At 63.2% G+C, this 115,036-nt stretch carries 106 protein-coding genes and 2 tRNA genes (1 of these 108 cut by a window edge); 34 read left to right on the top strand and 74 right to left on the bottom strand.

What is annotated here, in order from left to right:
* The 3 genes from FNA46_RS01075 to FNA46_RS01065 form a co-directional block, all read right to left on the bottom strand.
* Positions 1–927 carry the 5' portion of a carbohydrate ABC transporter permease gene (locus FNA46_RS01075; RefSeq protein WP_142880483.1) on the bottom strand. Its footprint begins 237 nt before the window's first position, so the window shows 927 of its 1,164 coding nt (coding positions 1–927); the start codon lies at positions 925–927; its stop codon lies beyond the left edge, outside the window.
* A 1-nt stretch (position 928) separates the two neighbouring features.
* Positions 929–1,942, bottom strand: a complete 1,014-nt coding sequence (locus FNA46_RS01070) for a carbohydrate ABC transporter permease (protein ID WP_142880482.1) — start codon at positions 1,940–1,942, stop codon at positions 929–931.
* 118 nt (positions 1,943–2,060) lie between these two features.
* Positions 2,061–3,422, bottom strand: coding sequence for an ABC transporter substrate-binding protein (locus FNA46_RS01065; protein ID WP_142880481.1), 1,362 nt, complete (start codon positions 3,420–3,422; stop codon positions 2,061–2,063).
* 273 nt (positions 3,423–3,695) lie between these two features.
* On the opposite strand from FNA46_RS01065, the gene FNA46_RS01060 reads away from it, so the two are divergent.
* A complete protein-coding gene (locus FNA46_RS01060; RefSeq protein ID WP_142880480.1) occupies positions 3,696–4,721 on the top strand; it encodes a LacI family DNA-binding transcriptional regulator in 1,026 nt (341 codons plus the stop codon).
* Between the two features lie 13 nt (positions 4,722–4,734).
* Here the strand turns inward: FNA46_RS01060 and folD are convergent, their stop codons facing one another.
* The 25 genes from folD to FNA46_RS00935 all read right to left on the bottom strand — a co-directional run bounded on the left by folD (position 4,735) and on the right by FNA46_RS00935 (position 29,756).
* Positions 4,735–5,634 carry a bifunctional methylenetetrahydrofolate dehydrogenase/methenyltetrahydrofolate cyclohydrolase FolD gene (gene folD / locus FNA46_RS01055; RefSeq protein ID WP_142880479.1) on the bottom strand — a complete coding sequence of 300 codons (900 nt, stop codon included), beginning with the start codon at positions 5,632–5,634 and terminating at the stop codon, positions 4,735–4,737.
* A 173-nt stretch (positions 5,635–5,807) separates the two neighbouring features.
* On the bottom strand, positions 5,808–7,478 hold the full coding sequence (locus tag FNA46_RS01050; RefSeq protein WP_142880478.1) for a calponin homology domain-containing protein: 1,671 nt from the start codon (positions 7,476–7,478) through the stop codon (positions 5,808–5,810).
* A gap of 458 nt (positions 7,479–7,936) precedes the next feature.
* Complete coding sequence (locus FNA46_RS01045) at positions 7,937–8,593, bottom strand: hypothetical protein (RefSeq protein WP_142880477.1); 657 nt, start codon at positions 8,591–8,593, stop codon at positions 7,937–7,939.
* Between the two features lie 225 nt (positions 8,594–8,818).
* Positions 8,819–9,361 carry a hypothetical protein gene (locus tag FNA46_RS01040; protein ID WP_142880476.1) on the bottom strand — a complete coding sequence of 181 codons (543 nt, stop codon included), beginning with the start codon at positions 9,359–9,361 and terminating at the stop codon, positions 8,819–8,821.
* Positions 9,361–9,726, bottom strand: coding sequence for a hypothetical protein (locus FNA46_RS01035; protein ID WP_142880500.1), 366 nt, complete (start codon positions 9,724–9,726; stop codon positions 9,361–9,363). Before FNA46_RS01035 ends, FNA46_RS01040 begins: the two co-directional genes overlap by 1 nt.
* 26 nt (positions 9,727–9,752) lie before the next feature.
* The gene (locus tag FNA46_RS01030; RefSeq protein WP_142880475.1) at positions 9,753–10,310 is read right to left on the bottom strand and encodes a rod-binding protein; all 558 of its coding nucleotides are present in this window, start codon (positions 10,308–10,310) and stop codon (positions 9,753–9,755) included.
* A gap of 96 nt (positions 10,311–10,406) precedes the next feature.
* The gene (locus FNA46_RS01025; RefSeq protein ID WP_142880474.1) at positions 10,407–10,826 is read right to left on the bottom strand and encodes a hypothetical protein; all 420 of its coding nucleotides are present in this window, start codon (positions 10,824–10,826) and stop codon (positions 10,407–10,409) included.
* A gap of 7 nt (positions 10,827–10,833) precedes the next feature.
* Complete coding sequence (gene fliR, locus FNA46_RS01020) at positions 10,834–11,586, bottom strand: flagellar biosynthetic protein FliR (RefSeq protein ID WP_142880473.1); 753 nt, start codon at positions 11,584–11,586, stop codon at positions 10,834–10,836.
* Positions 11,583–13,670, bottom strand: a complete 2,088-nt coding sequence (flhA, locus tag FNA46_RS01015; RefSeq protein ID WP_142880472.1) for a flagellar biosynthesis protein FlhA — start codon at positions 13,668–13,670, stop codon at positions 11,583–11,585. The genes fliR and flhA overlap by 4 nt, the downstream gene beginning before the upstream one ends.
* Before the next feature lie 100 nt (positions 13,671–13,770).
* Complete coding sequence (gene fliQ / locus FNA46_RS01010) at positions 13,771–14,037, bottom strand: flagellar biosynthesis protein FliQ (protein WP_142880471.1); 267 nt, start codon at positions 14,035–14,037, stop codon at positions 13,771–13,773.
* An 88-nt stretch (positions 14,038–14,125) separates the two neighbouring features.
* Positions 14,126–14,596, bottom strand: a complete 471-nt coding sequence (flgD, locus tag FNA46_RS01005; protein WP_142880470.1) for a flagellar hook assembly protein FlgD — start codon at positions 14,594–14,596, stop codon at positions 14,126–14,128.
* On the bottom strand, positions 14,587–15,036 hold the full coding sequence (gene flbT, locus FNA46_RS01000) for a flagellar biosynthesis repressor FlbT (RefSeq protein WP_142880469.1): 450 nt from the start codon (positions 15,034–15,036) through the stop codon (positions 14,587–14,589). Before flbT ends, flgD begins: the two co-directional genes overlap by 10 nt.
* Positions 15,033–15,380 (bottom strand): flagellar biosynthesis regulator FlaF, encoded by a 348-nt coding sequence (flaF, locus tag FNA46_RS00995; RefSeq protein WP_142880468.1) that lies wholly within the window; start codon positions 15,378–15,380, stop codon positions 15,033–15,035. The genes flbT and flaF overlap by 4 nt, the downstream gene beginning before the upstream one ends.
* Positions 15,381–15,417: 37 nt before the next feature.
* Entirely contained in the window at positions 15,418–16,503 is a 1,086-nt protein-coding gene (locus tag FNA46_RS00990) for a flagellar hook-associated family protein (protein ID WP_142880467.1), read from the bottom strand.
* A gap of 4 nt (positions 16,504–16,507) precedes the next feature.
* A complete protein-coding gene (gene flgK / locus FNA46_RS00985; RefSeq protein ID WP_142880466.1) occupies positions 16,508–17,956 on the bottom strand; it encodes a flagellar hook-associated protein FlgK in 1,449 nt (482 codons plus the stop codon).
* A 30-nt stretch (positions 17,957–17,986) separates the two neighbouring features.
* Entirely contained in the window at positions 17,987–19,531 is a 1,545-nt protein-coding gene (locus tag FNA46_RS00980) for a flagellar hook protein FlgE (RefSeq protein WP_142880465.1), read from the bottom strand.
* 248 nt (positions 19,532–19,779) lie between these two features.
* Positions 19,780–20,451 carry a transcriptional activator Rem gene (rem, locus tag FNA46_RS00975; protein ID WP_142880464.1) on the bottom strand — a complete coding sequence of 224 codons (672 nt, stop codon included), beginning with the start codon at positions 20,449–20,451 and terminating at the stop codon, positions 19,780–19,782.
* Between the two features lie 283 nt (positions 20,452–20,734).
* Positions 20,735–21,307 (bottom strand): transglycosylase SLT domain-containing protein, encoded by a 573-nt coding sequence (locus FNA46_RS00970; protein WP_246102741.1) that lies wholly within the window; start codon positions 21,305–21,307, stop codon positions 20,735–20,737.
* Complete coding sequence (gene fliK, locus FNA46_RS00965) at positions 21,240–22,685, bottom strand: flagellar hook-length control protein FliK (RefSeq protein WP_142880463.1); 1,446 nt, start codon at positions 22,683–22,685, stop codon at positions 21,240–21,242. Before fliK ends, FNA46_RS00970 begins: the two co-directional genes overlap by 68 nt.
* Before the next feature lie 4 nt (positions 22,686–22,689).
* Positions 22,690–23,964 (bottom strand): chemotaxis protein MotC, encoded by a 1,275-nt coding sequence (gene motC / locus FNA46_RS00960; RefSeq protein WP_142880462.1) that lies wholly within the window; start codon positions 23,962–23,964, stop codon positions 22,690–22,692.
* Between the two features lie 2 nt (positions 23,965–23,966).
* Positions 23,967–25,364 carry a MotB family protein gene (locus tag FNA46_RS00955; protein WP_142880461.1) on the bottom strand — a complete coding sequence of 466 codons (1,398 nt, stop codon included), beginning with the start codon at positions 25,362–25,364 and terminating at the stop codon, positions 23,967–23,969.
* Positions 25,361–26,005 (bottom strand): FliH/SctL family protein, encoded by a 645-nt coding sequence (locus FNA46_RS00950; RefSeq protein WP_142880460.1) that lies wholly within the window; start codon positions 26,003–26,005, stop codon positions 25,361–25,363. Before FNA46_RS00950 ends, FNA46_RS00955 begins: the two co-directional genes overlap by 4 nt.
* Positions 26,006–26,287: 282 nt before the next feature.
* Positions 26,288–27,256 (bottom strand): flagellin N-terminal helical domain-containing protein, encoded by a 969-nt coding sequence (locus tag FNA46_RS00945; RefSeq protein WP_142880459.1) that lies wholly within the window; start codon positions 27,254–27,256, stop codon positions 26,288–26,290.
* Positions 27,257–27,536: 280 nt separating this feature from the next.
* Entirely contained in the window at positions 27,537–28,472 is a 936-nt protein-coding gene (locus FNA46_RS00940) for a flagellin N-terminal helical domain-containing protein (protein WP_142880458.1), read from the bottom strand.
* 348 nt (positions 28,473–28,820) lie between these two features.
* A complete protein-coding gene (locus FNA46_RS00935; protein WP_142880457.1) occupies positions 28,821–29,756 on the bottom strand; it encodes a flagellin N-terminal helical domain-containing protein in 936 nt (311 codons plus the stop codon).
* 316 nt (positions 29,757–30,072) lie between these two features.
* On the opposite strand from FNA46_RS00935, the gene FNA46_RS00930 reads away from it, so the two are divergent.
* Positions 30,073–31,995: an O-linked N-acetylglucosamine transferase, SPINDLY family protein gene (locus tag FNA46_RS00930; protein WP_142880456.1), complete on the top strand. Its 1,923-nt coding sequence runs from the start codon at positions 30,073–30,075 to the stop codon at positions 31,993–31,995.
* Positions 31,996–32,213: 218 nt separating this feature from the next.
* Here FNA46_RS00930 and FNA46_RS00925 read toward each other — a convergent pair whose 3' ends face one another.
* Complete coding sequence (locus tag FNA46_RS00925; protein WP_142880455.1) at positions 32,214–33,416, bottom strand: glycosyltransferase family 2 protein; 1,203 nt, start codon at positions 33,414–33,416, stop codon at positions 32,214–32,216.
* A gap of 319 nt (positions 33,417–33,735) precedes the next feature.
* On the opposite strand from FNA46_RS00925, the gene FNA46_RS00920 reads away from it, so the two are divergent.
* Positions 33,736–34,851, top strand: a complete 1,116-nt coding sequence (locus FNA46_RS00920; RefSeq protein WP_142880454.1) for a DUF707 domain-containing protein — start codon at positions 33,736–33,738, stop codon at positions 34,849–34,851.
* A gap of 150 nt (positions 34,852–35,001) precedes the next feature.
* Here the strand turns inward: FNA46_RS00920 and FNA46_RS00915 are convergent, their stop codons facing one another.
* From FNA46_RS00915 to FNA46_RS00905, 3 genes are read right to left on the bottom strand one after another with little or no spacing between them, the layout of a single operon-like run.
* Complete coding sequence (locus FNA46_RS00915) at positions 35,002–35,745, bottom strand: hypothetical protein (RefSeq protein ID WP_142880453.1); 744 nt, start codon at positions 35,743–35,745, stop codon at positions 35,002–35,004.
* A gap of 21 nt (positions 35,746–35,766) precedes the next feature.
* Positions 35,767–36,453 carry a hypothetical protein gene (locus FNA46_RS00910; protein WP_142880452.1) on the bottom strand — a complete coding sequence of 229 codons (687 nt, stop codon included), beginning with the start codon at positions 36,451–36,453 and terminating at the stop codon, positions 35,767–35,769.
* A gap of 32 nt (positions 36,454–36,485) precedes the next feature.
* A complete protein-coding gene (locus FNA46_RS00905) occupies positions 36,486–38,075 on the bottom strand; it encodes a hypothetical protein (RefSeq protein WP_142880451.1) in 1,590 nt (529 codons plus the stop codon).
* A gap of 288 nt (positions 38,076–38,363) precedes the next feature.
* Here FNA46_RS00905 and FNA46_RS00900 point away from each other — a divergent pair, with 288 nt between their 5' ends.
* Complete coding sequence (locus tag FNA46_RS00900; protein WP_185969677.1) at positions 38,364–40,148, top strand: glycosyltransferase; 1,785 nt, start codon at positions 38,364–38,366, stop codon at positions 40,146–40,148.
* A gap of 159 nt (positions 40,149–40,307) precedes the next feature.
* Here FNA46_RS00900 and FNA46_RS00895 read toward each other — a convergent pair whose 3' ends face one another.
* Positions 40,308–41,549 (bottom strand): hypothetical protein, encoded by a 1,242-nt coding sequence (locus FNA46_RS00895; RefSeq protein WP_142880449.1) that lies wholly within the window; start codon positions 41,547–41,549, stop codon positions 40,308–40,310.
* Positions 41,550–41,719: 170 nt separating this feature from the next.
* On the opposite strand from FNA46_RS00895, the gene FNA46_RS00890 reads away from it, so the two are divergent.
* Together FNA46_RS00890 and FNA46_RS00885 are read left to right on the top strand one after the other, a co-directional pair.
* The gene (locus FNA46_RS00890) at positions 41,720–42,715 is read left to right on the top strand and encodes a glycosyltransferase family 2 protein (protein WP_142880448.1); all 996 of its coding nucleotides are present in this window, start codon (positions 41,720–41,722) and stop codon (positions 42,713–42,715) included.
* Between the two features lie 12 nt (positions 42,716–42,727).
* Entirely contained in the window at positions 42,728–42,919 is a 192-nt protein-coding gene (locus FNA46_RS00885) for a hypothetical protein (protein WP_142880447.1), read from the top strand.
* Positions 42,920–42,982: 63 nt separating this feature from the next.
* On the opposite strand, the gene fliP is transcribed toward FNA46_RS00885, so the two are convergent.
* The 13 genes from fliP to flgF form a co-directional block, all read right to left on the bottom strand.
* Entirely contained in the window at positions 42,983–43,720 is a 738-nt protein-coding gene (gene fliP / locus FNA46_RS00880; RefSeq protein WP_142880446.1) for a flagellar type III secretion system pore protein FliP, read from the bottom strand.
* A complete protein-coding gene (locus FNA46_RS00875; protein WP_142880445.1) occupies positions 43,717–44,250 on the bottom strand; it encodes a flagellar basal body-associated FliL family protein in 534 nt (177 codons plus the stop codon). Before FNA46_RS00875 ends, fliP begins: the two co-directional genes overlap by 4 nt.
* Positions 44,251–44,282: 32 nt before the next feature.
* Positions 44,283–44,993: a flagellar basal body L-ring protein FlgH gene (gene flgH / locus FNA46_RS00870; protein WP_142880444.1), complete on the bottom strand. Its 711-nt coding sequence runs from the start codon at positions 44,991–44,993 to the stop codon at positions 44,283–44,285.
* Positions 44,990–45,520 carry a MotE family protein gene (locus FNA46_RS00865; protein WP_142880498.1) on the bottom strand — a complete coding sequence of 177 codons (531 nt, stop codon included), beginning with the start codon at positions 45,518–45,520 and terminating at the stop codon, positions 44,990–44,992. The genes flgH and FNA46_RS00865 overlap by 4 nt, the downstream gene beginning before the upstream one ends.
* Before the next feature lie 41 nt (positions 45,521–45,561).
* Positions 45,562–46,608 (bottom strand): flagellar basal body P-ring protein FlgI, encoded by a 1,047-nt coding sequence (locus tag FNA46_RS00860; RefSeq protein WP_244617882.1) that lies wholly within the window; start codon positions 46,606–46,608, stop codon positions 45,562–45,564.
* 62 nt (positions 46,609–46,670) lie between these two features.
* Positions 46,671–47,153, bottom strand: a complete 483-nt coding sequence (gene flgA / locus FNA46_RS00855; protein WP_142880442.1) for a flagellar basal body P-ring formation chaperone FlgA — start codon at positions 47,151–47,153, stop codon at positions 46,671–46,673.
* 18 nt (positions 47,154–47,171) lie between these two features.
* Entirely contained in the window at positions 47,172–47,960 is a 789-nt protein-coding gene (gene flgG, locus FNA46_RS00850; protein ID WP_142880441.1) for a flagellar basal-body rod protein FlgG, read from the bottom strand.
* 18 nt (positions 47,961–47,978) lie between these two features.
* A complete protein-coding gene (fliE, locus tag FNA46_RS00845; RefSeq protein WP_142880440.1) occupies positions 47,979–48,317 on the bottom strand; it encodes a flagellar hook-basal body complex protein FliE in 339 nt (112 codons plus the stop codon).
* Positions 48,314–48,733 (bottom strand): flagellar basal body rod protein FlgC, encoded by a 420-nt coding sequence (gene flgC / locus FNA46_RS00840; protein WP_142880439.1) that lies wholly within the window; start codon positions 48,731–48,733, stop codon positions 48,314–48,316. Before flgC ends, fliE begins: the two co-directional genes overlap by 4 nt.
* 7 nt (positions 48,734–48,740) lie before the next feature.
* Complete coding sequence (gene flgB, locus FNA46_RS00835) at positions 48,741–49,133, bottom strand: flagellar basal body rod protein FlgB (protein ID WP_142880438.1); 393 nt, start codon at positions 49,131–49,133, stop codon at positions 48,741–48,743.
* A gap of 67 nt (positions 49,134–49,200) precedes the next feature.
* Entirely contained in the window at positions 49,201–49,791 is a 591-nt protein-coding gene (locus FNA46_RS00830) for a flagellar protein (protein WP_142880437.1), read from the bottom strand.
* Between the two features lie 3 nt (positions 49,792–49,794).
* Entirely contained in the window at positions 49,795–51,135 is a 1,341-nt protein-coding gene (gene fliI / locus FNA46_RS00825) for a flagellar protein export ATPase FliI (protein WP_425468649.1), read from the bottom strand.
* Between the two features lie 66 nt (positions 51,136–51,201).
* Positions 51,202–51,936: a flagellar basal-body rod protein FlgF gene (gene flgF, locus FNA46_RS00820; RefSeq protein ID WP_142880435.1), complete on the bottom strand. Its 735-nt coding sequence runs from the start codon at positions 51,934–51,936 to the stop codon at positions 51,202–51,204.
* Between the two features lie 231 nt (positions 51,937–52,167).
* On the opposite strand from flgF, the gene motA reads away from it, so the two are divergent.
* The 6 genes from motA to FNA46_RS00790 all read left to right on the top strand — a co-directional run bounded on the left by motA (position 52,168) and on the right by FNA46_RS00790 (position 57,419).
* On the top strand, positions 52,168–53,046 hold the full coding sequence (gene motA / locus FNA46_RS00815) for a flagellar motor stator protein MotA (RefSeq protein ID WP_142880434.1): 879 nt from the start codon (positions 52,168–52,170) through the stop codon (positions 53,044–53,046).
* A gap of 3 nt (positions 53,047–53,049) precedes the next feature.
* A complete protein-coding gene (locus FNA46_RS00810; RefSeq protein WP_142880433.1) occupies positions 53,050–53,994 on the top strand; it encodes a FliM/FliN family flagellar motor switch protein in 945 nt (314 codons plus the stop codon).
* A 69-nt stretch (positions 53,995–54,063) separates the two neighbouring features.
* Entirely contained in the window at positions 54,064–54,702 is a 639-nt protein-coding gene (fliN, locus tag FNA46_RS00805; protein WP_142880432.1) for a flagellar motor switch protein FliN, read from the top strand.
* A 27-nt stretch (positions 54,703–54,729) separates the two neighbouring features.
* Positions 54,730–55,782, top strand: a complete 1,053-nt coding sequence (gene fliG / locus FNA46_RS00800) for a flagellar motor switch protein FliG (protein ID WP_142880431.1) — start codon at positions 54,730–54,732, stop codon at positions 55,780–55,782.
* Between the two features lie 117 nt (positions 55,783–55,899).
* Positions 55,900–56,976, top strand: a complete 1,077-nt coding sequence (gene flhB / locus FNA46_RS00795) for a flagellar biosynthesis protein FlhB (protein ID WP_142880430.1) — start codon at positions 55,900–55,902, stop codon at positions 56,974–56,976.
* Between the two features lie 5 nt (positions 56,977–56,981).
* On the top strand, positions 56,982–57,419 hold the full coding sequence (locus tag FNA46_RS00790) for a hypothetical protein (RefSeq protein ID WP_142880429.1): 438 nt from the start codon (positions 56,982–56,984) through the stop codon (positions 57,417–57,419).
* Positions 57,420–57,445: 26 nt separating this feature from the next.
* Here the strand turns inward: FNA46_RS00790 and visR are convergent, their stop codons facing one another.
* The 13 genes from visR to FNA46_RS00725 all read right to left on the bottom strand — a co-directional run bounded on the left by visR (position 57,446) and on the right by FNA46_RS00725 (position 69,510).
* The gene (gene visR / locus FNA46_RS00785; RefSeq protein ID WP_425468647.1) at positions 57,446–58,201 is read right to left on the bottom strand and encodes a transcriptional regulator VisR; all 756 of its coding nucleotides are present in this window, start codon (positions 58,199–58,201) and stop codon (positions 57,446–57,448) included.
* Positions 58,202–58,211: 10 nt separating this feature from the next.
* Positions 58,212–58,949 carry a transcriptional regulator VisN gene (visN, locus tag FNA46_RS00780; protein ID WP_142880427.1) on the bottom strand — a complete coding sequence of 246 codons (738 nt, stop codon included), beginning with the start codon at positions 58,947–58,949 and terminating at the stop codon, positions 58,212–58,214.
* A 295-nt stretch (positions 58,950–59,244) separates the two neighbouring features.
* Positions 59,245–60,927 carry a flagellar basal-body MS-ring/collar protein FliF gene (gene fliF, locus FNA46_RS00775; RefSeq protein ID WP_142880426.1) on the bottom strand — a complete coding sequence of 561 codons (1,683 nt, stop codon included), beginning with the start codon at positions 60,925–60,927 and terminating at the stop codon, positions 59,245–59,247.
* Between the two features lie 128 nt (positions 60,928–61,055).
* On the bottom strand, positions 61,056–61,445 hold the full coding sequence (gene cheT / locus FNA46_RS00770) for a chemotaxis protein CheT (protein WP_142880425.1): 390 nt from the start codon (positions 61,443–61,445) through the stop codon (positions 61,056–61,058).
* Positions 61,446–61,456: 11 nt separating this feature from the next.
* A complete protein-coding gene (cheD, locus tag FNA46_RS00765; RefSeq protein WP_142880424.1) occupies positions 61,457–62,011 on the bottom strand; it encodes a chemoreceptor glutamine deamidase CheD in 555 nt (184 codons plus the stop codon).
* Positions 62,008–62,397 (bottom strand): response regulator, encoded by a 390-nt coding sequence (locus tag FNA46_RS00760; protein ID WP_137132554.1) that lies wholly within the window; start codon positions 62,395–62,397, stop codon positions 62,008–62,010. The genes cheD and FNA46_RS00760 overlap by 4 nt, the downstream gene beginning before the upstream one ends.
* Positions 62,398–63,438: a protein-glutamate O-methylesterase CheB gene (cheB, locus tag FNA46_RS00755; protein ID WP_142880423.1), complete on the bottom strand. Its 1,041-nt coding sequence runs from the start codon at positions 63,436–63,438 to the stop codon at positions 62,398–62,400.
* On the bottom strand, positions 63,435–64,343 hold the full coding sequence (gene cheR / locus FNA46_RS00750; protein ID WP_142880422.1) for a protein-glutamate O-methyltransferase CheR: 909 nt from the start codon (positions 64,341–64,343) through the stop codon (positions 63,435–63,437). Before cheR ends, cheB begins: the two co-directional genes overlap by 4 nt.
* Entirely contained in the window at positions 64,340–64,807 is a 468-nt protein-coding gene (locus FNA46_RS00745) for a chemotaxis protein CheW (RefSeq protein ID WP_142880421.1), read from the bottom strand. Before FNA46_RS00745 ends, cheR begins: the two co-directional genes overlap by 4 nt.
* Positions 64,808–64,824: 17 nt before the next feature.
* Entirely contained in the window at positions 64,825–67,134 is a 2,310-nt protein-coding gene (locus tag FNA46_RS00740) for a chemotaxis protein CheA (RefSeq protein WP_142880420.1), read from the bottom strand.
* Between the two features lie 16 nt (positions 67,135–67,150).
* The gene (gene cheY1, locus FNA46_RS00735; RefSeq protein WP_062555331.1) at positions 67,151–67,516 is read right to left on the bottom strand and encodes a chemotaxis response regulator CheY1; all 366 of its coding nucleotides are present in this window, start codon (positions 67,514–67,516) and stop codon (positions 67,151–67,153) included.
* Positions 67,513–67,812, bottom strand: coding sequence for an STAS domain-containing protein (locus FNA46_RS00730; RefSeq protein ID WP_142880497.1), 300 nt, complete (start codon positions 67,810–67,812; stop codon positions 67,513–67,515). Before FNA46_RS00730 ends, cheY1 begins: the two co-directional genes overlap by 4 nt.
* An 81-nt stretch (positions 67,813–67,893) precedes the next feature.
* Positions 67,894–69,510 (bottom strand): globin-coupled sensor protein, encoded by a 1,617-nt coding sequence (locus FNA46_RS00725; protein WP_142880419.1) that lies wholly within the window; start codon positions 69,508–69,510, stop codon positions 67,894–67,896.
* A gap of 1,044 nt (positions 69,511–70,554) precedes the next feature.
* Here FNA46_RS00725 and mprF point away from each other — a divergent pair.
* The 4 genes from mprF (at position 70,555) to FNA46_RS00705 (ending at position 76,585) form a co-directional block, all read left to right on the top strand.
* A complete protein-coding gene (gene mprF / locus FNA46_RS00720; RefSeq protein ID WP_244617883.1) occupies positions 70,555–73,104 on the top strand; it encodes a bifunctional lysylphosphatidylglycerol flippase/synthetase MprF in 2,550 nt (849 codons plus the stop codon).
* The gene (locus tag FNA46_RS00715; protein ID WP_142880417.1) at positions 73,101–74,471 is read left to right on the top strand and encodes a virulence factor family protein; all 1,371 of its coding nucleotides are present in this window, start codon (positions 73,101–73,103) and stop codon (positions 74,469–74,471) included. Before mprF ends, FNA46_RS00715 begins: the two co-directional genes overlap by 4 nt.
* Positions 74,472–74,651: 180 nt before the next feature.
* Positions 74,652–75,290 (top strand): TerC family protein, encoded by a 639-nt coding sequence (locus FNA46_RS00710; protein WP_142880416.1) that lies wholly within the window; start codon positions 74,652–74,654, stop codon positions 75,288–75,290.
* Positions 75,291–75,358: 68 nt separating this feature from the next.
* Positions 75,359–76,585, top strand: a complete 1,227-nt coding sequence (locus FNA46_RS00705; RefSeq protein ID WP_142880415.1) for a TIGR03862 family flavoprotein — start codon at positions 75,359–75,361, stop codon at positions 76,583–76,585.
* Here the strand turns inward: FNA46_RS00705 and FNA46_RS00700 are convergent.
* The gene (locus FNA46_RS00700; RefSeq protein ID WP_142880414.1) at positions 76,578–77,078 is read right to left on the bottom strand and encodes a Pycsar system effector family protein; all 501 of its coding nucleotides are present in this window, start codon (positions 77,076–77,078) and stop codon (positions 76,578–76,580) included. The genes FNA46_RS00705 and FNA46_RS00700 overlap by 8 nt on opposite strands.
* Before the next feature lie 171 nt (positions 77,079–77,249).
* Positions 77,250–77,324 (bottom strand) — tRNA-Thr (locus FNA46_RS00695).
* 152 nt (positions 77,325–77,476) lie between these two features.
* Between FNA46_RS00695 and FNA46_RS00690 the strand changes: the two genes are divergently transcribed.
* The 11 genes from FNA46_RS00690 to FNA46_RS00640 all read left to right on the top strand — a co-directional run bounded on the left by FNA46_RS00690 (position 77,477) and on the right by FNA46_RS00640 (position 84,481).
* Entirely contained in the window at positions 77,477–77,683 is a 207-nt protein-coding gene (locus FNA46_RS00690) for a hypothetical protein (protein WP_142880413.1), read from the top strand.
* A 118-nt stretch (positions 77,684–77,801) separates the two neighbouring features.
* Positions 77,802–79,094 carry a UDP-N-acetylglucosamine 1-carboxyvinyltransferase gene (gene murA, locus FNA46_RS00685; RefSeq protein ID WP_142880412.1) on the top strand — a complete coding sequence of 431 codons (1,293 nt, stop codon included), beginning with the start codon at positions 77,802–77,804 and terminating at the stop codon, positions 79,092–79,094.
* A gap of 99 nt (positions 79,095–79,193) precedes the next feature.
* Positions 79,194–79,625, top strand: a complete 432-nt coding sequence (locus FNA46_RS00680; RefSeq protein ID WP_142880496.1) for a DUF2948 family protein — start codon at positions 79,194–79,196, stop codon at positions 79,623–79,625.
* A gap of 66 nt (positions 79,626–79,691) precedes the next feature.
* Complete coding sequence (gene hisD / locus FNA46_RS00675) at positions 79,692–80,990, top strand: histidinol dehydrogenase (RefSeq protein WP_142880411.1); 1,299 nt, start codon at positions 79,692–79,694, stop codon at positions 80,988–80,990.
* Between the two features lie 3 nt (positions 80,991–80,993).
* Positions 80,994–81,467: a UPF0262 family protein gene (locus FNA46_RS00670; protein WP_142880410.1), complete on the top strand. Its 474-nt coding sequence runs from the start codon at positions 80,994–80,996 to the stop codon at positions 81,465–81,467.
* Between the two features lie 59 nt (positions 81,468–81,526).
* Complete coding sequence (locus FNA46_RS00665; protein WP_142880495.1) at positions 81,527–81,952, top strand: arsenate-mycothiol transferase ArsC; 426 nt, start codon at positions 81,527–81,529, stop codon at positions 81,950–81,952.
* Between the two features lie 148 nt (positions 81,953–82,100).
* Positions 82,101–82,319 (top strand): translation initiation factor IF-1, encoded by a 219-nt coding sequence (gene infA / locus FNA46_RS00660; protein ID WP_007759621.1) that lies wholly within the window; start codon positions 82,101–82,103, stop codon positions 82,317–82,319.
* Between the two features lie 42 nt (positions 82,320–82,361).
* The gene (locus tag FNA46_RS00655) at positions 82,362–82,982 is read left to right on the top strand and encodes a Maf-like protein (protein WP_142880409.1); all 621 of its coding nucleotides are present in this window, start codon (positions 82,362–82,364) and stop codon (positions 82,980–82,982) included.
* 9 nt (positions 82,983–82,991) lie between these two features.
* A complete protein-coding gene (yacG, locus tag FNA46_RS00650) occupies positions 82,992–83,204 on the top strand; it encodes a DNA gyrase inhibitor YacG (protein ID WP_142880408.1) in 213 nt (70 codons plus the stop codon).
* Positions 83,205–83,404: 200 nt separating this feature from the next.
* Positions 83,405–83,480: transfer RNA gene (locus FNA46_RS00645), tRNA-Phe, on the top strand.
* A 170-nt stretch (positions 83,481–83,650) separates the two neighbouring features.
* A complete protein-coding gene (locus tag FNA46_RS00640) occupies positions 83,651–84,481 on the top strand; it encodes an inositol monophosphatase family protein (protein ID WP_246102744.1) in 831 nt (276 codons plus the stop codon).
* Between the two features lie 82 nt (positions 84,482–84,563).
* On the opposite strand, the gene FNA46_RS00635 is transcribed toward FNA46_RS00640, so the two are convergent.
* The 4 genes from FNA46_RS00635 to FNA46_RS00620 are packed head-to-tail and all read right to left on the bottom strand — an operon-like array spanning position 84,564 to position 88,544.
* Positions 84,564–85,652 (bottom strand): ABC transporter ATP-binding protein, encoded by a 1,089-nt coding sequence (locus FNA46_RS00635; protein ID WP_142880406.1) that lies wholly within the window; start codon positions 85,650–85,652, stop codon positions 84,564–84,566.
* Between the two features lie 29 nt (positions 85,653–85,681).
* Entirely contained in the window at positions 85,682–86,509 is an 828-nt protein-coding gene (locus FNA46_RS00630; protein ID WP_142880405.1) for an ABC transporter permease, read from the bottom strand.
* Positions 86,506–87,399, bottom strand: a complete 894-nt coding sequence (locus FNA46_RS00625) for an ABC transporter permease (RefSeq protein ID WP_425468648.1) — start codon at positions 87,397–87,399, stop codon at positions 86,506–86,508. The genes FNA46_RS00630 and FNA46_RS00625 overlap by 4 nt, the downstream gene beginning before the upstream one ends.
* Positions 87,399–88,544, bottom strand: coding sequence for an extracellular solute-binding protein (locus FNA46_RS00620; RefSeq protein WP_142880403.1), 1,146 nt, complete (start codon positions 88,542–88,544; stop codon positions 87,399–87,401). The genes FNA46_RS00625 and FNA46_RS00620 overlap by 1 nt, the downstream gene beginning before the upstream one ends.
* A gap of 427 nt (positions 88,545–88,971) precedes the next feature.
* On the opposite strand from FNA46_RS00620, the gene FNA46_RS00615 reads away from it, so the two are divergent.
* Entirely contained in the window at positions 88,972–89,448 is a 477-nt protein-coding gene (locus tag FNA46_RS00615) for a chemotaxis protein CheW (RefSeq protein WP_142880402.1), read from the top strand.
* A 77-nt stretch (positions 89,449–89,525) separates the two neighbouring features.
* On the opposite strand, the gene galE is transcribed toward FNA46_RS00615, so the two are convergent.
* From galE to mscL, 3 genes are all read right to left on the bottom strand, one after another.
* Positions 89,526–90,557: a UDP-glucose 4-epimerase GalE gene (gene galE / locus FNA46_RS00610; RefSeq protein ID WP_142880401.1), complete on the bottom strand. Its 1,032-nt coding sequence runs from the start codon at positions 90,555–90,557 to the stop codon at positions 89,526–89,528.
* A gap of 162 nt (positions 90,558–90,719) precedes the next feature.
* Positions 90,720–91,886 carry a pyridoxal phosphate-dependent aminotransferase gene (locus FNA46_RS00605; protein ID WP_142880400.1) on the bottom strand — a complete coding sequence of 389 codons (1,167 nt, stop codon included), beginning with the start codon at positions 91,884–91,886 and terminating at the stop codon, positions 90,720–90,722.
* 107 nt (positions 91,887–91,993) lie between these two features.
* On the bottom strand, positions 91,994–92,419 hold the full coding sequence (gene mscL / locus FNA46_RS00600) for a large conductance mechanosensitive channel protein MscL (RefSeq protein ID WP_142880494.1): 426 nt from the start codon (positions 92,417–92,419) through the stop codon (positions 91,994–91,996).
* Between the two features lie 183 nt (positions 92,420–92,602).
* Between mscL and FNA46_RS00595 the strand changes: the two genes are divergently transcribed.
* Positions 92,603–96,106, top strand: coding sequence for a PAS domain-containing hybrid sensor histidine kinase/response regulator (locus FNA46_RS00595; RefSeq protein ID WP_142880399.1), 3,504 nt, complete (start codon positions 92,603–92,605; stop codon positions 96,104–96,106).
* Between the two features lie 188 nt (positions 96,107–96,294).
* Positions 96,295–97,554 carry an OpgC family protein gene (locus tag FNA46_RS00590; protein WP_142880398.1) on the top strand — a complete coding sequence of 420 codons (1,260 nt, stop codon included), beginning with the start codon at positions 96,295–96,297 and terminating at the stop codon, positions 97,552–97,554.
* A gap of 70 nt (positions 97,555–97,624) precedes the next feature.
* Here the strand turns inward: FNA46_RS00590 and FNA46_RS00585 are convergent, their stop codons facing one another.
* From FNA46_RS00585 to FNA46_RS00570, 4 genes are all read right to left on the bottom strand, one after another.
* Positions 97,625–98,758, bottom strand: a complete 1,134-nt coding sequence (locus FNA46_RS00585) for an HWE histidine kinase domain-containing protein (protein ID WP_185969675.1) — start codon at positions 98,756–98,758, stop codon at positions 97,625–97,627.
* Positions 98,759–98,973: 215 nt separating this feature from the next.
* Entirely contained in the window at positions 98,974–101,190 is a 2,217-nt protein-coding gene (locus FNA46_RS00580) for a 3-hydroxyacyl-CoA dehydrogenase NAD-binding domain-containing protein (RefSeq protein WP_142880396.1), read from the bottom strand.
* Between the two features lie 178 nt (positions 101,191–101,368).
* Positions 101,369–102,577 carry an acetyl-CoA C-acetyltransferase gene (locus FNA46_RS00575; RefSeq protein WP_142880395.1) on the bottom strand — a complete coding sequence of 403 codons (1,209 nt, stop codon included), beginning with the start codon at positions 102,575–102,577 and terminating at the stop codon, positions 101,369–101,371.
* Positions 102,578–102,766: 189 nt separating this feature from the next.
* Entirely contained in the window at positions 102,767–104,560 is a 1,794-nt protein-coding gene (locus FNA46_RS00570; protein WP_142880394.1) for an acyl-CoA dehydrogenase C-terminal domain-containing protein, read from the bottom strand.
* A gap of 448 nt (positions 104,561–105,008) precedes the next feature.
* On the opposite strand from FNA46_RS00570, the gene FNA46_RS00565 reads away from it, so the two are divergent.
* The 4 genes from FNA46_RS00565 to FNA46_RS00550 all read left to right on the top strand — a co-directional run bounded on the left by FNA46_RS00565 (position 105,009) and on the right by FNA46_RS00550 (position 112,007).
* Entirely contained in the window at positions 105,009–108,617 is a 3,609-nt protein-coding gene (locus FNA46_RS00565; protein WP_142880393.1) for a peptidoglycan-binding protein, read from the top strand.
* Positions 108,618–108,820: 203 nt separating this feature from the next.
* The gene (locus tag FNA46_RS00560) at positions 108,821–109,750 is read left to right on the top strand and encodes a sulfite exporter TauE/SafE family protein (RefSeq protein WP_142880392.1); all 930 of its coding nucleotides are present in this window, start codon (positions 108,821–108,823) and stop codon (positions 109,748–109,750) included.
* Positions 109,747–110,562, top strand: a complete 816-nt coding sequence (locus tag FNA46_RS00555) for a TIGR02186 family protein (protein WP_142880391.1) — start codon at positions 109,747–109,749, stop codon at positions 110,560–110,562. Before FNA46_RS00560 ends, FNA46_RS00555 begins: the two co-directional genes overlap by 4 nt.
* A gap of 134 nt (positions 110,563–110,696) precedes the next feature.
* The gene (locus FNA46_RS00550; protein ID WP_142880390.1) at positions 110,697–112,007 is read left to right on the top strand and encodes a histidine-type phosphatase; all 1,311 of its coding nucleotides are present in this window, start codon (positions 110,697–110,699) and stop codon (positions 112,005–112,007) included.
* A gap of 63 nt (positions 112,008–112,070) precedes the next feature.
* Here the strand turns inward: FNA46_RS00550 and pdeM are convergent, their stop codons facing one another.
* Both pdeM and FNA46_RS00540 read right to left on the bottom strand, forming a co-directional pair.
* Positions 112,071–112,799 (bottom strand): ligase-associated DNA damage response endonuclease PdeM, encoded by a 729-nt coding sequence (pdeM, locus tag FNA46_RS00545; RefSeq protein ID WP_142880389.1) that lies wholly within the window; start codon positions 112,797–112,799, stop codon positions 112,071–112,073.
* 204 nt (positions 112,800–113,003) lie between these two features.
* A partial coding sequence (locus FNA46_RS00540) for a ligase-associated DNA damage response DEXH box helicase (RefSeq protein WP_142880388.1) occupies positions 113,004–115,036 on the bottom strand: 2,033 nt, incomplete at its 5' end.

The following is a 115,036-nucleotide window of genomic DNA, read 5'->3' as shown; positions in this document are numbered from 1 at the left end:
GATGGCAAAGGAGGCCAAGGCCGGGAAAGACAGCGGCAGGACGATCTTCAGGAAGATCTCGAAATCGGACGCGCCGTCGACGCGCGCACTTTCGATGATTTCCTTCGGAAGTCCGGCAATGTAGTTGCGCAGGAGATAGATGGCGAGCGGCATGCCGAAAGCGGTATGCGCAAGCCAGATCCCGGCATAGGTCTTGGACGAGGTGCCGAGGAAATTGCCCACCTCGTTGTAGAGCCTCAGAAGCGGAATGAGCGACATCTGCAGCGGCACGACGATGAGACCGACGACCATGGCGATGATCAGCGCCCGCCCCGGAAAGCTCATCCACGACAGTGCATAGGCGGCAAAGGCGGCGATCAGGATCGGAATGATGGTCGCCGGGATCGTCACCGTCAGCGAATTGATGAAGGCCTGGCCGATGCCCTCCCCCTTCAGCACCGTCTCGTAGTTCTGCAGGCTGAACTGAGGCGGCGTGGAAACGGTCAGATAGATGCGCTTGCCGCGCGAACCCTCGAAGGGAGCGTTCTTGCTATAGACATAGGAGCCGTCCGGCTTGACCGTCAGCGTCTCGCCCTCGCCAAGATCGGCGGGCTTGTCTACGGGGAAGGCCGCCGGCTCCTGCACGCGCACGCCGAAGGCGCTGACGGTGCCGCCCTGGCCCTTTTCGAAGACCGAGCCGGTGATCACGTAATTCGCGCCCTCCTGCCGGGCGCTTGAGGGATCGCCGAGACGGCCGGCGCTGGTCTGGGTGGAACTGCTGAACGCCGTCCACCAGCCCGACGTGGTGATCTGGCCCTTGTCGCGGATGGAGGTGACGAGGATGCCGAGCGTCGGGATCAGCCACAGGATGACGATGACGAGCACCGACAGGTGAACGATCAGGCGCGGCAGGCCGACGCGCTTGAGGCGAAGGGAAAGGCTTGCCATCTCAATGTCCTCCGGCGTCGCGGTTGGCCTGACGGATGTTCCAGATCATGATCGGCGTCACGGCCGCCATGATGACGAGCGCGATGACCGCGCTTCGGCCGCTGTCGCCGCCGCCACGGAACATCCAGTCGAACATCAGGTTGGCCAGCACCATGGTGTCCCACTGGCCGTTGGTCATGGTCAGCACGATGTCGAAGACCTTGAGAACGAGGATGGTGATGGTGGTCCACACCACCGCGATGGTGCCCCAGATCTGCGGCACCATGATCTTCCAGAAGATCTGCCAGCCATTGGCGCCATCGATGACCGCCGCCTCGATGGTTTCCTCCGGGATGCCGCGCAATGCGGCAGACAGGATGACCATGGCAAAGCCGGTCTGGATCCAGATCAGGATGACCATCAGGAAGAAGTTGTTCCAGAACGGCATGGAGATCCACACCTGCGGATCGCCGCCGAGCGCAGTGACGAGGGCGTTGAGGAGGCCGATCTGGCTGTCGCTTGCGCCGCGATACTCGTAGATGAACTTCCAGATCACGGAGGCGCCGACAAACGAGATCGCCATCGGCATGAAGACGATGCTTTTCGCGATATTGCCCCACCAGATGCGGTCGGTCAGCACGGCGATCACGAGGCCGAAGAAGGTGCAGGCGGCAGGTACAACCGCAAGCCAGAGAATGTTGTTGAAGATCGACTGCCGGAAGCCGGCATCGAAGAAGGCCCAGCGGTAATTGGCAAGCCCGACGAAGGTCTCGCCGCTGCGGTCATGAAAGGACAGGATGAAGGTCGCAATCACCGGATAGACCAGGTAGATGCCGAGCAGCAGCAGCGCCGGTCCGAGAAACAGCCAGGGCCGGATGACGGCGCGGCGGTTGAGATTGCGCGATGCCTGGGTGACATCGCCATCGCGCACCGGCAGCGCCAGATTGAGCACCTTGTCCGATAGCCAGTAATAGAGAGCGCAGACGAAAACGCCGACGATCATCACGCCGACGGCCGAGACGATCTGCGATACCATGTCCCCTCCTCATGGTCCGGTCCGGACCTTTGTCTTCCGGCTTGTCATGCCGGTGTCGTGTCACGGCAGAAGCGATGCGCCGCCGGTTTTGCCGACGGCGCACGGTCATGTGTCCCGTTTACTTCAGGCCGTCCCAGGCCTTCTGGATCTCGTCGCCGACCTGCTTGGCAGACTTGCCGCCGACGAAATCGACCATGCCCGTCCAGAAGGCGCCGGCACCGATCTTGCCCGGCATCAGGTCGGAACCGTCGAAGCGGAAGGTGGTCGCCGTCGTCAGGATCTCGCCCTGCTTCTTCAGTGCGTCATTGGCATAGGCTTCGGTCTTCACGCCCTTGTACGGCGTGAGGAACCCGGACTGCGCCATCCAGACCTCATGCGCGATCGGCGTCTTCAGGAAGTCGATGAAGGCCTGTGCCGCCGGGGAATCCTTGGTAATCGCCACCAGCGTACCCGCACCCAGAACCGGCGTGCCGAGTTCCGGTTTGGAGGCATAGGTCGGCATGTAGAAGAAATCCGCATCCGTGCCGAGCTTCGTGCCTTCCGGGAAGAAGGTCGGGATGAACGAGGCCTGATGGTGCAGGTAGCACTTCGGCGGAATGCCGAAGAGGCCCTTCGGACTGTCGCGGAAGTCTGTCGAGGCAACGGCTGCCACGCCGCCGGAGACGTATTTCTCGTTCTTGGCGAACTTGCCGAATTCATCGATGACGCTGACGACCTTGGGATCGTTGAACTTCACCGTGTTATTGACCCAGCCGTCATAGGTCTGCGGCGTGTTCATGCGCAGCATCAGGTCTTCCACCCAGTCGGTGGCCGGCCAGCCCGTCGCACCACCGGAACCGAGACCGATGCACCAGGGCGTGCCGCCATCCTTGACGATCTTGTCGGAGAGGGCGATCAGCTCCTCCATCGTCTTGGGAACCTTGTAACCTGCTTCCTCGAAGTTTTCCGGCACATACCAGACGAGCGACTTCAGGTCGGCCTTGTAGGGAAAGGCGAAGAAGGCATCCTTGCCATCCTTGCCCTTGTAGGTGCCGAGACCGAGCCAGGAATCGCCTGCGCCGTAATTGGCCTTCACCCAGTCACCCGTTCCGGCCTTCAACGGCACCAGGAAGCCCTTGGAGGCGAGGTCCTGCAACAGGCCGGGCTGCGGCAGGATGGCGATGTTCGGGGGCGAACCCGCCTGCGTATCGATGACGATCTGCTGCTCGTAGTTTTCCGAGGACGAATACTGGACGTTGGCGCCGGTCGCATCGTTGAAATAGGCGAGAACGCTGCGGAACAGCTTCTCGTCATCGCCGCGCCAGGGGCCGAAAATCGTCAGCGTCTGGCCCTTGATGTCACCATGCGCCTTCTTGAAATCCTCGTAGCTTTTCCAGTTGAACTTGGCGTCCTGACCGGGCGCAAACTTCAGATCTGCAGCATTGACGCCAGTAACGCCAAGGCAAATGGCAGCAACGCCAGAAAGCAAAAGATGTTTCATGCAAAACCTCCCCTTCAGAGATGTAAATCTTCCTACCCAGATCGCATCGAAAGCATTCAAAGCGCTTTGAGGCGAAGAAGCCATGCCACAGGCACTGGAGTCAAGTCTCTTTTCGAATGGCCCCTCACGTATTCAAGCTTGACATGAATTAGGGCGCGGGTCAGCTGTGTCCACGTCTCAATTTTCGCGACATTTTTGCGCCGATGCGGTATCGAAGCGCTTTGAGTGCCGGACAGGACAAGCCGCCGTTCGGCACGTGGAGGAACTGGCACGGTGAATCTCAAGCAATTGTCGGCGCTGCTGGGACTGTCCCAGACGACGATCAGCCGCGCCCTGAACGGTTATCCGGAGGTCAACGAGGAAACGCGCCAGCGCGTGCTGAAGGCCGCGCAGGAGACGGGCTATCGCCCGAACCGCGCCGCACGCAGGCTGGCCACCGGAAAGGCCGGCTCGCTTGGTCTGGTGATGCCCATGTCCGAGGGGCAGTCTGCCGACATTCATTTTGCCGAATTCCAGAGCGGGCTTGCCGACGAATGCCTGCGCCACGAATTCCATTTCGTGATCATGCCCGCCCATCCGCACGAGGAGGAGCAGGCGATCCGCGAACTCGTCAACAGCGGCAGCGTGGACGCCTACTATCTTGCCTATATGCGCGCCCGCGATCCGCGGCTGAAGATGGCAAAGTCGCTGGCGCTGCCCTTCATCGTGCATGGACGCTCTCTCGGCGTGGCGGAAGACTATCCCTATCTCGACGTCGACAATGAGGGCGCCTTTCGCCAGGCGGCCCGCTACCTGATCGATCTCGGCCACACCCGCTTTGCGCTGATCAACGGCATGGCCGACCTCGATTTCGCCGCCCGCCGACGCATGGGGCTGGAACAGGCCCTGGCCGGACGCGGTCTGTCGCTGCGGGGGGACTTCGTCAGCAGCACGCTGATGACGGATGCCAACGGCTATCGCCACATGGCGCAGCTGCTGCAGCATCCCGAGCCGCCAACCGCCGTGCTCTGTGCGAGTACCGTGCTGGCGCTCGGCGCCGTGCGCGCCATTCGCGAGGCGGGGCTGCAACTCGGCACCGACATCTCGCTGATCGCCCATGACGACGACCTGATGCTGCTGAAGCCGGAGCATTTTTCGACGCCGCTGACCACCACCAGCTCCTCCCTGCGCGAGGCAGGGCGGCGGGTGGCCGAACGGCTGATCAGTGCCGTGACGGATCCGGAGGCGGATCTGCCGAGAAGGGAACTCTGGACGGCGGATCTCACGGTGCGCGCGTCGACCGGCCCTGCGCCGGACTGAGGCTCGACCGGCCTCAGAAGGTCGGAACGGGGCGGCCTGCCGAACGATAGGCGGCAATCACGGTGTTGGCCATCAGCATGGCGATCGTCATCGGCCCGACGCCGCCCGGCACCGGCGTGATGGCACCGGCCATCTCGGCGCAGGCCTCGAAATCCACATCGCCGACGAGGCGGCTCTTGCCCTCGCCCTTTTCCGGCGCATCGATGCGGTTGATGCCGACATCGATGATCGTGGCGCCGGGCTTCACCCAATCCTTCTTGACCATGAAGGGACGGCCGACGGCGGCCACGAGAATATCGGCCTGCCGGCAGATCGCCGCCAGATCCTTGGTGCGCGAATGGGCCATGGTGACGGTGGCATTGGCAGCGAGCAGCAGCAGGCCCATCGGCTTGCCAAACAGGTTGGAGCGGCCGATGACGACCGCATTGAGGCCGGAGAGATCGGCGCCATGGATGCTGCGCACCAGGATCATCGAACCGGCCGGCGTGCAGGAGATGAGGCCGCTCGAGAGATCGCCGCTGGCAAGCTTGCCGGCATTGACGACGTGAAGACCATCCACATCCTTGTCCGGGCGGATCGATTGGATCACCGGTTCGGAATCGAGATGCCGGGGCAGCGGCAGCTGAACGAGAATGCCGTGGATGGCCGGATCGTCGTTGAGGGAGGCCACCAGCGCTTCCAGCTCCGCCTGCGTCGTCTCTTCCGGCAGGGAGTGCTGGATGGAGGTGAAGCCGCACTGCTTGGCCATGCGGCTCTTGGCGTTCACATAGGCATGGCTTGCCGGATCGTTGCCGACGATGACGACGGCGAGACCGGGCTTGACGCCCGCTTCACGCTCCAGAACCGCCGAGGCCTCCGCCACGGCCTCCGTTACCTTTGCCGCCGTCTGCTTTCCGTCGATGATGCTGGCCACGCGCATGCCTCCTGGGGATGGTCGGAAACCCTTGAGACCCGTCGTCGCCATGACCGATGTCAGCGCAAACAGGCCGCCTGCCAACGCCCTAGGGCCTTGAAGGCCCCAATGCAAGACCTGCGTGACAGGGAAGCAGCGTGAAAGGGAGGAGAGACGGTTCCAGCCATGATCCGTCAGCGCCGACGGCGGTGGCGGTCTTCGTCCCCCGGTTCGGCCAGCGCTTGGGAGAGCGCAGTCACCTCTGCCCGGAGGCGCGCAAGATCGCGGCGAAGCTGCAACAGGTCGTCATTGGCGGCCATCGGCCGATGGCGCGGCACCGCGTCGCCCTCACCGTCGAGGATCCCGGCGAGCAAGGATGGCAACGGATGGGCACCGGCCGGCTGGCGTTGCGAGAGCAACAGTTCCTCCAGCATGGCGGCAGCACTTTCATCCACGGCACGCGCGGTCGCCGGCAAGCTCTGGCCTTGGTCGGCGAAAGACGCCAGATCGTTCTCCGTCACCGGCAGCAGACTGGTGAAACGAAGCGGCGCATACGCGTCCGCGGTTTCGTTGGGGGAAGCCGACGCGACGACGGCAGGCTGTCTGGGCAGCCCGGCGAAAGCTTCCGGAAACGGCGAGGAAGCGGCTATGGAAGTCGCCATGGCGGGCTCATTCTGCGGCACGGTCGACGCGGTCGATGACACGAGGTCTGCGGCATTCTGCTCCTGCGGCCTGCGTCCCGGAAGGGCTGCGGCGGCAAGGCAAAGCGCGGCAAGACTACCCATCAGCGAGGCGAGCCAGAGCGGCAGGCCGGTGGCTGTCGCCTCCACTGCCCGGGCTGGCATGGCAAGGCTGGCAACGACCTGAGGCGCCGGCTCTGCCCGACGCGCGGCAGATTCTGCGGCGGAAAGGGCCTCGCGGGCCGTGGCCAGGGCCGCCTCCCGTTCCCGATGGCGCTGCTCGGCCGCCGACACGGGACGGGCGGCGATACGGGCCTGTTCCTCGCCGAGACGACGCAGATCGTCTTCGAGGCGGGCAGTCTCCTGTTGCCGGCGGCTGCGTTCATTCTCCAGCGCCTTGCCGATCGCAGCTCTCGCCTCATCGACCGCCTGACGCGCCGCAATCAGCTTCGGGTGGCGGGGACCGAGATCGGCGGCAAGCCGCTCTGCCAGCAGGCGGGTATCCAGGAACTGGCGGCGCAGCGGTTCAATCTGGTCCAGCCCTGCGGCCGCGGGCGGCGAGGTCTCCAGCACTCCCGCAAGCGTCAGCCCGCGCACGGCCTCGAGTGCCAGATGCGCCTCCGCGAGTGCCGCGCGGCCACGCGCCAGCCTTGCCTCGATATCAGCCTTTCGGGCGGCCTCCGCCTGCCAGCGCTGGCGATCCTCGGCCGCTACGGCTTCTGCGGCAAGAGCCGCTTCGGCGGCCTGCACCACCCGGCGCGCAGCCGCCACGCGCTGATCCGCCTCGCCCGTGGCAGGCTGTCCGAGATGGCGGGCCAGCACGGCTGCGGCGGCATTGGCCAGCCGTGCAGCCTCCAGCGCCTCGCGGGCATCGGCGCGCACCAGCATCTGCCCCGGCAAGTCCGGTGTCACGCCTAGCCGCTCGGCAAGGCCGGGCTGTCGCGTGAAGAAACCCGAAAGAAGATCACTCGCGGAGACACCGGCCGAGGCCGTGCGCTCGTGGGAAGGCCGCGCCTCATCTGCGGCTTGGCGGATCTCGTCCAGCACGCGACCATCGGCAAGCAGGCGGCGCAGCGCCGGAACAAGCGTATCGGCCGGCAATCCGCCCGGGGCAAGCGTCTCCACCTGCAGCAGAGCCGCTGCCTCGTACCGGCGCGTCAGATCGACCGGCAGGACCAGCGGCATCAACGCTCCGCCGATCCCAGCGAAGAGCAGCAAGGCAGGGGCAAGACGGCGACCTTTCGCGACGAAATGCGCAACAGGCGGGCGCGGCTCTGGGGCAGAGCGTTGCAGATGCGTCGAAACGTGCATGAGCCAGTCCATTCCCGAGGCGGCAGAAGCGGTGCGCCTGTCCCGTGTTCGCGGCGGAAGCCGGCCTGACGGGAACCATGACGGCCGCAGCCGCCTGCCCGGCAGGGGCAAGGCGACGAAAGAACCGCACGGTCGCAAACCGGATGTCGCCGATCATGGCGCTGGAGGGAAGGATCGGACCCGGTCGGAAAGGTCCGCACGTCGATCGGCGACGCCTCATGCGACGGCCGGATCGCCATTTCCCGGAAGAAACCACTCGGGACCAGCACGCTGGCTCCCCACAGGTCGGCTTCCGCATGGGAAAACTCTAAATTTTTTTGGCAAACAAACGGTTAATCTCGGTTCTTGCCCGCAGCACCGAAGATCTCGCTTGCCAGCAGCAGAAGTCCGTCATGGCGGAAGGCGAGGAAATCCTCAAGCCGCCGTTCCTCGGCCTCGTCACGCGCATCGGCAATCACCATATCGGCAGCCGTTGCTTCGAGGGCCGCATCGAGCGGCGACGCGGCCCGCCCGGGAAACGGACCCGTCATGGCAAGCGTCGAAATGTCATGCCAGGGGGCATGCGCCTTGAGCCGCCGGCGCGCCGCCTCCAGGCGGCTCCTGTCCGCGCCGATCAGCAGAATACGGCGCCGATGGTCCATGAAGGTCAACAGCGACGGCACGAAGCGGTCCGGGGCAAGGGACGCGATGGCAGCGCGCGGCCGCACCAGACGAAGAAGGACCGTCACGGCGCGGTCTGCCGGCAGAAGAACGTGTCCGCCAAGCCGCGCGCGATAGAGCGGATTGATCAAGGCCCGAAGGAGGCCGGACAAAGTGAGGAAAGTGACCGCGCGGCACCCCACCCGCAACTCTGCAGCTGCCTCCAGCATGGCAAGACTGTCAGCCCAGCCCAGCGTCGGAAAAGAGAGCCCGAAGGCCCTTCGCCCGTCCTGACGCATCGCGAGGACCGGTGAAACCGAAGCGGCCATCTGCGGACGCACAGCCGGCAAAGGACCTCCGGCCCTGTCGGGCAGGCGATGGGGGGCTGGCATGGCGCGATCGTGCTGCATCGGACGCTCGAAACTGCGGAAAAGCTGATCTGTTCTCCCTAGCAGTCCTGCGTGAAACCCGGCTTAAACCGGAGGATCGAATCCGAGTGACGTGTTTGCGGGTGCGTTAACGACAACGCCCGCCGGAGGGCGGGCGTGGCGAACGGCAACGGCATCCGGTTGATGTCAGTGCCCGCTTTTGGCGGGGGCGGCGTCGACCTTGACGCCTTCGACGATCTTGGTCGGCATCACCTGCTTGCCCTGCGGGCGGTCGCTGTTGGCGCGGATATCATCCTTGGACAGGTAGTCGATCTGCTCCACCAGGGGCTCGATGACATAGTCGTCGCCGAACTTCTTGTTGAGGTTCTCCTTCACCCGCTTCTTGAAGCCTTCGAGATCGAAGGACTTCACGTTGGTGAGGTCTACCATGCGATCCCCGACGAGCAGCGTGAACAGTTCGTCGGTCATCAGTTCGGTCATCGGCAGGTGCAGGCCCTTCACCTTTTCCTTGTCCATCAGGAAGGAAATGCGGGTGATGAAATAGCCCTGCACGGCGCCATTGGCGAGGACGGGCACGTTGATGACCTCGCCCTTGACGAGATCGCTCTTGTCCTTCAGCAGCTGCGACTGATCCACCGGCGGGGGCGGCGCCGCCATCTTCACGGAGAAAAACACCGCGCCTAGCGACACGGCACAGACCCACAAACCGGTAAGGAGCAGCTTAACCATCAGGATTCGCTATAGTAGAACTGTTCTTGGGTGTAGGTGCCATCGCCATCGGCATCGCGCACGGCATTCTTCAGAAGATCGGCCACGGTGCGCACGGCATTGAGATGGGCTTCCACACGGCGGGCATTGAGTGCGAGCTTGCCCTTCAGTGCATGCATCTGCTCGATGTGGTTGACGGCGAATTCCTCCGGGCTGGTGCTGCGGAACAGCATGGTCAGCTCGTAGAGGCACCGGCTCTTGTGCGCGTTGGAGACCTTCAGGTCGAATTGCGGATCCTTGCCGATCCGCTCATTTTCATTGTCGATGATCATCTCCAGCCGGCCAAGGACTGTCTTGATGCGATAATCATTCGAGATAACTTCCATATGTTCGGTCCCGCCGTGCTGCGTTGTCATGCCTCGCTCCGATCTGCCGGTGCCAGGTTGAGGGCTTTTCGTTCAAAATCGTTGATCATGGACAGAGTGCGGCTGCGCTCCGTCTCATCGGTGCGGGCGTTGAGTTCGCCTTCGTTGCGCAGCTTCTGCAGGGACTGCGAATAGACCTGCTCTGCAATGCCGACACCGCCACTCTTGCTGATCTGGTTGGCAATCTGCTCCGACATCATGCTCTTCCAGAATTCGCCGGCAGATCCCTTGCCATAGACCTGCTCGCTGTCGCTGGGCAGGATCGAGTTGACAAAGGTCTGCAGCACCGAGGCTTCGAACTTGCGGTATTCCTCGGGCATCTTGGCGGCCTTGTCCGCACCCTCGGCGCGGTGCAGGCTGGCCCGGGTGCCGGTCTGGTCGATCCGGTCGACGGTTACCGCAAACCCCTTGTCGGCCGATGCGAGACTGGTGGCGGCAAAGGCCGCGCGGTTTGCCTTGAGCTTTGCCTGGGCTGCCTGCACCTCGGTCGGGTCTGCAGCCCGCAGGACATCCATCACGAGATCGCTGGGAGGAGAGATCGCCACTAGAACTTCCTTTCGTCTGAGTGGCGAGACTATGCGGGATGAAGCTTGCTTTAGGCTGGCGTGGCGACGAAGGACGGCGTAAGCGCCGGCTAAAACTTACAAAGGCTCGGAATTTTCGCGTTTTGCGCCGGCCATCGTCAGGTCCAGCAGGTCGTAAAGGGTCGAATCATCCTGTTCGCGGTCTTCCAGGCTGCGGGCTTCCTTCATGTGCTCCTCCAGCCGGTCGCCCTTGGTGCGCTCACGCAGCACCTGCGCTTCCAGCACCTGCTGCACGCCGCCAAGCTGACTGTCGCGGATCATCAGCCGGCCGAAACGTTCCGAATGGTGGCGGGAGAACTGCATGTGCAGCGGCGTCATGGAGCCGATGGCCTCGATGACCAGATCCATCTGCTCGCCCACTTCGGCGCGCTGCCGGGTCACCGCGGAAAGCTCGCTTTCGGCCATTTTTTCCAGATGGCGCTGCACGGCAACGAGCCGTTTCAGCTTGCGGGACCGGACCTGACCGCTGTCTGCCATGATCGCCTCAGAAGGAGTTGAAGACCGGCGCGAACCCTTGCGCGAACTGCCGCATGAGCGCGGCAATGGCGAGGTAGAGCATGAAGATGCCGCCGGTGACGAGATAGGGGGTGGAAATGAAATAGACCGGGATCTGCGGCGCGAGCTTGTTGACCAGGCCGATCGCCACGTTGAACAGCAGGCCGAAAATCAGGAAGGGGCTTGCCAGCCGGAGCATGATGGAGGTGGAGGCGCGCAGCGTATCGGTGAGCGTGATCAGCATCTTCTGCGGTTCGATGATCGCGCCGACCGGGGTCGCCCCGTAGGAATCGAGAAGCGCCCGGAAGACGATGTGGTGGAAGTCCATGATGAACAGCAGCATCAGGCCGCAGAACACGATCAGGCTGGTGACGGAGGTTTCCGATGTGTCTTCCAGAATGTCGTGACCGCCCGGCGCCGTGAAACCGATCGCCATGGTGAGGATCGCACCGGCAAACTGCAGGCCGAGCACGTAGATGCGGGCGATCATGCCGTAGACGATGCCGATCATGGTTTCGGAAAAGATCAGCCCGACATAGGTGGCGCCGGGCGATGATGCCGCCGGGTAGACGCTGTCCCAGATCATCGGAAGGATCGCCATCGACACCGCGACCGCCAGGAACAGCCGTACATTGGGCGAAAGCCTGGCGCTTGAAAAACCCGGCAGGGTCATGATGCAGCCCCCCATGCGGCAAAAGGCCAGGAAGAGCGCCAGCATCGTCCCCTGCGGGTCTGTAATCATGAAATCGAGCCCAGAATCTTGATGTCGAGCCCCTTTGCCAGTTCCACATGCGAGAGAACGGGAAGCGTTGCAAACAGGCGTTCGATGATCATTCTGACATAGGAGCGCGTCTCAGGCGAGGTCACGAGGACGAATGGCAGACCGCGATCCATGAATTCGCGGATCACGCGGCTTGCCTGCTCGCTGAATTCCTCGAGCGCGCGCGGATCGATGTCGAATTCGACGACCTCGCCCTTGGGATCGCGCTTCAGCGCCTGATGGAAAAGGAGATCCCACTTGCTGCCAAGGCGCAGAACCCGGAGCACGCCATTGTCGGCCAGATCGCCGCACAGCTGCTGGGCCATGCGCACGCGCACATGTTCGACGATCTGCTCGGTCTTGCGCACATGCGGCGCAAGCTCGGCCACGGCTTCCAGGATGAGATGAAGGTTGCGGATCGAGACCCTTTCGGCCAGCAGCAGCTTCAGCACCGCCTGCAGCCCGGAATAGGACATGTGCGAGGAGCAGATCTCGTCGGCCAGTTTCTTGTATTCCGGATCCAGCCGGTCGATCAGGATCTTCACATCCTTGTAGGAGAGAAGCTGCGGAAGGTTGTTGCGGATCACTTCGGAGAGATGCGTCAGCACCACCGACACATTGTCGATGGGGTGGAAACCCTCACGCTTCAGATCGTCGGCAAAGGCCTCGAGGATCGAGACCGCCGGCATGCCGAAGGCCGGTTCGCGGATCTCGTCGCCGGGGATCGACGGCTTGCGGCCGGACCCGGTCACCACCAGCACATCGCCGACCCTGAGCGTGTTGGAGGCGATCGTCGTGCCGTGAATGCGGATCTGGTAGGACTTTTCCGGAATGGAGATGTCGTCGGTGACCTTGATCTCGGGAACGACGAAGCCGTACTGGCTGGCGAATTTCTTGCGCATCTTGCCAACCCGGAAGGCCAGTTCCTGGTGCGCGCCGAGAAGGCGGGTGGAGACCTGCTTGCCAAGCGCCAGCTCGATCTCGGAGGTACGCAGCATCGACTTGACCGAATCCTTGTCGGCCTCCTTCGTCTGGCTGACCTTCTTCTCCTCCGTCTCGCGGCGCAGCTTGTTTTCCGCCTCCAGACGGCGCGGCACGATCCAGGCGCCAAAGGCCATGATGCCGCCGAGGGCCACGAAGGGAACGAAGGGCAGGCCCGGGACGAGCGCCAGAATGCCCATCAGGGCAGCAGCCAGAGAAAGCGCACGCGGATAACCGCCCAGCTGGTCGAGCACCGCCTTGTCGGCCGTGCCGGGCGTGCCGCCGCGCGACACGAGGAGGCCGGCTGCCAGCGAAACGATGAGGGCCGGCACCTGGGAGACGATGCCATCGCCGACCGACAGCTTGACGAACACGTCGGCCGCCTCGCCGATCGGCATGCCATGGCGGAAATAGCCGATGACGATGCCGCCGAAGATGTTGATGGCGGTGATGATGAGGCCCGCGACCGCATCGCCGCGCACGAATTTCGAGGCACCGTCCATGGCGCCGAAGAACATGCTCTCCTCTTCCAGTTCCCGGCGGCGGCGCTGCGCCTCCTTTTCGTCGATAATGCCGGCGGAAAGATCCGCGTCGATCGACATCTGCTTGCCGGGAATGGCATCGAGGGTGAAGCGGGCGCCGACTTCGGCGATACGTGTTGCACCCTTGGTGATGACGATGAAGTTCACCGTCACGAGGATCATGAAGACGATCACCCCGATCATGAAGTCGCCGGACATCACCAGCGAGGCAAAGCCCGCGATCACGCCGCCTGCCGCATCATGCCCCTCGTGGCCATGCGTCAGGATGGTGCGCGTCGTCGCGATGTTGAGCGACAGGCGGATCATCGTGGAAATCAGCAGGATGGTCGGGAAGGACGAGAAGTCCAGCGGCCTCTGGATCCACAGCGCCACCATCAGGATCAGCACGGAAAAGGCGATGGAAAAGGCCAGTCCCATGTCGATCAGAAAGGTCGGGATCGGCAGGAAGAGGATGCAGAGAATGGCGATGATGCCAAGTGCGAAGCCAATGTCCCGGCCGTTGGGACTGACCTTGGGAATGGAGAGTGCAGGTGGTTGCGCCATGGAATCCGTCTCTTCATGAGATGGCGGCGCAACGCATGTCACGCCGGTTCATCTGAAGCCTAGACGGTGAAGCTTGCGCGAGGCAGGCGCGGCCCCGGCCTCAGAAGCCGGACTGGATGCGCGAGAAGACGAGCTGGGAGAAAAGGTTGATCTGGCTGCCGATGAACGGCGCCGTCAAACCGACCGCGAGCAGGATGGCGACGATCTTGGGCACGAAGGTCAGCGTCATTTCCTGCACCTGGGTCAGCGCCTGCAGGAAGGCAACGCCGACGCCCACCACCATGGCGGCAAGGATCGCGGGGCCTGATGCGATCAGGACCGTGCGCATGGCCGCCTGCATGATTTCGAGTGCATCGGCTTCATTCATGAGAGCCACTCCGTGGCTGCCGTCATGGCAGCGATTCGATGGATCCCGTTCTACCGGGATCCGGTTCCGGCGTCGAGGCGGCTCCCGGTCAGGAGCCGCTGGTTTGGGTTTCCGTGGATGACGTTCCCGCCTGGATCGCCTGGTCCGACACGACAACGCCGGCCTGCAGCAGGACCTTGTCGCCACCTTCGGTCACGGCCATCACGCCGTCCGAATAGACCTGGACTTCCTTGACCTTGCCCATCACCTTGTCGTCGGCGCTCATGATGTACTTGCCTACGAGGTCGCCGGCGCGCGTGAGAGCCTCGGCCTGAAGCATGCTCTTCAGGTGGGTGTTGGTCTGGATCGTCTGCTCCACCTGCGAGAAGGAGGCCAGCTGGGAAATCTGCTGGGACGCGTCCATCGGCGAGGTCGGATCCTGGTTCTTCATCTGGGCGATGAGCAGCTTCAGGAAGCTGTTGTAGTTCAGGCTTGCCTTGCTGGCATCGCTGGTGGAGGCCGCAGCCCCCGCCCAGGGATTGGAGGCCGCCGTGCTGGACGTGACCGATTCTACCGCCATGGAGCGATCTCCCGGCGAATCTGTTCCACGGTCGCCGGCGTCATCTCATGGCTGTTGAGGATGCGGTCCTCGATGGCATAGAGGCCGCGGATGGCCTTCAGTGCGTCGAAGGCGCGGCCGCTCACCACCATGGCGTCAATGCGCTTCAGTTCCGCCAGGACTTCCTCGTTCTGGAAGCAGGAGAGCAGCATGGTGATCGACTTGCGGAACATGGAGAGCGACTGCTCCTTGCCTTCCGGGTTGATCAGCATCATCTGGGCGATGAAGTAGAGCTGGCGCAGCGGCGTCGTGGCGTCTTCCAGCTGCAGGACATGGTTTTCGAGCAGGAAGGTCACGTCGTTGAGGAATTCGAGCGCGACCTTGCGATCCACGCGCAAAACGGCCCCGTTGATGAAGATTCTTTCGCCCGATTTCAGCGAGATGCGCAGAGTGCTTTTCATTTAAGTCCATCCCTGATGATGGTTGTCACGTCGATGAGGCCCTGGAAGTTGTCGGACTGGCGCCGCCTTATCTTTTCGCACTCCTTGAGAATCCACAGGGCGATGGAGATCAGGTTGGCGCGAAGTTCGACATTCAGTTCGTTTTCCGGCTGGCGCAGGTCCTCGATGAACCTGATCCAAACGCGCCGGGTATAAAAAAGAGCTTCGATGGCAGCGCGCGAATAGTCCGGTGCGTCGCGTGCCGCCTTCAGCAGCTCTATCGATCGATCGAGGGCCTGCCGCTCACGGGACTTGGCGTCAGCGACGTTGTCCTCCATGATCTCGGCATATGAAAACTGGTACATTCATGTATCCTTCATTTTCACGAACTTCCCTTTGCCATCAAAGGAAGTTTACGAGGCTCAGCTTCTGAATTCGGGATGTGAGGGTGTAGGCCGCTTCGAGCAGCGCCTGCAGCGACGTCACGCGGGTGGAGGCCTCGTAGGCATCCACACCCTGGAGATCGTTGAGATGCGTCTCGATGATCGTCTTCTGCGCCGCCAGCGAATCGTCGGCTTCCTTGACGCGCTGCGACGACAGGCCGATGTCCGAGCGCTGGTCATTGATGCCGGAGATCGCCTTGCCGATGGCCGAGGTGGCCGAATTGCTGATGACGGTGCGGACGTTTTCCGGCATGTCGTCGCTGAGGAACTGGCTGCCCACCACCGAGGCAAAGACGAAGTTGCGGAAGCCCGGCGTGTTCGCGGTGGTCGATGTCGCCACCACTTCCGTCGCGCTGATCCGCGTCGTCATGTTGGTCGACGAGGCGTCGGAGACGAAGGTCGACCAGAAGTCCTGACCGCCCAGCCCCGTATGCGGCGGGTCGGTCAGCGGCGTGGTGCCGTTGAACTTCGACTGCAGGTCATCGAGGAATGTCTGCATCTGGGTCGGCGTCATGTCCTTGGCGGCCGCGATGCCGTTGGTGGACAGATAATTGTTCAGCTCCGCATCAACCGCTGCCTTGAACGGCGAGCCACTGGCGGAAAAGGAGGCCAGAGGCTTCACATCGGTATTGGTGCCGGAGAACAGGTATTCGCCGGTCACGGATGTGTTGGCGATGTCGGTGAAGGCATCGAGCGCGTTGGAGATCGTGGCCCGCGCATCGCCGAGCGTCGAGGTGCTGCTGGTCAGCGCCGCGAGCGAATCGAGCACCTTCTGGCTGAGATCCCCGAGACGCTTCAGCGATTCTTCGGAGGAATCGAGACGCTGCTTGGCCACGGAATTGGTGGTCTGCTGAGCCTCGATGCGCTGGACGTCACGGGTCAGGTCAATGTTGCGCGAGGTGGCGCCGCCAAGTGCGACGCCCATGTCGGCATGCACACCGGTGGTGACTTCCGTATTGGCCTTGACCAGATCACTCTGGGCCTTGGCCATGGCCTGGCGCAGGCTGGTCTGGACGGAGACGGTGGATGTGAACGATGTCTTCATGATCTTACCTCGCCATATCCAGCAGCGCCTTCATCATTTCATCGATGGTGCTGACCAGTTTCGTCGCGGCCTTGTAGGATTGCTCGATGTCGAGCAGCAGGGAGAGTTCCTCGTCGAGGCTGACGCCGCTCTCGCTGGAATGCGCCTCGACGGCGCGCGACTTGGCGGCCGACTTGGTTTCATCCGCAGCAGTTGCCGTGCTGCGCAGGTTTTCCAGCCAGCCGGCCGAATCCGAGGCAAACGAGATGACGTCGAAGCTTCCCTCAATGCCTGTTGCCGGATCGAAGCTCTGCTTGGTCTGCAGCGCCTGGGAATAGCCGTCGAGAAGGGTCGAGAAGCCGGTGGCTGCCGTGGTGTTGACCAGGTATGCCGCCCCGTTCATGCCCCCGTCGCGCACGGTCTGCGGCTTGGCCTTGGCTGCTGCGTTGACCGAGATCGAGGCAGCAAGACCCGGCACGATGGTGGCCGATGTCGCCACGCTGTCATCAACGCCGTTGGTGAACAGACCGGCCTTGGCGGGCAGAGTGCCACCCGGGCCCGTTTCGGCGAAGGAAACGATCACGCCGCGCGCGATCTCATCCAGTTGCGCCTGGAACTTGGGGGCCACGTCGTCGCGGATCTGCAGAAGCGCCTGCAGGGAGCCCTGCGCATCGGTATCTGCGCCCGTGCCGGCCTGCATGGCCACGCCATCGACATAGATCGAATTGCCGGTGACGGTCGCCGTATAGGTGGCTGTGGCACTGAAGGACACCGTGCGCGGGATCGTCTCGAACAGCGTGGTGCCGTCGGAGGTATAGATGGCCACATCATTGTTGGCACGGGTGACGGTAGAGATGCCGACGATATCGGAGATCTGCTTCAGCAGGCCGTCGCGGGTATCGAGGGCATTGTTGCCGTCCGAGCCGGAGATGGTGGCGCGCATCACCTCGTTGTTGGCGCTTTCGAACTTCGACAGCAGGGTATTGAGCTTGTCGACCTGCGTCTTGATCTGTGCGTCGGCGCGAGCGCGCACGCCCTGCACTTCTGCGGAGGCATTGTTCAGCGTATCCGCGACATCCTGGGCGGACGAGACCACCGTGGAGGCCAGCGTCCCCTCATTCGGCTTGGCCGCATAGGCATCGAGATTGCTGACGAGCTTGGAGAGCCGCGCGCTCGGCGAGCTGTCATAGTCGTTGTTGCCGAGCAGGCTGCGCAGTTCCTTGAGGCCCGACAGGAGCGTTTCCTGACCGCTCGCCTGCGAAGTGCTGGTGATGGTCTGACGGAACAGCGTGGCATTCTGCGCCCGCTCCGTGCTGGCAACGAGTGCGCCGTTCCCCGCGGTGACCAGAACGGCAGTCCGCCGGATGTAATCCGGGTTCTGCACGTTCGAAATGTTCGTCGATGTCACCGCCGTCTGGGAGCCGGTGTTATTGAAGATCGACTGAGCCGTGGACAGTGCTGTGGAAAGCGACATTGTACTAAGCCTTTACGGAACGGACGACGGTTACCTCTTGAGGTTGACCAGCGTTTCAAGGAGTTCGGAACCGGTCTGGAAAACCTTCGAGTTTGCCGTGTAATTGCGTTGCGCCTCGATCATCGAGGTGAGCTCCTCGCCGATATCGACGTTGGAGTTCTCCAGCGCGCCGGACAGGATCTGGCCGTAGCCGCTGGTGCCGGCATAGCCCATGACGATGACCCCGGAATCGTTGCTCTGCGTGTAGACATTGCCCGCGAGCGGCGTGAGGTTGTTCGGGCTCTGCACATTCGCCATGGCGATGCGGTAGCTCGGGATGGACTGGCCGTTCTTGTAGAGGATCGAGACGATGCCATCCTTGCTGATCTCGACCTTGTCGACAGCGCTGGCGCCCTTGCCGTCGATATCGCCTTCCGCCGAATAGGCAGAGCCCAGCTGAGAAAGCCCGGTGAGATCGATCGTGAGGCCGTTGAGGGTTGCTCCCCCGATCGACTGCGCCGTGGTGGTGATGCTGGTCGGCGAGGTCAGCTTGCCGCTGCCGCCGAAGCTGAGTTCGTAACCCGACCCGTTGCCGTTCGTGGAACCCGAGACGGATGTGACGCTGCTGCCTTCCTTGAGCCCCGAAAGGTCGACCGTCAGGGCGCCGAGCGTGCCGTTCGCGGTCGTGGTGAGCGAGGAGGAACTGGTCAGGTTGCCGGCGCCGTCGAAGGTCAGCGCGGAGGTGCCGACCGATGTGGTGCCGTCGAGCACGTCGAGGTTCCAGCCTGCCGCCGTCTTGGTATAGTTGTAGCTCAGCGTATGGGCCGCGCCGTCGCTGCCATAGGCAATCGACTTCGTGGTGTAGGTGGTGCCGGTCGCAGCGGTGTTGTTGAGGTTGCCGCTGACGGCCGAGGTGGTCGAAGCCGTCACCGCCTGGCCGGTCACCGAGACGCCGTTGTACTGGACGTCGAGGGTCCAGGTATTGTCTGCGGTCTTGGTGTAGGTGAGGTTGAGCAGGCGCGAATTGCCCTGCGAGTCGTAGGCGACGACCGATGACGACTTGGTGTAGCCCACCGCTTCGTTGGTCGGCAGGTTACCGGACAGGCTGCCCTGCTTCGACGGTGTTGCCTGCAGGCCGCCGGCCGAGACATTGATCTCGCTGAGCCCCTGGAAGCCGTTGATGACGATGGTCGGATCCTCGGTCGAGGAATAGGGGTAGCCCATCAGCTTGTAGCCGGCGGCGTTCTTCAGCGTGCCATCGTCCTGCACCTCGAAATTGCCGGCGCGCGTCAGGTAGTCGGCGCCATCCGCCCCCTCGACGATGAAGAAGCCTTCGCCGTTGATCGCGAGATCGGTGCTGGAGGTGGTGTAGCTGAACGAGCCCTGGTCGTTGATGGAGTAGCGGACGACCGTATCGACGCCGCCGGAATTGTAGCTGCCGTTCGAAGAGGGCAGAATCATCGATGAAAATTGGGTGGATGCCTTCTTGTATCCGATCGTGCTCGAATTGGCGATGTTGTCGCCGACCGTACCAAGGCGGTTCGCCTGGGCGTTCATGCCGGATACACCGGTGCGCATCGTTCCATAAAGGCTCATATCAAATCCCCGTTCTGCCTATGCTGGCGACCCTAGATCACGGGCCTTGCGTGAAGCTGTCTGTGTCGCTCCCGTGGCAGACCTCCTCTGCAGCCCTTCCCGATCGATCGACCCGCATCGCTTGCGCGAGTGGCCTCGCCTTCCCTTCGGCAGAACCTAAAATACAACCCCGGAAACCGACGTCGATTTCCGGGGTTGCAGATGTTTAACTTTTGCTGAAGTCCCGCCTTTCTGGCGGGTGAGCTGTCTCAGTTCCAGTCGATGCAGTAACCGAGGAAGCGCTTGGAATCGATCGGATCGAAGCCGAGCTTCTTGCGCAGCTTCTTGCGCAGCTTGCTGATGTGGCTTTCGACCACGTTCTCTTCGACTTCCTCGTCGAAGATGCCGTAGATCGCGTTGAAGATCTGCGTCTTCGAAACACGACGGCCGCGATTGGCGACGAGGTATTCGAGGATGCGGCGCTCGCGGCGCGGCAGGGGGAAGATTTCGCCCTGGATTTCCGGATCGCGTCCATCGGAGAACACGCGGATCGGGCCGATATCGGTGTAGTTTGCGATGGCCTTCAGGCGCCGGCGGATCGCCGCAGCGCGTGCCAGGATCTCGCGGGGGTGCACCGGCTTGCGCACGACATCATCGACGCCGCTGTCGAACAATGCCAGTGTCGCTTCCAGCGAGTGATGATCGCTGACTGCGATCACCGGGGCCTGGGTCCGGTCGCGGATGGCCCGCGGCAGTTCCAGGGAACGCTCGGTCTGCCCGATGAGGAATGCCTCGACAGCGTCGATATCGGTATCGGCCGCCGTGTTGACCCATTCCCCGAACTCCTTCGGGTCAAACCCTGTCGAGGGAACTCCCTCGCGCCCAAACAGTGAAGTGTAACCGTCTTTAACAAGCTCACGCTCATCAACCACTACGATCATTCGTCCGCCTCCGAATCAGTGTGGTGCCTCGATGAAGTATGCGTACGAATCGAGGGATTCTCGGACAACTACACAAAGTTAACCATAGAATTTAAGAGTTGATTAACCATTGTGTCGCGATTTGGCCCACATTTAGTAGGCAAAACCCCGAAACGGCACAAGCGGGACGCGGAAACGTTAATTTTTTATGACGACACCTCTAGCCTGCCACGTTTTGAACCAACCCGTGGCAAAGGCATGGCAAGGCGCTTCGAAGCACCAGTCAATCAACTCAAGGTTGCTATCAACGACAAAAATCGGCCGCGCCGGGCGTCCATTTTCCGTAGCCCGTGGCCACCAGATTGGCGATCACGCGGCAGACGTAACGCTTCTGGGCAGGGTCGTTGTTGGGTCCCGCATGGTAACGGGCTACCGCCATTGTCCAGGTCTCGTGCCTGTCATGAAGGTTGCGCAGGAACTGCGCCGCATATTCCACGTTGCGTTTCGGATCGAACATCTCGTCTGCCGAGCGGAAATTCTCGCCGTGGAAATGGTGGTTGATCTGCATGCAGCCGATGTCGATGAGCTTGCGCCCCTCCCGTTCTGCCGCCAGAAAGGCCTCCATGGCCTGTGCGCGGTTGTCCGGGAAATAGGCCCTGCCCTCGATATTGAGTGCCCATGGATAGAGGCTGCCCTTCCGGCCGGTCTCGGTGAGACCGACCGAATAGAGGATGCCTTCCGGTATGCCATACTTGGCGGCGGCCGACTGGATTTCCGTCTCGCAGGCGCCAGGCGCAACGGCAAGGACCTCAGACGTAGAGATGGTCAGGGCGAGCGCTGCCAGTGCCGGCAGCGCCATGATCCGTCGCAGTTTCATTCTCGAACATTCCCGCAGTAGATCCGCCTCCCGGCTGGGAGGATTGCTGTTCACGTCCCGGCTGGCCACCCTGCCCCTGGCCGGAGCCCGGCCCCGCCTGCTGTCCCAGCGCGTCCTGCTGGGCGGGCTGCGTCACCGAGGACGCCGGTGCGATGGAAACCGTCACCTGGTCCACGGAGAAGCCCTGGGCACGCAGTGCGTCCAGGATGCCGCTGCTGTCCTGCGTCAGTTGCTTGTGCGCCGCGCGGTTCTCCACGGTCAGCTGCACGCTGAGTTCGTCACCCACAAGCCGCAGCGTGGCGGTGACGGTGCCAAGATCGATCGGCGTCATCTGCAGCTTCAGCGTATTGACCACGTTGCCGGTGCTGCTCTGTGCCGCCGCATTGGACAGCGAGGCACCGGGCTGCATGGCGCCGGCCCATTCCGGATCGCCAGACATCGCGGCCGTCAGCGCAGCGCCGTTGACCGACTGGCCAAAGCCCAGGAAGCGGCGCGCATCCAGCACGGCGATGGTTTCCGCCTGACCGGTCGTACCGCTGCGGGTCTCCACCGTGGCAAGACCCTGCCGGTCCGTGCCGATCACCATGTCCATGCTGGCGCCCTTGCCGCGTCCGGAGGAGAAGCGGAAGGTCCGCTCGTCCGTCGAAAGGCTCTGGTCGCTCGGCAGGACGACACTCTGCGGTTCGCCGGACAGCGCCGCAAGTTCGTTGGCTGCCGTGGCGGACACCATCTGGCTGCGTTCACCGCGGTTCTCTTCGCCCGACGAGCGGCCACCGGTACGCACGGGCATGCTGGTGGCCTTCGGCATCGCAGCCCCATCCGCCTGCCCTCCCCCGGCCAGCATGGTCAGCACGCTTGCCAGTTCGGCTGTCGGCGTTCTGGCCTCAGAGGGCTCAGGCATGCGGGCGTCAACCGTCTCGCTCTCATCGCCGGCCGTTCTCCCGACATCCCGCGACGGGCGCCGCGTTGTGCCGGCGGCCGCGTCTGCGGACTTGTTCGATCTGAGACGGGAGCTTTCCGGCGCTTCCGCATGAAGGGTGTCGGTGTCGGCGGTTGCCTTGTCATTCTGCCGTGCGACCGCCTGCCCGGACTGACCGGCGGCAAGGCTTCGCGACCGCGCAAGCGCGGCGGCGCTGAGATCGATACGGCTTCTGGATGTCTGGCCTGCGTCCTGCCCGCCCTCATCCTTCTGTCCGAAGGATGAATGCCCGTCCCGATCGCCGCGCTCGCCGGCCATGCGACGGTTGCCCTGTTCCAGGCTTTCCAGTGCGCTGCCAAACCCGCCCTCGCCGCCTTCGGAGCGGCCGCCGGCGGGAATCTTGGACGCAGAGGAGGGATCGCTGGCCGCAGCCCGCGCCGTCACATCAACAGCAACCATGGAATTACTTCTCCTCCTTCAACAGATCGTCGATGGCATTCAGCGTCGAATGGCCCCTATCGACATAGGTCTGGAAGTCAGGATCGAGCTTCGGAGCGCCCGCCTTGCCCGAAGGGCTGGCGGATGCGGCGGTTCCGGCCTTGCCATCGCCGGAGACGGCGGAGACGGTTTCTCCGCTGATGTCATTCTTCACTGTGTCAGCGTCGTCTTGCCCGAAGCTTTCGGCCACGGGCGGCCGCAGAACCTCTTCCGCAACCCGCTGGGCAGCGGCTCTCAGTGCCCGGTCCTCGGGGCTCAGCGCGGCATCGGGAATATCGGCCAGGATCTTCGCCGCATCGAGAGCCTTGCCGCCGGGAAGCTGCGCCACACCGCCGAAAAGGCGGGCGAGCGAATCGTCTCGGGCCGGCAGATCCTTGCCCCGTTCGGCCGCACGCGCCGCTGCAAAGCGGGCGAGATCGCTCTTGCCGGCAATCGTCGCCTGGCGTGCGATGCGCAGATAGATCTCGCGGCTGCGGTCGTCGTTCATCACCTCGAGCGTGCCGTCCACATCCTCCTCATGGATCGTGCCGAAATGATCCACCACGAGCCGGACGAAGAGATCGGCGAACTGGCTGGCATAGGGGGAAAAGACGAAACGGCGCGCATACTGGCGCGCATAGGACAGCGCCTTGTCAGGCAGATTGGCTTCGACGGCAATCGCCACGGAACGGCGCAACGCCGCCTCCTCGACAATCGTGCCGGGCGCCATCAGGCGCGCCCAGTCATAGAAGCCCATCGCATCCTTGGGGCTCTTGGCAACGGCCACATTCCCGGCAACCAGCGCCAGATAGGGGCCGATCCTCTGGTTGCGGTATTCCGGGACCATCTTGGCAAAGCTGTGCGAGGCCAGCATGCCCTTGCCGTTCAGATATTTGCGCAGGGCGTCCACAACCCGCGTATCGAAATGGCCGGACACATCCTTTGCCACCAGAAATTCGAGCGTCGCGGGATTGCCCCCGCTCATGGCATAGATCAGCGCGGCATCGACATTGCGAGGATCGTCAAACGCAGCAGGATTGATGGTGCGCAGCCGCTTGTCGAGGGCAGACAGCATGAAGCGCTGCATCTCGGCCGCGGAATGGTCACCCATCACCACGGTATCCTGCACGAACTGCAGCGAGCGCATCATCTGGTAGGGCTCAAGACCATCCGCAGTCTGCGGCTCGGCCGCCATGGCCGATCCCCAGAGGGCGGCAAGCGCACCGGCAAACAGAAAGGTCGATGTCCTTTTTCGCCGCATCGTCAGGCCTTGCCATCCTCAAGCAGAATTTCGATACGCCGGTTCTGATCCGCCAGGGGATCGGCGGGCACCTGCAGGCGACGGTCCGCAAAGCCGGAAATCTGCTTCACCCGCGTTTCCTCGAGCCCACCCTTGACCAGCATGAAATAGGCGCTGTGAGCGCGCGCCGCAGACAGGCGCCAGTTATCGTTGCCGATATCGCGGAAGGGCCGCCCGTCGGTGTGGCCGCGAATGACCACGTCGCCGGCCCGCTGCTTGAGGATCGCCCCGATCTTTTCCATGGCGAGAACCATTTCGCGCCGCGGCACGGCTGAACCGATGTTGAACATCGGCGTGTCCGTCTGGTCGGAAAGGGTGATCAGCACACCGCCCTCGGCAGGCGTCACGATCAGCCCCTCGGCGAGCTTGCCGGAGACGCCGGCGATCTGGTTCTCGATGGCCTGCCGCAGGTCGTCCGCAGCCTTCTGCCGGTCGGCGAGCGTCGGTGGCGCACTGCCATACGGCTTCGGCTCGACCGGGGTTGCGTCGGGACGGGGGCGCGGAATGGCAAGCGCCAGCTGGGCCGGCGTCGGCTTCTGCACCGAGGGATCGCCGGCCGCGGATGCGGCAGGCGGCTTGCCGGCCGCGGCAGCCGGAGAAAGATCGGGTGGCGTCTCGGCCGCAGCAGCGGCCTGCGCCGCCGCCTGGGTCGCCGCCTGGGGCTGAACGGCCGCCATCTGCTGGGGCGTCGGCGGCAGCATTTCAGCCGGGACAGCATCGGCCGGCGGCGTCTCCGGACTGGGTGGTGCCTTCGCGGCATCGGCCCGCTGCTTTCCGTCGGCGCGCCTGGTCTCGACCTGCTGCGTCCAGAAATCCGGATCGAACGGGTCGCGGAAGGCTTCGCCACCCTCCGCACCGGTCGCCGGACCGGAATCATTGGCCCCGCCCTCGCCCTTGGCGCTGACATTGGCCTGCTGGCCCACTTCCTGGGCGATTTCGGCCAGCACGGAATAGGGGTTTTCGAAGAAATCCGCTTCGGAATAATTGGCTTCGTCGCCGGAACTGGAGGTCTGGTCCTCGCCGGTCGCCGCCGAGGCTCCGACCTTGTCGGCATCGGCCTTGACCTTGGAACGCTCGCGCTTCTCCTGCCCGTCGGAGGATTCCACCGGTTTCTGCAGGCCCTTCTTGGCAGGCGTCTCGTCGGACAGCTTGATCGGATTGAAGTAGCTCGCGACGGAGGCCTTGGTCTCCTCGTTCGAGGCATTGACCAGCCACATCACGAGAAAGAAGGCCATCATCGCCGTCATGAAGTCGGCATAGGCGATCTTCCAGGCGCCGCCATGGGCACCCCCGTGGCCGCCGCCATGCTTCTTGACGATGATGATTTCGTTCTTGCCGTGATGATGGTTCTGCTCACTCATGCCAGCACCTTCCTCAGGCTGGCTGCCCAGGCCGAGAGGCGAGTCACGAGAACGGCATCATCGAGATCGACGGCAATGTCGAGATCGGCGGCGGGAACATGGCGCAGCGTCGGCGCATCCTCACCCAGCCTATCCTTCAGACGCTCGAACAGATCCGTGGGGCCGTAAACGGTCAGCACCGCAGCCTGCCCGCCTCCCAGTGCCTGGCGGATGGCTTCGGCAAGCTGCGCGATGGCCCTTGCCGCAACGGCCTCGCTCATGACGGGTGCGAGAACTGCGGCCACCTGGTCGCAAAGGCTGGCTTCCAGCGTCGAAACCATCCGGCGGAAGCCCTCGTCCACCCGCTGGGCAGCGGCTTCTTCCAGCTGGCGACGCAGGGCCGCGAGCTCTGCGGCATGGCTGGCCTCCATCTCGGCCTTCTCCGCCTCCCAGAGGGCGCGGATCTCTGCGCGGCCCGCCTGCTCCCCCTCGGCACGCGCCTCGGCGCGCTCCGCATCGATGTCGATGGTGGGTTCCGGAGGAAAGGCATCGAAGGAAAAGGAAGGGCCTGCATCCTCGATCAGGCTTTCAGCCATCAGGGGCGCTGCCGGCGGCTGGATCGCGCCGAAATCCTTCAGGTAGCGTGACAGCGATGCGCTCATGGGCGGGCTCCTTCGGCGCGGGTGACGAAGACGAGGAAAGCACGGGTTCGCAGGCGCCAGCGGCCGTGGAAGGATGGAAATTTCGCCAACGCAATCATGACACTGTCCCGTTTGGAATACCGGCGCACTCAGCCAGTTTTTAGACAAAGAGCGTGAATATATTGGAACCTTAGGCAGCCAAACTTGTGCGAAAATGAAGATGCCGGACCGCGACAGGGCAAGTCGCGATCCGGCATTGCCGACGCCGATGACCGACGGCGTGGCCGGGATCAGGGCGAAGGCTTACTTCTGGAAGAGCTGCAGGATGTTCTGCGCATTCGCATTGGCAATCGACAGCGACTGGATGCCGAGCTGCTGCTGCGTCTGCAGGGCCTTGAGGCGCGTCGATTCCTCGTTCATGTCGGCATCGACGAGACGGCCGACACCCTTGTCGATCACGTCCATCAGGGTGGAGACGAACTGATCCTGCATGTCGATGCGGCTGGTAATGGCACCGAGCGTCGCTGCCGAATCCGTCAGCTGCTGCAGCATGGCTTCGACGGCACTCAGCATGCCGGCAAGCTGGTCGGAGGTGGTGCTGTTGTTGATGGAGATCTCGGCGCCGGTGCCCATCAGGGTCGAATTGGCATCGAGCAGATAATAGTTGGCGGTGGTCGTGCCGGCGGTGCCGTTCGGCTGGGTCACGGCCCAGTCCTTGGTGAGGAGGCCGCGGCCGGCGCTGTGCGTATCGATCATCACCGAGGCGGACGCATCATATTCCAGCGTCGTCAGCGACACGGCACCATCGGCCGAGCGGTTGAACGAGGCAACGATGTTCTTGGTGGTCGCCCCGACAGACGAGGTGTTGTAGAGCCAGTTTTCGCCCGAAAACGACGCCGACTTGGCAATCGAGGCGAGCTGGTTCTTCAGCTCGTTCAGTTCCTTGTTGATCTTCGTCTTGTCGACACCGGGTTCGGAGGCCGCGACGATCTTGCTCTTGATGTCGTCGACGACGGTGATCGCCGATTCGAGGCCGGTATAGGCCGTATCGGTCTTGGCCGCGCCGAGACCGAGGGCATCCTGCACGGTGCTGAGGGCCTTGTTGTCGGAGCGCATGGTGGTCGCGATCGACCAGTACGCGGCGTTATCGGCAGCAGTTTCAACCCGGTAGCCCGAGGAGATGCGGTTCTGCACCGTCTCCATGTTCTGGTTGATGGCACGTAAGGTCTGGAGGGCGGCGAGCGCCCCGGTATTCGTAATGATGCTGGTCATTGAGGATTGCCCCTGACGATTGACGGGACATACCGGAGGCTGAACCGGTAACGCACGGGCGCATCATGCTCGCCGACCAGAGATCATTGCCCTGTTGGTCGGCTCGGCGTTCTTAAGCAACGGAACTTGCGTATATGGTTAACAAGACATGAACGCAAGGCCGATTTCTTAAGACGCAGTAAATATGCCGAAGCCTGCGCGAAGCTTTCGTGAAGCTGGCCCAGAAATGGAAAAAGGCCGCGCTGGCGGCGCGGCCTCGAGATCGGGGATCAGGCTGCTCTTAACGGAAGAGCGACAGGATGTTCTGCGAGTTGCTGTTGGCGATCGACAGCGACTGGATGCCCAGCTGCTGCTGCGTCTGCAGCGCCTTCAGGCGGGTCGATTCCTCGTTCATGTCCGCATCAACCAGCTTGCCGACGCCCTTGGTGAAGGAGTCCATCAGGTCCGCAACGAAGTTGGTCTGCAGATCGATGCGGCTGTTGATCGCGCCGACGTCTGCGGCCGCATCGGTCATGTCCTGCAGGACCTTGTCGACGGCCTTCAGGGCGGCCGTCAGGTCGTCGGAGCTGACGTCGAGGGTCAGGACCGAGAAGGAGCTGGTGGCCGTGGAACCGGTGGCGTTGGTGTATTCGATGTGCGAGGACAGCAGGCCCTTGCCGACGGAGGTGACATAGGCACCGGCCGAGTCGACCTGGATCAGCGAGGAGTTGTTGGTGTCGTAGGTCAGCGTGGTCAGGCTGACATTGCCGCTGCCGTCGCGGTTGAACGAGCCGACGATGGCCTGCGTGCCGGCGCCGGCGGACGCGGTGTGATAGACCCAGTTCTGGCCCGAGAACGAAGCAGACTTGGAGATCGAAATCAGCTGGTTCTGCAGCTGCGTGATTTCCTTCTGGATCTTGGACTTGTCGACACCCGGTTCGGAGGCGGCGGTGATCTTCGCCTTGATTTCGTCGACGACGTTGATCGAGTTTTCAAGCGCGGTGTAGGCAACGTCCGTGGTCGCTGCACCAAGGCCGAGGGCATCCTGCACCGTGGAAAGTGCCTTGTTGTCGGAGCGCATGGTGGTTGCGATCGACCAGTAGGCAGCGTTGTCAGCAGCGGTTTCGATCCTGTAGCCCGAGGAAATGCGGTTCTGCGTCGTTTCCATGTCGCTGTTGATCGAGCGCAGCGTGGAGAGAGCTGCAATCGCAGCGGTGTTGGTCAGAATGCTCGTCATAGAAAGTGCCCCTTGTTGCGGACGAAAAGTTCAGGGACATTCCGGTTTCTCTCCGGCAAGAGGTGGTATGCTTCATGCCCGTCTCAGCTGAACACAGCAGCGAGACGCACCGCTTGAGTGGGTTCAGTTAACCCTAACGTCCTTAACGAAGGGTAAATCCGGTCCGCGATTTCTTTAATATCTGCAAAAGTTTGAAACAGGGCTGACGGGATTGCGAAAGCCGTCTCGGCCTGGGAGCGGGGACAGGCATGGTGAGACGAGCCACCCATGGCAGGCCTTGAAACGCAAAGATCGCGCCCCTTGCGGGGCGCGATCCGGAAACGATGTCGTTCGATGAACCCGTTGGGATCAACGGAAGAGCGACAGAACGTTCTGCGAGTTGCTGTTGGCGATCGACAGCGACTGGATGCCCAGCTGCTGCTGCGTCTGCAGCGCCTTCAGGCGGGTCGATTCTTCGTTCATGTCCGCATCAACCAGCTTGCCGACGCCCTTGTCGATGGAGTCCATCAGGTTGGCAACAAACTTGTCCTGCATGTCGATACGGCTGTTGAGAGCACCGACATCAGCGGCCGCATCGGTCATGTTCTGCAGGACCTTGTCGACGGCCTTCAGGGCGGTCGTCAGGTCGTTGGTGCTGACGTCGAGGGTCAGGACCGAGAACGAGGTGGTGGCCGTCGAGCCGCTGGCATTGGTGTACTCGATGTTCGAGGACAGCAGGCCCTTGCCGACGGAGGTCACGTAGGCACCGGCCGAGTTGACTTCGATCAGCGAGGAGTTGTTGGTGTCGTAGGTCAGCGTGGTCAGGCTGACATTGCCGCTGTTGTCACGGTTGAACGAGCCGACGAGCGACTGCGTGCCGGCACCGGCGGAGGCGGTGTGATAGACCCAGTTCTGACCGGAGAAGGAAGCCGACTTGGCAATCGACACCAGCTGGTTCTGCAGCTGCTTGATTTCCTTCTGGATCTTGGACTTGTCGACGCCCGGTTCGGAGGCGGCGGTGATCTTCGCCTTGATGTCATCGACGACGTTGATCGAGTTTTCAAGCGCGGTGTAGGCAACGTCCGTGGTGGCGGCACCGAGACCGAGAGCATCCTGCACGGTGCTGAGGGCCTTGTTGTCCGAGCGCATGGTGGTTGCGATCGACCAGTAGGCGGCGTTGTCTGCTGCGGTCTGGACCTTGTAACCCGACGAAATGCGGTTCTGCGTCGTTTCCATGTCGCTGTTGATCGAGCGAAGGGTCGACAACGCGGCAATTGCACCGTTGTTCGTAAGAATGCTGGTCATAGTGATTTTAGTCCCTTGTTAGACGGATTACTTTTGGGGGACATACCGGGCTGTTAATACCGGTGATGACGTCTGGCCTCATGCCCACTCGGTTCCGGATCTTCTGGGAAACCAAACCCGTCATGTGAGGATGACAGTCGCAGACATTCATTGCGGATTCCTTAAGTGGCTATGGACAATTGGCGCTAAAACGGCATTGATTCGTCAAGCCTGTGTAAGCACCTGTTTCGGGCAAGGTCTGCCGCCTAGCTTGGTTAACCGAACGTGGATCAGCGCGCCGCGATTGATCATCGGCAACCCTATTTCCGGAGTCCGGATGTTGAGCCAGCAGACCCTGTTTTCCGACGCCTCGAAGAGTTTCCATCGCGGCCGCTACACCGAGGCACTGGCCTCCCTGAACAAGCTTCTGGACCACGCAACGGACGCCAAGACCTATACGCTGCTGGCCCGCACGCTGGTGGCGCTTGGCTTTCGCGAAGACGCCGCCCGCACCTATGTGCTGGCGGCCGAACTGGGCGGCTCGCGGGCGGAGGACTACTATGCCGAAGCGATGAAGCTCTATTTCGAGCTTGGCCAGGAGGAAATGGCGCTCAGCCTTGGCAACCACCTGCTGCAGCGGGCCCAAAAAGATCCGGATCTTGCCTTCATCATTGCCTCGCTGTTCTGGAAACGTGGCGAAAAGGACATGATCCGGGTGTTCCTGCCGGCACTCTCCATGAGCTCGAATTCGCAGCACAACAGCCTGGCCTTCCTGCTCCTGACCGGAACGCCGGAAAACGATCGCGACCGCGAATCCGTTGCCAATCTCCTCAACAGGATGCCGAACAGCCTGATCCTCATCATGGCGCATCTGGTGGCGCAGCGCGAGGTGAACAACTACATCGAAATGGAACGCCTGCAGCCGCGCCTCGACCGCTTGCTGCGTGCCAACGACCAGCGCCTTCTCGAGGTCGAAACACCGTTCTACAACCTGCACTGGCTGACCGACGAGGCGCTGAACAAGCGCGTCGGCTACAAGGCGGACGCCTTCCCGGCAAGTCATCCGGCCGAGCGGCGCAGCATGCCGCATCGCTGGGGCAAGAAGCTCCGGATCGGCTATCTCTCATCCGACTTCTGGTCGCAGCATGCCACGATGAAGCTGTTCCGCGCCGTGCTGACGGCCCATGATCCGGAGCGCTTCGACATCACGCTGTTCTGCTATACGGACCTGCAACATCTGGAACGTGAGACCGGCCGCGACGACTGGGGCCGGATCGTCGATGTCCGCGACCTGAGCTATCCGGAGACGGCAGCCGTCATCCGCGAGCACGAGATCGACATCCTCGTCGAGATGAAGGGGCATACCCGCGGCGGGCGCCCCGGCATCCTCAACTTCAAGGCAGCGCCCGTGCAGGTTGCCTGGCTCGGTTTCCCCGGCACCACCGTCAATACCGACCTCGACTACATCATCGGCGACCATCACGTGCTGCCGGACGCATCCAAGCCGCATTACTGGGAGAAGTTCTGCCGACTGCCGGAAACCTACCAGCCGAACGACCCCTACCAGCGCCCGCGCCGTGACCTTTTCACCCGCGCTGATGCCGGCCTGCCGGAGGACGCCTTCGTCTTCGGCTCGTTCAATGCGACGCGCAAGATCTCCATCGCCAACATCAACCTCTGGATCCGCATCCTGAAAGCGACGCCGAAGAGCGTGCTGTGGATCATGTGCAAGAGCAACGAGTCGCATGACAACATCCTGCGCAAACTGACCTCGGCCGGAATCGAGAGCAGGCGGATCGTCTTTACAAAGGTCGTCTCCTACGAGGAGCATCTGGCGCGCCTGTCGCTGGCGGATATCGGGCTCGATACCTATCCGTACAATGGCCATACCACCACCTCAGAGCAGCTGTGGGCGGGCCTGCCGGTGCTGACGATGAAGGGGCAGCACTTCGCCTCCCGCGTTTCGGAAAGCCTGCTGAACGCCATCGGCATGCCGGACCTGATTGCCCGCGACGAGGCGGACTATCTTGCCATGGCGATCGATCTCTACGAGAACCCGGAACGCGTGAAGGCCTTCAAGCAACGGCTGGACGAAAACCGGCTGGTGAAGCCGCTTTTCGACGCCGACCGTTTCTGCCGCCACCTGGAAACCGCCTACGAGATGATGGCGGACAGGGCACGCCGGGGGCTGGAACCCGATCACCTCGACGTTCCGGCGCTAGCCCCCCGCACCGAGCCCTTCCTCATCGAAGCCGATTGAGACATCGAACCCGGCCGGCGACCTGGTCCCCTCCCCGGTCGTCCGTCCAGCGCTCTCCGGTTCCCGGGGAGCGCTTTTTTATGTGCGTGATGGCGGATGCACCAGAACACCAACGCAAAACGGGTATCGCCGGCGTTCGACGATACCCGTAAACGGAGGATCTGTGTGGTGGAGGAGCGGTGGAAACGGGCGAAACGATGCCCGACAGCCCTGCCCGATCAGGCGAACTGCGCCATGTAGTGGCGCAGCTGGAAGACCCCGTCACCGGGCGGCACCTGCGCTGCGAAATCGGGATGCATCACCAGCCAGGAACGCGGACCGGCATGTCCGAACGGCGGCTGGCGCACCACGCTGCCCTTGAGATGATCGGGCAGGAGTTGCAGCGCCTCGTCGGTGATCAGCGGATCGACCACGACCGGGCCGCCGCTATAGCCGGAGGCTTCCGTCAGCGATGTCACGATCGCGGCCAGCGTGCAGATCTGGTCGAAGGCTTCCTTGGTGGCCGGCGCCGCATGATAGGCTGCCATGCGGTGATAGAGGATGTAGGCTTCCGGCCAGTAGCGGAAGGCCATCAGCAGGCGCAGCGCCACCGATTTGCGCACCAGCATGAACTGCACGAAGCGCTCGTGGAAATTCATGCGCTCGGCATTGCTGAGGCGCGAGGAGATCTGCGCATGGGAGGCGAGATATTCGAGGCCGCCGAGATAGGTATCCCACTGGAACATGCATTCCTTCTTGCCCTGCTGCACGTCGCCATCGGCCGGCACACCGGTCACGCGGGCGAAGGGTGCCGGCAAAAACAGCACGTCGCCCTTGCCGAGCGCGCGCGTGGTGAACAGGAAGGCCCAGAAGATGAAGGGACCGAGGCTGGAAATCGTCTGGTCGAGGATTTCCCGGCGGATGATCAGGAATTCCGGAAAGACGTGGTTGGTCAGGATGAAATCCAGCATCTGCTGGTATTCGCCCTGGCGGAACCGCGAGGGGCCGGGAATGTGGTAGAAGGGCTGCATGTCTGCGCCACCCGCCAGCTCATTCACCAGCATCCAGGGCGCCTGGATCATGCCGAGCGCGGGATCGGCTTCCAGCATGCGCAGATATTCGAGCACTTTTTCCGGGATCAAGAGGTCGTCGTCGCCCAGAAACAGCGCATACTTGCCGCGGGCCCGCTGCATGGCGAAGGCATAATTGCTGAGGAAGCCCGAATTCTTGACCCGGCGGTGATGAGAAATCTCCGGCACGCCGGCCAGCGATTCCAGATATTCATGCGTGCCGTCCGTGGAGCGATCATCGACGATGACCATCTCGAACGGGATGCCAAGCCGCCGGAAGGCATCCAGATGGAAGCGGACATTGCGCTCCAGCATCGGCCTGCGGTTGTAGGTCGGCACGCAGATCGAGAGAACGGGCATTTGGTTGAGCATGATTGTCTCCTCGTGGCCTTGCCGGACGTCGCGGCAAAGGGTCTTGGCTAACAGCCCATAAGCCTCCTTGCTTTCGCGAGGCTGGTCGCGCAGCCCGTGCAGCAGCCGTCCAGCCCTGAGCAAGCTTGATCCGGCAGGATCGTCATCGAGTTTGCGGCGTCACGCGCCGCACGGGATACCGCTTCCGTCCTCCACGCCGACGGAAGCACAAGGGATGGACACGTCTGCAGACAGGGCCGGCAGCCCGGATCTTTGCATCCGGCCGCGGTTCTTCCGCGCAACACGCCACGGCGGCACGGCCGTGCCAGAAGGAGACATCATGACCATAGCCGCCGGCCCGCTGGCCACACCATCGGCCTCCGACAACTGGATGAAGGCGCCCGCGCTTTCGCAGGAAAGCCTGAGCGGCAGCTTCTGGCGGCTGAGCAGCCTCGACACCGGCGAGATCAGCCCCTTCCTCGTGCTGGCACCGGAAGGCCGCATCGGCAATTTCTTCAACCCGGCCGTCGAGTACTGGCACGTCTTCGACGGCCATCTCTGCCTGGTCAACGCCGATGGTCAGCCTTCGGCGATCTTCACTGCTGCCCAGATCGAGGACGGCCGGATCGTGGCGCTCGGAGGCCGCGGCACCATCGGCAGCACCAATGCGCTGTTCATCCTGACGGCAACGGACCATCCCGAACATCCGATCCGCGCCACGCCGAAGAGCATGCCGCGCCGGGCGGAATTCCTCGTGGCGGCACAAAGGCCGCGCCGGCCGAACCTCGTCGTCGTCCCGGCCGGAGCAGGCTCGCTGCATGGCCAGTGGCAGGAGGGCATTGCCGACAGCAAGCGCAACTGGGACATCTGCGTCGGCTATTATGGCACCGAGCGTCCCTTCCTGCCGGCCGCCGTCGAATATCTGGCGCATCTGCCGCAGAAGCGGAAGTTCAAGCTGATCTACGATCTCTTCTACGCGGAAAGCCCGCTCTGGGGCTATGACCGGATCTGGCTGCCCGACGACGACCTGCTGATCTCCGGCGAAGAGATCAACCGTATGTTCCACCTCAGCCGCCTGCACGAACTGGACCTCTGCCAGCCGGCACTCTCCACCGGCGAAGGCAGCCATCCGACGCATCCGATCACCTTCCAGAAGCCGGGCGGTGGCCTGCGCCACGAACCCTTCATCGAGATCATGTGCCCGCTCTTCTCCCGTCGCGCACTGAAGATCTGCATCGAAAGCTTCCGGGATTCCGAAAGCGGCTACGGTCTCGACCATCTGTGGCCGAGCTTCCTCGGCCGCCCGCAGACCCGCATGGCGATCCTCGACCAGTTCGGCGTCAAGCACACACGGCCGATTGCCACCAACTACAATCTCGGCGTGGCACTGGCCGAACAGCAGGCGGTGTTTGCGACCTACGGCTTCCAGTTGCAGCCCATTCCGGGCGTTCTCTGAGGCTTGAGACGAACCGGGGCCGGATTACCGCGCCCCGGTTTGCCCCTCGACGATAGCCAGACCACGCAGCAACGGAAAAGGGCGGCACGATGGCCGCCCTTTTGCATGGAATCAGGATCGATAGGGCGAAAATGCCAGGCGCGTCCCCATTCAGACCGCCTCGCGCGCGAGCACGCTGTCGACCAGGTGTTCGCCCCAGCCGAGATGCCGGGTGAAGGCGCGGATTTCCTCGGTGGTGCCGTGGCGGAAGAAGAAGTGTCCGGCGCTGAAATCGAGCGGCCGGCGCCGGCCATAAGGCAGCGGCGAAAAGACGAGATTCATGCCTTCCGCGGCAATCGCGCACTTTACCTCCGGGCTCAGCGACTTATCGGCAGAGGCGACACGGCAATAGGCCGCGATGAATTCGGGAATGATGGCGCTGCGGAAGATCATGATGCCGGTCTGCAGCGGCTGCGGCGTACCGCGCCCGTCGGGCGCGATGATATCGGCATCCGGAAAGGCGGCGATCTGCCGCTCGATGATGTCACGTCCGTAAAACAACGACCCCTGCTCGATCAGCACGGTATAGTCCGAGCCATTGGTGAAGCCGTACATCAGGCCGCAGAGCAGCGCCTTGGACCAGCCGCAGAGATAGCTCAAGCCCTGCACCGCATGGCCGAAATTCTGCTTCAGCCGGACGACGCTGATGCGCGGATCGTCCGGGAGAACCGGCATGACCGGCGAGGCGGAATCGACGATCAGGATGCTTTCCGGCGCGGTGAACGCATCGATGCAGCGATACCAGAGATCGAAGCATTCGGTGGAGCGCACGAATTCATCGCCGCGCGTGGCATAGGTGCGGATCTTGTGATCGGCATACCAGCCGGTGACGACGCTGTAGGAGATCTGGTTCATCGATTGCGGGCCCACGCGGTCTCAGGCCTTCTTCTGGATAGCGATCATCTTGGTCTGCCAGCTGTCGATGCCGCCGCGATTGTTGCGGTGGATGAAGACGTGCTGGATCTGGCCGGCAATGGCAGCGAGATAATCGGGATGGGCAAAGGGTATGTCGAACCGCCCCGTCTCGACGAAATCCTGAAACACCTTGGCGCTCTTGTGGCAGGGCGGCAGGTCGGCCTCGAAGGGCGGCTGCCAGTGGAAATCCTCGATAATGTAGAAGCCGCCCGGCGCTACCTTATGAAACAGCTTCAGGAAGGCGAACTGCTGGTGGAAGGAGGCATGCGAGCCATCATCGATGATCAGCTTCAGCTCCGGCAGGTCGCCGGCCACGCGGTCGAGATCCGCGCCGCTACCGAGATCGCCGCGGAAGAAGCGGAAGCGGTCGAGATGGATATGGCTGAAATCCGAGAGATCGAACCCGAAGATATCAGCCTTGGGGAAGTAACTCAGCCAGGTGCGGATCGAGGGCACGTCCGAGCCGACACGATCCTTCGAGGCGCCGGCTTCGACACCGCCGCGTTGCAAGCCGATTTCCAGCATGGAAAAGGCTTCATGCCGAAAGCTTTCGAACAGGAAGGAGTAGAAGACCGCGTAGTTGTGCGCATGGCCCGTCCGCGTGCCCTTGTCCGTCTGGAAATGATCGGCGAGTTCCACAAGCTCCATCGGCCGTGTCTCCTGGTGATTGGCGTCTGACATCAGTTGCAGCCGATCTGGCGGCGTACGCGGACTTCCTCGTCCATGTGGCTCTTGCCGTAGAGCCCGCGCAGTGACTGCTGGCGCGACAGGCTCTGGTAGAGCGCGGTGCTGACCGCCGAGATCGAGGGCTGGTCCAGTTGCAGGACGTGGTTAAGGTCGAAATGCTTCATCAGCGACACCGCCAGCGCGAAGGTCTCCTTCTGCGCCCGGACAGCGGCATGATCGGCAGCGCCACGTTCGTCTTCGGCGAGAACAGGCAGGGCAAAACCCTCGACCATGCGCACATCGCGCACCATGCCGTGATCGGAATAATTGCACATTTCCAGAATGGTATTGAACACATCCGGCGCATCCGGCCGGATCAATGCGTGAAAGGCGCAGGCATCCGGCGTCTGCGACAGCTCTTCGTAAGCCTTTGCTGACGGAAGCTTGTGCAGGAAGAAGACCGGCACCTTCGACAGACCGAGCCGCTCGGCCAGATGCGAAAGCGACCAGCCTGTGCCGCAGAGATCCACTACGATGCTGTCCTGGCCGATGCGGTCGCGCGCATAGGCCAGATAGCTTTCGGACGGCTGCATCTTGGCAAGGCGGCTGGTGTAGAAATACTCCGCCTTGCAGGTGACGCCCTTGCGGCGCGCCACCTCCTCGAACAGCGGCACCCACATGTCGCAATCGCGACTGGAAAACAGCACGCGGCGAAGACCGAGATGGCGCACCAGATTGGCAAGCTCGATGCTGGCCATCAGCATCAGCGGAAAGTTGAGGTTGGCCTGGATGAGCTGGACCGTGCGGATGCCGGCATCTTCGGAAAAGGTACGCAGGCGGGCTTCACGGCACAGTTCCGCCAGCTGGCGCAGACCGAGATTGATGAGCACCGTTTCGACAGCGGACGGCTTGTCGAGCCGCGTCAGGCGGGCTGTCAGACCGAAGGATGTCGGCATCTTCACATCGGAATGCTCGTTGTCGCCGAGATGTTCCTCGATGCGCAGGTTGGCGGAGATGTCCGGCCAGATGCGGCCGGTCTTCTTGCCGTCATTCGTCACCACCAGTCCGACGCGGGCGGTAAGACCGGCACGGTCGAGCAGGCTGCGGATATGGGTGGCGCCCAGATACATGTCGGAGATCAGCACGTCGCCATGGCGCACGCGCGCCAGGTTTTCGGCGATCGGGATCACCTGCTCCTTCTCGACATCCACTTCCAGCGCCTTCAGTGCCGCAAGCTTCACCGGCTCGACGCCGAGCAGACGGGCAAGTTCCGCATAGATCACGTCGAGATCATGCGGCCGGTCCAGCACATGGGCTTCGGCCTTGCGCCGCGCGGCGGCAAAGCCCTTGAGGCCGGACCGTTCCTCGATGATGGCAAAGACACCGGACGGTTCGATGCAGCGGCGCGCGATCAGCGTATCGAACACATCGAAGGTACGCACCAGCGGCCGCGGATCGGAAGAAGCAGCTGCGTTTGGCACCGCCTCGGTTGCCTGCCTCTCCGCGGCGGCCGCCTGCGGAAGCGCCGAGGCAACCGGCGTGGCGGTCTCGCCATGCGCACCGATCAGATAAAGCGTGTCACCGGTCTTCGGTTGAAAAGTCACGACAGGTCTCCGGGATTGCAGCCTTGGAAGCGTGAGGGACATGCGCCCCGCGACAGGACGGACGGCTCCACCAACGTCCGGTCGGCATATCCGGGCCAGCTTGTGCCAGGCTGACAAGGCGGTGACGGAGCGCGCAACGCCGCTGCAGGGAGGTGCCCGCAAGCACCAGCCTGGCGAAAGCTAGGATGCGTAATCCGGTATCAGAAGAATGCGAGCATGCGCCCCGAACGTCCGGCGCGTCACACCGCCTTCAGGACAGACCTTTCCAGCACCGATATTGGATCCTCCATGATGCAGAAAAAGAAATTGGGAATTCTGATCGAGGTCGACAGCTTCATCGGCGACATCGCACGCCACCTGTCGGACACCTACGAGATCATGGCGATCAGCCCGCGCAACATGCAGGACATCGACAAGGTCGTGCAGTGGGCGGATGTCGTGTGGTTCGAATTCTGCAACGAGCTTTTCCTGCAGGCGCTGAACCAGAACATTCGCGGCATGGGCAAGCGGGTGATCGTGCGCTGGCACCGGTTCGAAATCGTCGAATCGAGCTTCCCGCAGCGGCTTCGCTTCGATTACATCGACGATCTGATCCTCGTCTCGCACGACATGCTGCGCGTTCTGAAGAACCGCGTGCCGCAGCTGGATGCCAAGACGCGCACCCATGTGCTCTGGAACGGGCTCAATCTCGACAAGTTCAAGCCGATCGCCACGCTGGATCGCAAGAAGATCGCCTGGGTGGCAAAACCCTTCCTGCGCAAGAACCAGCCGATGTTCCTGCAGATCATGCATGAACTGGTGAAGGTCGATCCCTCCTACACGCTGCATGTCGCCGGCGCGCAGGAAGAATTCGTCACCATGCCCTATCTCCAGCGCACCACCGAGAAGCTGGGGCTTGCGAACAATGTGCGCTTCTATGGCTGGCAGCAGAACATGCCGGCCTTCCTGGCCGACAAGGGTGTCATCCTCTCCACCTCCATCCATGAAAGCTTCGGCTACAACATTGCTGAGGCAATGGCAGTGGGCGCGCTGCCGGTGGTGCATGATTATCCCGGTGCCGAGGAGTTCTGGCCGGATGCCATCCGCTTCTCTTCCATCGCCGAAGCCGTGCAATTGATCCTGAACGGCGAGACGCACCAGTGGATCGACTATGTGGCGGAAAACTTCCCGCTGTCGAAGCAGCTGCGCGAACTGGACGCGATCATGTCACCGCCGGCGAAGGTGGTGGAGAGCGTGCCGCTGGCACCGCAGCAGCCCTGGGCAACGTCAGCCTCGCCTTACCTGATCGGGCAGGATCTTCCGCTGGCCGCCCCGGTTTCAACCAGGCCGGTGCAGAGCGACGTGCAAGTCAACCGCATGCCGGTGAGTGAACCGACGCAACCGGTCCGGCAACCCGCCGAGGCCCCGCTTGTGTTCGATTCTTCCCGCTACTGGGAAGAACGCTACCGCAGTGGCGGCAATTCCGGTCCGGGTTCCTATGACGTGCTGGCCCGCTACAAGGCGGTGGTCCTCAACTTCTTCGCCCGGCAGCGCAAGCTGAAATCCTTCGTCGAACTGGGCTCCGGCGATGGCAACCAGCTGCAATATTTCGATTTTCCGCGCTATACCGGTTTCGACGTATCCCGTACGGCCATCGAGCGCACCAAGGCGATGTATGCGGCAAAGCCCGGCTACGATTTCATCTGGATGGATGATCCGACGCTCGACTGGGAACTGCACGAAGACAACTACGACTGCGCGCTTTCCCTCGACGTGCTCTATCACCTGATCGACGACCGGATCTTCGAGGGATATCTCGACCGGCTGTTCACGCTGTCCAGCCGCTATGTGGTGATCTACGCCTCGAACTTCGATGCTGCCGACAAGCGCGGCGCCAACCATGTGCGCCATCGCAAGTTCACGGACTTCATCGACAGCCGCTATCCGCAGTGGACGCTGAAGAAGATCATCGAGAACCCCTACAAGTTCAAGCTGCAGACCGAGGCCGATTTCTTCGTCTATGCCCAGGATGACGCCGAGGACCTGAGCTTCCTTGACGCGATCCGGCAGGCCGAACTGATGGTGCAGGCGTAAGCCGCTCCAGCAGCCGACAGACTGAAAAGGGGGATGGCAATACACTGCCATCCCCTTTTTTGTTCGTCATGACGCGCAAATGTGATCCACCGCCGCGGGCATGCAGCCACGCGGCGGCACACGGCAGCGGGGTCAGGAGCGCTCGGATATGAAGAGAGGTCAGAAGCAGTAAAGGGTCGAGGCAAGCCGTGTCCAGCCGGCGCTGGCATTGACAGGAGCGACGGAGCGGACAGCATCGGGGCGGTTTGCCAAGGCCGCCAGCGCATCGCGCAGTGCCTGCGGCTGGCGGGCATCATAGACGAGACCGGTCCCGTCGGATGGGCCATATCCCTCGGCGGCCAGGACAGGCGTTGCAAAGGTTGCAGCGAGTGCCAGATCCTGCGAGGAGAAGGCCGCACGCGGCGGCACAAGCAGGGCGTCAGCGGCCTTGAACAGCCACGGATGGCGGCTGCGATCGCCGAGCGGACGCATCGTCGGCGCAAGGGCGGAAGGAACGGCTCCTGCCTCGAGCACAACCGGCAGAAGCCGCAGCGGCAGGCCGGATGCGGCGACATCCTGCGCGGCTCCCGTAATGTCGCGCCAAGTCGGCTCGTCCAGGCCGTCGGCAACAATCAGGACAAGCCGCGTGGACGCCTCGATGCCGAGCTGGCGCCGGGCGGCATCGCGCGACACGTGGTTTGGCACGAAACCGGCATGGCCCGGATGGGCGCTGACCACCACCTTGCCGGCGGCAGCCGCAAAGCGCGCCTCCAGTTGCAGGCGATGGGCTTGCGCATGCACATGAACCCGGTCGACGCTATTGGCAAGCAGCCCCGCCGTCATCTCCCGGACCAGGACCGACAAAGGTCCGGTCGTCGCCGGCATGGCCGCAATCGTCCAGACGACCTGACCGCCCAGGCGACGAAAGATCTTCAGCTTGTGGATCAGGGCATCAGCCATGGCTTCGCCCTGACGCAAGTCCGGCGCGGACCGCAGAGAGGCCTCGGGATCGAAGAGGTGCACGACCACCGGTTCACGCCCCGTGCGGTTCTTCACACACGCAATCGCATCCTCGATCGCTCCTGCGCCAAAGGCACCTGCCGTCGCAAAAGCGCCCTCGAGCAGGGCATTGTCCTCCGGACGACCGCCGACGGAGATGACTGTCAGCCCCTCGAGAGCAGGCAGCGGCGCTTCCAAGGGCGCCGTATCGGCGGAAAGCGGCAGGCGCGCGGGCCTGGTATTCAACTGCGCCAGAAGATCAGTCTGCTGCTGGCGCAGAACCTGTAGCGCGCGCACCGTCTCCACCTGGAAATCGGTCAGGATCTGCTGCTGTCCGGCGACCTCCTGCACCCGCAGGCGCAGTTGCGCGGCAAGCGGCATGCCACCGGCGACAAACGATCCGGACAGATGATCCTGCTGCATGGTCAAAAGCTCTCCTTGCCAACGCATCCGATAGGGCCACGCGGTGCCCCTCAGTGTGTTATCGGCACGCAGCCTTGCCCCGACCTTTCGAGGCTTGCCGCCCTGAAAGCCTTGCACAAGTTCCGGTGGCTACGACTGGAAACGAAAAGCCAAGCGCCATCGGAGGCTGAATGTCGGCAACCAGTGTGATCATCCCCGCCTATAATGCTGCCCAGAAGCTCGACCGGACCCTGAATGCGGTGCTTTCGAATGCGAGTGTCCTGGAAGCAATCGTCGTCGATGATTGCTCGGCGGATGCCACCGCGGATGTGGCAGCGGCCTGGGCCGCGCGCACGCCGCGCGTGCGCCTTATTCGCCAGCCGGCAAACGGCGGTGCGGGGGTTGCGCGCACCACCGGGCTGCATGCTGCCATCGGACACTATCTCTACTTCCTCGATGCCGACGACCTGCTGCTGCCGGGGGCAATCGACACGGCAACACAGGCGATCGCACAATCCGGCGTGGATGTCCTCGCCTTCCGCTACGGACTGGTGGACAATGCACATTCGCCGGTCAGGCCCATGCAGCCGATTGATACCAACATCTGGTCCATGCTGTGCGGCAGCGCCCCCTTCCGCACCATGAGCCTTGATGAGGGGGGGCGCATCCTGACGACGGTAAACTACCCCTGGAACAAGATCATCGATGCCGGGCTGTACCGGTCGAACGGCCTCTGCTTTTCCGGCACGCGGGTGCATAACGATGTCTATGCGCACTGGCACATCTATCTTCATGCCCGACGCATAGGCCTGCTCAACCAACACCTGATCAATCATGTGGAAGCCTCCGGCAGCGCCCAGCTCTCCCACAATTTCACCCGCCAGCGCTTCGACATCTTCCAGGCGCTGGACGAGGTGGAAGCGCTGTTTGCCGCCCGCCCCGACCTCAGGGCGCGCCACTATGTCTGGTTTCTGGCCTTCAAGCTCGACATCCTCAACTGGATCTCGCTCAACCTTCAGCCGGGGCTGCATGCGGAGTTTCTGACGCGCGTCGAGCAGAATCTTGCCGTCTACGGCGACGACGATTACCTGGCGGCCTATCTGCAGGACAAGCAGACGGCCGTTCTATCGCTCTACCTGCGGCATGATGCGGCCGGCCTGCTGCCGGCCCCCCGGGCTGCAGCCTGATCGGAGATTGTGATGACACCCCACGACAATGCCCGTGCGGCAGAGATGACAGCGGCCATGCAGAAGGCCGTCACCGATCTCGCCGAGATCGCGGAAAACCAGAAGACCCTGATCGACATCTACGTGGAAACCACGCGGCTGCTGCAGGGCATGATGGAAACGCAGCACCAGGCGCTGGCACGGCTGGCCGACGGATCGCTCTAAATTCCGCGCACAGCAAGAACGCCCGCGCCGTCCCGCAGCCGCGGGCCTTTGTGCGGGGATCAATCAGTTGAACGAGCGTACCAGACTGCCGACCAGCAGGTTCCAGCCGTCGATCAGCACGAAGAACAGGATCTTGAAGGGCAGCGAGATCGAGGTCGGCGGCAGCATCATCATGCCCATGGCCATGGTGATGGCGGCGACGATCATGTCGATGACGAGGAAGGGCAGCACGATCAGGAAGCCGATCTCGAAGCCGCGACGGATTTCCGACAGCATGAAGGCCGGGATCAGCACGCGATAGTCGATCGCTTCCGGCGTGCCGACAGACTGGCCGCGTTCGCGCGCGAGATCGACGAAGAGCGAGAGATCCTTGTCGCGCGTATTGGCGCTCATGAAGGTGCGGAAGGGCTCGGCGATGCGCTGGACGGCATCGGCCTCGTTGATCTCGTTGCGCAGCAGCGGCTGCACGCCGTCATTCCAGGCCCGGTCGAAGGTGGGCGACATGACGTAGAAGGTCATGAACAGCGCCATCGAGATCAGCACCAGGTTCGACGGCGCGGTTGAAAGCCCCATGCCGGTGCGCAGGATGGAAAAGGCGATGATGAAGCGCGGAAAACTGGTGACCATCACCAGAATGCCCGGCGCGATCGACAGGACCGTCAGCAGGCCGAAGGTGCGGATGATCCAGGCCGCCGCCGAGCCATCGATGGGCAAATTGAGAAGCGAGGTCGGCGATTGCTGGGCAAGCGCGACACCCGGTATCGCCAGAAGCGCGATCAGCAGCGAGAGGAGTCGAATCATTCGATCACGAAGGTCCTGAACATCACCTTGGATACTTTGCCTTGCGAACGCAGGTCAACTCGTTCCTGGATGTCGTCCCGAAGATATTGGAAGCCGCGCGCCCCCTCGATCTGCTGGAGGGAGACGGTGCGCATGTAGGCCAGGATATCCTGGTGAATCTCTTCGGCCAGCGCCAGTTCCGGCGGCCCCTTGAAGGCCAGCGCCACTTCCAGTCGCACCCAGTTCTCCGACGGGTATGCAAGGTTGGTGGTGATCGGCTCCAGTTGCACCACGCCGGCCGCCGCCGTCGCGATGTGCGGCAGCCCTTCTTCCTTCTTTCCGCCATGGGCATCGGCGGCAGGCGCCGGAGCTGCGGCCTTGGCCTTCGCCTCGGCAGCCGCCTTTTCCGCTTCCGGGTTCTTCGGGGCGATCATGCCGCCCACCACCCAGCCGCCGCCGGCAGCCACCAGCGTGGCGATGGCAACCCCGGCGATCGTCGGCACGAGGGCGCTTTTCTTCTTCTCGCCCTGGCCTTCGGCTTCCTCTTCCATGATTCCTGTCCTTTCCTCGCCTGCGACGCGCGTCAGAAGGGCGAGAACAGATCGACGACCTGCTGGCCGACCGGCGGTTGCTGCACTTCCATCAGGCGACCGCGGCCACCATAGGAAATGCGGGCTTCGGCAATCTTGTCATAGGAGATGGTGTTCTTGGCGTTGACATCCTGCGGGCGCACGATACCGGCCACGTTCAGGATGCGGATCTCGTGGTTGACGCGCACTTCCTGCGAGCCGCTGATCAGCAGGTTGCCATTCTCCAGAACACCGGTCACCACGGCGGCTACCAGCAGGTTCAGTTTTTCGGAGCGCTTGGTCGAGCCCTTGCCCTTGGTGGACGTATCGGAATCGGTGCCCATGTCGCCGTTGGTCTTCGGCTTCATGCCGAGAAAGCTCGCCGTCGCATCCCATTTCAAATTGGTCGAATTGGTCCGGCTGCGGTCGGTCTCGTTGTCGAAATCCGCCTTGTCGTTGATCTGGATGTCGACGGTCAGGATGTCGCCGACGTTCAACGCACGGGAATCCTTGAACAGCGCCGCCTGACTGTCGCTCCACAGCGAATAGCCGCTCGCCATCTGGCGCGGCTGCTTGGGATAGAGCCCCATCTGCGGCGTCTGCGCATATTGCAGGCCACTGCCGATCGGGCTCATGGCCGGCGCATTGCCGATTTCCTTGAGGGTCTGGCTCTGGCAGCCGGCAAGCAGCAGAACGGCCAGCAGGGCGGGTGCGCGCTTCGTCATGAACGGTCCTTCGAGGTCTTGGGGTCAGCGGCGCTGGAAATGATCATCGAGATGATCCCGGCCTTCTTCGGGTCCATTTCGGCAAGGATCAGGCCCGACTGGCGCGCCGGCAGTTTCATGATGATGGCTGCGGCAAGCTCGGGCAGCATTTCCTGCAGCTGCGGCGCGGCGGCATCGGCCTTCATCGTCTTGTAGACATCGACGAGGCCGGCCTGGGCGCGGTCAAGGAAATCATTGCGGCGCTTCAGCCATTCCTCGTATTCCGCCTTGCGGGTTTCGAGCACCTTGATGCGGGAATCCACCTCGCCCTGCAGCTTCTCAAGCTCCTGCTTCTGCAGCAGGTATCGCTGGTCGCGGGCGGGATCGGCAATGTTGGTGCAGAACTTCTGGATGTCTTCCGAGGTGGTTGTCGGCAGGCGCGGGTCCTGCTGCTGGGCATTCACCTGCGGCACCAGAAGCAGCACCGTTGCTGCCGCCAGAAGCTTCAGCGAGAGGCCGGGGCGCACTGCATTTGCCCGGCACGGCATGATGGGGTTCATGGCGCGATCGCCCTTCATCTCGGTTCCCGTCATTGGATCACCAGCTCCGCCTGGAGGGCGCCGGCAGACTTGATGCCCTGGAGGATGGCGATGATGCCGTCCGGCTTCACGCCGATGCTGTTGAGGCCCGCCACCAGGCTGCGCAGGTCCGGTCCATTGAGGATCGCGACATTGCTGCCGGCCTTCATCACGCTGATGTCGGTCTGCGGCTGCACGGCGGTCACGCCATTGGAGAAGGGCTGCGGCTGCACGATCTGGGGCGTCTCGGTCACCTGCACCGTCAGCGTTCCGTAGCTGACCGCCACGCGCGACACCTTGACGTCCGCGCCGATGACGATGGTGCCCGTGCGCTCGTTGACCACCACCTTGGCCGGCGTATCGGTTTCGACCACGAGGTTTTCGATCTCGGCCATCAGGCGGGCGAGATCGGCCATCTTCGGCTTCTGAACGATCACTTCCTGCGAATCGCGCGATTCCGCGATCGGGCCGCCGTAACGCTGGCTTGCAAAATTGTTGACGGTATCTGCGATACGCACCGCAGTGGAAAAATCCGGATTGCGCAGCTGCAGCACCAGATTGACCGAATCCTTGAACTTGGACGGCAGCTCGCGCTCGATGATGGCACCGTTCGGCACGCGGCCGGTGGTGGTGACGCCTTCAGTAACGGAGGCCGCCTGTCCCTGTGCCGAAAAGCCGGAGACGACGACGGAGCCCTGGGCCACGGCATAGATCTGCCCGTCTGCACCGGTGAGCGAAGTCATGATCAGCGTGCCGCCGCGCAGCGACGTCGAATCGCCGAGCGAGCTGACCGTCACATCCAGGCGGCTGCCGGGGCTGGCAAAGGGCGGCAGATTGGCCGTGACCATGACGGCTGCCGTGTTCTTGGAGCCAGACTGGCCGCCCTGCGTGGAGATGCCGAGATTCTGCAGCATGGCGCGCATGGACTGCTCGGTGAACGGCGAGGAGCGCAAGCCGTCGCCGGTCCCCTGCAGGCCGACGATCAGGCCATAGCCGATCAGCTGGTTGTCGCGGCCCGCCTGCAGCGAGGCGATGTCCTTGATGCGCGATTCCGCCATGACCGATCCGGTAGCGGACAGGCTGGCAAGAAGAAGACCGGTGGCGAACAGGAGTTTCTTGATCATTTTGCCATCACCTGAACGGAGCCGTCGCCCATCACGGTGCCGGACACGGTGACGCCGGAATCGAGGTTGCGCACGCGGATGACGTCTCCCACCGCAGCGTTTTCAAGCGGCGTGCCGGACGCGGAAATGGTGAGATTGCCAACCGCGAAGGTCAGGCGCACGGTGGCGCCGCGCTTCACCGCAAAGGGCGCGCGCAGGGTGCCGACCAGGATGGTGCGGCCGGGCAGCAGCGTGCGCTGGCTGATCATGCCGGCCACCTCGTCGATGCGGGTGGCATAGCCTTCCGCGAGGTTCGGATTGGTGACCTCGACCTCCTTGAGGGCGGAGGCCGGGATTTCCTGACCGGGATAGATGATCTGCGTCGGCACGACGGCAACGCCCTTATCGGCTGCCGCGCCGCCGGCCACCAGCAGGGCGGCCAGCAGCACCGAGGCCGCGCTGATCGGCGGCATTCTGCGGCATGTCCGGCGAAACATCATGTCTCTACCCCTTTTTCCTTACTTGAGGTTCTTGCTGACGATCGATGCCATTTCGTCTGCGGTGGTGATCACCTTCGAATTCATCTCGTAGGCGCGCTGGGCGGAGATGAGGTCGGTGATTTCCTTGACGGCGTCGACGTTGGAGGCTTCCAGATAGCCTTGTTTCAGGTAACCGAAGCCCGGATCATCAGGCGCCGCCACCGTGGCGGTGCCCGAAGCGGCCGTTTCCTGGAACAGGTTGTCACCGAGCGGCTTCAAGCCGGCTTCGTTGGCAAAGTTGGCGATGGTCAGCTGGCCCACCTGCGTGAAGGTCGAGGCATTGCCGATGCGCACGCTGACCTGGCCGCTGCGGCTGATCACCGTTTCGGTGACGTTGGCGGGGAAGGTGATGTTTGGCACGACGGCATAGCCGTCGATCGTCACCAGCTCGCCATTGGCATTGGTGTTGAAGGAACCGGCGCGGCTGTAGAGCGTCGTACCATCCGGCGACTGGACCTGGAACCAGCCGCGACCGACGACGGCCATGTCGAGGTCGTTCTGGGTCTGGGTCAGCTGACCCTGGGTATGGATGTTGCGCACGGCAGAGGTCTGGACGCCGAGGCCGATATTGGCGCCTTCCGGCACGATCGCCTGGTTGGCGCGGTTCGGAACGCCCTGGGCACGCTCGGTCTGGTAGAGCAGATCCGAGAATTCGGCGCGGGCGCGCTTGTAGCCGGTGGTGTTGATATTGGCGATGTTGTTCGCAATGACCTCGAGATTGGTCTGCTGGGCATCCATGCCCGTCGCGGCGACGGAAAGCGCTCTCATGTCTTCGTCCTCAAGCCGTTAGATCTGGATTTTCGTGATTTCGAGATAGGCGTTGACGATCTTGTCGCGGAACGCGATCGCCGTCTGGAGCGACTGCTCCGCCTGCATGACCGCATCCACGACCTCGCGGGTATTGGCCTTGCCCTGGATGCCCTCGAAGGACTTCACTTCGGCCTGCTTCAGGTCGGTGACGGCCCCGCTTGCCATGTCGCCCATCACGCTGGCGAAGCTGAGCGCCTGCCTTGCGGCTTCCGAAGCCTGGCCGGTCAGGCCGGCACCGAGGCTGCTTTCGCTGGCAGTGGCGCCGAGGTTGCGGGTCAGCGAAAGCGCGCTGGCGGACTGAACACTGTCGATCATTGGGAGGCCTTCAGAAGGTCGATCGTCGCGGAAACGAGTTCGCGCGTCTGCTTGATGGTCTGGAGATTGGCGTCGTAGGTGCGGTTTGCTTCCCGCATGTCGGCCATCTCGATGAGCATGTTGACGTTCGGCATCTTGACCATGCCGCGCTCGTCCGCTGCCGGGTTGCCCGGATCATATTCCTCGATGAACTTCGACTGGTCGGTGCCGAGCTTCTTGACGCCGACAACTTCCGCGCCCGACGCCTTGTCGAGCTCGGCGCCGAAGGTGATCGTCTTGCGACGGTAGGGATCGGCGCCCGGCGTGTCGCCGGTGGAACGGGCATTGGCAATGTTTTCCGAGACGATGCGCAGGCGGGTGGCCTGCGCCTCCAGGCCGGAACTTGCAATTTTGGAAGCGGCTGAAAGCGGATCCATGATGGTTCTACCTCTTCACTGTCATCAGCATCATGCGATGGAAGGACTTCACGAGATTGGTGCTCAGGTCGTACTGGCGCTTGATCTCGCCGGTCTTGGAAAGCTCCTGGGCAAGGGAGACCGTGTTGCCCGATTCCTGCTCGCCGATTTCATTGTTCAGCTGTTCCTCTTCCACGTTCACATCGATGCGGCTGCTGACCGAGGTGCCGGAGAGGTGGCCGGGCTGCGTGCGGGCCATGGTGAGGCCGGAGGAATTGAGCACGGCGGCGAAGGGCGTGACGTCCTTTGCCTTGTAGTGCGGCGTACTGGCATTGGCGATATTGCCGGCAACGACCTCCTGGCGCACCGACAGCCATTCGGCTTGGCGCGAGGCCAGATCGAACAATTGGATGGGTTGCATAGGCTTCTCTCCATTTTCTGGTCAGAGCCTAGGCGCGTAATCTTGCGTCAGACTTGCGAAGGCGGCCTCAGCGGGCCGCGCCCGTCGTTTCGTCGTAAAGCGTCCCCTTGGAGGTGATGATCACCCAGCGGCCGTCACGTTTTTCAATGCTGGCAAGCCGGCTGTCGTCGGGCAGCACGGAGCCGACGCGGACGATGTACAGGCCGCCCTTGTCCTGGATGAGGGCGCGACCGTTTGCGACATGCATCAGCTTGAAGCTGTTGCCGCCCGGGAAGGGCTGGTCCCTGCCTTCCTCGTCCTGTTTGTCACCGGGACGTCCGGGTGCGGCCGTGGTGGCCGTCGTCAGCGTATCGATCGGATCGAGTGGTGTGTCAGGCGGCGTTGTGGTGCTGTCATTGTCGACCATGGCGAGCGGCGAAACGCTGAAGACCGGACGCGGCGGCCCTTCCGGCAGGTCGCGCGTCCAGCCGATCGGCGAGACGCGGATGCCGAACTTGTCCTGATTGAAGAAGACGTACCAGGGAAAGGCAGCCGAGGCGACCGCCAGCAGGATGCCGGCGCCCGCAAGCAGCCGGTCCCCCCGCCCGGACGATCCCGGGGCAGATCCGCCGCCAGCGCGAGGATGCGACGGAACGTCGTCGTCGTCGAGATCGTGCATGGTTTATCCTCGTCGCATGTTGGCGGCCGGCTGCGCCTGACCGGCCCTGAGGGCCGCAGCAAGATCGGCATAGGAATCGGCCGCAGGCGGTTCGCCGGGGGTCTGCTTCAGCACGTCGTAGATGACCGGCACCTGCTTGATGGCCATGTCGAGATCGGGATCGCTGCCAGCGCGGTAGCCCCCGATCAGGCGCAGATCTCGCGTTTCCTCGTAGCGGTGGATCAGCGCCTTCAACCGCGATACCAGCTTTTCCTGGTCCCCGGTCCAGGCCTTGCGGGCGAGACGCGAGATGGAGGACAGCGGATTGATCGGCGGATAGCGCCCCTCCTCCGCCAGGCTGCGTTCAAGCACGATATGACCATCGAGAATGCCACGGGCGGAATCGGCGATCGGGTCGTTGTGATTGTCGCCGTCGACGAGGATCGAGATGATCGCGGTGATCGTGCCGGTGCCCTCGGCGCCAGGACCGCAACGCTCCAGAAGCCGCGGCAGCTCGGTAAAGACAGAAGCGGGGTAGCCGCGGGCGATCGGTGGCTCGCCGGAAGCCACCGCCACCTCGCGGATCGCATGGGCAAAGCGGGTCACGCTATCGGCGATGAAGAGAACATTCTCTCCCTTGTCGCGGAAATGCTCGGCAATGGTGATGCCGACGAGCGGCGCCATCTTGCGCAGCATCGGGCTTTCGTCGCTTGTGGCAACGATCGCGATGGATTTCGCCATGTTGTCGCCAAGCGTATCCTCAATGAATTCACGCACTTCGCGACCACGTTCGCCGACAAGCGAGATCACCACCTTGTCGAAGGCGTCGGCCCGCGCCAGCATCGACAGAAGCGTCGACTTGCCGACGCCGGAACCGGCGAAGATGCCGAGACGCTGGCCAAGACACAGCGGCGCGAAGATATCGATGGCGCGCACGCCGGTGCGAAAGCCGGTCTCGACGCGCCGTCTGGTCATGGACGGCGGCGCGGTGTTGGAGATGGAGCGCTTCTTCAGCCCGTTGCGCAGCGGCCCCTTGCCGTCGATCGGCTCGCCGAGCGCACTGATCGTGCGGCCGCACCAGCTGTCGTCGGGTGCCACCCGGAAGGCGCCCTTGCGGATGACCACGTCGCCGATGCCGATCGGTTCACCCGGCTCGATCGGACAGACATAGACGAGATCGGGCTCGACGCGGACCACCTCCCCGAGATGAATGCCGGTCGCACTGCGATGGGCCACGAACTCGCCAAGCCGCACATGGCGGGAAAGGCCGGCCACCGTATAGTGACCAGCCGCGATGGTGCGCACACGTCCGCCGGGAGCAATGGCGACACCCGGATCGGCAAAGCGCCGCACGAGGTCGGCCATGTGGGACAGCTTGCCGACGGTGGCCGTTTCAGCCGGGTTGATTTCCATGTCCTACCCCTCAGGCGCTCAGCGCGAGCCGCCGAGCGTCTTGATCGCCTCGCCGAAGCTCTGTTCGGTGTCGCGCATCATGGCCGAGATGCCCTCGAAGGCACGGTTGACCTGAATGAGCTGCGTCATCTGACCGATGCCATTGACGTTGGACTGCTCCAGATAGCCCTGGGATACGCCGACATTGAAGGCATCGACCACCGGCTGCGGTTGATCGACCGGGATCACCCCGGAATTCTCGTAGCGCAGGAAGCCCTTGGAAATGTCGGCGTTGAAGACGCCAAGCGTGGCGACCGGACGGCCATCCTGGGTGATGCGGCCATCGGCGCCCACTTCCGGCGGCCCGCCGGCGCGGTTGAGCTGGATCGGAGCGCCGCCGGCATCGAGCACCGGATAGCCACGCTCGGAGACCAGTTCGCCGGTTTCCTTCATGGTAAAGCGCCCGTCACGGGTCAGAACCCGGCCGGCCGGCGTGCTGATGGAAAACCAGGCATCGCCTTTGATGGCGAAATCCAGCGGATTGCCGGTGCGCTCCAGCGCGCCGCTGCGCGTGGAGAGATAGTCGTTGCCCTGCGAAACGAAGGCCACCTTGGCGTTCAGGTCGTTGCGGGTGTTGCTCAACACCTCGTCGAACTTGACTTCGGTCGCGCGAAAGCCGACCGTATTCATGTTGGCCATATTGTCGGCGATCGTGTTCAGCCGCCGCTCGAGTGCGATTTGCGACGAAATGCCCACATACAATCCGGACTGCATGTCATCTGCCTCCGTGTCACTTTACCAGTCGATGCGAAGGCACGGCCCATGACGGGCGCCCCTCCACCAGGAAGAGAGGGGATGATGCCTCCCCGATGCAGCGGACCTTAGGAAGGCAGACTTGCGCGAAACTGTTTGCTTCGGGATGCCCCAGCACGGCACCCGAACCCAGCCTCACGCAAGCCACGCCCTCTATTCCGACACCTGTTACAACGACGGCACGGGCACGCGATGACCATCATTATCGGATTTGTGATCACACTTGGCTGCATCCTCGGCGGCTTCATGGCGATGGGCGGTCACATCGAGGCGCTGATACAGCCCTTCGAACTCGTGATTATCGGCGGTGCAGGCCTTGGCGGCTTCGTCATGGCCAACCCCATGAAAACTGTGAAGGATGCCGGCAAGGCGCTCGGCGAAGCCTTCAAATATGCCGTTCCCAAGGAACGTAACTATCTCGATGTTCTCGGCGTGCTCTACTCGCTGATGCGCGACCTGCGCACCAAGTCTCGCAACGAGATCGAGGCCCATATCGACAACCCGGATGAATCCACGATCTTCCTCGCGGCCCCGACGGTGCTGAAGAACAAGGAACTGACCTCCTTCATCTGCGACTATGTACGCCTGATCATCATCGGCAATGCGCGCAGCCACGAGATCGAGGCGCTGATGGACGAGGAGCTTGAGACCATCCTGCACGACAAGATGAAGGCCTATGACGCCATGGCGACGATGGGCGATGCCTTCCCGGCGATCGGTATCGTCGCCGCCGTGCTCGGCGTCATCAAGGCCATGGCCAAGATCAACGAATCGCCGGAAGTGCTTGGCGGCCTGATCGGCGCGGCGCTCGTCGGCACCATGCTCGGCATCTTCCTGTCCTATTGCGTGGTCAGCCCGCTCTGCTCGCAGATCAAGATCGTCCGCAACAAGCAGCATCGTCTCTACATCGTCGTGAAGCAGACCCTGATCGCCTACATGAACGGCTCCGTGCCGCAGGTGGCGCTGGAATATGGCCGCAAGACGATTTCCGGCTACGAGCGTCCCTCGATCGACGCCGTGGAGCAGGAAATGATGAACCCCGGTGGTGGTGGCGAAAGCAAGGCGGCCTGATCCATGAGCGACGAACAGAACAGCGTTGTGCGCATCGATCACGCGCTTCTCGCCAAGCTGACCAACGGGCTGGGCGACCGCAAGACTGTCGAGAAGATCTGCGGCGACTTCGGCCAGCTCTATTCCGTCTTCCTGCCGGATGTGTTCCACAGCGAGACGGGCATCGGCATCGAGGTCTCCTATGTCGGCTTCCAGTCCGGCCTGATGCGCGACCTGATCGCCGAACTGGGCGACACGGTGTCCTTCAGCGACGGCCAGCTGCGCAACTGGTGCCCGAACTTCGTGCTGGCCTGCGGCAGCGGCTTCGTCATTGCGCTGATGGAACGCATGCTGGGCGCCGAGGAATCCATGGTGCAGCAACCGCCGGAGCGTCCGCTTTCAGACATCGAGCTGGACCTGGCAACCATGGTGTTCGAGCGCATCGCCAACGTGCTGCGCTCCGGCGTCAATGCGCCCGGCAGCTTCGAGCCGCTGCTGGAGCGTCCCCACAATGCCGGCGACCGCCCGGCCCCCGATCCGGAGGCGCCGCTGGAATATGGCGCGACGATCCGGCTTGCGATCGATCTCGGGAAGGTCACCTCGGAAATCGCGCTGATCATTCCCCAGCGCGCGCTCTTGAAGACCAAGGTCGTCGTGCCGAAACCGAAGGGCCAGGTCGCCAAGAACAGGCAGGAATGGCACGACAAGCTGATGGAGCAGGTGCACCGCTCGCAGGTGACGCTGGAAGCCCGCATTCGTCTGCAGACACTGGCACTCCAGACGATTTCCAGGCTCGCCGTCGGCGATGTCATCCCCTTCGAGGACAAGGACGATGTGAAGGTACAGGTCCGGGCCAACGGCAAGGATATGTACAACTGTGAATTCGGCCGCTCCGGCGAGCGGTACACGGTGAGGGTCAGGGACAATGTCAGCACCGAGGACGAGCTGATCCGTCACCTGATCGGATAATCGGGGCCGCCCCTTCCGCAGCGCACAAATGGGCAGCCTGGCGCAAGTTTCAACAGGAATAATGGTCTCATGGCTACGAAGAAAACACCCGCGACCGATGAGGATGCTTTCCCGCCGCTCGGCAACGAGTCGGAGCTCGACCAGGCAATCGATGACCTGCGTGGGGTGCTGAAGGCAGATTCGGATGGCGCACCAGGCGATTTCGGTGCGGAGTTCGGTTCCGAATTCGGCAGCACCGACACGGCAATGCCCACCTCCGATTTCGGCGGCGGGCTCGACATGGGCGCTGGCATGGGCTCCAGCCTGGACTCCGATTTCGGCGGTCCGGACCTCGGGGGCACAGCCTTTGGCGGCGGCGATATCGGCGGGGATTTTGGCGGCGGCGGTTTCGGCGGCGCAAGCTTCGGTGGCGATACCGGCGCAGCCAGCATGCAGGAGCCGGGCAGCGCGCTGACGGCCAATCTCGATCTGATCATGGACATCCCGATCACGGTCGAGATCGTCCTTGGCACCAGCCGCATGCAGGTTTCCGGCCTCATGGGTCTTGAGGAGGGCGCCATCATCGCGCTCGACAAGAAGATCGGCGAGCCGGTGGAAATCACGGTGAATGGACGGCGGATCGCCAGGGGCGAGATCACCGTTCTGGAAAATGACGATACGCGTTTCGGCGTGAAGCTGACGGAAGTCTTGAGCACAAAGAAAGTCTGATCCCATGAGGGACAGTGAGGGAAGACCATGATGGACTTTGACGATTTCGGAAGCGCCGTCTCCACGAAACCGTTATCCCAAGCTGAAAAGGCCGCTGCCGTCCTTCTTGCGATGGGCAAGGGGGTGGCTGGAAAGCTGTTGAAGTATTTCACGCAGAGCGAGCTGCAGACGATCATCGCATCGGCGCAGACACTGCGTGAAATTCCGCCGGACGAACTCCTCCAGCTGGTCAACGAATTCGAGGACCTCTTCACCGAGGGCGCCGGCCTGATGGACAATGCCAAGGCCATCGAGAGCATTCTCGAGGAGGGCCTGACGCCGGAGGAAGTGGATGGCCTGCTCGGCCGCCGCACCGCCTTCCAGGCCTACGAGACCTCGATCTGGGACCGCCTGCAGGATGCCGATCCGGAATTCGTCGGCAAGTTCCTGCAGCGCGAGCATCCGCAGACCATCGCCTACATCCTCTCCATGCTGCCTTCGTCCTTCGGTGCCAAGCTTCTGCTGCAGATGCCGGACAGCCGCCGCGCCGACATCATGAACCGCACGGTCAACATGAAGGATGTCAGCCCGAAGGCCGCCCAGATCATCGAGAACCGGGTGATGGAGCTCATCCAGATGATCGAGGCCGAGCGCAATTCGAACGGCTCGAACAAGGTCGCCGAACTGATGAACGAGCTGGAGAAGCCGCAGGTCGATACCCTGCTCAGCTCGCTCGAGACCATCAGCAAGGAATCGGTCAACAAGGTTCGCCCGAAGATCTTCCTGTTCGAGGATCTGCTGGCCATGCCGCAGCGCAGCCGCGTGATGCTCCTGAACGACATCGCCGCCGACATCCTGACCATGGCGCTGCGCGGCGCGCCGGCCGACATCAAGGAATCCGTGCTGTCGGCCATCAGCCCCCGCCAGCGCCGCATGATCGAATCGGATCTGGGTGCGACCAACGTCGCCATCAACCCGCGCGAAGTGGCAATCGCCCGCCGTGCGGTGGCGCAGGAAGCGATCCGCCTGGCCAATGCCGGCCAGATCCAGCTGAAGGAAGCCAAGCCAGAGGGCGAGAAGGCATCCGAAGCCGCCGCCTGACGGCACACGACCTGGGCAAGGACGGCAAGGCCGTCCTTGCCCTTGCCGCTCCATGAGGGCGCGGCATGACCGGAACGCTCCGACGCGGCGCATGCCGCCTGACGCAAGGATGACGCCTTGTCCGAGGATAAAGACAGTAAAACAGAAAGCCCGACACACAAGAAACTGCGCGACGCCGCGGAAAAGGGCAATGTGGCATTCTCCAAGGAGGCGACACTGTTTGCGTCGTCTCTTGCGTTTTACTTCTTCGTGCTCTTCTTTCTCCCCGACCGCACGGCAGCGCTTGGCGAAACGCTGAAGGACCTGTTCGAGAAGCCGGAGCAGTGGCGGCTCGAAACCGCGACCGACGTCGTGTCGATCGGCCTGCACCTCGCCTGGGCCTCGGCCGGTTTCCTGGCCCCGGCCATGCTGATGTTCTGCCTGTTCGGCATCGCCTCCTCCGTGCTGCAGAACATGCCCTCGCCGGTCCTGGAGCGCGTCCGGCCGCAGATGTCGCGCGTCTCGCTCGCCAAGGGCTTTGGCCGCATCTTCTCCATCCCCGGCATGGTGGAATTCGGCAAGTCGCTGTTCAAGGTGCTGCTGGTCGGCGTCGTCATGTATTTCGCCATGCGCAACGACTTCGTCCACGCGATCGATGCGATGTTCTCCGATCCGCTGACCATTCCGGGCGTGCTCTACGGCTCGGTGAAGAAGATGATGGTCATCATTCTTCTCGCCACGGCCACGCTGGCGGTGGCCGACTTCTTCTGGACGCGGCACCACTGGTACAGCGAGCTGAAAATGACCCGCCAGGAGGTAAAGGACGAGAACAAGCAGGCGCAGGGCGACCCCGCCGTCAAGGCACGCCAGCGCTCGCTGATGCGCAGCCGCGCCCGCAACCGCATGATGAAAAACGTGCCGCGCGCCACGCTCGTCATCGCCAACCCGACCCATTATGCCGTAGCCCTTCGCTATGTGCGCGAGGAAAGCGATGCGCCGATCGTTCTGGCCAAGGGAACCGACCTTGTGGCGCTGAAAATCCGCGAGCTGGCCGAGGAAGCCGGCATTCCCGTGTTCGAAGATCCCCCGCTTGCCCGCTCCATGTTTGCGCAAGTCTCGGTCGATAGTGTCATTCCACCGGTCTTCTACAAGGCCGTGGCAGAACTGATCCACCGGGTTTACGCCTCGCGGTCGCCCAAGCAACGGATGCACTAGAGCACATGAGAAAATGCAACCACTCGTTAGAAAGAGAAAAGATTCTGGCGCAGGCGATCAACCCGGTGGCGACCGAGTTACGGCTTCTGGATGCCGGTGACCTGATTTCGCTCCTGCGGCTGGAGCGCTATGGCAGCATTGCCGATCTCGTGTCCTCGGCGGCTGAGCTCTATTTTCACCCCGGCACCGTCAACTTCGGCTCCGGCGGCGAATACCGCCTGGAATGGGACGGCCCGCCGCAGGTCGTGCTCGATCTCGAGATCAAGCCGCGTGGCGTCTCCGTCTATGCCCGCCTGACACTGACCGACCAGACGGCCGGCATTGAGATCGACCACATCAGCTTCCAGGTTCCCTCGGAAGACCCGCAGGAAAACACCGCCTTCCTGTCGCGCAGCCTGCATGACGCACGCTTCGTGAAGGAGCCCGCCGCACTCGCTGGCTGACACTCCCTCGACAAAAAACGCAAGATTTACTGGATATACCCCAGGCGGATCGCCTTGGCGATCGCCTGGATCCGGTTGACCGAATCGAGCTTGATCGTCGCCGAGCCCAGATAGGCGTTGACGGTGTGGACGGACAGGCCCAGCTTCTCGGCGATTTCTTCGCTGATCTGGCCATCCCCGGCAAGCTGCAGACAGGCAATCTCGCGTTCGCTGAGCGATTCGGAGGGCACGGCACGCCGCTCGTCGAGAGCAAGAAGGTCCATCATGATCTGACAGCTGCGTACATGCTGGTCGATCACCGTGTCACTCGAAAGGTCGAGCCCGGCACCGCTGAAGGCCACGTAACCGTTGCCGACCGCGCCAAGACGGACCGGAAAGGCGATGCCGCCATAGGGCATGCGGTGCAGATCATCGATATGGCGGATGAGCGGCGATGGCTCGTCGGCCGCCGTCTCGGCCGCGCGACCGCCTTCGGGACCGGACCAGCTCATCGGCAGAAGCGAGACATCGATGTGATGGATCAGCATCTCGCCGAAGGCTTCGATCATGACATTGATGTTTTCACTCGCGCTGCTGCCCCAGTTGTCCAGCTCGCAGACCAGCTTGCGCTTGTTGGGCAGGCCGGCGCCGGCGATGCGGAAAACGGCGAAGTGATTCGCCCGCATGCTCTTCTGCATTCCCACGAGCTTGGGGAAGATATCGGAACGGCTGGACGCACGCTGAACGCGAAGATACTGCATTCCCGTCTCCGGCTCTCCTCCCGTGGTTCGCGAGTAGCCCATTCAGCCTTCCCTAGACAAGATTGTTGCGTACGGCATAAGCGATGGCCTCTGAGCGGGTCTTGGTCGCGGTCTTGCGCATGACGCTGGTGATGTAGTTGTTGATGGTGTTGCGCGAGATGCCGAGAATGACGGCGATCTCGTCGCTCGTCTTGCCTTCGGCAATCCAGAAAAGACATTCCAGTTCGCGGTCCGTCAGCTCGAAATCGCGCTCGACGCGGGCATTCTGCGTATCGCCGAGGCTGAGCGCATAGCCGGCCAGCAGGCCGATCTCGCGCAGGCGGTCCTGCGACAGGATGATGCCGTCCAGAAACAGCAGCATCACAGAAAAGCGCGTCCGGCCCGCGCAGAAGGTGAGCGAGCAATACTGCCGGCTGATGTCTTCCGGCAGGCTGTAATCTTCCGGCAGCAGCGCAAACTGGGGCGTCAGCAGCGACAGGCACTTCTCGACCTCGGTGGAGCGGGAATAGCCACGGGCGAGTTCCGCGCCCAACCGCCGGACGAGATCGAAGGGCCAGTTGGAAGCAACGACGAAATCGAGACCCTGCTCCTGGATCAGGTCGTACCGCGCGAGAAGATAATGCGAGGCGCCGACATAATCGGACAGGATGCGCATGGCGGCCTGGATGTTGCCGCAGGCGCCGGCAAGGGCGAGACGGCGCAGAACCTGCTCTCGCAGCAACGTTCTTGGCGGACTGGCCTCAACGAAATGCCGCCCTTCCAATGTAGTCTCTGCGCTGCGCAACTCCATTCCGCATCAACCCCCTTCGAGGGACAAACTCGCTACTCGCGTGCCATATCCGAACGCCAATGCCATCTGCGCTGACCGACCCCTGTTTCGAATCAGAACGCTTTGAAGCGCCCGTCCGAATCATGGTCATTTTAGGAACCTGCCACGGAATTGCCACAACCCGATTCAGTTTTCCTAAAAAGCTTGGTAACAAGTGTACAGTTTCTGCAATCGCACGTTACGGGATATGTAACTGATAAGCAAAAGGCCGGCAGAGCCGGCCCTTGTTTTCACGAAAACGTGATCATTGTTCCATTTACGCCGCCCGCTCGACGGCCCACTTGCGCAGGATCTTGGCGGCACGTTCCTCGCTGATTTCCACCATCCGGGCGAGACGCTTCTCCGGACCTTCCTTGACGCGGCGGTTGAAGCCGCCATTCGGGTCGTCCTCGCCGCCGAACAGATCCGAGGAACCGTCGAACCCGAAATCGGAGCCGAAGCCGTCCATGAGGGCGGGGCTTGCACCGCCCGGCGAGAAGTCCGGCAGTTCCAGCCCAGCACTCTCGGTGGCGGCCTCGCCGGCCACGGCCGCGGTGCCGCCGACGCTGCGCAGCACCGGCCGAACACCAAGCCACACGACCAGGAAGGCGACGGCGACGAAGGCGAGCGAATTGATGATCCCGCCCATGTTGCGCATCAGGATTTCGGAGAAGCCCGGACCTGCGGCTGCCTCATCGAGAAGCTGGCTTTCCAGGAAGTCCATGGCGGTGATTGTCACCACGTCACCGCGGGCCGTATCGACACCGGCGGCCGTTGCCACGATCTTCTGCATCTCGGCGAGATAGGCATCGATCTTGGCCTGGTCGGCGGGCTCGCCCACCATCTTGGCGACCCGGCCGCGGTTGACGACGACGGCAACCGAGATCTTTTCGATCTTGTAGCCGTTGCGCGTCGTGGCCGTGGTCTTCTGATTGATTTCGTAGTTGGTCTGCTCTTCCTTCTTGTCCGACTGATCGGAGGATTCAGGCCCGTTGTTGCCACCCGGCTGGGGGGCGGCCTGCGGAATGTTCTGCTCCACCGTTGCAGCCGAATCCGACTGGCGCTGCTGCGACTTCTGCGCTTCCTTGGTGACCTTGACCGACCGTTCGACGCGCGATTCCGGGTCATAGACCACTTCCTGGACCTGCTGGCTGTCGAGGTTCAGCAGCGCCGTGGCACTGGCGCGGAAATTGTCCATGCCAAGGAAGGGGGCAAGCGCCTTGTCGATATTGCTTTCGAGTTCCTGCTGGACGGACTGCACGACGTTCAGCGAACGGCTGGCCGAGCTGTTGCCCGCCTCGTCGCCGGCCGCAAGCAGCTGGCCGGTGGAATCGAGGATCGTCACATCGTCCACCTCCAGGCCCGGCACGGCCGCGGCGACCAGATGGCGGATCGAGGTCGCGGCCTTGCGGCCTGTCTCGTTGCTGGCGCGGATCATCACGGAGGCCGTCGGCTTCTGGCCGGCCCGGCGGAAATTGCCGACGTCAGGCATGACGATGTGGACGCGGGCGGCGGCAACGCCGCTGATCTGCTGGATGGAGCGCGAGATCTCCCCTTCCAGCGCACGCACACGCGTCACTTCCTGCATGAAGGAGGTGAGACCCAGCGAACCGACATTGTCGAAGAGTTCATAACCGGCATTGCTGCTGTTGGGCAGGCCCCGTTCGGCCAGCAGCAGGCGCGCCTTGCTGGTCATGCCGACGGGAACGCGAATGCTGCTGCCGTCCTGCCCGACCTCGAAATTGATACCGGCTTCAGCCAGCGCGACGCTGACCTGATTGAGATCGCCACGTTCCAGACCGACGTAAAGCGGCTCGTAGGATGGCTTGTTGACGAACAGTGCCGCCGCGATCACGATCGCCATCGACAGAACACCGACACCTGCCAGAGCGAGCAGCTTGGTCTGTCCGAGCGATCCCAAATTCTTAAGGATTTGTGTGAATTGAGCTAACAGATTCATTCTGTTCCCGCACCGTCAAAAAGGATTAAAGAGCCCTTTGCCCAACCGCACCTTAGGAAGCGAAGCTTGTGCGAGCATTTCGCTGCGGTGGTCTGACGGTGTTTCTTCCAAGGCCGCGGGACGCGGCCTCAGAACAGGTCGATATCGCCGGCCGTCTTGCTGAGCGGCTGGGAATGGCCGTGGCGAAGGCCCTGGCTGAGGGCCTTGTGCATGTCGGCCAGCTTCACGAGACTGAGTGCGGTCGACACATCGACCGTCCATTCGTCCGGAATGGTGCCGGTGATGGTGTCGATGTATTCGGCCAGACCACGGGTCTTCTGCACCGCAAGGTCGATACCCTGAAGCACCTTCATGCTGTCGGGCGACTGCAGTACGGCAGCGCCGCCCACTTCGAGAAGCTGCGGCTCCACCCGTTCGATCAGATAGGCCACGTCGTAGAGTTCCGACACGATCCGCATCAGAACGTCGGGCAGCTTTTCGTCGAGCAAGCCGGATGGCTTCGAATAGATATCGGTCATTGCTTCCTCGATCAGAAAAACTCGATTGAACTCTCGACCGGCTTTGCGGGCCGGGCCGGACGCTGCTCCATGGCCACCGTCTTCTGGGTTTCCGCCCCGGTCAGCGGATAGGTCCGAGCCCGCCCGCTGGCAGGCCAGTATTCCAGCTTGCGGCCGAACTCGCCGCCGACGGAAGAGCCGACGATCTTGATGCCTTCGTCACGCAGGAACTGGGTGGCAAAGGCCGAATTCTGCTCACCCACATTGGAAAAGCTCGCAATCGTCTTCGCCCCGCCGAAGATCTTCGCCTCCAGCCGCTCGCGCCGCCCGCCGCGCTTCAGGATGCCGTTGATCAGAAGTTCCATCAGATGAACGCCGTACCGGGACATGTCCCCGCCCGACATCCCGCCAGGCCCCGTTCCGGGCAGGAGGAAGTGGTTCATCCCCCCGATGCCCGCGACCGGATCCCTCAGGCACGCAGCCACGCAGGAGCCCAGGATCGTCGTAATGACGGCATTGGGTTCATCCGTTACCTTATATTCGCCCTGGATAATATTTATCCGCTTGGCTGCGGCCATTTCATTCATTTAAGCGCTCCGAACACCGCCTCGATGGCAGCTTTCATCTTTTCGATCGTGAATGGCTTTGCGAGCACGTTGTTGGCACCGAGCTGGGCTGCCTTCTGCACCAGGGCACGGTCGCCCTGCGCAGTCAGAATGATGAAGGCCGCCTTCTTCGTTGCCGGGTTCGTGCGTACCGCCTGCAAGAGGCCCAGACCGTCCATCTTGGGCATGTTGAAGTCCGAGATCACGAGATGATGCGGTTGCTCGGCCATGATCTTCATGCCCTGCTCGCCATCGCCTGCGGCCGTGATCTGCTTGAACCCGAGCTGCGTCAGGGCGTCGCTGAGCAGCAACCGGCTCGTCACCTGATCATCCACGATCAGAACTTTGATTTTTTCAGCGAGAGACATTTATTCGGTACCTTCTTTTCGGGCAGCGGTTAATTTCAAGATTTCTTCTCCGATCGCACCGAGCGGCAATTGCTGCTCGACGGCGCCGATATCATGCGCGACACGGGGCATGCCGTAGACGACGCATGTCTTCTCGTTCTGCCCAATGGTGCGTGCGCCCGCACTGCGCATCTTGAGCAGGCCCGAGGCGCCGTCCCGGCCCATGCCGGTCAGAATCACCCCGACAGCATTCCGACCGGCCAGTTCCGCCACGGATTCGAACAGGACGTCCACCGACGGGCGGTGACCGTTGACAGGGTCGCGTTCGACGAGCCGGCAGCTGGGCGCGGAGGGATTAACGACCTGAAGGTGCCGTTCACCACCGGGCGCCAGGTAGATCTTGCCGATCTCGAGCCGGGCGCCGTCGGTTGCTTCCTGCACCACAGGAGCGCAAATACGATTAAGCCTTTCAGCAAAACTTTTGGTAAACGTGGGCGGCATGTGCTGGGTAATGACGGTTGGCGGGCAGTTCCTGGGGAATTTCTGCAACACCGCGATCAGCGCCTCCACGCCGCCCGTGGAGGAACCGATCGCCACCACCTTGCGGCCGACGCGATACTCCGCCGTCGGCGCAAGAACCGGCTGAGGAGCCGTGACCATGCGGCCGCGCTTGGAGCGCGCAGCCGCCTTCACCTTCTCGGCCAGATCATAGAAGGGACGCGCATCGCCCGGCACCGGCTTGCTCACGCAATCGAAGGCACCGATCTCGAGCGCCGCCAGCGTGGCGTTTGCCCCCTGATGCGTCATCGTGGAGACCATGATCACCGGCATCGGCCGCAGGCGCATGATCTTCTCGAGGAATTCCAGCCCGTTCATGTTGGGCATCTCGATGTCGAGCGTCACCACATCCGGGTTCAGCTGCTTGATCGCCGCACGCGCCTCATGCGCATCGCCCGCCTGGCCAACGACGTTGACCTCCGGATCCGAATTGAGGACGGCGGTGATCAGGCCGCGCATGGTGGGCGAATCATCAACGACGAGTACTCTTGCCGGCATGGTCATGCAGTCCTCCCCGCGCTTTTGCCAGTATAGCGGTAGGTGGTTATCCCTATGTTGTCGAAGAGGTTCTTTGCCTCCCCCGTGACCCGCTCGGAATGGCCGATGTAGAGGTGGCCACCGATCGGGAAGAGCTGCGCGAACCGCGACCAGATCTTCATCTGCGTCGGTTCGTCGAAATAGATCACCACGTTGCGACAGAAGATCACGTCGAAATTGCCCTTGAACGGCCACTGGGCCATCAGGTTCAGCTCGTTGTAGGTGATCAGCTTCTTGACGCGGTCATCGACCTGGAACTTGCGCCGGCCGTTGGCATCGACCTCGCGGAAGTACTGCTTTCGCATCGCCGGACTGACCGTCTCCAGCGCATTTTCATCGTAGACCCCGGCGCGGGCAAGCGCGAGGATCTTCGGGTCGATGTCGGTCGCGAGGATGCGGAAGTCGTAATCCGCCGCATTCGGCAGCAGCGCGAGCACGGTCAGCGCGATGGAATAGGGTTCCTGCCCGTCGGAGCAGGCCGCAGACCAGATGCGCACGCGCCCGCCGCTCTTGGCGCGCGCGATCAGCCCCGGCAGCACCTCGTCGCGCAGGTGCTCGAAATGGTGGTTTTCCCGGAAGAAACGGGTGAAGTTCGTCGTCAGGTGGGACAGCATCTCGCGGCGCACATGGGCCCCCTCCGGCGAGGAGACGAGCGTGCAATACTCACGAAAGCCTTTCAGGCCGAGGTTGCGGATGTGCTTCGACAGGCGCGAATAGACGAGCGACGCCTTGGTGTCGTTCAGATAGATGCCGGCATCGGAATAGATCATGGCGGCGATCTCGGCGAGATCGCGCCGCGTCAGCGGATATTCGCCACTGGCAAGGACCTCGTCCGGGGACTGCCTGCTGTCGATGACGCCGGTGGCCTTCATGCTACTTCGCTTTCGGTGTCGGGGAAGAGCGCATCCAGTTCGATCAGGCAGATCATCCGCTTGTCGATCGCCAGGATGCCGCGGGCATACTGCTTCTCCAGGTCGGACGAGACTTCGGGAACAGGCTGAATGTTTTCATCGGTGACGGTGAGGATGTCGGAGACGGCTTCCACGAGCAGTCCCACGACACGGTTCTTGACCTGCGCCACGATGATGACATGGCGCGGGGTCGGCTCAGCTCGCCGCAGCCCGAGGCGTGCGGAGAGATCGATGATGGGCAAAACGGCGCCGCGCAGGTTGATCACGCCCATCACATAGGACGGGGAGTGCGGAAGGCCGGTGGCTTTCGTCCACCCCCGGATTTCCCGCACCGACATGATGTTGACGCAAAATTCCTGGTCTCCGATCCGGAAGGCAATGAGCTCCCGGCTTCCCTGAGCAAGATTTTTCACGGCGTACGACATACTCTACAATCCGTCAGTTAACCCGTTGCTGCCAAAGACATATCCGCCTTCATACCGCTGTCCTGCCGCAACGACTGGCCGCGCGAGGCGGCGACCACGGCATCAACGTCGAGGATGAGTGCGACGCGACCGTCACCAAGGATGGTGGCCGCGGCGATGCCCGGAACATGCGTGTAGTTGGCTTCAAGCGACTTGATCACCACCTGGCGCTGGCCCTGGATCGCGTCCACCATCAGCGCGCGCTGGCCGCCGCCTTCCGATTCCACCAGAAGTGCGACCCCCTCGACAGGGTTGGCCTGGATGGAACGGAAGTTGAGGATGCGCCCCACGTCGACGAGCGGGCAGAAGGAATTGCGGATCGAGATCAGCCGCTGGTTGGCGCCGAAGGAATGGATCGCAGACGCTTCCGGCTGCAGGGTCTCGACGATGGCGGTCAGCGGCACCACGAGCGTCTGGCCGGCGACCGTCACCACCATGCCGTCGAGAACGGCGAGCGTCAGCGGCAGGCTCATGGTGAAGGTCGAGCCATTGCCCGGCCGCGAGCTGATCGAGATGCGGCCGCCGAGTGCCTGGATGGAACGCTTGACGACGTCCATGCCGACGCCGCGGCCGGAAATGTCGGAAATCTTGTCGGCGGTCGAGAAGCCCGGCATGAAGATGAGGTTGTCGATTTCCTCGTCCGTCAGGTTGGAATCGGCCGGGATCAGATCCTTGTCGATCGCCTTCTGCTTGACCTTCTCGCGGTTGATGCCGGCGCCGTCGTCGGACAGTTCGATGACGATGCGGCCGGAGCGATGCTTGGCGGTGAGCTTGACCGTGCCTTCCGGATTCTTGCCGGCGGCCTCGCGGCGTTCCGGACTCTCGATGCCGTGGTCAACGGCATTGCGGATCATGTGGGTCAGCGGTTCGGCCAGCTTGTCGATGACCGTCTTGTCGACTTCTGTGTTTTCACCTTCGGTGACGAGGCGGATCGACTTGCCCACCATGTCGGCCACTTCGCGCACGATGCGCGACATGCGCTGGAAGACCGGCTTCACCGGCTGGGCGCGGATCGCCATCACCGAATCCTGGATCTCGCGGGTGAGCTGCTGCAGCTCTTCGAGACCCATGTTGATGGAGGAGGTGCCGGTCGTATCGTTCTCGATGACGCTCTGCGACAGCATGGCCTGGTTGATGACAAGCTCGCCGACGAGGTTGATCAGCCGGTCGACGCGATCAAGATCGACGCGGATCGTCTGGCCGGCGCTATTGGCGGCATTGGCCGCATTGGCGGCGTTGGCAGCAGCGGCGGCGGCCGCAGCGGCAGCCTGGCTTTCCTTCTTTTCAACGCGGGCAGCGGCAGCGGCCATCTTGGTCACGTTGGTGGCCGTCTCGGCGGCGGCAACGGCCTGGGCTGCGGCTTCGGCGGCACCACCATCATCACCATCCGCGTCGGAGGTGCCGTCATCGAGGATCGACAGGTCGAAGGGAACCGGAACCATCGGCAGTTCTTCGGCAGAGCTATCGGCGACCTTGACGTCGAGATCGCAATCCCATTCGGCAAATTCGAAGACGGTGCGGATATCCTGCTCGCTCTTGGCCGTCTTCACCTGGATCGTCCAGCTGAAATAGGCGCCCTCCGGGTCCATCTTGTCGAAGGCCGGCAGCTGGTCCATGTCGCAGTTGATGCTCATCTCGCCGACGCGGGAGAGATCGCGCAGCAAAAGGGCGGCCTCGTTGCCCTTGGCATAGAGATCGCGGCGGGGCTTGAAGGAGACCTCGAAAACGGAGAGATCCTCGGCCGGCTCGTCGGCACCGAAACCATCGAACGTGAAGGGGATCGGCTGGAAACCGCTCTCGTCCGTGGGGGCCGGGGCGGGCGCGGCAGCCGGTACCGGGGCGGGCGCGGCGGCCTTGGCGGGAGCAGGCTTCGGCGCTTCGGCGGCACCACCGCCGGTCGGCATCTCGCCGCGGGCCAGAGCCTCGAGCTCCTTCAGCAGGCCGCGGGTGCGCGATTCCTCCACACTGCCGCCGTCGCGGGAGGCGCTCACCAGGTCGGCCAGAACGTCGGCCGACCTCAGCATCACTTTCAGGACGTCCTGCGTGGGTTCCAGCTTGTTTGAGCGGACGCAATCCAGCGTCGTTTCGAACACGTGGGCGAACGAGACCAGGTCATCAAGCCCGAATGCGCCGGCACCGCCCTTGATCGAATGGACGGCACGGAAGACGGCATTCACCGTTTCCGGGTCACGGTCGCCGTCATTGAGCTTGAGAAGACCAGATTCCAGTTCGGCGAGCTGCTCCTCGCACTCCTGGAAGAAGATCTCTTTGATTTCGTTCATATCCATCGCAGGAATTCCCGGTTCAGGCGGTTACACGCTCGATCGCATCAATCAATTTTGCGGGGTCGAAGGGCTTGACGATCCAGCCGGTTGCGCCGGCCTGGCGCGCACGGTTCTTCTTTTCCGCATCGCTTTCCGTGGTGAGCACGAGGATCGGGACCGCACGATAACGCTCGTTGCGGCGCACGCCCTCGATGAAGCCGAAGCCGTCAAGGCGCGGCATGTTGATGTCAGTCACGATGACATCGGGGTTGCATTCTTCCAGAACCTCGAGGCCCTCGACGCCGTCTTCGGCCTGGATGGTCTCGAAGCCGGCATTGTTCAAGGTGACCAGAAGCATGTTCCGGATCGTCCTTGAATCGTCGACGGTAAGTACTTTCTTTTTCACTGCTGAATCTCCTTAGCGAGCAGATGATCTATATTGATGCCGATAAGCTGCATGGTCTTGCGGAAGGCGTCCGAGACAGTCTCGAAGACGAATTTTTTCTTGTCCTCCTCCCAGGCGTTGGCTGCCGCCATCAGCACCTGCACGCACTGGACACCGACGCGGTCGACGCCCGACGCGTCGATCGACAGATCCTTGCCCCGCATGCTGCTCAACTGGCCGTGCAACACGGAAGCCTCGTTGAGATCCAGGACTGAGACCAGCTTGAGGCTTCCCGTCACTGCTTTCCCGCTCGCCATCGCTTCATTCCTCATCGTTGTCGCCACAGCTGCCGGATCGTCCCGCAGCTGGTATTCTCATGCCGGTCGAAAACCCGGGGGTCAGCGACCGAACCCCGCAAGCTGCGGGGCCATGAACAGTCCGCCCGGCGGCTGCAGGCCTCCGGTATCCGCAGCCTCGGCACCCAAGGCCTCGCCCGGATCGCGGGCCTTCGGCTGCCAGACGCGCTGGCCGCTTTCGCTTTCCCGCGCAATGCGGAATTCCCGCACGGTGCGGCCGAGTTCTATGATGACGGTGCTGAGCGTATCGCTGCCCTCGGCGGCGCGTTGAGCCACCGCAGCACCTGCCGCAAGCCGGCCATCCAGCGCCTTCACCTCGCCCGCCACCCGCTGCAGGCTGAGGGCCTGGTCATCGGTCGCCCGGGCAATGCCGGCAATCGCCGCATTGATGCCCGCGACCTGGTTGACGATGCCGCCAATGGCATCCTGGGTGCGATGAACCATCTTCACGCCTGCATCGACCTGCGCCTTGGTGCCGGTCACAAGCTGCTTGATTTCACGTGCCGCTTCGGCGGAGCGCTGGGCAAGCGCCCGCACCTCCTGCGCGACGACGGCAAAGCCCCGCCCGGAATCGCCGGCGCGGGCGGCCTCGATTCCGGCATTCAGTGCCAGGAGATTGGTCTGGAAGGCGATCTCGTCGATAACCCCGATGATCTGCCCGATCTTTTCCGCCGACTGCTCGATGTCCGACATCGCGGAAATTGCGAGGCCGACGACCTCGCCGCTTTCCTCCGCCGACCGACGGGTTTCGAGGGCCGCCTGTTCTGCCCTGGCGCTGTCGTTGGCGCTCTCGCGCAGCCGCTCGGCAAGGGCTGCAACCTCGGCTGCCGCAGCCGCCAGATCCTCGGCATCATGACGCATCATGGCCGCAGCCTCGCGGGCATCCGCGGCCACCTGCCCAGACAGGGCCTCGGCATTCAGGACACGCTCGGAGGCGGTTGCCATGGCGGCCGTCAGCGCGTCGAGCGCCTGGTTGAGAAGTGCGGAAAGCTCGGCATAGACATCCGGCCGATCGTCGGGAATGCGGGCCGTCAGGTCGCGTGCAGCAAGTGCCGCCACCACCGGTCCGAACAGATCGTTCGCCTCGGCCTGATCCTGCTCGCGCTGGGCAGAAAGGCTCCTCTGGTGCTTCTGTCTGATGTCGCTGATGCGCAGCGACACCGCGATCTCAACGTCGACCAGCACCAGCCGGATCACGGCGCGCACCGCATCGGCAATCTCGCGTTCGCGCTTGCGGCCCGCCGGCAACAGCGATTTCGACGCCAGCTGGTCGAACAGACAGGACACCAGATTTTCCAGCATCACAGCATGGCCGGCGATGTGCCAGCGCGGATCAAGGCCCATCCGGCCTTCCGCGTCGGAAAGAACCTTCACCCGCTCGGCATAGAGCGCATCGAAGCGGGCGTCCGTCAGCACGCTCCAGTGCGAGGCCTGCAGATCATGCAGCCGCTCCAGCTGGTTGTCGCTGTCGAAATGGCGCATGGCCTCGGCGGAGGATTGCAGGCGGTGGAAGAAATCACGCAATCCGTCCTTCAGGCAGGTCTCGAGCGCGGGTCGGAAGCGACGCAGAAGCTCGCACGCCTCCGCGTCCAGCCCTGCGAATGCAAGCCGGTCCCTCAGGCTGCCCGCCTGGGCCTTTCGTGCTTGATCCGATGGCATGTCCTGAGCCAATGCCCGTCCCCAATTCCTGCCGCTGCCCGCAGGCAGCATGAAACCCCTCTTTGGCAGCCGCAGGCCTTGCGCCGTCAGCTGCCCATGCCAAAGCCCTCAATGAACCGCCGGCCTTCTGGAGCCGTGCATCTTCATCCCGAGGCAGCCAGGAGACCGTGCAAGGCCGGATCGCGGGCATGACGAGCCCGCAACAGGGACGCATGCAGCGCTCCGGGCCGAAGCCGGAAGCCATCCTGGAGAAAAAATGGAAAGTGATACCGGATCGAAACCGGTACGGCGGGGCGGCGTCATGCCTGAAAGGGAGATGTCGGGATCGTCCCATTTCGCCGTGTCAGAGTATTTGTATGGTTAATTCCTTGCCTGAAGGTTAATGGCGCCCCCGGCACGGACGATTTCATGCGACAGGTTTTCCCGGACGTCGCCCCAAGTCAAGACGCAAGCTCCGGACAAGTCCAGACATAGAATATCCGGGTTACTGAAACATGATGTCTTCGGAGTTGCGCCATGATTGTTCTCCATTTGAGCGCCCTGCTGATCGCGGCGATGATTTTCTTCACCATGGTGATGGTCGCCAGAATCGATCCACATCGCCGGGCCGTCGCAACCCGCGTTCTCTGATGCACAGCCTGCGGATCAGCCCGGACCGGCACTTGCGATCCCGCTGAGGTAACGCCGCAGATCAGGTTGCCTGAAAATGGTCATGACCGACCTGTAGAGATCGCCACAGAAACGTGATTCTGTTTCGCATTGATGCAACCACGGACAGGCAGAGCGGTCTGATCACGAAGATGTTCCTTGCACCTGCCGCCGGATGACCGCTTGATCGTGAGGAAAGCACCTTCTGCTTGAAGATCGGCCGCATTTTTGTCGAAGTCCGCGTCAGAGGACTAGCGCGCCGGTGCATCCACGAATAACCGTCATGCATCAGAGCTAGAAACTAGCCATCACCGCAGGTTATCGAGGAAGCGCCCGGAAGCCATGACCGAACCGGAAGAGATCGTTATTCCCAGCGAACCGCCGCGCCATGTCGTCATGGTGCTGCTGGCACGGTTCCGTACCTATCTGACCTCGCTTGCCATGCTGCTGGTCGCCGTCATGATGGCGGTGGCCGTCTACCGGCTGACGAGCGAAGTGCGGTACGATGACGTCGTGAACGCCCTGAAGGACACGAGCTGGCAGGCCATCGGCCTTGCCATCTTCTTCACGGCGTTGAGTTTCGCCTCGCTGATCTACTACGACCTGAACGCGCTCGACTACATCGGCCGCCGCCTGCCGGTCGCACCGGTGGCCGTGACGGCCTTCAGCGCCTATGCGATCGGCAACACCGCCGGCTTCGGTGCCCTCAGCGGCGGCGCGATCCGTTTTCGGGCCTACAGCCGGCTCGGCCTCTCCCCGGAAGACATCGCCCGCGTCATCGCCTTCGTCACCTTTGCCTTCGGCCTTGGTCTTCTTGCCGTCAGCGCCATCGCGGCTCTGATGACGGCGCCGCGGCTTGCCACGATCACCGGCATGGATCCGGAATGGCTGCGCGCCGGCGCGACTGCAGTGCTGATCGCGCTTGCGCTGCTGCTCTTCCTTGGCCGCAACGGGCGCCGGGTGGAGATCGTCGGCATTCGTCTGCGCCTTCCCGATACGCTGACCTCGTCGCGCCAGTTCCTGATCACCGCCTTCGACATCGCCGTTTCCGCAACCGTGCTCTACGTGCTGCTGCCGCCGACCAATGTCGGCTGGCCCTCGTTCTTCGCGATCTATGCCGCGGCCATCGGGCTTGGCGTCCTTTCGCATGTACCAGCCGGCCTTGGCGTGTTCGAGGCGGTCATTCTCGGCGCGCTCGGCGGGCAGGTCAGCGTCGACCAGCTGCTCGGCAGTGTCGTGCTCTATCGCATGATCTACCATGTGCTGCCGCTGACGATCGCCATCATCAGTATCGTCTTCTCCGAAGCGCGTGCCATGGCCAAGCATCCGCTGGCCCGCGAAATGGCAACCGTGGCCGGCCGCGTCTCGCCGCCGCTGCTCTCGGCCTTCGCGTTGATCCTCGGTACCATGCTGATCCTGTCGAGCGTCACGCCGACGCCGGACGGCGATCTGGACATCATCTCGAAATTCCTGCCTCTGCCGGTGATCGAGGCCGCCCACTTCTTCTCCAGTCTTCTCGGCATGGCGCTGGTCATTTCCTCGCGCGGTCTGGCGCAGCGGCTGGACGGCGCCTGGTGGGTGGCACTCGTTTCGGCCAGCTGTGCCTTTGTCTTTTCCTTCATGCGTGCGCTGGCACTCGGCGAGGCGACCTTCCTCGGTCTCTTCGTCATCGCACTCGCCGCCAATGGCCGCCGCTTCCGGCGTCCTGCCTCGCTGCTCAACCAGGTGCTGAGCCTGCCGTGGATCATGGCGATCCTGGTGATCCTCGCCGGTGCCGCCACCATTCTCTTCCTCGTCTATCGCGACGTCGACTACAGCCAGGATCTCTGGTGGCAGTTCGAATTCTTCAACGAGGCGCCGCGAAGCCTGCGTGCGCTGCTCGGTATCACCCTGTTCTCGATCGCCGCCGTCACCTTCAGCCTGCTGCGCCCGGCCTTCCACCATCCGGAACCGCTGGCACAGGAGGATCTGGACAAGGCGGTTGCCATTCTGAACGCCAGCGACAATGCCGATGCGAACCTCGTGCGCATGGGCGACAAGCGGGTGATGTTCTCCGACAGCGGCAGAAGCTTCATGATGTTCGCCATCCAGGGTCGCTCCTGGATTGCGCTCGGCGACCCGATCGGCGATCCCTCGGAGCGGGCGGAAATGATCTGGCGCTTCGTGGAAAATTCGCGCGGCGCCGGTGGCCGTGCGGTACTCTACCAGGTCTCGCCGGCCCTTCTTTCCTTCTGTGCCGATGCCGGATTACGCGCCTTCAAGCTGGGCGAGATGGCCATTGTCGATCTCGTGCATTTCGACCTGAAGGGCGGACGCCTCGCCGGCCTGCGCCAGGCCCTCAACAAGGGGCGCCGCGACGGGCTGGACTTCGAGATCATCGAACAGGCGGATGTCGCCGCCGCGCTGCCCGAGCTGAAACGGGTTTCGGACAGCTGGCTTGCGCATCACAACACTCGCGAAAAGGGCTTTTCGCTCGGCGTTTTCGAGGAGAGCTACGTGTCGTCGCTCCCCGTCGCCGTGCTGCGCAAGGAGGGCGAGATCGTCGCCTTCGCGACCATCTTCAAGACCGACACGCTGAAGGAAGGCAGCGTCGATCTGATGCGCTTTGCACCGGATGCGCCGCGCGGCGCGATGGATTTCCTGTTCGTCAGCCTGCTGGAATACCTGAAAAATGCCGGATATAGCACGTTCAATCTCGGAATGGCGCCGCTATCGGGCATGTCGAAGCGAGAAGTGGCGCCGGTCTGGGATCGGATCGGAGGCACCTTGTTCGAACACGGCGAGCGTTTTTACAACTTTAAGGGCCTGCGGGCCTTCAAATCAAAATTCCACCCGCACTGGCAGCCGCGCTACATGGCGGTGTCGGGCGGCACGGGCGTCGTTTTGGCGCTGATGGATGTCACGCTGCTGATTAGCGGCGGCGTGCGCGGAGTAGTCGGGAAATGAAGCAATACATCTTCGGCCTTTGTGCGATGGCGTTTACCGCCGTCGCATCGCTGGCACAGGCGCAGACCGCGCCGCAGCAGCAGGGCTTTGACACGGGCATGATCCCCTCGCCGCACATCATCAAGCCAAAGGGCGCGATGAAGGCGAACATCTTCCTCCTGTCCGACGGCGACGGATGGAACGCGCTGGAGGAAAAGCAGGCGCAGGCACTGGCGGCCAAGGGCGCGCTGGTGATCGGCATCGACCTGCCGAGCTACCTCGCCTCCCTCGGCAAGGACAGCGACGACTGCATCTACATGATTTCCGACGTGGAATCGCTTGCCCAGCAGGTCCAGCGCTCGCTGAACAGCGGCAGCTACCGCTCGCCGATCATTGCCGGCATCGGCGCCGGTGGTGCCGTGGTTCTCGGCATGGCGGCACAGACACCGCCGGCCACGATCGGCCAGGCGATCGCCGTCGATCCGGAAGCCGCGATCAAACTGCCGAAGGTGCTCTGCACGCCGGCCGACAAGCGCACCGAAGGCGATGCCACGGTCTACGGCCTGAGCGACGGCGACCTGCCGATGCCGATCAGCATCTTCCTGTCCAAGGCCGCTGATCCGGCCGGGCGCGATCACGCCAAGGAATTGCAGCAGACGCATGACGACATCGACATCGAGGGCACCGATGCGGCGGCCACCGATGCGCTGATGCAGGCGCTGTCCGACGCCATCGATGCCGCCAATACCGATGACGAACCGCTTGGCCTGCCACTCACCATCCTGGATGCCAAGCCGAAATACGATACGATGGCGATCATCTATTCCGGCGATGGCGGCTGGCGCGACATCGACAGCGATGTCGGCGCGGCCCTGCAGGAGGATGGCGTGCCGGTGGTCGGCGTCGATGCGCTGCGCTATTTCTGGTCGCAGAAGACGGCGGAAGAGACCGCTGCCGATCTCAGCCGCATCATCCGCGCCTATCGCAAGCAGTGGAACGTCTCGCGCGTGCTTTTGATCGGCTATTCCTTCGGCGCCGACGTGCTGCCTTCCACCTTCAACAAGCTGCCGGATACGGACAAGAGCAAGGTTGTGATGCTGAGCCTCCTCGGCCTCTCCCATCAGTCGAATTTCGAGATTTCCGTCTCCGGCTGGCTGGGCGGCAAGGGCACCGGAACCGGGGGCGACCCGACGGATCACCTGAAGAGCATCAATCCGAAGCTCGTCCAGTGCGTCTACGGCACCGATGACGATGGCGATGCCTGCAAGGGACTGGCCGATCGCGGTATCGAGACGCTCGGCATCGAAGGTGGCCACCATTTCGACGAGGATTACGAGAAGCTGGCGCAGATCATCCTGACCGCCCTGAAGAACCGGCTCGGCAAGTAACCGCCGCCGCAACGGCAGAAAACACGAAGGGCGCGGCCATGGGTTGCGCCCTTCTGCATATCTGCATCCTGTAATTTCCACTTGCCAAGCTCCCCGAAATATTCTGTAGCCATCACAGAGAGTTGAGACTGCCGGCACAGGCGGTATGATCGCTGCCGGCCAATGGGGATTGATTTCATCATGGAAATTCTGACCGCCGCAGGCCTCGCGGCGCTTTTTCAGGTCATTGCCATCGACCTTGTTCTCGCTGGCGACAATGCCATCGTGATCGGCCTTGCCGCTGCCGGCCTTCCGGTCCACCAGCGGCGCCAGGCGATCCTGGTCGGCATCATTGCCGCAACCGTGCTGCGCATCGCCTTTGCCACCGTCACGGCCTATCTGCTCGGCATCGTCGGCCTTCAGCTGCTGGGCGGCGTGCTGCTGGCCTGGGTCTGCTGGAAGATGTGGGTGGAACTGCGCGCCCAGGATGCCGAGGCCGCCGCAGCGGACGCGCTCGGCGAAGCCGACCCGCATGCGACGAAGGCCAACAAGACCTTCCTGCAGGCCGCGACGCAGATCGTGGTCGCCGACGTGTCCATGTCACTCGACAACGTTCTGGCCGTGGCCGGCGCAGCGCAGGACCACACCACCGTTCTCATCATCGGTCTCGTCATCTCGATCGCGCTGATGGGCCTTGCCGCCAATCTGGTGGCGCGCCTGCTGCACCGCTATCGCTGGATCGCCTATGTCGGCCTCGCCGTCATCGTCTACGTGACTGTCAACATGGTGTATCACGGCACGGTCGAGGTGCTTCCCTACCTGACGCCGCTCTTCGGCTGAGCTAAGAGAGGATCGGCACGGTTCGGGGGAACCGGCGCCGGTCCGTCTTCAACAGGCCAAAGCACAGCATGACGCAGTCAGACATCACCATCGTCGGAGGCGGGCCGGCCGGCCTGATGGCGGCCGAGGTTCTCGCAGCCGCCGGCCATCGCGTCAGTGTCTTTGAGGCCATGCCCACCTTCGGGCGGAAATTTCTGCTGGCCGGCAAGTCCGGCCTCAACCTGACCCATTCCGAGGATTATGTCCGGTTCCGGACGCGGTTCGGCGTGGCAAACGATCGTCTTGCCGCCGCCCTTGATGCCTTCCGCCCGGACGACCTGCGCGCCTGGGCCAGCGGGCTCGGCACGCAAACCTTCGTCGGTTCGTCGGGACGGGTCTTTCCAACCGTGATGAAAGCCTCGCCGCTGCTGCGCGCCTGGCTGAAGCGCCTTGCCGAGATGGGCGTAGCGCTTCTGCCCCGCCATCGCCTGCTGAGGCTCGTACCCGGTGGCTGCGTGTTCGAGACGCCGGACGGCGAGCGCGAGATCCACTCCAGGGCAACGCTGCTGGCGCTCGGCGGCGCAAGCTGGCCCCGCCTCGGGTCCAACGCCGCCTGGGCGGCCGGGCTTCGCGATCTCGGCATCGCGATTGCCGATTTCCAGCCGGCCAATTGCGGCTTCGACGTGGACTGGAGTGAAAATTTCCGCACCCGCTTTGCCGGCGAGCCCGTGAAGTCCGTCTGCCTCACTTCCTCTGCCGGCACCACACAGGGTGAATTCGTCATCAGCCGGCATGGCGTCGAGGGCAGCCTGATCTATGCCCATGCCGCTGCCCTGCGCGACCGTCTGGCCACAGAGGGCGCAGCGAGCCTGCAACTGGATCTTGCGCCCGGACGCAGCCTGGAAAAGATTTCGGCTGCCCTTGCACGCCTGCCGGCGCGCACCAGCCTGTCGAACCGGCTGCGCAAGGCGGCGGGCCTCGACAGTGTCAAGGCAGCGCTCGTCAGGGAATGTGTGCCGTCCATCGCCGATGCGGATCCAGCCACGCAGGCGATGACGATCAAGGCGCTCACCGTGCCGCTGCGGCGGCCACGCCCGATCGAGGAAGCGATTTCGTCGGCCGGCGGCGTGCGCTGGGAGGAGATCGACCACCACTACATGCTGAGTACTCGCCCCGGCACCTTCGTCGCCGGCGAGATGATCGACTGGGAAGCGCCGACCGGCGGCTATCTGCTGACGGCCTGCCTTGCAACGGGGCGCGCCGCAGCGCAAGGCATCGACGCATGGGTCGGCGGCCGTGGTAGCTCGCCTACATGAACATCAGGATCAGGTGGACGATCGCAACCAGCGTGATGCCCGCCACCGCCGTATACGAACCATAGTAAAGGCACTGGTATTTCTGCGCGCAGATCTTGCTCATGTGATACTGCGCCTTCAGCCTTTCGCGGAAAATGTCCGTGTCGGAACAACCTTCCACCGCCGCGATGAAATCCTCCGGGCTCGCATAGTTCGCGACATTGCTGAAATAGATGATCCCCTTGGCTTTTGCCGTGCGCGACCGAGGCCGGATGGCATTGAAGGCAAAGAAGCAGGAGATCAAAAGCAGCGCGAGCGGCACCAGGATCAGTGCGGCGCCCCAAGAAAAAGGCCCGCCCTGCAGAAAGCCCGCATAACGGTCGTTGGAAACGATCCACAGCGAGATCGTCGAGGATGCGGCAAACAGCCAGGAAGATTTCGTATCGGCCTGCTGGATATACTGCCTGAGATAGGCATCGTGATAGGCCGCGAAGTTCTTCTTGCTTTCTTCCATCGAGTGAACCCGAACACCACGCATAACGAACCATGACAGACGGGTTTGAGCAAACCTGCCTGTCGAGACTGACTGACGGAACCATCACGCCAGATCGCGGACACAGTCAAGTATAGCGCGTGCAGGATCTGCCTGCTGTCTCTTCTTCTTCCGGGTGATATTCTGAAAAACTGGTGCTGCCGAGTGGGATTGAACCACCGACCTCTCCCTTACCAAGGGAGTGCTCTACCACTGAGCTACGGCAGCAGTTGTGCGTCAGAGCGTGTCTGCGCTGCGGTGAGCGGGCTATTGCCATAGCTGATCCGGGAGCGCAAGCCGCAAATTTCACTTCTTTGCGGAAAGCGGTGAATTCCGTCGCCCTCTTTGGCTTTTGATCGCTTTTCCGCTATGGAGGACACATGAGCGCTACGGACGAATCAAACCCGCAAAATCAGGATCAACGGCGGCACCAGCCTACCGAAACGGAGCTTCGCACGGCGCGTGCGGCGCAGAAGCTGCGCGAGAACCTGATGCGGCGCAAGCAACAGGCCCGCGCAAGACGTTCCGGCCAGGCTGACCTGACGGAGGGCCTGCCGGCTGCCAGGGCGGACGAATCATCCACATGACGCCGGAGCCCGGATTGGCTGACCGGGGCATCCGAATTGAAGCATACGGGGAATTCGGCTAAGGACCCCATCTTTCGCGCAGTTTCAGGAAGGGCGGGCGCCTGCCCGTTGCAATCACATGGATCGCATCAGAATTACCGGCGGCAACCCGCTGCATGGCATCATCCCGATTTCCGGCGCCAAGAATGCCGCGCTTCCCCTGATGATTGCCTCGCTGCTGACGAGCGATACGCTGACGCTGGAAAATGTGCCGCATCTCGCCGATGTCGAGGGTCTGATGCGCATCCTCGGCAATCACGGCGTGGATATTTCCGTCAATGGCCGGCGCGAACGCCAGGAAGAAGGCTATTCGCGCACCATCCATTTCACCTGCCGGACGATCGTCGATACGACCGCTCCCTATGAACTGGTCTCGAAGATGCGCGCCAGCTTCTGGGTCATCGGCCCGCTGCTGGCCCGTGAAGGCCGCGCCCGTGTGTCGCTGCCGGGCGGCTGCGCCATCGGCACCCGTCCGGTCGATCTGTTTCTTGAGGGGCTCGCCGCACTCGGCGCCGAGATCGAGATCGACGGCGGTTATGTCAACGCGACGGCGCCGAAGGGCGGCCTGATCGGCAACCGCTACCGCTTCCCGAAGGTCTCCGTCGGCGCCACCCACGTGATGATGATGGCGGCGACGCTGGCACGGGGCACGACGGTGATCGAGAATGCCGCCCGCGAGCCGGAAATCGTCGATCTCGCCAACTGCCTCAACGCCATGGGTGCAAAGATTTCCGGCGCCGGCAGCAAGACGATTACCGTCGAAGGTGTGACCACGCTGTCGGGCGCGCGCCACCGCGTGCTGCCGGACCGTATCGAAACCGGCACCTATGCCATGGCCGTTGCCATGACTGGCGGCGACGTCGTGCTGGAAGGCACCGATGCCGCCCTTCTCGACAATGCGCTCGACATCCTGCGCCAGACGGGCGCCGAGATCACCGCGACCGGGACGGGCCTGCGCATCGTGCGCAATGGCGGCGGTATTCATCCCGTCGATGTGGTGACCGAACCCTTCCCGGGCTTTCCGACCGACCTGCAGGCGCAATTCATGGCCCTGATGACGCGCGCCTCCGGCGTGTCGCACATCACCGAGACGATCTTCGAGAACCGCTTCATGCACGTGCAGGAACTGGCGCGTCTTGGCGCGCGGATTTCTCTGTCCGGCCAGATGGCGCGGGTGGAAGGCGTTTCCCGCCTGAAGGGCGCGCCCGTGATGGCGACCGACCTGCGCGCTTCCGTCTCGCTGGTGATCGCCGGCCTTGCGGCGGAAGGCGAGACCGTGGTCAACCGCGTCTACCATCTGGACCGCGGCTTCGAGCGGTTGGAAGAAAAGCTCGGTCGCTGTGGTGCTATCGTTCAGCGCGTCAGCGAATAAGGCTCTCCTGTTGCACCCGCGCCTGTGCCATCCTATCTCCAGGACCTGACGGAGAATGCCGCCGAGCCATGGCGGCCCGATGAGGACATGATGGATACGATGACGGATCTCAAGCTTTTGGCGCTGGACGAGGAAGACCTGAAGATCGTTTCCGCGCATATGCAGGACAGCGTCTTCAAGCCGCATGATATTGACTGGAGCCCGAAGCGCAGGCACTTCTCGCTGGTGGTCAACCGTTTCGTCTGGGAAGTGGCCGATCGCGGTGACAAGGGCTATGAACGGCGACGCGCCGCCCTCACCTTCAAGCGGGTGCAGGGCGTGCGGGCGCTGGGTGTCGATCGCCGGAGCAGGGACGATGTCCACGCGCTTCTCGCGATCCGCTTCACGAAGAACGGTGAAGGCCCGGATGGCGTGATCGAGCTGACGCTTTCGGGAGGCGCGGCGATCAGCCTCGATGTGGAATGTATCGAGGCGCAGCTGGCCGATACTGGTGGCGCCTGGGGAACCGGCAACCTGCCGAAGCATGACTGAGGTGCAAGGCATGCGGCCGCGCCGGGCGGGCGGCCGAGGTGTTTTGAGTACGAGGGGACGAGTAGAGTGGCAATCTGGCTTGAGCAGGCGTCGGCGGATTTCGAAACGCAGTTTTCCGCCTTCCTGACAACGAAGCGGGAAGTTTCCGAAGACGTCAACACGGTGGTGCGCTCCATCATCGAGGATGTGCGCGCCAGAGGCGATGCAGCGCTTCACGATTATTCCCTGCGCTTCGACAAGGTCGATCTCGCCGCCGTCGGCATGCAGGTGACCGAGGCGGAGATAGATCAGGCCTTCGCAGCCGTCGAACCCGGAGTGGTCGAGGCGCTGACGCTTGCCGCCGAGCGCATCGAGCGCCACCATGCCCGCCAGATGCCGAAGGACGACATTTACGAGGATGCGATCGGCGTCGGCCTCGGCTCGCGCTGGACGGCCGTGGAGGCCGTCGGGCTCTATGTCCCGGGCGGCACCGCCAGCTATCCGAGCTCCGTGCTGATGAATGCCGTGCCGGCCCGCGTGGCCGGCGTCGAGCGCCTCGTCATGGTCTGCCCGGCCTCCGGCGGCGCGATCAATCCGGCGGTTCTGGTGGCTGCCAGGATTGCCGGCGTCAGCGAGATCTACCGGATCGGCGGTGCACAGGCGGTAGCCGCACTCGCCTATGGCACGGAAACGATCAAGCCCGTCTACAAGATCGTCGGCCCCGGCAATGCCTATGTCGCCGCCGCCAAGCGGCAGGTGTTCGGCACCGTCGGCATCGACATGATCGCCGGCCCCTCGGAAGTGCTGGTCATCGCCGATGCGGAAAACGATCCGGACTGGCTGGCCGCCGATCTGCTGGCCCAGGCCGAGCATGATGCCGGCGCCCAATCGATCCTGATCACCACCGACCGGGCGCTTGGCGAAGCGGTGGAACAGGCCGTGGAGCGCCAGCTGAAGACGCTGTCGCGCGCCGAGACCGCCGCCGCCAGCTGGCGCGATTTCGGGGCCATCATTCTGGTCGAGAGCCTTGCGGCCTCGCTGCCGCTGGCCAACCGCATCGCCGCCGAACATCTGGAACTGGCGGTCGCCGATCCGGATGCGCTGCTGCCCGGCATCCGCAATGCCGGCGCCATCTTCATCGGCCGCCATACGCCGGAAGTGATCGGCGATTATGTCGGCGGTTCCAACCACGTGTTGCCGACCGCCCGTTCGGCGCGCTTCTCGTCCGGCCTTTCGGTGCTCGATTTCGTCAAGCGCACCTCGATCCTCAGGCTCGGACCGGACCAGTTGAACGCGCTCGGTCCCGCCGCGATCACGCTGGCCCATTCCGAAGGGCTCGACGCGCATGCGCGCTCGGTCTCCATCCGTCTGAACCGAGGGCGATGATTGATGGCCAAGGGCGACTTCCGGCTGTGCGACGTGGTGCTGGACGACAGCATCGGCCGTTCCACGCCGGATGTCGAACATGAGCGGGCCGTCGCGATCTTCGACCTGATCGAGGAGAACCGCTTCGAGCCCACGGGCCATGAGGGCGGCCCCTACCGGCTGAATATATCGCTGGTCGAACAGAAGCTCGTCTTCACCATCACCACCGAGGGCGGCGAGGCGGTTGCCACCCATATCCTCTCGCTCACCCCCTTCCGGCGGATCATCAAGGACTACTTCATGATCTGCGAGAGCTATTACGAGGCGATCCGCTCCTCGACACCCTCGCAGATCGAGGCGATCGACATGGGCCGCCGCGGCATTCACAATGAAGGCTCGGAAACGCTGCAGGAACGGCTGAAGGGCAAGATTGCCCTCGATTTCGACACCGCCCGGCGTCTGTTTACCCTTGTCTGCGTGCTCTATTGGCGGGGGTGAGCGTGGAGGAAGCGCCGGCCGCCGACGGACAGAACGCAAGGCCGGGCGCCATTCTCTTCATGTGCGGCATGAACGCCATTCGCTCGCCGATGGCGGAGGTCATTGCAAAACGCCTGCTGCCGCACGATATCTATGTCCAGTCGGCGGGCGTTCGTGCTGGCGATCACGATCCCTTCGTCGAGGTGGTGCTCTCCGAAATCGGTCTGACCATGCCGAAGAGGCACCAGCCGCGCACGCTCGATGAACTGGAAGACGACTATTTCGACGTGATCGTCACGCTCTCGCCGGAAGCCCATCACCAGGCGCTGGAACTCACCCGTTCCAGTGCGGTGGAGGTGATTTACTGGCCGACCCTCGATCCCTCGGTGGAAGGCGGCACCCGCGACCAGGTGCTCGAGGCCTATCGCAGCGTGCGCGACGAGTTGTGGCGACGGATCGAGGCGCGTTTCGCACGAACCGGCGTCCAGCAGGAACAGCGGATCTGACACTGCAAGACAAGCGTTGACGGCGCCGCCAGATTCGCGCAGATGCAAGGTTCACAAACGGGCGGGGAACGTGTAGTTTCCGCGCAATTTTCAAGCTGCGGCCGCTTTCCGGCCACATCCCTATCAACGACAGGAAGACAAGCTCTAGATGGCGAAAGAAGAAGTCCTCGAATTCCCGGGCATCGTAACGGAACTGCTGCCCAATGCAACATTCCGCGTGAAGCTCGAAAACGAACACGAGATCATTGCCCACACGGCCGGCCGCATGCGCAAGAACCGCATCCGCGTTCTGGCCGGCGACAAGGTTCTCGTCGAAATGACCCCCTACGACCTCACCAAGGGTCGCATCACCTACCGCTTCAAGTAAGCGGGCCTTCCGCATCCGGGCGCGCTGCCTGCAGGAAACCCCATGTCTCTGGATCAAAAGCTCATCCTGGCCTCCGGCTCGCCGCGTCGCCTCGACCTGCTCAACCAGGTGGGGATCAAGCCCGCGCGCCTGATGCCGATGGATATCGACGAGAGCCCGAAGAAATCGGAGCATCCCCGCTCGCTCGCACGACGCCTGTCCTCCGAAAAGGCCGAGGCTGCCCTTGCCGCCATTCAGGGCGACGCTGCCTGGCGCAGCAGCTATATCCTTTCGGCGGATACAGTGGTCGCCGTCGGACGGCGCATCCTCTCCAAAACGGAATACATGGACGAAGCGTCCGCCGCGCTGCATCTTCTCTCCGGTCGCGGCCACTGGGTCTATACCGGTGTGTGCCTCGTCACTCCCGGGGGCCAGTTCCGGCAGAAGGTGGTGGAAACCAAAGTCCGTTTCAAGCGGCTCTCCGAACGCGAGATCGCGGCCTATCTTGCGTCCGATCAATGGCGCGGCAAGGCCGGCGCCTACGCCATCCAGGGTATCGCGGCAAGCTTCGTGCAGAAACTGGTCGGCTCCTACACCAATGTGGTGGGCCTTCCGCTTTATGAAACGTCGCTTCTGCTCAATGGCGAGGGCTTCGAGGTCTCCCGCCAGTGGGCAGACGGCTGAGGACAGGCCATGGCATCCGACGACAGCACCCCGACCGGCGCCAAGGTGGCGCCGCTGCGCAAGACGCGCCCCTGCCCCGAATGCGGCAAGCCCTCCGTGCGCGATCACTACCCCTTCTGCTCGGATCGCTGCCGGACACTCGATCTGTCCCGGTGGCTGAATGGCGCCTATGCCATTCCTGTGGCCGAGGATGAAACCCGCGCCGAACCCGGCGACGACTAGGACGCAACACCGAAAACGCGCCGCACGGCGCGTTTTTCGTTTTCAGTTTCAAAGCCTTGGCAAGTTTTTCACAGAGCCGTCAAAAAAGTGCGTCAACGTGCTTGCCTTGGCCGAACAAGATGTTATAACCCCGCTCGCTCCCGGGGGAAACGCCCCGGCGGCTTCGAGAGAAGCCCGAAGGTCTCGCAAAAGACCAAGATGCCCGGATAGCTCAGTTGGTAGAGCAGCGGATTGAAAATCCGCGTGTCGGTGGTTCAAATCCGCCTCCGGGCACCATTATTTCTTCAGATTATCAGTTGCGATCCAATTGCTGGTTGTTGCAACTTGTGTGTATTTTCCCTGAAATCTCAGGGAAATTTCACACCCTTGTCGCACAAATCGGAGAATTTTCGGTCTCCTTGAAGCCGTGCCGGCGCCTCTTTGCCGCACCTATGAAGACAGTCGTGATGCTCTCCCCCCAGCTCTCTCCTCGCCTGCCCGAACATGCCTCGAACCGTGTGCGCCTGATGGCCGCTGCTGCGCTGGAAGCCGGCGAACTGGCGCGGCGTTCCCTGAAACGGCGCTATGCTGACCAGATGGTGGCCAAGGCGCCGCGCGATTACCAGACGGAGATCGACGTCGCCGTCGAGGAGATCATCGTGCGGCGCATGCGCGAACATTTCCCCGATCACGCCATCACCGGCGAGGAGGCTGTCGCCAATCACGAGGCGGCGGCAGGTGCGCCGCGGATCTATATCGATCCGATCGACGGCACCACGAACTATGCCTGGGGCATTCCGCATTTCGGCATGACGATCGCCATCGTCGAAGAGGGCGAGGTCACCTGCGGCGTGGTCTATGACAGCATGCAGGACGAACTGTTTGTCGCAGAGAAGGGTCAGGGCGCCTTCCTCAATGGCGAGCGGCTGGCCTGCCGGCCGGTCGCAGCCATCGAGGACGTGCTGATCGGCGCCGGCCTGCCGATCCCCGGACAGGTGAAGAGCACAGGCGAAGACACCTATTTCGCGGCGCTGCGGCGGCTGATGGCCAACACCGCCGGCGTCCGCCGGCTGGGCTCGGCGTCGCTTTCGCTTGCCTATGTCGCCTGCGGGCGGCTGGACGGCTTCTTCGAGGATGGACTCTCTCTGCACGACTACGGCGCCTCCGTGCTGCTGATCCGCGAGGCGGGCGGCCGCGTCACCGGCTTTTCCGGCGGCGAGATCGGCCGGCACGGCGATATCCTCGCCTCCAACGGCACGCTGCATCCCTGGTTGCTGGAAGGCTTCGCCGCGGACTGACGCGGCCGGTCCGCCCCCCGGAATGACGAACGGCGGGCCCGGGACCCGCCGTTTTCTCTTGCTCATCCAGGCGTGATCCGGTTCAGACCACCAGCGGCGCCGCCCCGAAGGCGGGCGCGGCAGTTGAAGCACCAACAGTGCCGGACACGACCAGCTTGTTATCGCGGTAAAGCGCATAGGCAGAGGGAACCAGCCGGGCGCGGGTGCCCCGTTCCCAACGCATCGCGGGGCTGGTCATCGCCTTCAGGCGCGTGCCGTCAGAGAGTTCCACATCGACCATGATATGGCTGCCGAAATCCGTGGAGCGCACCACCGTGACACCCGCTCCGCCCTCGGCCGCAACAAGGCCCAGCGCCTCCGGGCGCACGGCGAGAACCGCCGGCCCGTCCTGAGCACCGATGGCAACGGACATCTCCGGATGCCGGAAGGTGCCGCCTTCCACATTGGCGGCGATGAAATTCATCTGGCCGATGAAGCCGGCCACAAACTGGGTCTGCGGATTGCGGTAGATCACGTCTGGCGCATCGGCCTGTTCGCATTGGCCATTGCGCAACACCACGATCCGGTCGGCGAGCGCCAGCGCCTCGTCCTGGCCGTGGGTGACGAAGAGCGTGGTGATGCCGAGCCGCTGCTGGATATCGCGTACCTCCTCGCGCAGCCGCTCGCGCAGATGCTGGTCGAGGCTGGCGAAGGGTTCATCCAGCAGCAGGATTTTTGGCTCCAGCACGAGCGACCGGGCGAGTGCCACGCGCTGCTGTTGGCCGCCGGACAGCTGAAAGGTCTGGCGATGGCCGTAGCCGCCAAGCCCGACAAGTTCCAGGGCCGCCTCCACCTTGCGGCGGATCTCGGCCCGCGGCAGGTGGCGCAGCTTCAGGCCGAAGGCAATGTTGTTGAACACGTTCATATGGCTCCACAGCGCATGGCTCTGGAACACCATGCCCGTCGGCCGCCGGTCGGGTGACAGCCGGCCGACATCCTGCCCGTCGATGCGGATCGCACCCGAGGTCGGCTGCTCGAAGCCGCCGATCATGCGCAGGATGGTCGACTTGCCGGAACCGGAGGGTCCGAGCAGGCAGACGAGTTCGCCATCCGCCACATCCAGCGAAAAATCATCGACCGCCACGGTGCTGGCGAAGAACTTGCGCAGGCTCTCGATCGTCAATCTGGCCATGGTCTACTCTTTCATGATTGCATGGCGCTTCAGGCGCCAAAGCCCTTGGCGAAGGCACCGGTGCCGATGACGCGGCGGGCAAACATCAGGGCGATGAAGGACGGAACCCACAGGATCACGGAGAGCACCGCGCCATACTGGATCACGACCTGGTTGTTGATGAAGTTGATCATCAGCACCGGCATGGTGCGGATCTGCGGCGCACCGATCAGCCAGGCGCCTTCCGTCTCGTAGAAGGTGGAGACGAAGGTGAGCAGCACGGCGGCGAAGATTGTCGGGCCGGCCTGTGGCAGGGTGATCGACCAGAAGACGCGCAGCGGCCCGGCGCCGACATCGCGCGCGGCCTCTTCCATCCGCCGGTCCACCGCCTGGAAGGCTGCCACCGGAATCCAGATCATCAGCATCAGCGTGCCGACCAGCTGGATCAGCACCACGCCCCAGAAGGTGGCGATCAGGTTCAGTTGCAGGAAGATCGCGGCAATTGCGACCAGCAGGCCGAATTTCGGAAAGGCATGCGAGGCCAGGAAGGAGAGGAAGAACAGGTCGCGGCCCGGAAATTTCATCCGCGCGAAGGCGTAAGCTGCCGGCAGGCAGATCAGCGCCGACAGCGCCGTGACGGTGGCCGAGAGCTGCAGGCTGATCGACAAGGCATCCCACACATCGGCGCGCGACAGGGTCTGGTTCCAGAAGCGCAGGCCGAACTTTTGCGGAATGACGGCGGGATAGCGCCAGATCTCGGTGAAGGCCCAGGTGAACACGACCAGAAGCGGGACGGCGATGACGATGGCCAGCACGACGGCGAAGAGGAAACCCGTCCAGTCAAAGCGGCCGGACGTGGAAGAATAGGTCCGGATCATCGCGTCTGGCTCCTCTGGTTGCGGGCGATCGACCAGACATAGAAGAGGCCGAAGAACAGGCAGAAGACGAAGGAAATCACGGCCTGCGTCTTGGCGTTCAGCGGATCGTAGAGATCGTTGAAGGTGCGCAGCATGAAGGGGCCCATCATTTCCGGCGAGGCCGGGCCCAGCACGTAAGGCAGGGTGAAGGACGAGAAGATGCCGAGCACCGTGAAAGAGATCGTCACAAGGATGGAATTGCCCATGCGCGGCAGGATGATGTGCCAGAACACCCGGATCGGGCCGGCGCCGACATCGCGCGCCGCCTCGACGGCGCTGTTCGAAATGCTGCCAAGCCCCGCCGTCAGCATCAGCACGGTAAGCGGCAGGTTATCCCAGACAAGCCCGATCACCGGACCCCAGGGGGTCAGATAGGGGCTCGGGATCTTGGGCAGGCCAATGGCATTCAGCAGAATGTCCAGCGTGCCGTTCGGGCCGATGGTGCGGATCAGCGCATAGGAAAGGATGATCGACGGCACGAACATCGGAAAGATCGCGAGACTCTGCACCAGATCGGCAAAGCGGCTGGTGGAAAAGCGCAGGTAGAGCGCAATCGGCAGGCCGACGAGCAGCAGCAGCACGGCGCAGAGGCCGGTGGTCCACAGCGTCAGCGCCAGATTGGCGCGGCTATAGGGATCGGAAAAGAAGAACTGATAGGAGGCGGTGCTGAAATGCACGCCCTGCGGCCCGTCAACGAACAGGGTCGAGAGGATCGCGGCGATGATCGGGTAGATGATCAGCCAGCCGACGAGAAAGACCGGAATGGCAACGAGGAGGAGGCCTTTCAGCCCCCTCCCGATTGCCGGCTCGGATCCGCCGATGGCGGACGGAATTGCCGTGTCTGCCATGATCAGCCGCGTGCGAGCCCGGTCGCGACGTTGCGGTACCAGCCATCGTTGATGGCGGCATTCCAGTCGCCGCCCGGGAAGGTCGGGATGGAGGTCGGCACGACGTCCTTGTACTTTTCGCGCAGATCAGCCGCGATATTATCCCAGGTCACGCCCGGGAAGCCGCCGATCTGGGTGATGACGGCCGACTGCATCTCGCTGGTCAGCAGGAAGTCGGCAAGCTTGAGGGCCGCATCCTTGTTGGCGCCGTTCGAGAACACGGTGAGGCGCGAGAAACCGCCGCACAGCGCCAGATCGGTCAGCTGAACGAGGCCGGTGGTTTCCGGGAGGACACCCTGGGAGATGGCCTGCAGCACCTGGTCCGACCAGACCGGAACCATGGTGACGACGCCCTGCGACAGAAGCTGGATCGACTGGGTGTTGCCCGAGGTATAGGCGCCCTTCTCGTAAAGCGAGGGGGCGATGTCCTTCAGCGCGGCCCAGGCCGGCGTCAGCGACTTTTCGGCATAGTCGGCCGAGAAATTGGCAATGGTGAACTTCGACGGGTCGCGGCCATTCACCTCGTGGATCGCGCGGCGCACGAAATTGCCGCCGGAGCCGCCCTTGTCCGGACGGTTGTAGATGAACTGGCCGGGGTTCTTCTTGATCCAGGCGACCAGCTGTTCCCAGGTCTTCGGCGCGTCCTTGGCGTCGAGCCTGGTCTTGTCGTAGGCGAGCAGAACCTGCGAGCCGCGATAAGGCAGCTGCTGCGGCATGTCGATGGCCTTCGGGTTGACCTTGCCGAAGTTCGGAACGTTGGCCGCCGAGAAGGTGACCCACAGACCGGCATCCACGCCGCCGGCCGGCAGGCGCGCATCGAAGTTCTCGAAGACGTCGGCCTGCGGATCGGCCTTGCTCTTCAGCGCGGCGAGCGCGCGGTCGGCAATGGCACGAAGGCCGTTGTCATCGCCGGCATCGATCAGCTTCACCTTCAGGCCCGGATTGGCCTTCTGGAAAGCAGGGATGATGGTGTTGTTCCAGAAGTCGATGATGTTGTTGTCCGAGCCGCTATAGACCTGGATCGTCTTGTCATCGGCGAGGGCGAAGGAAGGAAGGGCGCTGGCTGCGGCAACGGCAGAGCCTGCCGCCAGAAATTCGCGTCTGTTCATGGGTCTGTCTCCGGATCTGGGACGGCCTTGCCCGCTTGTCCGGGCCGGCAATAACGCGGCGACCCTAGGCAGGCTGAATGACAGCTGGATGATCGTTCGATGACAGTTCCTTGTAATTTGCACACCTGTGCGAAATTTTTGCCGGGCCTGCTCGCTGCGCGTCCCGCGGCACCACCTGCAGGCGAGACCAAGGAATTGCATCTGCCACTAAGATTTCATTAGCAAAGACGCACTATCGTGACTCAACCATGCAATTGGTGGCGTCGAAAAGACTGTCGACGGCATGATGCCGAATCCAAGCAAGCGCCTGCCTTCTCGCGCGGCAATGTCTGCCGGTCGCGTTTCCAGCCCGGCGCAGGATCGGACGGCTATTCTGGCGAACAATCGATTGGCTTGACCTGCAACCGAAGTTCGGAGACTTCCGCCCATGAGCGTGCCCCAGACCACCACCGGTGACGAACTGCTGGAGATCATCGCCTTCCGGCTGCATGCCCAGGAGTTCTGCGTGCGCACGACCTCCATCCGCGAAATTCGCGGCTGGGCGCCAGTGACGCCGCTGCCGCATGCGCCCTATGACGTGATCGGCGTGATGAACCTGCGCGGCACCGTGATCCCGATCGTAGACCTCGCGGTCAAGCTCGGCATGCCCAACACCGAAGTCAACGAGCGCAGCGCCATCGTGGTGACGGACATCAAGGGCATGACCGTCGGCCTGCTGGTTGACCGCGTCTCCGACATCATGACCATCCCGTCCAGCCGCCTTCAGCCGGTGCCGATGGCCGCCGGTTCCAGTTCGGCCTTCTCCGACGGCATCATCGCCCATGACAGCGGCATGATCTGCTTCCTCAATCTGGAGCGCATGTTTGCGCTGGATGATGCCGACGACTGGGGCATGGTCGCCTGAGGCAGGCCGCCTTCCCCTTATGAGAGAATTGCAAACGGGTGCCGCAAACGGCGCCCGTTTTTCGTTCGTGGACAGCGTCAGAAGTTTGCTGCCAGCCGCCCGTGCAGCACCCGCAGACCGCCCACCGGCCGGGAGATCAGACGGCGTTCCCAGGCAAGCGCCGTGGCGACGATCTGATCGAGATCATCATGGCGCGGCATCCAGCCGAACAACCTGCGGGCACGGGTGGAATCGGCCACCACCGAAGCCGCATCGCCCGGCCGGCGCGGCGCGTAATGGATGTCAAACGGGCGCCCTTCCAGCCTCATTACGGCGTTCAACACATCCAGAACCGAATAGCCGCGGCCATAGCCGCAATTGGCGACCTGCGGCGGACCGCCGCGCCTCAGATAAGCTAGTGCGGAGAGATGCGCCTCGACCAGATCGCTGACATGGATGTAGTCCCGGATGCCGGTCCCATCCGGTGTCGGATAATCGGTGCCGTAGATGTCCACGCGGGAGCGGGCGCCGAGAGCGGCCTCGCAGGCGATCTTGATGAGATGCGTCGCCCCTTCGGTGGAAAGGCCCGCCCTGCCCTTCGGATCGGCGCCCGCCACGTTGAAATAGCGCAGCGCCACATAGCGGAAATCATGGGCGGCGCTCGCATCGCGCAGCATCTGCTCGGCCATCAGCTTCGACTGGCCATAGGGATTCTTCGGCAATGTCGCGGCGCTTTCCGCCACCGGCACGCCATCCGGCACATCGCCATAGACGGCCGCCGTCGAGGAAAACACGAAATGCCGGATGCCGGCCTCGATGGCCATTGCTGCCAGAAGCGCGGTCTTGGCAGTGTTGTTCTCGTAATAATCCAGCGGATGCAGCACCGATTGCGGCACCACGATGGAGCCGGCGAAATGCAGGATGGCGTCCACGTCGTTTTCCGCAAGGATGCGGGCCACCAGCGTGCGGTCGCCGACATCGCCGAGATAGAAGCGGGCCGCATCGGGCACGGCCCAGCGGAAGCCGGTGGAGAGCCTGTCCAGCACCACCACTTCCTCGCCCGCGTCGAGCAGGGCAAGCACCATGTGGCTGCCGATATAGCCGGCGCCTCCGGTCACAAGAACTGCCATGGTCGAATGCTCCTGCCTGAGTGTCGGCAGCATCGAACCATGCGGGATCTTCACCGCACCTTACCGGCGAAAGATTCGCCAAGGCATTGTTCGCGCGAGGGAAAATGGAGGCTTGCCACGATCGCTCAAATGCGAGCGATCGCAGGCCCCCTGCAGCACTCGTCAGAGCCTGGCGATATACGCCGCCAGCCGGCCGGCGGCTTCCTCGATCTGTTTCGGATCGCGCAGGAAGCAGGCACGCAGGAAGGCGCCGCCGCCCGGGCCGAAGGCGGTGCCCGGTGCCAGCCCGACCAGCGTCTTGTCGACGATGTCGAAGGCGCCGGCGCGCGGATCATCGATGCCATCCACCTTGAGGAAGGCATAGATCGCGCCGTCCGGCTTGCGGGTCTGCACGCGATTGGTGGCGATCAGGGCGTCGCAGAGCAGATCGCGCGAGGTGCGGGCCCGCTCGATATTGGAGCGCAGGAAATCGTCACCATGATCAAGGGCCGCGATCGCGCCACGCTGCATGAAAGGCGTCAGTCCCGAGCTGGAATACTGGATGAGGTTTTCCAGCACCTGACCGATGGCCGGCGGCGCCACGATCCAGCCGACGCGCCAGCCGGTCATCGACCAGTTCTTCGAGAAGGAATTGGCGTAGAGAATGCGGTCCTCGGGCGTCGCCACATCCAGGAAGGAGGGTGCGCGCTCGCCGTCGTAATAATAGAGCGCATAGATCTCGTCGGCGATGATCCACAGGCCGTGCTGGCGGGCAAGCGCCAGGATGGCTTCGAGATCCTCATGCGTCGCCGTCCAGCCCGTCGGGTTGGACGGGGTATTGATGAAGAGCGCGCGGGTGCGCGGTGTGATCGCCGCGGCGATCTTGCCGACGTCGAGCGACCAGCCGCCATCGACGAAATCCACCGCAACCGGCACGGCCTTCGCGCTGGCGACGCCGATCGCGGCCACGATGTTCGGCCAGCTCGGCGTGAGATAGATGATCTCGTCGCCCGGCGCCGTCAGCGCCTGGACGCAGAGATTGATGGCATGCATGCCGGAGCTCGTCGCAAAGAAATGCTCCATTGGCAGCGAGACGGAAAAATGCCGCTGGTAGTAGCGCGACAGCGCCTGGCGCAGTTCGGGAAGGCCACGCTGCCAGGTGTAGAAGGTCTCGCCCGCATCGAGCGAATCCTTGGTGGCCTTGTTGATGAAGGCGGGGCTCGGCAGGTCGCCTTCGCCGGCCCAGAGGGGGATAAGCCCCTCGCGCCCACGGGCATAGTTGACCAGTTCCACGATCCCGCTCTGCGGGGCGGCGAGCGCACGCGCGCTCAGGCTTTCCAGAAGTGTCATGCAAGGGTCTCCAGCTCACCGTCCTCATAGCGCAGAGCAGCTGCAAAATCCCATGAGTTTCGGTGAGCGGCAGATCGAAATCGGTGATGCGTTTGCGAAGGCCTGCGTCAGCGCGATTTCAGGAGATCGCGGATCTCGGTCAGCAGCTGCACGTCGGCCGGCGGCGGCGCGGCAGGGGCGGCCTCGGCGGGCTTCTTGTCTTCCATGGCGCGGATCCTGTTTACGCCCTTGACCATCAGGAAGATGATCCAGGCGAGAATGAGAAAATTCAGCACCACCGTCAGGAACTTGCCATAGGCGAAGACGGCGCCTTGCGCCTTGGCTGCCTCCAGCGTCGCAGCCGTGACCTTGTCATTCAGCGGAATGAAATAGTTCGAAAAATCAAAGCCGCCGATGATGACGCCGACCACGGGCATTACCACGTCGTTGACCAGCGAGTTGACGATGCCGGTGAAGGCGCCGCCAATGATGATACCGACAGCAAGATCGATCACATTGCCTCGGGCTATGAAGGAACGGAATTCGGAGATCATCGACATGGGAGGCCTTTCATCGTCGCTTGGCTGATGAGGCGAATATAGCAGCCGGCCGACGCGCGGAAAGATGGGCACTCGCAGCGCACGCGACATTGAACTTTATGCCAAGAGCCCATTCATTCCCAAAGCATGTGCTTTGGCCTAGGATAGCAATCCGGGGAGGCCGGTTGCGGAGGTGTCATGCTGCCTGGCTGGATCATTTTGCTGGCGGCCTGCGCCTATATCCTGCTGCTGTTTGCCGTGGCGAGCTATGGCGACCGCAAGAGCAGGCGGTTCGGCGTGCCGAAAAAGGGCCGACCGCTGGTCTATGGTCTCAGCCTTGCCGTCTACTGCACCTCCTGGACCTATTTCGGCGGTGTGGGGCTTGCCTCGGAGCGCGGGCTGGAATTCACCGGCATCTATATCGGCCCCATCCTCACCTTCACGCTGGGCCTGCCGCTGGTGCGCCGGATCATCGAGCTGGCGAAGACCGAGAAACTCACCTCCCCGGCCGATTTCATCGCCGCGCGCTACGGCAAGAACTCCTCCGTCGCGTTGATCGTCGCCGTCATCTCGCTGGTCGGCGCCGTGCCCTACATCGCGCTGCAATTGAAGGCAGTGTCGAACTCGGTGGCGGCCATGGTCGATCCCTCCGCCTATGGCATCGGCAGCGGCAATCTCTATTTCATCGATCTGGCGCTGATCGTCACGATGCTGATGGCCTGCTTTGCCGTGATGTTCGGCACGCGCCATACCGATGCGACAGAACACCAGGATGGGCTGATCCTGGCGGTGGCGATGGAATCGGTCGTCAAGCTGCTGGCCTTCCTGACGATCGGCCTCTCCGTTCTGTTCCTGATGTTCGATGGCCCCATGGATCTATGGCGGCAGGCCAGCGAAAACCGGCTGGTGGAACAGGCGCTGGATTACCGCACGCCGCTGCCGCGCTGGCTGATGCTGATCGGGCTTTCCGCCTTCGCCATTGTCATGCTGCCGCGCCAGTTCCATGTTGCGGTGGTGGAAAACCGCACGCAGGCGGAACTGAAGATGGCCAGCTGGCTGCTGCCGGCCTATCTCGTTGCCATCAACCTCTTCGTACTGCCGGTCGCACTGGCGGGCCTCATCCATTTCGGCGGCACCGGCAATGCCGATCTCTATGTGCTGCAACTGCCGCTGTCGCACGAAATGGAAATCATCACCCTGATCGCCTTCATCGGCGGCTTCTCGGCGGCCACCGCCATGGTGATCGTCGCCTCCGTCGCCTTGTCGATCATGGTGTCGAACGACATCGTGATGCCGATCTTCCTGCGCCGCAAGCTGATGACCTCGGCCGGCCAGCGGGCGGATTTCGCAAGGCCGCTGCTGCGCATCCGCCGCATGGCCATTATCGGCGTGCTGATGCTGGGCTATGGCTATTACCGCATGGCCGATTCCTCCTCGGGCCTCGCGTCTATCGGCCTTCTGTCCTTTGCGGCGGTGGCGCAGATGGCGCCTTCCCTGCTCGGTGGCCTGTTCTGGCGCAGAGCCAATGCGCGGGGCGCAATTGCCGGCATGAGCCTCGGCTTCCTCGCCTGGGCCTACCTGCTGTTCCTGCCGAGTCTCGGCGGCAAGGACAATTCGGCCATTGCCGCAGCCGTTCTCGATTTCCTGTTCCCCGGCACCGGCCTGTTTTCCGGGCCGGCCACCGATCCGCTGGTCAATGCCGTCCTGCTCAGCCTGATCATCAACAGCCTCGCCTTCGTCATCGGCTCGCTGTCGCGCAATCCGCGCCCGGTCGAGCGGATCCAGGCCGGCATCTTCGTGAAGCGGCACCTCAGATCGCAGTTCGCCACCCGCGGCTGGAAGACTCGCGTCTCCGTCGGCGATCTCAAGGCCGCGATCGCCCGCTATCTCGGCGAGGAGCGCATGCGCCGCTCCTTTGCCCATTACGAGCGGACGGCCGGCCGCAAGATCGCCGACCGCGAGGCCGCCGACATGGCCTTCATCCATTTTTCCGAACAGTTGCTCGGCAGTGCCATCGGCTCCTCCTCGGCCCGTCTGGTGCTGTCGCTGATCCTGCAGAAGGCCGAGGACACCAATTCGGACACCGCCTGGCTGCTGGACCAGGCGAGCGAAGCGCTGCAATACAATCAGGACATTTTGCAGACAGCGCTTTCCCAGATGGACCAGGGGGTTGCCGTGTTCGACAGCCAGGAACGGCTGGCGATCTGGAACCGGCGGTTCCGCACCCTGCTCGATCTGCCGGAACAGGTGGGACAGGTTGGGTATCCGTTGAGCGACATCGTCGGCATCCTCACCGATCGCGGCGAAATCGCGGAGGAAGATGGCCGGGCCCTGATCGAGCGGATCAAGATGCTGGACACCCCCTTCCCGCTGGTGCTGCAGGGCGGCGAACGCATCATCGAAGTGCGCTCGAACGCCATGCCGGATGACGGCATCGTCGCCACCTTCACCGACATGACGGAGCGCGTGGCGGCGGCACAGGCGCTGCGGCAGGCCAACGAAACGCTGGAACAGCGCGTCGAGGAACGCACCGCCGAACTGACACGAGTCAACCGCGAACTGGCCGAAGCGCGCGCCGCGGCCGACGAGGCCAATCTCGGCAAGACGCGCTTTTTTGCCGCCGCCGGGCACGACATCCTGCAGCCGCTGAATGCCGCACGCCTCTATTCCTCGACACTGGTGGAGCGTCTCGGCCAATCGGACAACAGCGCGCTGGTGCGCAACATCGATTCCGCGCTGGAATCGGTGGAAAGCATTCTCGGCGCCGTGCTGGACATTTCCCGTCTCGATACCGGCGCGATGAAACCGCGCGTCACCGCCGTGCCGCTCGATGATCTGCTGCGCCGCATCGAGACGGATTTCGCGCCGGTCGCGCGTGAAAAAAACCTGAAATTCCGGGTGATGCCCTCCTCGCTCATCGTCAAGACGGACCCCAACCTGTTGCGCCGGCTGGTTCAGAACCTTGTGTCGAACGCGATCAAGTACACGATCAGCGGCAAGGTTCTGGTCGGCGCCAGGCGGCGGGGACGCGAGGTGGTGATCGAGGTGGTCGATTCCGGAATCGGCATTCCCTCCTCGAAATTCCGTACCGTGTTCCGGGAGTTCGCACGGCTGGACGAGGGCGCACGCACCGCGGCAGGTCTCGGGCTCGGACTGTCCATCGTCGACCGCATCTCGCGTGTGCTCTCGCATCCCGTGGAGCTAGCGTCCACGCCGGGACGAGGCACGATCTTTCGCGTGCGCATGCCGCGCGACATGGGCCGCACCCGACCGTCTGCGCCGGACAAGCCGAATGCCGCCCTCCCGCAGCCTCTCTCTGGCCTCAGCGTGCTGTGCATCGACAACGAGCCGAAGATTCTGGAGGGCATGGAGCTCCTCCTCTCCGGCTGGGGCTGCCGCGTTGTCTCGGCGCGCTCGCTGGAGGAAGCCAAAAGCCGGATTGCCACCATGGGCCATACCCCTGACGTGCTGGTGGCCGACTATCATCTCGATGACGGTAACGGCATCGAGGCAATCCTGCGGCTGCACGACATCATCGGCCGGCCCGTCGCCGCCCTGCTGCTGACGGCCGACCGCAGCCAGGAGGTGCGCAGCGAAGCTGAGCGCCACGGCCTTGGCCTGCAACACAAGCCGGTGAAGCCGGCAGCGCTGCGCGCCTACCTCACCCAGGCCGTCGGCCTGCGCCGCACTGCTGCCGAATAGGCACGATCTTTCCCCCTCGTTAAAGAGTTGTTCATGACGTCAATGTGAAGAGGCCCACCCCAAAGTGGAGCCCGAATCATGGGAACCGCCTCGCTTACGCCGCGTTACTGGGGAAATTTCCTGCCCGCAGAGGCACCACGGACCGACCGGCGCGAGCCTTCGGCGACCGCAAGACGGAGACTCGACCGATGAAACGCTATGACCTGATTGACGGGATGCGGGGGTATTTCCTCGTGTTCATGCTGATCAACCATCTGGTTTTTGCCGGCGGTTACTGGCTGGTGAAGATCAACCACAACCAGTTGGCCTTCGTGGAGGATGCGCAGGGCTTCGTCTTTCTTTCAGGCCTGCTGATCGGCATGGTCTATGTGCGCAAGATGGCCAAGAACGGCTATGCGGCCGGCCGCCAGGCCATCTACTCCCGCGCCTTCGAACTGTATCGCTATGCCATGGGCATCGTGCTGTGCGTGCTCGCCGCCCAGATGCTGCTGCCGGGCGCCTATTACATCTGGTACAACTGGCTGGGCTACACCAATTTCGACGATCCGCTGCGTCTCGCCGCCATTGCAAGCTTCGTGTTCCAGCCGACCTTCATGGATATCCTGCCGCAATACATCATCTACATGCTTGCCGCCCCGATGCTGGTGAAGCTCGTCATCGACGGCAAGTGGGCACATGTGATGGCGGGCTCGCTGATCCTGTGGATGGCCGGCCAGCTTGGCCTGCAGAAGATCGTCACCGATCCGCTGAACCAGTTCTTCATGCGCCCGGACGACCAGGGCATGCGCGCCTCCTTCAACCTGCTCGGCTGGCAGATCGTGTTCTATTCCGGCCTGGTGCTGGGCGCCATGACCTCGCTCAACAAGATCGAATGGGGCCGCATCTTCTCGCCGGAAAACAGCTATATCCCGACGATCAGCGGCCTGATCTGCGCCTTCTTCCTGCCGCTGCGCATCATGACCGCCAATGGCCTGATGCCGGCCGATCTGGCGGCGAAGTTCTCGACCATGGAAATCCGCGCCGATTTCGGCCCGGTCTATCTCATCAACTTCGCGGCCGCGGCCACGCTTCTGACCTGGATGATCATTGCCGGCCCGAAGCACAAGTCGGCGGTGGTGCGCAACATTGCAGGTGGTATCACCCGGGTTCTGTCGCTGAAATTCCTGCAGCTTCTCGGCCGCCACTCGCTCTATGTCTACGTGTTCCACGTCGGCATCGTCTACGCCGTCTATTATTTCGACGGCCGTACGCCGGAACTGTCGGAACTGACCAAGACGGTCATCGCCTTCTCGTGCATCGCGCTCCTTTCCATCCCGGCCCTGTGGCGCGAACGGGAAAGGTGGCTGCCGGCGCTCATGGGAGCCGAGCCTGCAGCGCAGCCTGCACAGTTCGCTTCGGCCCCGACATCACGCCCGAACGCGACCAAGATCCGCCCGAAGACGGCCTGACCCGACGCTTCCACTCTGCCACACACGAGAGGCGGCCACCCGGCCGCCTTTTGCATGATACGGAAAGGGGTTATGCCAGCACACTCGAGGCGCGCATGGAAAAATGGACGACGAGACCGGTCGACTCATAGGCAAAGGTGCATTCGCCGCCCAGACCGGACGACATGCGCGTGACCAGATCCGTGCCAAACCCCTGTCTGCTGGGTGCAGAAACCGTCGGTCCGTTGCTTTCGCGCCAGAAAAGGTCGATGCGCTCGCCCTCGTCGCCATCCTCGGGATCATCGGGCATATAGCGACGCCAGGAGACTGCGATCTGCCCCGCCTCCTGAGAGAGCGCACCGTATTTCAGCGCATTCGTGCCGAGTTCGTGGATGATCAGGCTGAGCGCGATGATGGTCGTACCGTTGAGGCTGAGATGCGGCCCCTCGAACACCAGCCGCTCGCCCTCCGATAGCCCAAGCGGCGAAAGCGTGGCAAGCAACGCCTCGCGCATGTCGGCGCTGCCACCGTGCAGCGAACCGCGCAGAAGCGTGATCGAATGGCCCATGGCCTGGATCCGCTGGCGCAACTGGCTGCCAAGCTGCGCCGGCGTTGTGGCATGCCGCTGGGAGAGGGCGATCAGCCCGCTTGTGGTCGCCAGCAGGTTCTTCATGCGGTGGTCCACCTCTTCCGACACCAGTTGCTGGAGCTGCAGGTTATAGGCGAGGTCGTTGCGCGCCCTGACCTGCGAGGCATAGGCCGCCAGCAGCAGCTGCAGCAGGCCGAGATCGATGGCAATCACCAGAAAGAAGAAGCAGAGCGCCGTCATGGACTGCACGCTGAGGGCAAAACTGCCGGGCGGGCCGATGAACCAGTACCAGGCCACCAGCGCGGAAATCAGCGTATTCATCAGCGCCGGATAGATGCCAAAGCAGAAACCGGTCAGGATGACAGCCGGGAAGAAGGTCAGATAGGGAAAACCGGGCGGCAGGAAATCGTCCACCACGAACCGCAGTGCCACCGCCACCGCCTCGATGACGAGCGACATGGCATAGGCAAACAGCCGTTCCTGAACCGTCATGCTCTGCGTTGTCGAGCGGAAGGCAGGCAGGCGCGACAGAAGCTGCACGAGACGGTTGTCGCGTGCCGCCAGACGGTTGAGGGCTGCGGCGGATCGTGCGGCAGCGCTGGCCTTGCCCGGCCGGCCTTCGCGTGTATTCGACATTATCCCCCCCCCGAAAGCCATGATGGCCAGACCCAGCATGCCCGCTCTTGGGCCACAGGTTGCTGTTTCCATTCGACAAATGCGGTGGCGCCACTATCGCAGCCGCTCAGAAAACCGCAACAGGAAAACACGGGCGGACAAAGGCGGGCTGCAAGCATCAAGGAGATAGGCACGTCGGAGCCTATCTCCTTTCATGTCAACCGGTGAATGGCCGATCACGCCGCCTTGGTCACGGCGCCATAGGGATTGAACCGCGTGTAGAAGGTTTCGCCCTTCGCGGCCATGTCGAGCAGCAGCGGCGTCGGCTTGAAGTGTTCCCCGTATTGTGCGGCCAGCGTTTCACAAAGGGCCACGAAGGCCTTCACCCCCATGCCGTCGATATAGGACAGTGTCCCACCGGTATAGGGCGCGAACCCGAAACCGAGGATCGAGCCCACATCCGCCTCACGCGGATCCGTGACGATGCCTTCTTCCATGGTGCGGGCCGCTTCCAGCGCGATGGTGGCGAGAAGGCGCTGCTTCAGCACGGTCACATCTACCTCGGCGGCCGGCTTCTGCGGATAAAAATCCTTGAGGCCGGGCCACAGCGACTTTTTCGCAGGTTTCGCCGGATAGTCGTAGAAACCGCGGGTATTCTTGCGGCCGCGACGGTCGAGATCGTTCACCAGCTTGTCCACCAGCGCCATATGCTCCGGCTTCACCGAGGCTTCGCCCAGATCGGCAATCGAGGCTTTCATGATCTTCTGGGACAGATCGACGGCCACCTCGTCGTTGAGCGAGAGCGGGCCGACCGGCATGCCGGCCATCTTGGCGGCGTTCTCGATCATCGCCGCCGGCACGCCCTCGATCAGCATGTCATAGGCTTCGTTGATGTAGCGGAACACGCAGCGGTTGACATAGAAGCCGCGCGTATCGTTGACGACGATCGGCGTCTTCTTGATCTGGGCGACGTAATCGAGCGCCGCCGCCAGCGCCTCGTCGCCGGTTTCCTCGCCGAGGATCACTTCCGTCAGCATCATCTTTTCGACCGGCGAGAAGAAGTGCACGCCGATGAACTGGTTTGGGCGCTTTGAATTCTGCGCCAGGCCGGTGATCGGCAGCGTCGAAGTGTTGGAGGCGAAGATCGCGCCTTCCGGCAGCACGGCCTCGACCTTCTCGATCACGTCCTTCTTGACCTGACGGTCTTCGAACACCGCCTCGATGACGAGAGCGACATCCGACAGCGCCGCATAATCGGCCGTCGGCGTGATGAGCGAGAGCAGCTTCTCGCCCTCCTCCTTCGTCATGCGGCCCTTGCCGATGCTGTCGGCCACCAGCTTTTCCGAGACGGCCTTGCCCTTGGCAGCCGCCTCCTCATCGCGGTCGATCAGCGAGACGGCGATGCCGGCCGCCGCAGAAACATAGGCGATGGAGGCGCCCATGAAGCCAGCGCCGACGACGCCGATCTTCGAAAACTTCTTCTTCTCGGGACCGGCCGGACGGCGCGCGCCCTTGCCCAGTTCCTGCATGGAGATGAACAGCGAACGGATCATCGAGAAGGCTTCGGTGGAGCGTAGCACCTGCGTGAAATAGCGCTGCTCGATCCTGAGGCCCGTATCGAAGGGCACCTGCAGGCCTTCATAGACGCATTTGAGGATGGCAAGCGCGCCTGGATAATTGCCGGCCGTTTCACGGCGCAGGATGGCGGGGGCGGCTGGCCAGAGCTGGGCCGACGCCGGCGTCCAGATGCCGCCGCCCGGCACCTTGAAGCCCTTCTCGTCCCAGGGCGCGACGGGCTTCAACCCGTCCTTGATCATCTGCTTTGCCGCAGCTACCAGCTGGTCGGGCTCGACCACCTGATGCACGAGGTTCATCGCCTTTGCCCGTTGCGGCGTCAGCGTCTGGCCCGTCGTCATCATCTGCAGGGCATCCTGCGTGTTGGCGAGACGCGAGACGCGCTGCGTGCCGCCAGCCCCCGGAAAGATACCGACCTTGACTTCCGGCAGCGCCAGCTTGACCGACTTCGCATTGGAAACGACGCGGCCATGGCAGGCAAGCGACAGTTCCAGCGCACCGCCCATGCACACACCGTTGATGGCCGACACCCACGGCTTGCCATTGGTTTCGATCTTGCGCCACAGCCAGGTCATGCGGCCGGCGACATCGAACAGCTTCTGCATGGCCGTCTCGGGGTTCTTCGCCTGCTCTTCCTGAAGGAGCGAGAACATGCCGCGGATCATGGTCAGGTCCGCACCGCCGGAGAAGGCGTTCTTGCCGGAGGTGAACACCACGCCCTTGACGCTCGCATCCGCCACCGTCTGGTCCACGATGGCGTCGATCTCATCCATCACCTCTTCGGTGAATACGTTCATGCTCTTGTCCGGCATATCCCAGGTAACGAGGGCAATGCCGTCTGCGTCGGTCTCGACGGTGAAATTCCTGTAGGTGCTCATTCTGGGGTACCTCTTCCCTTAAATTTTTGCCGATGTCGCCGCCGCTCCACATCCGGTGCGATCTGGCGCGGGTTAAGCCCCTCCCCCTTGTGGGGAGGGGTTGGGGAGGGGAAATTGCCGAGAAAACCCCTCCCGCCTGCCGGCCACCCTCCCCACAAGGGGGAGGGTTGGAACCCCATCAAACCCTCTCGATCACCGTTGCCGTGCCCATGCCGGCGCCGATGCAGAGCGTGACCAGCGCGGTGTTCAAATCGCGCCGCTCCAGCTCGTCCAATACCGTGCCGAGGATCATTGCGCCGGTAGCTCCCAGCGGATGGCCCATGGCGATCGCGCCACCATTGACGTTCATGATGTCGTGCGAAATGTCGAAAGCCTGGCAATAGCGCAGCACGACGGCGGCAAACGCCTCGTTCAGCTCGAAAAGATCGATATCGGAGATCGACATGCCGGTCTTCTTCAGAAGCTTTTCCGTCACGTCGACCGGGCCGGTCAGCATGAGGGCCGGATCGGAGCCGATATTGGCGAAGGCCTTGATCCGCGCACGGGGCTTGAGACCCATGCTCTCGCCGCCCGCCTTCGAGCCGACAAGCACGGCTGCCGCACCATCGACGATGCCCGACGAATTGCCGGCGTGGTGCACGTAGGTGATGCGCTCCACCTCCGGGTGCGCCTGAATGCCGACGGCTTCGAAACCGCCCATTTCGCCCGGCATCTGGAAGGACGGGTTGAGCGCTGCCAGCGCCTGCATGTCGGTGCCCGGCCGCATGTGTTCGTCACGGTCGAGAATGACGAGACCGTTCTGATCCTTCACCGGAAAGACGGACTTGCTGAAGTAGCCCTTGTCCCAGGCGTTCGCCGCACGTTTCTGGCTTTCCACCGCATAGGCATCAACGTCATCGCGTGAAAAACCATATTTTGTGGCGATCAGATCTGCAGACACGCCCTGCGGCATGAAATAGCCTGGGAAGTTGACGGAGGGGTCCATGTACCAGGCGCCACCCGACATGCCCATGCCGACGCGCGACATGCTTTCGACGCCGCCAGCAATGACGATCTCGTCCGAGCCGGCGGCAATCTTGCCGGCCGCGAAGTTGACGGCATCGAGACCGGAGGCGCAGAAGCGGGAAATCTGCATGCCCGGCGCCTTGGTGGAATAGCCGGCCTCGAAGGCGGCGGCCTTGGGGATCACGGCGCCCGCATCCATCACCGGATCGACGCAGCCCATGATGATGTCATCGACGGTGGATGTGTCGAGCCCGTTGCGGTCGCGGATCGCTTCCAGCGTTTTTGCGGCGAGACGAACGGAGGGAACCTCGTGCAGGGAACCATCCTTCTTGCCACGGCCGCGCGGCGTGCGCACATGGTCGTAGATATAGACTTCGGTCATTGTCTCTCTCCCTTGGGCGCGCTGACGTTGCCGCGCGCTTTCCATCAGTTAGCGGACAGCGCCGCCTGTTTTCCCGTCTCCCCGATGGGGAGACGTGTCGTGCGCATGCAGGGCCGAAGGGGCCTCATCGTTGCTTGCCCCCTTATCCAACCCTTCGGGCCGCCTTCTCCCCGAGGGGAGAAGGAAAGGTCAGAATGCCTCAGCCGCCAGTTCCATCAGCGTGTCGCTGCCGGCTTCGATCCGGGTCTTGCGCAGCGCCGTTTCCGGCATGATCTTGTCCATGTAGAAGCGGGCCGTGGCAAGCTTGGTGTTGAGGAAATCGGTGCGCTCGTCGCCGGCGGCCAGCAGATCCTGTGCCGATTTCGCCATCTTCGCCCACATGTAGCCAAGCATGACCAGACCGAAGAGATGCATGTAATCGGTGGAGCCGGCCCCGGCATTGTCGGGCTTTGCCATGGCATTCTGCATGAACCACATGGTCGAGGCCTGCAGGTCGTTCAAGCCTTTCTTCAGGGCCTTGGTGAAGGGGGCCATCTGTTCGTTCGCACGGTTTTCCTCGCAGAAATCGCCGATTTCCTTGAAGGCCGCCATCACGGCGCGGCCGCCGTTCAGCGCCAGCTTGCGGCCGACGAGGTCGAGCGCCTGGATGCCGTTCGCGCCCTCGTAGATCATGGCGATGCGGGCGTCGCGCACATACTGGCTCATGCCCCATTCCTCGATATAGCCGTGCCCGCCATAGACCTGCTGCGCCATCACCGCATGGTCGAAGCCCTTGTCGGTCATGACGCCCTTCAGGATCGGGGTGGCGAGACCGAGCAGATCGTCCGCCGCCTGCCGTTCCTTCTCATCGGAGGAGCGGTGGGCGATGTCGGATTTCAGCGCCGTCCACAGCATGAAGGCGCGGCCGGCCTCGTTGAAGGCCTTGATCGTCATCAGCGTGCGGCGGATGTCGGGGTGGACGATGATCGGATCGGCCGCTTTGTCCGGTGCCTTGGGGCCGGAGAGCGCGCGGCCCTGCAGACGATCCTTCGCATAGGCAACCGCATTCTGGTAGGCGATCTCGGCAATCGCCAGGCCCTGCAGGCCGACGCCAAGCCGCGCCTCGTTCATCATGACGAACATGGCGTTCAGGCCCTTGTTTTCGGCGCCGATCAGGTAACCGGTCGCCTCGTCATAATTCATCACGCAGGTGGCATTGCCGTGAATGCCCATCTTGTGCTCGATGGCGCCGCAGACGACGGAATTGCGCGCGCCGACAGAGCCATCCTCGTTGACCAGGAATTTCGGCACGATGAACAGCGAGATGCCCTTTGTGCCCGCCGGTGCGCCTTCGATGCGGGCCAGCACCAGATGGACGATATTGTCCGTCATGTCGTGCTCGCCAGCCGAGATGAAGATCTTCTGGCCGGAAATCTTGTAGCTGCCATCACCGTTCGGCACCGCCTTGGTGCGCAACAGGCCGAGATCGGTGCCGCAATGGGGTTCCGTCAGGTTCATGGTGCCGGACCAGATGCCTTCGACCATCTTCGGCAGATAGGTCTGCTTCTGTTCGTCGCTGCCATGAACGAGGATCGCGGCGATCGCGCCCTGTGTAAGGCCCGGATACATCATCAGCGCCATGTTGGCGGCGGAGGTATATTCGCCGACGGCGGCGTGCAGCGTGTAGGGCAGGCCCTGGCCGCCGAACTCTTCCGGCACGGCAAGCCCGATCCAGCCGCCCTCGCGATAGGCGTCATAGGCCTGTTTGAAGCCCTTCGGGGTCTTCACCGTACCATCCTCCGCGCGCGTGCACCCCTCCTGATCGCCGGAATGGTTGACGGGGAAGAGCACCTCTTCCGAGAGGCGGGCAGCCTCGGTGGCGATCGCCTCGATCATTTCGGGGGTCGCATCGGAAAAGCCGGGAAGGTTGTTGTAGCGCTCGATGCCGAGCACATCCTTGAGGACAAACAGCGTATCGGCAACGGGGGCCTTGTAGACAGGCATTCGCGAACTCCTCCAAATCAGCGGCCGGATGGACCGGCATCCATAGTCCTACAAAATATTGACGTGCGCGTAAACGTCAATTGAAGAAATCGCACATTCTCGTCAGCCTCGGCGCGGATCCCGGATGCGGCAGGGCCACACCGGCGGTACCGGAAGGACGGGTGCCCGAAGAAGCAGCATACCGGCACCGCCAGACCCGGAAAGCAGACGCCATGGTTAAAACTTCGTCCACCATTAAGACGGTATTAACTACGTCAGGCGAAATGATGGGCCACGCCGTTGCGTTCGTGCTTCGGCCACTGGGCAGAGGGATTGCCGGGCCATGGCTCATGGGAATGTGCCCTGCACGGCAGGCGCAAGACACCGCGGGCTCCTGACCATTCCGACAGCCGAACCGGTGGCCACGCCGCAACACGAGCCGGACGCGCGCAGTCGAAACGAGTAGAACATGAACGGATCACGCCTCAACCCGAATCTCCGCGGCGAACGCTCCTCGCTCGATGCGCTGAACCGCACCATCGAAGGGCTTGAGGCGCGCATCGAAGACCTGCTGAAAACCTCGGCTTCGCGTGATCCGAGGGCTGCCGAACTGCGCCAGCGGGTCGAGGCACCGATGTCCGAACGGCGGTTGCCCGAGCGCCGCCGTGCGGTGGAACAGGATACGCTGCAGGAAATCCGCCAGCGTCAGCGCATGCTGGAAGCCGCCCGCGAACGCCGCACGGACATGGCCGAGCGCCCGCTGCGCAGCGACATGCTGGCCGAACCGCAAATGTTTGCCGAAAGAGGCCGTGCAACCGACGCCCGCCCGCCCTATGCCGATGCGCCGGCAAGGCACGCCGCGAGGACACATCCCGCAGCCGATGCCGGCATCGGCAGCGTCGCGGAGGCTCTCAACGAATTGCGGCGCGAACTGCGCCATGACATCAGCGAAAACATTGCCCGCGAGATGCAGGTGCTGCGTGCCGACGTGCAGTCCATGCAGGGGTTGGCGAACGGCAAGCGACTGGATGACGACCTGCGCGACGAACTGGCGCGACTGGCAGACAGCGTCGATGCCGTGAGCCGGCGCATGCCGGAGGCTGCCGAGAATCTGCGCGCCGATCTGGACGCCTTGCGCGGCCTGATCGATGACATGGCAAGCCGCACCGACGCCGAACCGGCCGAACGCCGCTGGACGCTGCTGGAGGCGCGGCTGGATGAACTGGACGCTGCCGGCATTCGCAAGGAACTCATCGCACTCGCCTACCGCATCGATGGCGTGAAGGCGGAGCTTGGCGTGATGGCCGACAGCCCCGCCATCCGTGCGCTGGAAGACAAGATGATGATGCTGGCCGCTGCGGTCGAGGACCTGTCGGCGCGGCCGCAGGACAGCGAGCAGGTGGCCGGTCATCTGTCGCATATCGACATGCGGCTCGACGAGATCACTCGCGCCGTGGCGATCAACAACAACCGGTCCCGCAACGAAGCGGCCGAACATCAGGCGCTGCGGATCCTCGAAGAAAGGCTGGTCGATCTCAATGACAAGATCGACGGCCTGTCGCGCATGCAGGACGCCTTCCGGCTGGAGGAGCGGCTGGAGGAACTGGCGGAGGTCTTTGCCCGCCAGCCGCAACAGGAACTGACCGGCACGCTCTCAGACCTCGCCCGCAAGATCGATGCGCTTTCCGAGACGCGCAACGCAGACACGCTGGCCGAACGGCTTGACCGGCTGACACGCCGTCTGGACGAATTCGATGGCTTCGCGCCCGCCGCAACGGAGCCGGGTCTGGAGCGGCTGGAAAGCCGCCTCGATGCGATTGCCACCCGTCTCGATGAAGCATCGCGCGCGCCTCGCGACGACCAGCAGGCGCTGCGCAATCTCGAAGCGCAGATCACGCATCTGTCCGGTCTTCTGAATGGACAGCGCCCGGATGCCGGCCTGTCCCCGGAACTTGACCAGCGCATGGCCGCGATCGAAAACTACATGGCGACCAGCGACGAATATGTGCTGGAAGCGGCACGTCAGGCGGCCGAATCCGTGGCGGAGGCCTATGCCCGCAGCGGCCAGCCGGCCAGCAACAGGGAGCCCTCCGGCGAGCAGGCAACGCTTCTGGCGCTTGCCGGCGACCTCAGGCAACTGGAGGAACTGGCCCGCGGCTCCGAAGAGCGTGCGCAGGAAACCTTCAGCGGGCTTCACCGGACACTGGTTCAGATTGCCGAACGTCTGGACAAGATGGAGGACCGGCTGTCTGAGCGCCCGCTGTTCGGCGCGGGCTCTCTCCCGCGCGAGCGGCAGGATGCCACCGCCCATCGCCCGCCGATGGCCGTACGTGACCCGGTGGAGGCCGACGAGGCACCGCGCGGGCTGCTGGCGCGCGTCGCCGAACAGCTCAATGCAGAAACCGCCGCCGGCACCGATCTTCTGACGCCGGACGCCGGCCATGATCCGGAGCGCAACGACGAGCCTCCGCGCAAGGGTCTCCTCGCAAAGCTGTCCGATCGGCTGCGCCCCCCGGCGCGCGCGCGCGACCAGGAGGCCGTCCGGCCGCCTGAGCGCACCCTGGTGGACCCCGCCCCCACCCTTGACCCGGTCGAGGCGATCGCTGCCGACACCGAGGAAACCGAACTGCTGGAGCCGGGCTCAGGCGTGCCGGATGTCCGCAAGATCCTGGAGCGCGTGCGCGCAGCCCAGGCCGCATCTGCTTCTACCGGACCATCCGAGGTCGGCGAGGATGGCGAACGGATCGATTACATTGCCGCCGCCCGCCGCGCCGCCCGTGCCGCCGTGCAGGAAGTGAACCCAGCCGCGGCCGATCTGTCCGCGCGCGCCGGGCGCAAGCAGGCTAGCTCGACGCAACGTGGCCTGAAGGCAGCACTTGCCCGGCATCGCCGGCCGATCCTGATGGCGATCGGTGCGGTGCTGCTCGCCCTGATGGCCGTGCCGCTGGCCGGCACGCTGACACGCGGCGAGAAGGTTCAACGCCCGATCCCGGCAACGACCGCACCGACGACGGCTCCCGCCGCAGCAAAGCCGGTCGCTGCTCTGGTGAAACCAGCCGAAACGACGCCCGAGACCACGGCCCAGACTGCCCCCGCAATGCCTTCCCCGACAGAAGCGGCAGCATCAACGGCCGCGCCTGCCGCGACACAGGCCAATGCCCCCCCTGCACCGCAGGCATCCCTCGCTGCTGCACCGGCGGCCGGCGACGGCATTGCCGTTCCGCCTGGCATCCGCCCGCAGCCGCTTGCCGACGCCGCCGCAGCCGGCAATCCGCAGGCGCTGTTCGAGGTTGCCACGCGCTTTTCCGAAGGCCATGGCGTGGCTGCCGATGCGCAGGAGGCTGCCCGCTGGTATCGGATGGCCGCCGATCGCGGCTATCCGCCGGCGCAGTATCGTCTGGGCAGCCTTTACGAAAAGGGCAACGGGGTCGTGCGCGATCTGGGCCAGGCGCGACTGCTGTATGAGGCGGCCGCAAAGGCCGGCCATGCCGGCGCCATGCACAATCTCGCCGTTCTCTATGCCTCGGGTGCGACCGGCAGCGTGGATTACACCACCGCCGTGCGCTGGTTTGCAGAAGCGGCCGAGCACGGCGTGGCGGACAGCCAGTTCAACCTCGCCATCCTCTATGCCCGCGGCAACGGTACCGCGCAGAATCTTGCCGACTCCTACATGTGGTTCTCCATCGCCGCCGCCGGCGGTGACAGCGATGCCGCCGCCAAACGTGACGACGTGGCGCGCGCCCTGAAGCCGGCCGAGCTGGACGCCGCCCGCCAGAAGGCGACCAGTTGGCAGCCGCAGCCGCTGGATGCCCGCGCCAATGGCACCAACATGCCGCAGGACTGGGTGGAAAAGGGCAATGGCTCCGCCTCGATCGACATGGACAAGGCGATCCGCAACATCCAGGCCATCCTGAACCGCAGCGGCTATGATGCCGGCCAGCCGGATGGGCTGATGGGCCGCAAGACGCTGGCCGCCATCAAGGCCTTCCAGCGTCAGAACGGGCTGCCGGATGACGGAAACATCAGCGAGGCGCTGGTGCGCAAGCTCCTGGCGCAGAACGAGGCGCGCGGCGCATGAACCTTTTCACCACAGGCACCGAAAAAGCTGGCGCCTGAAGGGCTTGTCAATTGACTCCCATGCCTGCCCGTCGCATGACGATAGCCTGTGTTCGTGCGGCAAAGCGACTGGCACGGGCAAGACCGACGTAAACGCCGCAACGGGCGGACCCTCACCGCGATGCCGCCCGCGAGGGCGTTGCTGTTTCTGTTCGAGAGGCGCCCGTGACTGTCTATCTGCCCATTGCAGAGCTGTCGGTGAACATCTTCATCATTCTCGGCATGGGCGCGGCCGTCGGCTTCCTGTCTGGCATGTTCGGTGTCGGCGGCGGTTTCCTGATCACGCCGCTTCTGATCTTCTACAACATCCCCCCCGTCGTGGCCGTCGCCACCGGGGCAAACCAGGTGGTGGCTTCCTCCGTTTCCGGTGCCATCAGCCATTTCCGGCGCGGCACGCTGGACATGAAGCTCGGCTCGGTGCTGCTGGTCGGCGGTCTGGCCGGGGCTTCCGCGGGTGTATGGATCTTCTCCTGGCTGCGAAAGGTCGGCCAGCTGGATCTGATCATCTCCCTGCTCTACGTGGCCTTCCTCGGTACGATCGGAAGCCTGATGCTGGCCGAAAGCCTGCGCGCCATGCGCCGTGCGGCCCGCAACGAACCCATGCCGCTGCGGCGTCCAGGCCAGCACAACTGGGTGCACCGCCTGCCGCTCAAGATGCGCTTCAAGAAATCGAAACTCTATCTGTCGGCCATTCCGGTGGTGGCGCTCGGCTTCGGCATCGGCATCCTCACATCTGTCATGGGGGTCGGCGGCGGCTTCATCATGGTGCCGGCGATGATCTATCTCCTGCGCATCCCGACCAGCGTCGTGGTCGGCACCTCGCTGTTCCAGATCATCTTCGTCACCGCCTACACGACCATCGTACAGGCGGCCACCAACTATTCGGTCGATATCGTGCTCGCCAGCATCCTGATGATCGCCGGCGTCATCGGTGCGCAATACGGGGTGCGGGTGGGGCAGAAGCTGCGTGGCGAGCAGTTGCGCGCGCTTCTCGGCCTGCTGGTGCTGGCGGTCGGCCTGCGTCTGGCGGTGGACCTCGTCGTGACGCCTGCCGATCTCTATTCGCTCTCCATCGGAGGCTTTGCCAGCCGATGAGGATGCCTGTTGTCCCCTGCCTTTTCGCGCTCCTGTTGACCGGTTTCTGCGGCGCCCTGCCTGCCGCCGCCCAGGTGCCGCTCGGCACAGGGCCGTCCTCCATACGGGAAGGACTGGAGATCGGCACCTCCACCAGCGAGATCGCCATCACCTCGGAATTCCGCGGTGCGGACCTTACCGTGTTCGGCGCGCTGACCAATGCGGACGAGCTTTTTCTCGCCATTGGCCAGTATGACGTGGTGGTCACGCTGGAGGGGCCGCGCGATGCGGCGACCGTGCGACGCAAGGAACGCGTCTTCGGCATCTGGATGAACACCCAGTCGGTGACCTTCGAGCAGGTGCCGGAATCCTATTCCATGGCCAGTACGCGACCGCTGGAGGATATTCCCCGATCCCCCTCGGCACCGCGCATGGCCGTCGGCATCGAGCATCTGGCACTCTCGCCGATCGGCTATGTCGGCAATGCCCTCTCGGTCGCCGAATTCCGCGAGGCCTATCGACGCCTGAAGCTGTCGGGCGGGCTCTACCAGCGCGATACGGCCGGGGTGCGCTTTGTCAGCCCGAGCCTGTTTCGCGCCACGCTGCGCCTGCCCGCCAATGTGCCCGACGGGGTGCATGTGGTGCACGCCTATCTGTTCAAGAGCGGCGAACTGATCCTGCAGCGCGACCTGCCGTTGCGCGTGGTCAAGACGGGTCTTGAGCAGACGATCACGGATGCCGCGCACCAGCAGCCGCTGCTGTATGGTCTGGTCTCGGTTCTGATCGCCCTCGTGACCGGCTGGGGTGCGAGCGTGCTGTTTCGCAGGGAGTAAGAAAGCCCCTCTTCAGCACACTGTCGCACCGGCATAATATCGTCTTCCTACAGTCCTGATCCGGACAGGCGCGAGCGACCGGTCTGCCGTTCGCACCTCGCCTGTTCGCCACCGTCACCACCCGCGGAGCCCCGATGTCACGCGCAACCCTTCTTCTGGCCGCCTGTCTTGCCCTTTTCGACGGGGGCGTCGCCAGCGCCGCAAACTTTACCGTCGACAAGCATGTCTCGATCATGCGCCACGGCGTTCGCCCGCCGACGAACAGCCGCAAGCTTGCGATCTACCAGCGCAACGACTGGCCGTTCTGGGATGTCGCGGACGGCATGCTGACGACACATGGCGCCGCCGTGACCCAGCGTCTGGCGACCTGGCAGGTGGCGATGCTGCGGCAGAAGGGACTTGTCCCCACCGAAGGCTGCCCGACAGCGGGCAACGTGTTCGCCTGGGGCAATGGCGCGGTCCAGCGTACACTTGATACCGGAAACGTGCTGCTGGAGAACATGTTTCCCGGCTGCGGCCTGACGGTCGGCCACAACGAGACGAAATACATCGATCCACTCTACGACACCGCCAGCACGCCCTACGGTGCTGTTGATCCGGAAAAGGCCAGCAAGGCCATTCTTGAAGCTGCCGGTGGCGATCTGAATGCGCTGAAGGCCAAGGCCGAACCGCTGATGAAGGAACTGGATGCCATCACCGAGTGCGAGGGAAAAAGCAATCCCTGCTCGATGGTCAACCGCCCCTGGACGATCGACGTCGCGCCGGCAAAGGGCGCCATTCCCGCCATCGTCTCGGTGAAAGGACCGATCGCCGATGCGGGAACGCTGGTCGAGCTGTTCATGCTGGAATATGCCAATGGCTTCCCCATGCGGCAGGTCGCTTTCGGCAAGCTGAAGGGGGCAGACGACATCATTCGCCTCTCGGCGCTACGCCAGATGAAGTACGACATCGGCAATCGCGTTCCGTATCTTGCCGCGCGCGACGCCTCCAGCTTCTTCAATCAGGTCCTGCTGTCACTGGCGCAGGAGCCCGGCAAAAGGTCCGACGACCAGCCGGGACCACCGAATGCCCGCTTCGTTCTGTTCATGGCCAGCGACACGCAGCAGGCGGAGGTGGCGGCCATGCTCGGCATTCACTGGCATATTCCGCCCTATCTCGATGACGAAACGCCGCCGAACGGCGCCCTGACCTTCGAGCGGCTGCATGACGACAAGGGCAGAGCCTATGTCCGGCTGGGCTTTACCGCGCCGACACTGGACCAGATCCGCAGCGCCTCGCATCTCAATGCCGCATCGCCGCCAGTTCAGGCGGATATCGCGGTGCCGGGCTGCGAAAGCGAGAGCATCAACGGCGCCTGCCCGCTGGACCGCTTCCTGCAGATCGCCCGCGCCACGCTCGACATGGACGCCGTCATTGACCAGGACTACCGCCCTCCCATCAGATAGGGCCGGTCGAGGCGTCCTGTCCCACAATGCGGCAACCATTCGGGCACCTTTGCCGGCGCCGCGTCAACCGATCAGGCTGCCGAAGCGCACGGAATAGATCCGGTCGCGCCCAAGAAGATGGGCAATCAGGTCGTTGCGGTCGAACAGGCCGTGCATGGCCTTGTGCTTGAGATCGAGCCCGCCGGTCAGAACGCCAAAGGCCGGCATCACCAGCCGCTTTCCATCGGTTGCAAAGCAGGCACGCCGCACATAGCGGCCGCGCCGGCTGACGGTGGCGGAAGGGTGCAGATGTCCCGCCACCTCGCCTCGGCCGGAAATCAGGCTGGGCTCATGGCGAAAGACGAGGCCGGAAAGCGCAAGCTCATCCGCCGAGCGGCCGGGCAGATCGAACACGCCATCCGGATCGTGATTGCCGTTGACCCAGATGAAGTCGCGGCCGGAAGCGAGCGCGCGGATCATCGCGCGGAATTCCTCCGGCATCAGCTGCGAGCCGCGCCGGTCGTGAAAATTGTCACCGAGCGAGATGACGGTCTTCGGGTCGTAGCGGGCAATCACCGCCGACAGAAGATTGAGCGTCGCAAGAGTATCATAGGGCGGCAGCATCATGCCGCGCCGTGCGAAGGCGGCGCCCTTTTCCAGATGCAGATCCGAGACGACCAGACATTCCTCCGCCGGCAGATAGAGCGCGCCCAGCGGATCGCAGAGGGCCGCAACGCCGTTCACACGGATCTCGGCGCCGGAAACCGGGGGCTGGATGTCTGCGGCGGAGAGCGCCAGTCTGTGGTTCATCATCGTCGTTTACATCTTGCCGATCGCAGTCTCATGCGGGCGCTTGTTCTCGTTTGTCGGTTCTGGAAAACCGGTTTCAACGCTTGCCTGACCCACTCTCATCGCCCCTCACCCCGCCAACGCTGACGCATATCCCCTTCGTCCCGACGGGGGAGAAGGTGCCGGCAGGCAGATGAGGCGGACGCGTCGATCGAAGCCAGACCTTGGTTACCCCATCGCCTCAGCAATCAGCTCGTCCGCAGCCTCCTCCAGCACCAGATCCTGCCCCTCGCCCGCCACCGGCTCGCGGCCGATCTCCAGCATGACGGGTACGGCGAGCGGCGAGACCCTGTCCAGCCCGCGATGAATCACATGCCCCTTGATTCGCGCCAGCATAGCGCCAAGCCGGCCGATGTCCAAAAGTCCCGATGCCGCATCGCGACGCGTTGCCTCGAGCAGGATGTGATCCGGTTCATGGCTGCGCAGCACGTCATAGATCAGGTCGGTTGAGACGGTCACCTGCCGGCCGGTTTTTTCCTTGCCCGGATGGCGACGCTCGATCAGGCCGGAAATCACCGCGCAATAGCGGAACGAGCGCTTCAGCATATAGGATTCGGCAAGCCAGGCTTCGAGATCGTCGCCCAGCATGTCCTCGTCGAACAGCTCGGAAAGCGAAAGCTGCCCGCGGACGATCATGTCGCCCATGTCGTTCAGCGACCAGATCGCCAGCGCATAGTCATTGGCCACGAAACCGAGCGGCCGGGCGCCGGCCCGTTCCAGCCGCCGGGTCAGCAGCATGCCGAGCGTCTGGTGCGCCAGCCGTCCCTCGAAACAATAGGCGACGAGGAAGAAGCGGTTGCCGCGCGGAAAGGTCTCGATCAGCAGTTCGTCACGCTTCGGCAGCATCGACTTCTGCTTCTGGATCGCCAGCCATTCCCGCACCTGCTCGGGCAGGACGGACCAGCGGGAGGTATCGGCCAGCATGGCGCGCACCTGATCGGCGAGATAGGTGGAAAGCGGAAACTTGCCGCCGGCATAGGCCGGGATCTTCGGATCCATCGAAAAGGCATTGGTGACGAGGCATTCGTTTTCCCGGATGCCCTCGAAACGCAAGACCTTGCCGGAAAACAGGAAGGTATCGCCCTGCACCAGCTGTTCGAGGAAATATTCCTCGACCTTGCCGAGCGACAGGCCGCCACGCCCGAGCGACCCCAACTGGTTGCGCTTCACCAGCCTGACGTTGAGTTCCGTATCCTCGACAATGGTGCCGAGGTTCATGCGATATTGCTGGGCGATCTGCGGATTGGAGACCCGCCAGCGCCCCTCTTTCGTCCGGCGAATCTTGGCATAGCGCTCATAGGTGCGCAGCGCATAGCCGCCGGTCGCGACGAAATCGACGATGCGCTCGAACATCTCCCAGCTGATCCCGGCATAGGGCGAAGCGCTCGTCACCTCCTCATAGAGGGACAGTGCGTCGAAGGGCTCGGCGCAGGCCATGCCGAGCACATGCTGGGCCAGCACATCGAGCGCGCCCTCACCGACCGGCGGCGTGTCCTGGGCGCCGAGATAGTTGGCATCAAGCGCCGCCTGGCATTCCATCACCTCGAAACGGTTGGCGGGCACCAGAATGGCCTTCGACGGCTCGTCCATGCGGTGGTTGGACCGGCCAATGCGCTGGGCAAGACGCGAGGCGCCCTTCGGCGCCCCGACATGCACGACGAGATCCACATCGCCCCAGTCCAGTCCCATGTCGAGTGTCGAGGTGGCAACGACGGCACGCAGCCGGTTGGCGCTCATGGCCGCCTCCACCTTGCGGCGCTGGCTGACATCGAGCGAGCCGTGATGCAGCGCAATCGGCAGGCTGTCCTCGTTGATCGTCCAGAGTTCCTGAAACAGAAGCTCGGCCTGGAAGCGCGTGTTGACGAAGATCAGCGTCGTCCTGTGCTTGCGGATCTCCTCGTAGACCGAGGGAATGGCATAGGTCGCCACATGGCCTGACCAGGGAATGCGCTCCCCGCTCGTCATGATCGAAATATCGGGCGCAGCACCGCCGGTGACATGCACGAGACCGGCCGGCGGGGCCGGCTTCTCGCCCTGCGGCACCAGCCAGCGCTGCAGGTCCAGGGGATCGGAGACGGTCGCCGACAGGCCGATGGTGCGCAGGCCCGGCGCGTGTTTCCGCAGCCGCGCAAGCCCCAGCGACAGCAGATGACCGCGCTTGGAGGTGACGAGTTGCATTCGCTCGTCACCTCCAAGCGCGG

Origin of the sequence: Affinirhizobium straminoryzae, assembly GCF_007004135.1 — a bacterium.
In the GTDB taxonomy this organism is placed as follows: Bacteria; Pseudomonadota; Alphaproteobacteria; order Rhizobiales; family Rhizobiaceae; genus Neorhizobium; species Neorhizobium straminoryzae.
The sequence above is the reverse complement of the archived record's forward strand: the minus strand, read 5'-3'. Positions and strand labels throughout refer to the sequence as shown.

Coding starts and splice junctions, on each gene's coding strand:
- fliE (WP_142880440.1), bottom strand. CDS start 48,317: ATGATCGACAGTGTTCAGTCCGCCAGCGCGCTTTCGCTGACCCGCAAC.
- FNA46_RS01050 (WP_142880478.1), bottom strand. CDS start 7,478: ATGCCGCTGGTCCTGCCGGTCGATCTGACGCGCCGGTACGAGGCAGCG.
- FNA46_RS00935 (WP_142880457.1), bottom strand. CDS start 29,756: ATGACCAGCATTCTTACGAACAACGGTGCAATTGCCGCGTTGTCGACC.
- rem (WP_142880464.1), bottom strand. CDS start 20,451: ATGATCGTAGTGGTTGATGAGCGTGAGCTTGTTAAAGACGGTTACACT.
- FNA46_RS00730 (WP_142880497.1), bottom strand. CDS start 67,812: ATGGCGAGCGGGAAAGCAGTGACGGGAAGCCTCAAGCTGGTCTCAGTC.
- flgA (WP_142880442.1), bottom strand. CDS start 47,153: ATGATGTTTCGCCGGACATGCCGCAGAATGCCGCCGATCAGCGCGGCC.
- FNA46_RS00615 (WP_142880402.1), top strand. CDS start 88,972: ATGAGCGTGCCCCAGACCACCACCGGTGACGAACTGCTGGAGATCATC.
- mprF (WP_244617883.1), top strand. CDS start 70,555: ATGGTGCTGCTGGCACGGTTCCGTACCTATCTGACCTCGCTTGCCATG.
- fliN (WP_142880432.1), top strand. CDS start 54,064: ATGGCTACGAAGAAAACACCCGCGACCGATGAGGATGCTTTCCCGCCG.
- FNA46_RS00655 (WP_142880409.1), top strand. CDS start 82,362: ATGTCTCTGGATCAAAAGCTCATCCTGGCCTCCGGCTCGCCGCGTCGC.
- flgF (WP_142880435.1), bottom strand. CDS start 51,936: ATGCAGTCCGGATTGTATGTGGGCATTTCGTCGCAAATCGCACTCGAG.
- FNA46_RS01070 (WP_142880482.1), bottom strand. CDS start 1,942: ATGGTATCGCAGATCGTCTCGGCCGTCGGCGTGATGATCGTCGGCGTT.
- FNA46_RS00810 (WP_142880433.1), top strand. CDS start 53,050: ATGAGCGACGAACAGAACAGCGTTGTGCGCATCGATCACGCGCTTCTC.
- FNA46_RS01065 (WP_142880481.1), bottom strand. CDS start 3,422: ATGAAACATCTTTTGCTTTCTGGCGTTGCTGCCATTTGCCTTGGCGTT.
- infA (WP_007759621.1), top strand. CDS start 82,101: ATGGCGAAAGAAGAAGTCCTCGAATTCCCGGGCATCGTAACGGAACTG.
- yacG (WP_142880408.1), top strand. CDS start 82,992: ATGGCATCCGACGACAGCACCCCGACCGGCGCCAAGGTGGCGCCGCTG.
- cheT (WP_142880425.1), bottom strand. CDS start 61,445: ATGACCGATATCTATTCGAAGCCATCCGGCTTGCTCGACGAAAAGCTG.
- FNA46_RS00930 (WP_142880456.1), top strand. CDS start 30,073: ATGTTGAGCCAGCAGACCCTGTTTTCCGACGCCTCGAAGAGTTTCCAT.
- FNA46_RS00760 (WP_137132554.1), bottom strand. CDS start 62,397: ATGTCTCTCGCTGAAAAAATCAAAGTTCTGATCGTGGATGATCAGGTG.
- flgG (WP_142880441.1), bottom strand. CDS start 47,960: ATGAGAGCGCTTTCCGTCGCCGCGACGGGCATGGATGCCCAGCAGACC.
- FNA46_RS00955 (WP_142880461.1), bottom strand. CDS start 25,364: ATGAGTGAGCAGAACCATCATCACGGCAAGAACGAAATCATCATCGTC.
- FNA46_RS00705 (WP_142880415.1), top strand. CDS start 75,359: ATGACGCAGTCAGACATCACCATCGTCGGAGGCGGGCCGGCCGGCCTG.
- FNA46_RS00670 (WP_142880410.1), top strand. CDS start 80,994: ATGGCCAAGGGCGACTTCCGGCTGTGCGACGTGGTGCTGGACGACAGC.
- fliP (WP_142880446.1), bottom strand. CDS start 43,720: ATGATTCGACTCCTCTCGCTGCTGATCGCGCTTCTGGCGATACCGGGT.
- FNA46_RS00830 (WP_142880437.1), bottom strand. CDS start 49,791: ATGCACGATCTCGACGACGACGACGTTCCGTCGCATCCTCGCGCTGGC.
- flgK (WP_142880466.1), bottom strand. CDS start 17,956: ATGTCGCTTTCCACAGCACTGTCCACGGCTCAGTCGATCTTCAATAAC.
- FNA46_RS00585 (WP_185969675.1), bottom strand. CDS start 98,758: ATGTCGAATACACGCGAAGGCCGGCCGGGCAAGGCCAGCGCTGCCGCA.
- FNA46_RS00910 (WP_142880452.1), bottom strand. CDS start 36,453: ATGGAGCTTGTGGAACTCGCCGATCATTTCCAGACGGACAAGGGCACG.
- FNA46_RS00940 (WP_142880458.1), bottom strand. CDS start 28,472: ATGACGAGCATTCTGACCAACACCGCTGCGATTGCAGCTCTCTCCACG.
- FNA46_RS00945 (WP_142880459.1), bottom strand. CDS start 27,256: ATGACCAGCATCATTACGAATACCGGGGCGCTCGCCGCCCTCCAGACC.
- FNA46_RS00605 (WP_142880400.1), bottom strand. CDS start 91,886: ATGACACTTCTGGAAAGCCTGAGCGCGCGTGCGCTCGCCGCCCCGCAG.
- FNA46_RS01040 (WP_142880476.1), bottom strand. CDS start 9,361: ATGGTTAAGCTGCTCCTTACCGGTTTGTGGGTCTGTGCCGTGTCGCTA.
- FNA46_RS00790 (WP_142880429.1), top strand. CDS start 56,982: ATGAGAAAATGCAACCACTCGTTAGAAAGAGAAAAGATTCTGGCGCAG.
- FNA46_RS00875 (WP_142880445.1), bottom strand. CDS start 44,250: ATGGAAGAGGAAGCCGAAGGCCAGGGCGAGAAGAAGAAAAGCGCCCTC.
- FNA46_RS00550 (WP_142880390.1), top strand. CDS start 110,697: ATGTCACGCGCAACCCTTCTTCTGGCCGCCTGTCTTGCCCTTTTCGAC.
- FNA46_RS00860 (WP_244617882.1), bottom strand. CDS start 46,608: ATGGCGGAATCGCGCATCAAGGACATCGCCTCGCTGCAGGCGGGCCGC.
- FNA46_RS00890 (WP_142880448.1), top strand. CDS start 41,720: ATGTCGGCAACCAGTGTGATCATCCCCGCCTATAATGCTGCCCAGAAG.
- FNA46_RS00665 (WP_142880495.1), top strand. CDS start 81,527: ATGTGCGGCATGAACGCCATTCGCTCGCCGATGGCGGAGGTCATTGCA.
- FNA46_RS00710 (WP_142880416.1), top strand. CDS start 74,652: ATGGAAATTCTGACCGCCGCAGGCCTCGCGGCGCTTTTTCAGGTCATT.
- cheD (WP_142880424.1), bottom strand. CDS start 62,011: ATGAATGAAATGGCCGCAGCCAAGCGGATAAATATTATCCAGGGCGAA.
- fliF (WP_142880426.1), bottom strand. CDS start 60,927: ATGAATCTGTTAGCTCAATTCACACAAATCCTTAAGAATTTGGGATCG.
- FNA46_RS00635 (WP_142880406.1), bottom strand. CDS start 85,652: ATGGCCAGATTGACGATCGAGAGCCTGCGCAAGTTCTTCGCCAGCACC.
- FNA46_RS00640 (WP_246102744.1), top strand. CDS start 83,651: ATGCTCTCCCCCCAGCTCTCTCCTCGCCTGCCCGAACATGCCTCGAAC.
- FNA46_RS00570 (WP_142880394.1), bottom strand. CDS start 104,560: ATGCCTGTCTACAAGGCCCCCGTTGCCGATACGCTGTTTGTCCTCAAG.
- FNA46_RS00575 (WP_142880395.1), bottom strand. CDS start 102,577: ATGACCGAAGTCTATATCTACGACCATGTGCGCACGCCGCGCGGCCGT.
- FNA46_RS00690 (WP_142880413.1), top strand. CDS start 77,477: ATGAGCGCTACGGACGAATCAAACCCGCAAAATCAGGATCAACGGCGG.
- FNA46_RS00580 (WP_142880396.1), bottom strand. CDS start 101,190: ATGAGCACCTACAGGAATTTCACCGTCGAGACCGACGCAGACGGCATT.
- flhA (WP_142880472.1), bottom strand. CDS start 13,670: ATGGCGCAACCACCTGCACTCTCCATTCCCAAGGTCAGTCCCAACGGC.
- flgH (WP_142880444.1), bottom strand. CDS start 44,993: ATGACGAAGCGCGCACCCGCCCTGCTGGCCGTTCTGCTGCTTGCCGGC.
- FNA46_RS00920 (WP_142880454.1), top strand. CDS start 33,736: ATGACCATAGCCGCCGGCCCGCTGGCCACACCATCGGCCTCCGACAAC.
- FNA46_RS00745 (WP_142880421.1), bottom strand. CDS start 64,807: ATGTCGTACGCCGTGAAAAATCTTGCTCAGGGAAGCCGGGAGCTCATT.
- visR (WP_425468647.1), bottom strand. CDS start 58,201: ATGGGCTACTCGCGAACCACGGGAGGAGAGCCGGAGACGGGAATGCAG.
- FNA46_RS00885 (WP_142880447.1), top strand. CDS start 42,728: ATGACACCCCACGACAATGCCCGTGCGGCAGAGATGACAGCGGCCATG.
- flgD (WP_142880470.1), bottom strand. CDS start 14,596: ATGGCGGTAGAATCGGTCACGTCCAGCACGGCGGCCTCCAATCCCTGG.
- FNA46_RS00565 (WP_142880393.1), top strand. CDS start 105,009: ATGAACGGATCACGCCTCAACCCGAATCTCCGCGGCGAACGCTCCTCG.
- FNA46_RS00895 (WP_142880449.1), bottom strand. CDS start 41,549: ATGCAGCAGGATCATCTGTCCGGATCGTTTGTCGCCGGTGGCATGCCG.
- fliQ (WP_142880471.1), bottom strand. CDS start 14,037: ATGAATGAAGCCGATGCACTCGAAATCATGCAGGCGGCCATGCGCACG.
- FNA46_RS00715 (WP_142880417.1), top strand. CDS start 73,101: ATGAAGCAATACATCTTCGGCCTTTGTGCGATGGCGTTTACCGCCGTC.
- murA (WP_142880412.1), top strand. CDS start 77,802: ATGGATCGCATCAGAATTACCGGCGGCAACCCGCTGCATGGCATCATC.
- cheB (WP_142880423.1), bottom strand. CDS start 63,438: ATGACCATGCCGGCAAGAGTACTCGTCGTTGATGATTCGCCCACCATG.
- FNA46_RS00740 (WP_142880420.1), bottom strand. CDS start 67,134: ATGGATATGAACGAAATCAAAGAGATCTTCTTCCAGGAGTGCGAGGAG.
- fliR (WP_142880473.1), bottom strand. CDS start 11,586: ATGATTACAGACCCGCAGGGGACGATGCTGGCGCTCTTCCTGGCCTTT.
- FNA46_RS00900 (WP_185969677.1), top strand. CDS start 38,364: ATGATGCAGAAAAAGAAATTGGGAATTCTGATCGAGGTCGACAGCTTC.
- FNA46_RS00620 (WP_142880403.1), bottom strand. CDS start 88,544: ATGAACAGACGCGAATTTCTGGCGGCAGGCTCTGCCGTTGCCGCAGCC.
- FNA46_RS01025 (WP_142880474.1), bottom strand. CDS start 10,826: ATGGCAGACAGCGGTCAGGTCCGGTCCCGCAAGCTGAAACGGCTCGTT.
- fliG (WP_142880431.1), top strand. CDS start 54,730: ATGATGGACTTTGACGATTTCGGAAGCGCCGTCTCCACGAAACCGTTA.
- motA (WP_142880434.1), top strand. CDS start 52,168: ATGACCATCATTATCGGATTTGTGATCACACTTGGCTGCATCCTCGGC.
- FNA46_RS00950 (WP_142880460.1), bottom strand. CDS start 26,005: ATGAGCGCATCGCTGTCACGCTACCTGAAGGATTTCGGCGCGATCCAG.
- fliI (WP_425468649.1), bottom strand. CDS start 51,135: ATGGCCGACCTCGTGCGGCGCTTTGCCGATCCGGGTGTCGCCATTGCT.
- flgB (WP_142880438.1), bottom strand. CDS start 49,133: ATGCAACCCATCCAATTGTTCGATCTGGCCTCGCGCCAAGCCGAATGG.
- flgC (WP_142880439.1), bottom strand. CDS start 48,733: ATGGATCCGCTTTCAGCCGCTTCCAAAATTGCAAGTTCCGGCCTGGAG.
- cheR (WP_142880422.1), bottom strand. CDS start 64,343: ATGAAGGCCACCGGCGTCATCGACAGCAGGCAGTCCCCGGACGAGGTC.
- FNA46_RS00980 (WP_142880465.1), bottom strand. CDS start 19,531: ATGAGCCTTTATGGAACGATGCGCACCGGTGTATCCGGCATGAACGCC.
- flaF (WP_142880468.1), bottom strand. CDS start 15,380: ATGTACCAGTTTTCATATGCCGAGATCATGGAGGACAACGTCGCTGAC.
- galE (WP_142880401.1), bottom strand. CDS start 90,557: ATGGCAGTTCTTGTGACCGGAGGCGCCGGCTATATCGGCAGCCACATG.
- FNA46_RS00925 (WP_142880455.1), bottom strand. CDS start 33,416: ATGCTCAACCAAATGCCCGTTCTCTCGATCTGCGTGCCGACCTACAAC.
- FNA46_RS00700 (WP_142880414.1), bottom strand. CDS start 77,078: ATGGAAGAAAGCAAGAAGAACTTCGCGGCCTATCACGATGCCTATCTC.
- flbT (WP_142880469.1), bottom strand. CDS start 15,036: ATGAAAAGCACTCTGCGCATCTCGCTGAAATCGGGCGAAAGAATCTTC.
- FNA46_RS01035 (WP_142880500.1), bottom strand. CDS start 9,726: ATGGAAGTTATCTCGAATGATTATCGCATCAAGACAGTCCTTGGCCGG.
- pdeM (WP_142880389.1), bottom strand. CDS start 112,799: ATGATGAACCACAGACTGGCGCTCTCCGCCGCAGACATCCAGCCCCCG.
- fliK (WP_142880463.1), bottom strand. CDS start 22,685: ATGGTTGCTGTTGATGTGACGGCGCGGGCTGCGGCCAGCGATCCCTCC.
- visN (WP_142880427.1), bottom strand. CDS start 58,949: ATGGAGTTGCGCAGCGCAGAGACTACATTGGAAGGGCGGCATTTCGTT.
- FNA46_RS00725 (WP_142880419.1), bottom strand. CDS start 69,510: ATGCCATCGGATCAAGCACGAAAGGCCCAGGCGGGCAGCCTGAGGGAC.
- FNA46_RS00990 (WP_142880467.1), bottom strand. CDS start 16,503: ATGAAGACATCGTTCACATCCACCGTCTCCGTCCAGACCAGCCTGCGC.
- FNA46_RS00590 (WP_142880398.1), top strand. CDS start 96,295: ATGAAACGCTATGACCTGATTGACGGGATGCGGGGGTATTTCCTCGTG.
- FNA46_RS00555 (WP_142880391.1), top strand. CDS start 109,747: ATGAGGATGCCTGTTGTCCCCTGCCTTTTCGCGCTCCTGTTGACCGGT.
- FNA46_RS00595 (WP_142880399.1), top strand. CDS start 92,603: ATGCTGCCTGGCTGGATCATTTTGCTGGCGGCCTGCGCCTATATCCTG.
- FNA46_RS00865 (WP_142880498.1), bottom strand. CDS start 45,520: ATGCCGTGCCGGGCAAATGCAGTGCGCCCCGGCCTCTCGCTGAAGCTT.
- FNA46_RS00630 (WP_142880405.1), bottom strand. CDS start 86,509: ATGATCCGGACCTATTCTTCCACGTCCGGCCGCTTTGACTGGACGGGT.
- FNA46_RS00915 (WP_142880453.1), bottom strand. CDS start 35,745: ATGAACCAGATCTCCTACAGCGTCGTCACCGGCTGGTATGCCGATCAC.
- FNA46_RS00970 (WP_246102741.1), bottom strand. CDS start 21,307: ATGAAACTGCGACGGATCATGGCGCTGCCGGCACTGGCAGCGCTCGCC.
- mscL (WP_142880494.1), bottom strand. CDS start 92,419: ATGATCTCCGAATTCCGTTCCTTCATAGCCCGAGGCAATGTGATCGAT.
- FNA46_RS00680 (WP_142880496.1), top strand. CDS start 79,194: ATGACGGATCTCAAGCTTTTGGCGCTGGACGAGGAAGACCTGAAGATC.
- motC (WP_142880462.1), bottom strand. CDS start 23,964: ATGCGGCGAAAAAGGACATCGACCTTTCTGTTTGCCGGTGCGCTTGCC.